Source organism: Kitasatospora sp. NPDC004272 (genome assembly GCF_053603035.1).
The window spans coordinates 56,246-169,130 of record NZ_JBSGET010000001.1 but is presented as its reverse complement, the minus strand read 5'-3'; the positions used below and the strand labels follow the sequence as shown (position 1 = coordinate 169,130).

The window sequence follows — 112,885 nt, the reverse complement described above, 5'->3', positions numbered from 1 at the left end:
CGGGGGTGGCGCCCCGGCTGGCCCGGTTCGCGGCCGGGCACGCCGACTGGGGTCCGTCCTCCGGCCCCGAGGACCTGCTGGTCAGCCTGGCCGACAAGGTGTGGAAGGACGGGCGGGTGCCGGAGCTGGAGGACCTGCTGGTCGCCGCCCTGGCGCGGGCCGGCGGCGGCGAGCGCTGGTCCTGGTTCCTGGCCCTGGACGAGCTGCTCACCGCCGTCGGCGCGGACGCGGGGGCGCGGCTGGCGTACCAGGCGCGCCACCCGGTCTGAGGCGGGTCAGCCGAGCGTGACGGTGCTGCGGAAGACGGTCGCCCCGGGGCCGGTGAGCAGGGTCGCGGCGCCGTCCGCGGGCAGGAACGCGGACTCGCCCCGGTGCAGCGTCAGGGTCCGTCCGCCGGAGGCGAGTTCGACCGTCCCGTCGGTGCACAGCAGGATCTGCGGGGCGTCGCCGGGCAGCGTGGCGGGGCGGTCGGCGAGGTCGTAGCGGGAGAGCCGGAACTCGTCGATCGGCACCGGGTAGAGCCGCTCGCCGTCCGGGCCGGCCTCGGGGCGCAGCACCTCGGGCAGGGCGCCGCGGAAGCGGACCACCTTGAGCAGCTCGGGAACGTCCACGTGCTTGGGGGTGAAGCCGCAGCGCAACACGTTGTCGGAGTTGGCCATGATCTCCACGCCGGTGCCGCGCAGGTAGGCGTGCGGGAGGCCGGCGCCGAGGTAGAGCGCCTCGCCGGGCTGCAGCCGGACGTGGTTGAACAGCAGCGCGGCGATCAGCCCGGGGTCGCCGGGGTACTCGGCGGCGGCGAAGGCGTACCCGGCCAGCGCGCCGGTCGGGTCGGCGGGGGCGGCGGCGGTGACGGCGCGGGCGACGGCCTCGACGGTCGCCCGGCCCGCGGCGTCGGTCATGCCCAGCGCCGCGGCGAGCGCCCCGGCCAGCGCCTCCTCCTCCGGCTTGGAGCGCAGCAGGTCGATCAGCGGGTCCAGCCCGGGGACGCCGAGCGCGGCCATCAGGTCGGCCGCCCCGGCGGGGCTGCGGAAGCCGCACAGGCCCTCGAACTCGCTGAGCGCGCAGATCAGTTCGGGCTTGTGGTTGTCGTCCTTGTAGTTGCGGTGCGGCGCGTCGGCCGGGACGCCGCGGGCCTCCTCGTCGGCGTACCCGGCCTGCGCCTGCGCCCGGGTCGGGTGGGCCTGCAGGGAGAGCGGCAGGGCGGCGGCCAGCACCTTGACCAGGAACGGCAGGGCCGGCCCGAAGCGCTCGACGGACGCGGCGCCCAGCTCGGCGACCGGGTCGGCGGCGATCACCCGGTCCAGCGCGGTCGGACCGTCCCCGCGGTCGACCAGGGACGGCGCGCCGGGGTGGGCGCCCATCCACAGTTCGGCCTGGGGCACCCCCGTGGCGGGCCGCCCGAGCAGCTCGGGGATGGCGGTGGCCGAACCCCAGGCGTAGTCGCGGACGGTGTTGTCGAGCCGGTCCATCAAGTGCTCCAGATTCGTGGGTGCGCGGGTGCCCGGTGCCCGGGGAACCCCGACAATAGTCGACGCCCTCGACGCCCCGGGGGTTGCCGCGATCACCCTCCTGGACCCGCCCACCCGGCGGCCCGGGGGCCTTCCGGCCAGGCTGGACGGGTACGGGGCCGCCACGGCCCGCCGCCGCACCGACCAGGGGAGCAGCCGTGACCGCGTCACCGCCCGACGAGAGCGCCCACGGCCGGGTGACGGGCCCCGCGCCGGCCTTCCGCCCGCTGGAGGTCGAGGTCTTCACCGGTCCGGAGAGCGCGTTCTTCGCCACGTCCAGCCTGGTGATGGGGGAGCGCACGGCGATCCTGGTCGACGCCCAGCTGACCCGCAGCGCCGGCCGCGAACTGGCCGAGTGGATCGCCGGCAAGGGCCGGGAGCTGCTGGCCGTCGTGGTCAGCCACCAGCACCCCGACCACTACTTCGGCGCGGAGGAGGTGCTGCGGCTGTTCCCGACCGCGCAGCTGGTGGCCGCGCCCTCGGTGGTCGAGGGGATCGGGCAGACCGCGGCGGCCAAGGTCGCCCAGTGGAAGCCGGTGTACGGCGACGACGTCCCGGACCAGCCGCTGCTGCCCGCGCCGCTGCTGCCGCGGCCGCTGATGATCGACGGCCAGCTGATCCGGGTCCTGCAGCTCGGCCAGGGCGACACCGCGGGTTCCACCGTCACCCACCTGCCGAGCGTCCGCACCGTGATCGCGGGCGACTTCGTCTACAACGGCACCCACGTCTGGACGGCCGACACCGACCCGGACGCCCGCGACCAGTGGTCGCACAACCTCGGCCTGATCGCCGACCTCGGCGTGGACCGGGTGATCGCCGGGCACCGCGCCCCCGGCATGGACGACGCCGCGCACCGGGTGCTCGCCTTCACCGCGGGCTACCTGCGCGACTTCGACGAGGCCCTGCACGACCACCCCGAGGACGCCGAGGCGCTCGCCGCCGCGATGAACGAGCGCTACGGCGGCCTCACCCTCCCCGCCATCCTGGAGCACGGCGCGGCCGCGAACACCGCCCGCCGGGAGGTCCCGACGGTGGACGACGGGGCGGCGGCGCGGGAGGCGGCGGAAACCGTCGACGGCGAGCGGTGACACTGGGGGTGTGACGGAGCACGGAGCGGAGCGGGTGGCGGAGCGCGGGTACGACGCGGTGGTGGCGGCCGGCGGGGCGGGGAGCCGGCTCGGCGGGGTGGACAAGCCGGCCCTGACGGTCGGCGGCCGCCCGTTGCTGGACCGGGTGATCGCGGCCTGCCCGGACGCCCGCCGGGTGCTGGTGGTCGGCCCCGAGCGGCCCACCGAACGGGCCGGGGTGCGCTGGCTGCGCGAGGACCCGCCGGGCGGCGGGCCGGTCGCCGCGGTCGCCGCCGCGCTCCCCGCGGTGACCGCCCCCCGGGTCCTGCTGCTGGCCGCCGACCTGCCGTTCCTGGACACCGCGACGGTGCGGCGGCTGCTGGCCGCCCTCGACGAGCCGGACCGCGACGGCGCCCTGCTGACCGACGCCACCGGCCGCGACCAGCCGCTGGCCGCCGCCTACCGCACCGCCGCCCTGCGCACCGCGCTCACCGCCCTCGGCGCCCCGGCCGGCCGCCCGCTGCGCCGCCTCCTCGCGGGCCTGCGCCTGGCCCGGCTGCCCGATCCGGCGCACGCCTCCTTCGACTGCGACACCTGGGCCGACCTGGCGGAGGCCCGCGACCGGGAGGCGAAACCAGGGGCTCGGTGAGAACGGCGGGCCCGGGTCCGCGGGCGGTGCACCGCCGCCCGGCGCGTCTGCTTCCGGTTCTGTTCACGGCACGCAGCAGCCGGGTCCCTGGCGGGGCTCCTCCTCACGGCGGTGCGGCCGGGGCGGTGAGCGAAACGAACCGCGGCGCTCATCGGGGAAGCGGTGTGCGGGGGGTCGGATCGGGCAGCATGGGCGACATGGAGCGCACATTGGACGAGTGGATGGCCGCGGCCGGCGCCGAGCTGGGCCTGGACCTGGCGGTGGACGTCCGCGGGCTGCTGGACATGACCCGGGTGGTCGCGCACGGCGTCGAGCGTCCGGCCGCGCCGCTCACCGCGTTCCTGGTCGGCTACGCGGCGGCCGCGAACGGCGGCGGCGCGGCGGCGGTGGCCGAGGCGAACGCGAAGGTGACGGCGCTGGCCGAACGCTGGGCGGACGGACGGTGAGTCGGACGGCGGAGGAGGTCAGGGTGACCTCGGCGGCGCCCACGCTGCGCGGGTGCCCGTGGCCGGCGGCCCGGCACGCGGCGCGGACGGCGGCCCGGCCGCTGCCGGTGGAGCGGGTCGAGCCGGCGGCCGCCGCCGGGCGGACGCTGGCGGAGCCGCTGGCGGCGCTCACCGACCTGCCGGCCTTCGACACCTCGGCGATGGACGGCTGGGCGGTGGCCGGTCCGGGCCCGTGGCGACTGTCCGGCCGGGTGCTGGCGGGCCAGGACTGCGCGCCGCTGGCGGACGGCGCGGCGGTCGAGATCGCCACCGGCGCCCAACTGCCGGCCGGGGCCACCGGGGTGCTCCGGCGCGAGCACGGCACGCTCACCGGACTCCCGGACGGCACCGCCCAACTGCGCGGCGAGGTGGCGCCCGGGCAGGACGTCCGGCCGCGCGGCCAGGAGTGCCGCCGGGACGAGGAACTGCTGCCCGCCGGGCTGCCGGTGACCCCGGCGGTGCTCGGGCTGGCCGCCGCCGCCGGGCACGACCTGCTGGCGGTGCACCGCCGCCCGACCGTCGAACTGCTGCTGCTGGGCGACGAACTGCTGATGGCGGGGGTCCCCGGCCCGGGCCGGGTGCGGGACGCGCTGGGCCCGCTGCTGCCGCCCTGGCTGGCCTCGGCGGGGGCCGAACTGCTCGGCAGCCGCCACGTCCGGGACGACTTCGGGCTGCTGCGGGACGCGATCCGGCACTCGCCCGCGGACCTGGTGCTCACCACCGGCGGCACCGCGGCCGGGCCGGTGGACTTCCTGCACGCCGCGCTGGAGGCCACCGGCGGGCACCCGCTGGTGGACGGGGTGGCGGTGCGGCCGGGCCACCCGATGCTGCTGGCGGCGCTGCCCGGCGGCCGCCACCTGGTGGGCCTGCCCGGCAACCCGCTGGCCGCCGTGGCCGGGACGGTCACGCTGGCCCTGCCGCTGCTGCACGCGCTGTCCGGCCGGGCGCTCCCGGCGGCCGGGCCTGCCGAGCCGCTGGCCGCCGCGCTGCCCGGACACCCCGTCGACACCCGGCTGCACCCGGTGCGCCGCGGCCCCGCCGGGCTGGTCCCGCTGCCGCACGACGGCCCGGCGATGCTGCGCGGCCTGGCCCGGGCCGAGGCGCTGGCGGTCGTCCCGCCCGGCGGGCTGGCGGCGGGGGAGCGCGCGGAGGTGCTGGCGCTGCCGACGTCCTGAGCGGGATGTTCCACGTGGAACGGCGCAGGCTCGGCAGCGCGCGCATGCACGGGCTCTTCCGGGCCCCTGTGGGGGTCAGTGGGTGACCGGGGTCCCCGGCTTGATGACGATCAGGCGGTCGGTGAGTTGGAGCGTCGCGGCTTCCGGCTCGGTGTAGTTGAGCACTCGGCGGCCGCGGACCACCGCGACCACCAGGTCGTCCAGCTCGCGGGGGCTGCGTCCGGCCTCGGCCTTGGTGACCGGGCGCTCGGCGACGTCCAGGCCGTTGCCGTAGGTCAGCAGGTCCTCCATCACCGCGCCCGCGTTCGGGCTGAGCATCGACATGCCCAGCAGCCGGCCGGCCGAGCTGGACGAGGTGACCACCACGTCCGCGCCGCTCTGCCGCAGCAGCGGGGCGTTCTCGTCCTCGCGGACGGCGGCGACCACGGTGGCGCCCTTGTTCAGCTGGCGGGCGGTCAGGGTGATCAGGGCGGCGGTGTCGTCGCGTTCGGGGGCGACCACCACCTGGGCGGCGCGCGGCAGTTCGGCCCGGATCAGGGTCGCGGCCCGGGTGGCGTCGCCGAGCACGCCGACCAGTCCGTCGTGGGTGGCCTGGTCGACGGCCTTGGCCTGCGGGTCGACCACCACGATGGAGTCCTTCGGGACGCCCTGCCCGAGCAGGGTGTCCACGGCGCTGCGGCCCTTGGTGCCGTAGCCGATGACGACGGTGTGGTCCCGCACGGTGTGCCTCCAGCGTTCGATCCGCCACTGCAGGCGGGTGCGTTCGGTGAGCACTTCGAGAGTCGTGCCGACCAGGATGATCAGGAAGAGCACGCGCAGCGGGGTGATCACGAAGATGTTCACCAGCCGCGCGGTGTCGCTCACCGGGGTGATGTCGCCGTACCCGGTGGTGGAGAGGGTGACGGTGGCGTAGTACGCCGAGTCGAGGAGGCTGACCGAGGAGTCCGCGTTGTCGTTGTAGCCCGCGTGGTCCGCGTACACGATCAGCGTGGTGGCCACCAGCACGCCCAGGGCCAGCAGCAGTCGGCGGCCGACCTGGCGCATCGGGGGGCGGGTCCGCCGGGCCGGCAGGGCGATCCGGCGGGTGGGGTCGGTGGTGTCGGTGCCCGCGTCCCGGAAGCGACTGAGCGTCAGACGGGACGGCCGGGCACCCGTGTCGTGGGTCGGATTGGAATTCGGCACAGGCACAAGGATGGAGGGTGAGCCCACCGCCGGGTGACGGCGGGGCCGGAGTGTCGCCACCCTGTCGCCCGGGCTCCGGGGGCCCTGACGGACTGTCCGCCGACGGCGAGGGGGCCGGGGGGCGCAGGGGCGGGGGCGTAGCGTGGCGGCCATGCGAGCCATCACGATTCCCGAGCCCGGAGGCCCTGAGCGGCTGGTCTGGGCCGAGGTTCCCGATCCCGTCCCGGCGGCCGGCGAGGTGCTGGTCGAGGTCGCCGCGACCGCCGTCAACCGGGCCGACCTGCTGCAGCGCCAGGGCCACTACGATCCGCCGCCGGGCAGTTCGCCGTACCCGGGCCTGGAGTGCGCGGGCCGGATCGTCGCGCTCGGCCCCGGGGTGTCCGGCTGGGCGGTCGGCGACGAGGTCTGCGCGCTGCTCGCGGGCGGCGGCTACGCGCAGCGGGTCGCCGTCCCGGCCGGGCAGCTGCTGCCGGTGCCGAAGGGGCTGACGGTCCAGCAGGCGGCGGCGCTGCCCGAAGTGGCCTGCACGGTGTGGTCCAACGTGTTCCAGGTCGCCCACCTGCGCCCCGGCGAGACCGTCCTGCTGCACGGCGGCGCCAGCGGCATCGGCACCATGGCGATCCAGTTGGCCAAGGCGGTCGGCGCCCGGGTCGCGGTCACCGCCGGCAGCCCCGAGAAGCTGGCCCGCTGCGCCGAGCTCGGCGCCGACCTGCTGATCGACTACCGCCGGCAGGACTTCGTCGCGGAGGTCGCCGCGCTCGGCGGGGCCGACGTCATCCTCGACATCATCGGCGCGAAGTACCTGCAGCGGAACATCGACGCCCTGGCGGTCAACGGCCGCCTGGTGGTGATCGGCCTGCAGGGCGGGGCCAAGGCCGAGGTCAACCTCTCCACCCTGCTGGCCAAGCGCGCCGCCCTGGTCGCCACCAACCTGCGCGGCCGACCGCTCGGGGAGAAGGCGGCCATCGTCGCGGCCGTCCGCGAGCACGTCTGGCCGCTGGTCGAGGCGGGCGCGGTCGGCCCGGTGATCGACCGCGTCCTGCCGATCGCCGAGGCCGCCGAGGCCCACCGGGTGGTCGAGTCGGGCGCCCAGGTTGGCAAGGTCGTCCTGGAGTTCTGACCGGGTTCGCGGGTTCCGGGGGCGGGGAACCGTACCCGGAACCCGCGGTGTTCGAGGGGAGGGCGGGGGAGCTTGAGCAGGGCAGGGAAGGCCGGCGAGGTCGGCAGCGTGTTCCGGTGCGCCGTGGCCACCCACGTTGCGGTGCACGGGCTGCGCGGCCGTCCGATCGCTGGCTTGGGGCTCGCCGGCGGGGTGGACCCCGTCCGGTTGGACTTCGAGACCGCCGATCCCACCGACGACATCGTCATCACCTTCTCGGACGGCAGCCGCGGGTATCTCTCGGCGAAACGGAAGCTGGAGAAGGGGCGGCCGCTGCTGGAGACCTTGGCCGGTTGGGTCGGCCAGGCGGCTGCGCTGCGCTCCGAGGACCTCCTGATCGTCGCCTGTGAGGACTTCGCCGGGCCGGTCAGGAGGCTGGACGAGGTCCTGCAGCGCTACCGGCAGGGCCTGCCGATGGCGGGGGAGGAGGAGCGTCTGCTCGCCTTCCTCGACGCGCACGTTCCGGCGCCGTGCCGTGACCTCGTCCTGCGCCGGGCCCGGGTCCTGCACCTGCCCGGTTCGACCGGACGGGCCCCGACGCGGGACTTCCTGGCCGCCCTGATGGACCTCGTGGTCGCCGACGAGCAGGGCTTCGGAGCCGTCGACGCCCTGTCCGGCGCGTTCCACCGGCAGGCGGGTGCGGGGCTCGGCAGCGGCGTCGACGACTGGGTCCGGACGCTGCAACAGGCGAAACTGACGGTCCTCGAAGGCCGGGACGGCCCGCCGGGAGTACGGGCGGCAGCCCGGTCGGCGGCCGTCGACCGGTACCGGACCGCACTGCGGGCGGGCGTCGGCCGGATCGACCTCAGCCTGCTGGCCGACGACCTACCACCGCTCGTCGTCGAGGAACTGCTGGACGGCATCGAGGTCAAGGCCGCAGACGACCGGCGACCGCAGCGGTTGCTGGGCCGGGTCCGCCGGTGGCGGCGCATGATCCTGGTGGGCCAGCCCGGTGCCGGTAAGTCGGTGGCACTGCGGGAGTTGGCGGGGCACTGTGCCGCCGACCCGCACGCACCCCTCCCGATCCCGGTGTCACTGCCGCGCCTGCTGGAGCAGCACCCGGAGGAGCTGACCTTGAGCGCGATGGTCGAGTCGGCCGTGCGGGACCGGGTGGGCGCGGAGCACCGCGGCCCGCTCACCGAGCACCTGACGGCCGAACTCGGACACGGACGCGCCATCATCCTCTGCGACGGACTCGACGAGTGCCGGGAGCGGGCCGCCTGGGTGGCCCAGCAACTGGCCGACCTCATGGGGGACTTGAACCCGGCCGTCGGATTCCTGGTCGCCACCCGGATGAGTGCGCGCCGGCCCGCCGGGAGACTGGGCCTCCCCCTGGTGGAGCTGTGCCCGCCCACCGACCTGGGGGCGACGGTGGACCGGGTGCTGGAGTCCTGCGCCGAGGTCCGGGTGCCCGAACCCGAGCGGAACGCCTGGTTGATGGTCCGGCGGGACTGGATCAAGCAGGCGAAGGGACCGAACGACCACCTGCTGGCGGTGCCCCTCCTGGCGGTCCTGCTGGCCCTGGTGTGCGCGAATGCCACCGAGGCCGAGCTCCCGAGGGGGCGCGCCGTGCTGCTCCACGCCGCCGTCGAACGGTCGGTGGAGCGTTGGGAGCGGCTCCGCGGCAGCGGGGCCCGGGGCGAGTCCTGGACGCCGGAGCTGACCACGAGCATGCTGCTCGGAGGGTTCACCGTGCTGGGGCGGCTCCTCGACGGAGGGAAGGACCCGACCCGGGACGAGGCGCTGGGCGCCTTGACCGCCATGCTCGCGGACCCCGGGCAGTGGGCGGTCGCGCCCGCGGCGGCCAGGGAGATCGCCGTTCACGTCCTCCGGTTCTGGGACGAGCACGTGGCGGTGTTCGTGATCGGTCCCGAGGGCGTCCTCACGGCCCGGAGCAAGGTGTTCACCGAGATCGCCACCGCGATGTGGGCACGCTCTCGGGACACCGACGGGCTGGCGCTCTGGTTGGACGCGGCGCTCGGGTACACCGATTCCGACGGGGCCGTCGCGCTCGCCGCCGAACTCAACCCGGCGGTGGCGCGAGTGATCATCGACCTGGGGCGACGGGACCACCCCGAGCTGGGTCTCGTCGTCGCCGACCTCGCCCGCCGGGGCAGCGTGTCCCTCGCGGAGGAGGAGGCCGGTGCCCTGCTCGGGCTGCTGGCGGCCGCGGTCCGGGCCTCGAACGACGGCGTGGTGCTCGGGGTGCGGCGCCCGCGGCGGCCGAAGCCGTGGCAGCGCTCGGCGAAACGCCCCCCGGCGGCCGACGCCTGGCCGTTCGTCGAAGCGGCGTGCCTGCTCGGGCTTCCCGCCCCGCTCCGGCCGGTGCGGGACGCCTTGGTGGCGGAGGCCCGACTGGACGACCGCGCCGTGCTGATCTCCCTGGCCCTGCGGGAGCTCGTGGACGCGGACGTCGACCGACGGCCCTGGGACGCGACGGGCCTGGCCTACGTGGAGTCCGCGCTGGCCCTTCCCCTGCCCGAGGAATCGGGGCTGGTGCAGACCGGTCGGCGGAGTTTCGCTTTAGCGGCCCGGGACGACATCCCGGGCCTCGCCGAGGTGGCACTCCTGGCGGCGGGGCGCCTGCCCGAGCTTCCGGCCGGGACGGACGAGAAGCTGTTCCACATCGCGCAGAAGTGCGCCGCCAGGTGGGCGGACGGCATCTTCGTCCACCTGGAGCGCTCCGGGTACGACACCGGCAAGCGCTGGGAGGGAGTCCGCGACTCCCTCCAGTGGTTCAAGGACATGGGCCGCAGGGCGGAGGAGTGTCAGGAGTCGCTGCTGGACGACCTGAGCGCCCTCGCGCCGGTCGACGTCCGCGAGCGGACGGACCTGTGGTCGATGACCGCATTGGGAGACCTCATCGCGGTCGCGGGGTGCGAGGAGGCGTCGATGGACGACTACCTGCGCGGCTTCCGCCGAGGGGCCGAGGAGCAGCGCCGTGCCCTGCTCCGGACCCTGGCCCGGGCCTACGGCCTCGATCGGACGGTCGTCGCGGGCCAGGCGCGACATCTGATCGACCTCGACGCCCAGGACCGGGAAGTCTTCCGCAGCACGTGGTCGGTCGTGGCGACGAAGCCCTGGCGGAAACCGTCCCTGCGGGAGCCGGTGGCCACCGTGCTCACCCAGGAGGAACAACGGACCCTGGTCACGGCGATGGGAGCGGCGGCGGACTGGTTCGCCTGGGCAGCGGCCGAGATCCTGGTGAACACCGGGGTGTCCCCGTGGATCACCTCCCTCCTGCTCAAGACGGACACGGCCCGGATGACCCTCAACCGCGCCGCGCTCGTCCACTCCGTGGCGGTCATGGTCGCCGGAGACCGCCGTCCGGCCATGCTGGCCGAGGCGGCACGCTCGGAACGGGCCGATCGCCGCTATGCGGCGGCCATGGTGCTGTCGTTGATGCCGGAGCTCGATCCTGACGGTTCTCTGGCGGACGGACTCCGCCGTGACCCGGACCTGACGGTCAGGACCGGGAAGGTGCTCGCAGGCGATCCAGGGCTCACCTGCTGGACGTGCAACTTCTGCCGGGCGGTCAACGTGCTTGAGGCGGAGGACTGCACCGCCTGCACACCGGGGGCCCGCCCGTCGCTTGAGCGGCGGCAGCGCTGATCGGTCCGGTGCCGAGGTCCGGTGGGGCCGGAGCCAGGGCGGCGATCCGGGGTCGAAATGCCCGGAGTGTCCGAGTATGTGAGTCTGGTCACAAGCTGTTCCGCCTCCGCCCGCATCCCACTGCGGACGGCCGTCGGGAGGACCTGCTTTCCATGCTCGCTCGCCGCCGCTCCGGGCCCGCCGCCCCGGCCCGCCCCGCCGCCGTCCGTCCGTCCGCGCTGTGCCGCTGGGCGGTCCTGACCGGAGCGGCGCTGCCGCTGCTGCTGGCCGCCCCGGCGCTGGCCGCCGATCCGGCCGCCGGGGCGCGGCAGCAGGCGCAGGCGCAGCTGGACGCGGCCCGGGCGCAGGTGCGGGAGCGGTTGGACGCGGCGCGGCAGCAGGCGGCGGGGGCCACGCAGCTGCCGGGCGCCCCGCCGTCGGCGGCGGTCCGGCCGCCGGGCGGAGCGATATCCGTGCCGCCCGTCCCGCCCGTCCCGCCACTGCCGTCCGTGCCGCCGGTCCCCTCGGTCCCGGTCGGGGCGAGCAGCACGGCGACGGCCAGCCGGAGCGCGACCTCGCCGGTGGTGCCGTCCGTCCCGGCGGGGTCGGAGCCGCCGGTGGAGCCGGGGGAGTCGGCGGAGCCCGCCCCGTCCCCCTCCCCGTCGGTTTCGCCGCCGCCCTCGCCCGCGCCCGGCCCCGCGGAGCCCTCGGCGTCCCCGAGCGAGGTGCCGGGGCCGCCCGCAGCGTCCTCCGCCGCCCCCGGGCCCGGGCGGCACCAGCAGCCGGTGGTGCCGCTGTTCCCGGCGGCGCCGTGGACATCCCCGTCGGCGGACGGGTCCGACGGGTCCGACGAGGGCGACGGGACGGGCTGGACGGACGGGACGGGGGCGGCGGGCGGCCGGTCGGCGGTGCCGGAGCCGGACGCGGCGGTGCCGGGCCGGGGGACGGGGGCGGACGGGGACGGGGCTTCCGCCCTGCCGGGGCCGGAGACGGATCCGGCCCCGGGCCCGGCGGCGGGTGCGCAGGCGGACGGCGGTGCGGATGCGGAGGAGACGGCGGTGGCGGGCGGGGAGCTGGCGGTCGGTCCGGTGGTGCCGGCGGTGCCCGGGCTGCACCACTGGGGCGACTCGTCCGCGCGGCAGCTGCCGCTGGGCGTCGGCCTCGGGATGATCGGCCTCGGCCTGGGGATGATCGGACTGCGGCTGCGCCGGCGGTAGCGGGGACGGCCGGCGGTGGCCGGTGGCGGCCAGGGGCGGGACGATCGGGGGGCCGGCTTCGTTGACCTCTGCGGTGGACGAAGCATATGAAGGAGCTATGACCAACCCGATGAACGAACGGTCGCAGCAGGATCCCTTCCAGGCGTCGCAGGCGGCGGTGGGCGGGAGGCCAGAGGACAGTCCGAAGGTGCTGATCGTCGGGCCGGACGGGATGGCGGTGGGCACCGCGCCGGCCGGCGGACTGGGGCGGGGCGGCGAGGACGACGAGCCGCGCGAGCTGCCGGTGACCGAGATGGTCGAGCAGCCGGCGAAGGTGATGCGGATCGGCAGCATGATCAAGCAGCTGCTGGAGGAGGTGCGGGCGGCGCCCCTCGACGAGGCGAGCCGGGCCCGGCTGAAGGACATCCACGCCAGCTCGATCAAGGAGCTGGAGATGGGCCTGGCTCCGGAGCTGGTCGAGGAGCTGGAGCGGCTCTCGCTGCCGTTCGCCGACGACAGCATCCCGACCGAGGCCGAACTGCGGATCGCCCAGGCGCAGTTGGTGGGCTGGCTGGAGGGCCTGTTCCACGGCATCCAGACCGCGCTGTTCGCCCAGCAGATGGCGGCGCGGGCGCAGTTGGAGCAGATGCGGCGGGCGCTGCCCCCCGGTCTGCACGGCGCGGAGGGCGAGCCGGAGGAGGGTCCGGGCCGCGGGATCCGTTCCGGTCCGTACCTGTAGCCCTACCCACGGTGGCCTCGCGGGGGCCGCGTTCCGGCGCGGCCCCGAACCGCTACCCTGACCGGTGTCCGGAGTAGTACCGCGCGCCGAGGGGGAGCTGGGACGATGACAGAGGGCACCACCGAGGGGCACTCGCTCGGGCACGGCCGGTACGTGCTGCAGCGGCTGCTCGGGCAGGGCGGCATGGCGTCCGTCCACCTCGCCCACGACACGGTGCTGGACCGTCAGGTCGCGGTGAAGACGCTGCACACCGAACTGGGCCGGGAGGACTCGTTCCGGGAGCGGTTCCGGCGCGAGGCGCAGGCCGTGGCGCGGCTCCAGCACACCAACATCGTCTCGGTGTTCGACTCCGGCGAGGACGTCGCCCCGGACGGGGCGACCACGCCGTACATCGTGATGGAGTTCGTCGAGGGCCGTTCGCTCAAGGACGTGCTGGACGAGCAGGTGACCACGCTCGGCGCGATGCCCAACGAGCAGGCGCTGAAGATCACCGGTGCGGTGCTGGCGGCCCTGGAGGCCTCGCACGACCAGGGGCTGGTGCACCGCGACATCAAGCCGGCCAACGTGATGGTGTCCACCAAGGGCGTCGTCAAGGTGATGGACTTCGGCATCGCGCGCGCCCTGCAGTCCGGCGTCACCTCGATGACGCAGACCGGCATGGTGGTCGGCACCCCGCAGTACCTCTCGCCCGAGCAGGCGCTCGGCAAGAGCGTGGACGCCCGGTCCGACCTGTACTCGGTCGGCTGCATGCTGTTCGAACTGCTCAGCGGGCAGCTGCCGTTCGACGGCGACTCGGCGTTCTCGATCGCCTACAAGCACGTGCAGGAGACCCCGCCGGCGCCGTCCACGCTGAACCGGGCGGTCACCCCGGAGATCGACGCGCTGGTGGAGCGGGCGCTGCGCAAGGACCCGGCGCACCGGTTCCCGACCGCGGAGGCGATGCGCGAGGAGCTGGAGCGCGTCCTGTCGGGGGCGCAGGGCGGCGGCAACACGCCGCTGCAGGCGTCCACCCCGCTGGTGATCGGCGAGGGCCCGCGCTCGGTGCACGCCGCGCCGTCGCTGACCAACTTCCCGCCGGTGCAGCCGTACCAGCCGGGCCCGCCGACCCCGCCGCCGTACGCGGCGCAGACGCCGCCGCCGTTCCCGCAGGTGGCGCAGACCCCGCCGCCGTTCCCGCAGCCGGCCTTCCAGCAGCCGTTCCCGCAGACCACCCCGGCGCCCTTCCCGGTCCAGGCGCAGGTCCCGATGCAGGCCCCGCCGATGGCGATGCCGCCGTACGCGGCGCCCAACAGCGGGCGCAACGGCTGCTCGACCGCGGCGATCGTGATCTGCGTGATCGCCGGCGTGCTGCTCCTGGCGTTCGTGGTGATCGTCATCGCGGTGGCCAGCGCGAGCAGCTGAGGCCCCGGGCGCAGCCGGTCAACACGGTACTCGAACCCGCAGGCCGGGCGGGCCCGCAGTGCCCGATCCGATCCCCGCGCACGCCCTCCCGTTCCACGCCGGAGGGCGCGAGACGGTAGCGTGCTCGGGAGGAACCGACAGGGCGAACGCACGCCGAGCGGGTGCCCGGGGCGAGGAGCGATGGGTCAGAGCGAACGACCGGACGACGACGGGGACCAGCGGCGGGACGTGCCCGGCGAGGGCGTCCCGGGCGGGGACGCGGACCGGGACGGGGAGGCCACCGGCCCCACCGAGGTGATTCCGTCCGGGCCCCGAACTCCGGGCCGCGGCAGTGCCGTTCCGTTCCCCACGGTCGGGGACGGCCGCTACCGGCTGACCCGGCGGCTGGGCCGCGGCGGGATGGCCGAGGTGTTCGCCGCCCAGGACATCCGGCTGGGCCGCACCGTCGCCGTCAAGCTGCTGCGCTCGGAGCTCGCCGAGGACGACACCGCCCGGCTGCGCTTCACCCGCGAGGCGCACGCCGTCGCGGCGCTCAACCACCACTCGATCGTCGCGGTCTACGACACCGGCGAGGAGCAGCACGGCGGGGAGTCCACCCCGTACATCGTGATGGAGCTGGTCGAGGGCCGCACCGTGCGCGAGCTGCTGGTGGACGAGGAGGCGCCGCCGGTCGACCAGGCGCTGATCATCACCGCCGGGGTGCTGGAGGCGCTGGCCTACAGCCACCGGCACGGCATCGTGCACCGCGACATCAAGCCCGCCAACGTCATCATCACCACCAACGGCGCGGTCAAGGTGATGGACTTCGGCATCGCCCGCGCACTGGCCGGCGGCGCCACCACCATGACGCAGACCGGCATGGTGATGGGCACCCCGCAGTACCTCTCGCCCGAGCAGGCCCTCGGCAAGGCGGTCGACCACCGCTCCGACCTGTACGCGGCCGGCTGCATGCTGTACGAACTGCTCACCCTGCGGCCGCCGTTCGTCGGCGAGACGCCGCTCTCGGTGGTCTACCAGCACGTCCAGGACGCGCCGGTGCCGCCGTCCCGGGCCAACGACCGGGTGCCGCCGCCGCTGGACGCGCTGGTGATGCGGGCGCTGGAGAAGAACCCGGACGACCGGTTCCAGAGCGCCGACGAGTTCCGCGCCCACCTGCAGCACGCGCTGCGGCAGATGCACGGCGCGGCCGGCGCGGGCTACCCGGCGGGCGCGGCCGGCCTGGCGGCCGCCGCCGCGGCCGGGGCCTGGGAGCACACCCCGCCGCCCGGCTCCGCCTCGCTCACCGAGCCGATGAGCCCGGTGGCGGGCGACACCGGCGCCACCGAGGCGCTGCCCTACCAGGCCACCTCGGCCTACCGGACGCCCGCGCGGCCCTACCCGGCGGTCGGGACGGGCGGCGGCCACGGCGGCGACGGCGAGGAGCCCGGCAAGCCGCGCCGCCGCAACCCGTGGGGCTGGGTGCTGGGCGCGGTCGCGCTGGTGCTCGCCGCCACCATCGGGGTCGCGCTGGCGCTGACCGCCAACGACAAGAAGGGCACCCCCGAGAAGGAGCAGCAGACCACCGCGCCGGTCTCGACGCCCAGCGCCCCGACCACCGACGAGCCGGTCGAGCGGCCCACCACGGCGGCGCCGACCCGCACCCCGAGCAGCAACACCCACCAGCAGGAGACGCCGAGCAGCACGCCCTCGCCGACCGCCTCGCGGTCGGCCAGCCCGTCCGCGTCCGCCTCGGCCAGTTCGACGCGTACGACGACGTCGCCGAGTGCTTCGGCTTCGGCCAGTGCGAGCGCGAGCGCCAGTGCGACCGGGGCGGCGTCTCCGACCGGGGGGGCCACCAACCCGGTGCCGGGGGACAGCACGGCGCCGACCAAGGTGAACCTGCCGATCCGCTAGGAAGGTTGACGGGCAGGTCAGTTGGTGAAGGCGTCCATGACCTGCTCGTACTCCTGGCACCACCAGGACAGCTGCCCGGCCGCGGCCGGGAACAGCGGGTCGGCGCGGTGGTCGCGGCGCTGGTAGCGCCACTGCGGCATCCACAGGTCGTTCAGCCGTTCCCACCAGACCCGGTGGACGGCGCGGGCGACCTGTTCGGTGTCGGCGGCGCCGGTGGCGCGGTAGGCGCGGGCCCAGTGGCGGACCCGGGGGAGGTCGAGGACGCCGGTGGTGCGGTCGTTGAAGAGCAGGGTGGCGGCCCGGACGGCCTCCTCGGCGACCGGGTGCGGGGCGAGCTTGTCCCAGTCCAGGACGGCGCTGACGGCGTCGCCGCGGTAGAGCACGTTCAGGCCGTGGAAGTCGCCGTGGGTCCAGCCGGTGGGCGGGGCGTCGGCGGGGCCGGGGCGGCGGTGGCGGTGGGCGTCGAGCAGGTCGAGCCGTTCGGCGAGGTGCTGCTCGACGCGCCGGTCGAAGTCGTCGTAGGGGCGGTGGTCGCGGGCCAGGGCGCGGAGTTCGGCGATGATCCGCCGGGTCTCCCCGGCGTCGGCGCTGAGCACCCCGTCGGGCTGCCGCAGCGGGGCGCACACTTCGGCCAGCGCGCCGTGCAACGCCCCCAGCAGGGTGCCGAGTTCGCCGCACCCGGCGGGGGTGAGCCCGGTGCCGTGCCGGTGGTTTCCGGCCACCCACGGGTAGAGCGCGAACAGCCGTCCGCCGTGCGCGGTGACGGTGCGGCCGTCCCGGTCGGCGAGCGGGGCGGGCACCGGCAGGCCGCGGGCGGCGAGCGCGCCGGTGGCGCGGTGCTGGGCGGTGATCGCGGGCCGGTTGGCGGTGGCCCGGTCGACGTAGCACTTGAGGAAGTAGGAGCCGTCCCCGGTGTCGACCCGGTAGCCCCGGTTGAGCAGGCCCTCCGCGACCGGCGTCACCGCGTCGGGCGGCGGTACGGGGTAGGCGCGCAGGACCCCGGCCACGGCGGCGTGCGCGACCGGGGGGCTGAGGGTTCCGACGGGGGGAGCGGTGGCGTCCGGGCGGGCCGGCGCGAGGGAGAGGGTCTGTCCGTCCGTCACGCACAGAGCGTATTACTCGGCGTGATGGTGACTTGACACAGCGTGTGCGAATCTGCTCAGTGCTGCTGGTCGGCCTGGCGGCGGGCCACGTAGGCGGCGGCCTGGGTGCGGCGCTCCATGCCCATCTTGGCCAGCAGGCTGCTGACGTAGTTCTTCACCGTCTTCTCGGCCAGGTGCAGCTCGTTCCCGATCTGCCGGTTGGTCATCCCCTCGCCGATCAGGTCGAGGATCCGGCGCTCCTGTTTCGTCAACTGCGCGATCCGCTCGTCCTCCTTCTCGCCCCCGTCGCGGAGCCGGGCCAGCACCCGACTGGTGGCCACCGGGTCGAGCAGGGACTTGCCGGCGGCGACGTCGCGCACCGCGGAGAGCAGATCGGTTCCGCGGATCGCCTTCAGCACGTATCCGGAGGCACCCGCCATGATCGAGTCGAACAGCGCCTCGTCGTCGGAGAAGGAGGTGAGCATCAGGCACTTCACCGACGGGTCCTGCGAACGGATCTCGCGGCACACCTCGACGCCGTTGCCGTCGGGGAGCCGGACGTCGAGGACCGCCACGTCCGGGTGGACCGCCGGGATGCGGTTGAGCGCCTCGGCCGCCGTGCCGGCCTCGCCCACCACCTCGATGTCGCCCTCCATGGAGAGCAGGTCGTGCACGCCGCGCCGGACCACTTCGTGATCATCGAGGAGAAACACCCTGATATGTCCGTTATCAGTCATTTGCAAAGCGTCGCACAAATCGATGCCGGTTACCCCCTATCGCAGCGGCCCGTGCCCGGATACCGTGCGCTGGTGTCCTGACCGGAACGGGCAAGCCGCGTCATCCCGGCGGTTTTCCCACCGGAGAACAACTAGGACGTCCTAGCGCAAGGGCGCCAAAGGGCGTCGCTGGGTAACGTTCTCGTGAGGGACGCCGTCGGAAAGGGAACACCGCCTGCCCGCACCGGTGCGCACACCCACGCGCACGGGGAGGGGGGCGACCGGACCGGCCACCGGCGACCCCGGGCGGCTGGAAAGACCGAGGAGTGAACGTGACCGTCAAAAGCACGTCGAGGGCGCGCAAGAAGGCCGCCCCCGGCGTCCCCGACCCCGCCCGGGCCGGCATCGGCGCCGAGCCGGAGCTCGTCCAACTGCTGACGCCGGAGGGCGACCGGGTCGAGCACCCGGAGTTCCCGCTTGAGGTGACGCCGGAGGAACTGCGCTCGCTCTACCGGGACCTGGTCCTGGTCCGGCGCTTCGACGCCGAGGCCACCTCGCTCCAGCGGCAGGGCGAACTCGGCCTGTGGGCCTCGCTGTTGGGCCAGGAGGCGGCCCAGGTCGGCTCCGGGCGCGCGATGCGCACCGGGGACTACGCCTTCCCCACCTACCGCGAGCACGGCGTGGCCTGGTGCCGCGACGTGGACCCGCTGAACCTGCTCGGCATGTTCCGCGGCGTGAACCACGGCGGCTGGGACCCGAACGAGAAGAACTTCCACCTCTACACCATCGTGATCGGCTCGCAGACCCTGCACGCCACCGGTTACGCGATGGGCATCAGCAAGGACGGCGCGGACGACGCGGTGGTCGCCTACTTCGGCGACGGCGCCTCCAGCCAGGGCGACGTCAACGAGGCGTTCACCTTCGCCTCGGTCTACAACTCGCCCGTGGTGTTCTTCTGCCAGAACAACCAGTGGGCGATCTCCGAGCCCACCGCCCTGCAGACCCGCATCCCGCTGTACCGCCGCGCCTCCGGCTTCGGCTTCCCCGGCGTCCGGGTCGACGGCAACGACGTGCTCGCCGTCCTCGCGGTCACCCGCTGGGCGCTCGACCACGCCCGCAGCGGCCAGGGCCCGGTGCTGGTCGAGGCGTTCACCTACCGGATGGGCGCGCACACCACCTCCGACGACCCGACCCGCTACCGGCAGTCCGAGGAGACCGAGTCCTGGAAGGCCAAGGACCCGATCCTGCGGCTGAAGGCCCACCTGCAGAAGGAGGGCCTCGCCGACGAGGCGTTCTTCGCCGGGATCGAGGCCGAGAGCGAGCAGTTGGGCCTGCGCGTGCGCGAGGGCGTCCGGTCGATGCCCGACCCCGACCCGACCCTGATCTTCGACCACGTCTACAGCGAGCAGCACCCGCTGGTGGACGAGGAACGCGCCGAGTACGAGGCGTACGCCGCCTCCTTCGAGGGTGGGGAGCACCACTGATGGCCGGCCAGCTCAGCATCGCCAAGGCGCTCAACGAGGCGCTGCGCAAGTCGCTGGAGAGCGACCCGAAGACCGTCCTGATGGGCGAGGACATCGGCAAGCTCGGCGGCGTCTTCCGGATCACCGACGGCCTGCAGAAGGACTTCGGCGACGACCGGGTGATCGACACCCCGCTCGCCGAGTCCGGCATCGTCGGCACCGCGATCGGCCTCGCGCTGCGCGGCTACCGCCCGGTGGTGGAGATCCAGTTCGACGGCTTCGTCTACCCGGCCTTCGACCAGATCGTCTCCCAGCTCGCCAAGATGCACGCCCGCGCGCTCGGCCACGTCAAGATGCCGGTCACCGTGCGCATCCCGTTCGGCGGCGGCATCGGCGCGGTCGAGCACCACAGCGAGTCGCACGAGGCGTACTTCGCGCACACCGCCGGCCTGCGGGTGGTCAGCCCGTCCAACGCGCACGACGCGCACTGGATGCTGCGCCAGGCCATCGAGTCGGACGACCCGGTGGTGTTCCTGGAGCCCAAGCGCCGCTACTGGGACAAGGGCGAGGTCGGCGAGGACCCGATGCTGCCGCTGCACGCGGCGCGGATCGTCCGGCCCGGCACCGACGCCACGCTGATCGCCTACGGGCCGATGGTCAAGGTCTGCCAGGAGGCCGCGCAGGCCGCCGAGGAGGACGGCCGCCGGCTGGAGGTGGTCGACCTGCGCTCGCTGTCGCCGATCGACTTCGCCACCCTGGAGGAGTCCGTCAAGCGCACCGGCCGCGGCATCGTCGTGCACGAGGCCCCGGTCTTCCTGGGCCTGGGCGCGGAGATCGCGGCCCGGCTCACCGAGCGCTGCTTCTACCACCTGGAGGCCCCGATCCTGCGGGTCGGCGGCTACCACGCCCCGTACCCGCCGTCGCGGGTCGAGGAGAGCTACCTCCCCGACCTGGACCGGGTGCTCGACGCCGTCGACCGCGCGTTCGCGTTCTGAACAGGGGGCGAAGATGACCACTGACGTTCACTCGCTCCGCGAGTTCAAGATGCCCGACGTGGGCGAGGGCCTGACCGAGGCCGAGATCCTCACCTGGTACGTGAAGCCGGGCGACGCCGTCACCGACGGGCAGGTGGTCTGCGAGGTCGAGACCGCCAAGGCCGCCGTCGAGCTGCCGATCCCGTTCACCGGCGTGGTCGAGGCGCTGCACTTCCCGGCGGGCGCCACCGTCGACGTCGGCACCTCGATCATCGCGGTGGCCGTCGCGGGCGCCGCGCCCGCGACCGCGCCCGCGACCGCGCCCGCCCCTCCGGCGGCGGCTCCGGCCGCTGCCGAGCCCGCCGAGGCGGAGCCGGAGCGGCGCGAGGTGCTGGTCGGGTACGGGCCGCGCACCGGTTCGGCGCAGCGCCGGGCCCGGCGCACCAACGGGACGGCGGCCGCCGTGCCCGCGCCCGCGCCCGCTGCGGTCGCGGCTCCCGCGCCGGTCGCGCCGGTCGCTCCCGCGCCCGTGTCCGCGCCCGTGTCCGCGCCCGTCGTCGAGGGGGAGCGCCCGCTGGCCAAGCCGCCGGTGCGCAAGCTCGCCAAGGACCTCGGGATCGACCTGCGCACCGTGGTGCCGACCGGCCCGAACGGCGTGATCACCCGCGAGGACGTGCACGCCGCGGCGAACACCGCCGCCGAGGCGGTCGTCGAGCCGGTGGCCGCGCCCGCCCCCGTCCCCGACTCCGCTCCCTCCCCCGCGGCGGCGGCCGAGCCGGTCGCGGTGGCGCTGCCGAGCGCGGCCGGGGACGTCCGGGTGCCGGTCAAGGGCGTGCGCAAGGCGACCGCGCAGGCGATGGTGGCCTCCGCGTTCACCGCGCCGCACGTCACCGAGTTCGTCCAGGTCGACGTGACCCGGACGATGAAGCTGGTGCGCAAGCTCAAGGAGAGCGGCGAGCTCGGGGCCGGGGTGCGGGTCAGCCCGCTGCTGCTGGTCGCCAAGGCGCTGCTCACCGCGGTCAAGCGGCACCCGGAGATCAACGCCAGCTGGGACGAGCCGGCCCAGGAGATCGTCCTCCGGGGCGCGGTCAACCTCGGCATCGCCGCGGCCACCCCGCGCGGCCTGATCGTCCCGAACATCAAGGACGCGGGCTCCCGGACGCTCTCGCAACTGGCCGTCGCGCTCGGCGAGTTGGTGGAAACCGCGCGGCAGGGCAAGACCTCGCCGGCCGACATGTCGGGCGGCAGCATCACCATCACCAACGTCGGCGTGTTCGGCGTCGACACCGGCACCCCGATCCTGAACCCGGGCGAGGCCGCCATCCTGGCCTTCGGCGCGGTCCGGGAGCTGCCCTGGGTGCACAAGGGCAAGGTGGTGCCCCGCCAGGTCACCACGCTGGCGCTCTCCTTCGACCACCGGCTGGTCGACGGCGAGCTGGGTTCCAAGGTGCTGGCGGACACCGCCGCGATCCTGGAGCACCCGAAGCGCCTGATCACCTGGGGCTGACCCGCCCCCGCCGAAGGCCCCGTTCCGCACGCCGGAGCGGGGCCTTCGGCGTCCCCCGGGGCCGGTCGGGCGGGCCGGGGCCGGGCGGTCCTCCGGCGGCGGGCGGTCAGCGCCGGGCGGAGTGCCAGCTGGCGCGGGCCAGGGCGTGGAAGTCCACCGCGGCCGGGTGGCCCAGGCCGAGCGCCGTGCACAGCAGGCCGGCGGTGGCGGGGCGCGGGCCGGCCACGCCGCGTTCGAGGTCGGACAGGGTGCGGATGCCGAGTCCGGCCCTGGCGGCCAATTCCTGCTGGGTCAGTTCGGCGCCCCGCCGGTGTGTGCGCAGTGCGCGCCCGAACGTTTCGCGCGGATCCGTTTCCGGTCGGGTTTCCATTTCCCCGTCGCCCCCCTGTCGTTCCCCCGTTCGGCAGCGTATCCCGTCCGGCGGGGGCCGGGATCCTTTCCAACTCGGCCGCTTTGATTCGGAATTGGGAATTCCGGCGGTGCCCTAGCGGAAATCACCCGGGAGGGTCCGGCATTGGGCCGCCCGAGGGAGTTTCGGGCCGGGCCCGCCGGGCCCCGGCCCGCGACGGGTACGTGTGTGCGACCAAGCCGCCCGCGCAGCCAGGCCGGGCGGCCGTCGCAGCGAGGACCCCCGCGTATGCCGACTGGTGCTCCCGGCCCCGTGATGCGCTCGGCCGCCGCCCTGCTGCTGCTGGCCGCCGCCGTGCTGCCCGCCGCGGTGGAGCTGGCCTCGCCCGCGCCCTCGACCGCGATAGGGCCGCCGCCCGATCCCGACCGGATCGCGCGGCCGGCGGCCCACCCCGACCTGCGGGCCCCCGGCGCGCCCTCGGTGGACCTGCGGCTGACCGGCGACGCGTCCAACCGGATCACCCTGGTGCTGCTCGGCGACGGCTACACGGCGGCCCAGCAGCAGCTGTTCCACGAGCAGGCGGACCGGGCCTGGCGGGCGCTGCTGGAGATCGAGCCGTTCCGCACCTACCAGGGGTTCTTCAACATACGGCGGGTGGACGTGGTCTCCCCGGTGCCCGGGATCGCGGAGACCGAGAGCGCCGGGAAGTCCCCCGCCACCCCGCTCGGGATGCGCTTCTGGTGCGAGGGCACCGCCCGCCTGCTGTGCGCGGACGAGGAGGCCACCGCCCGCTGGGCCGGGCAGGGCGACGGCCCGCAGTACCTGATCGCGCTGGCCAACTCCACCGAGTACGGCGGCGCGGGCGGCACCGGCGTGACCACCCTGGCGGGCGGCAGCCCGGACGCCGGGCGGATCATCCAGCACGAGATCGGCCACACCGTCGGCACCCTCGGCGACGAGTACGACTCGGCGCCGAACGACCCGGACTACCCGAACCTGTCCGCGGTGGACGCCGAGGAGATGCTGCGCGAGCGGACCAAGTGGTGGCAGTGGCTGGGTGCCGAGTCGCCGGACGGCGACGGCGTGATCGGCGCGTACCGCAGCGCCAACGGCCTGTACCGGCCGACCGCCGACTCGGTGATGCGGACGCTGGGCAGCGCGTACAACCTGCCCTCCCGGGAGGCGATCATCGAGCAGCTGTACCGCCGGGTGAAGCCCGCCGACGACCCCGAGCCGGCCCCCGGGCGGGTCGACGGGCGGCCCAGGCTGCACGTGCGGCCGCTGGCGCTGACCGGCCCGCGGCAGCTGCGGATCGACTGGACGCTGGACGGCAGGCCGGTGGACCCGAGCAGTGCCGACGGCACCTGGCTGGACACCGGGGCGCTGGCGCTGGAGCCGGGCGCCCGGCACACCGTCACGGCGACCGTCCAGGACACCACCGACTGGGTGCGCGACGAGGCGTTCCGCGCCCAGTACATGACCCGGACGGTGAACTGGACGCTGACCGGTTGAAACCGGACGTTCCGCCGACCCCGACCGAAAGGTCAGGTCATGGGATGACTAGCCTGGTTCCACTATGAGCGTGGACCCAGCCCGCACCGCACCGTCCCTGTCCGCACCCGCTCCCCGCCGCCCGGCCGCCGCCCCGGCCCCCGCCGCCGCACCCCCCGCGGCCGCCTTCCACCCGCCCGGCGGTCGGGCCGCCTGGTTCGCCTGGACGGTCGGCGTCAGCGTCTACGTCCTCGCCGTGGTGCACCGCACCAGCCTCGGCGTGGCCGGGCTGGACGCCTCCGCCCGGTTCGGCATCGGCGCCTCCGCGCTGTCCACCTTCTCGATCCTGCAGGTCCTGGTGTACGCCGGGATGCAGGTCCCGGTCGGCCTGCTGGTCGACCGGGTCGGCCCGCGCCGGGTGCTGATGCTGGGCGTGGCGCTGATGAGCGCCGGGCAGCTGGCGTTCGCCTTCTCCACCGCGTTCGCGCCCGCGCTGGCCTCCCGGGCGGTGCTCGGCTGCGGCGACGCGATGACCTTCATCAGCGTGCTGCGGGTCGCCGCCCGCTGGTTCCCGGCCGCCCGCAACCCGTTCGTCGCCCAGCTCACGGGCCTGGTCGGCACCGGCGGCAACCTGGTCACCACCCTGGTGCTGGCGCAGGCGCTGCACACCGCCGGCTGGAGCACCACCTTCGGCGCGATCGCGCTGACCGGCGTGCTGGTCTTCGTCGCGGTGCTGGCGCTGCTCAAGGAGGCCCCGCCCGGGGCGCCGGAGCCGGTGCGCCACGAGAGCCTCCGGCTGCCGGTCGGGCAGCAGGTCCGGGCCGCCTGGTCGGAGCCCGGCACCCGGCTGGGCATGTGGGTGCACTTCACCACGGCCTTCCCGGCGTCCGCGTTCGGCCTGCTGTGGGGCCTGCCCTACCTGGTCGAGGGCCAGGGCATGTCCCGGGCCGGGGCGGGCGGCCTGCTCAGCCTGCTGGTGCTCAGCGGGATGGCCTTCGGCCTGCTGTTCGGCCGGGTGGTCTCCCGGACGGCCGCCTCCCGGCTGCCGATCACCTTCGCCGTGCTCGCCGCCACCGCGCTGTGCTGGACGGTCACCCTGGCCTGGCCGGGCGGCCACCCGCCGCTGTGGCTGCTGGTGGTGCTGATGCTGGTGATGGGCAGCAACGGGCCGGCCTCGCTGATCGGCCTGGACTACGCCCGCGCGTACAACCCCGCCGAGCGGATGGGCACCGCCTCCGGCATCGCCAACATGGGCGGCTTCATCGGCTCGATGATCACCCTGCTCGGCATCGGCGTCCTGCTGGACGCGCTCGCCGACCCGGGCGGCGACGGCTACGGCGCGCACGCCTACCAGCTGGCGTTCTGCTTCCAGCTGCTGCCGCTGCTGCTCGGGACGGCGATGATCCTGCGGCTGCGTCGCCGGCTCGGCCGGTAGGCGGACGTCAGGGGGTGCTCACCAGGTGGGCGAGCACCCGGCCGCCGAGCTCCTGGTCGCCGATCACGTTGACCAGCGCGGTCTCCGGGCGGACCCGGCCGCAGCACAGCCGGACGAAGGTCTGCCAGTCCATCGACAGCCGCACCTCGGGGGCCAGCACCACCGAATCGTCCACGCTGCCCCGGCCGTCCGGGCCGACCCGCACGGTGCGGTGGAACGGCAGCGCGCCCGCGACGTCGAAGGCCACCGTGCTGCCGATCGGCGCGCCCGCCTGCTTGGCGACCTGCTTGGGCAGCGAGTCGATCAGCAGGTCCCTGGTCACCACGGCGGCCGGGGAGTCCAGGTTGCCCGGCGTCTGCAGCGCGCGCCGCAGGTCCTGCTCGTGCACCCAGACGTCGAAGGCGCGCAGCCGCAGCAGCGTCGCGTACGGCACGTCCCGGGCCAGCGGGCCGGCCGGCCAGCGCACCGGGTCGGTCGGCGCGTGCTTGGCGTTGCGCAGCGCCCGGGAGCGCCGGATCACCGTGTACTCCAGCTCGCTGGTGACCTCCACCGGCGTCCAGCAGCGGCGCTTGTCGACCGGGAGCTCCATGTACCGGGTGAACTCGTTCGTCACGTGCCGCAGGTCGCGCGGCAGGGCGTGGATCGGCCGCGGGTCGCCGAGCAGCTCGGACTCGACGCCGATGATGTGCGAGACCACGTCCCGCACCGACCAGCCCGGGCACTCGGTGGCCCGGTTCCAGGCGTCGGTCGGCAGCGGGGCGAGCAGCTCGGATATGGACTCGATCGACTGCGTCCACGCGTCGGTGTACGCCTGCACGGTCTGGTTGTCCGTCACGGGTATCTCCGGCCCCTCCGTCGGCTTGCGTCGTCCCACGTCGCCCGGGCTGCCGAGACCTCGCACGGACGCGCATACGGCACGTTACGCTGCCGGGTGAGAGCAGGGCAGCGCTTTCGGGTGACGATCGTAGGACTCTTGCCGTGGACGGTGGTACTGTGCGCGCTTCATTGATCCAACTCGCCGTGTCGGACGCCGAGCCGCCCGCCGAGCGGCGGGCCAGGGCCGCGGCGCTGGTCCGCGCCCAGGACGGCGCCGACCTGGTGGTGCTGCCCGAGCTGTGGCCGGTCGGCGGCTTCGCGTACGACGCCTGGGCGTCCGGCGCCGAACCGCTGGACGGGCCCACCGCGGAGGCGATGTCCGCCGCCGCGAAGGCCGCGGGCTGCTGGCTGCACGCCGGTTCGATCGTCGAGCGCGACCCGGACGGCCCGATCTACAACACCTCGCTGCTGTTCGCCCCCGACGGCGAACTGGTGCGCACCTACCGCAAGATCCACCGCTTCGGCTTCGACCGCGGCGAGGCGGTCGCGATGGGCGCCGGGCAGGAGATCGTCACCGTCGACGCGGGCTTCGCCGTGCTGGGCCTGGCCACCTGCTACGACCTGCGCTTCCCCGAGCTGTTCCGGGCCCTGCTGGACGGCGGCGCCGAACTGCTGGTCGTCCCGGCCGCCTGGCCCGCCCGCCGGGCCGAGCACTGGAACCTGCTGGCCCGCGCCCGCGCCGTCGAGGAGCAGGCCCTCGTCCTGGCCTGCAACACCGCCGGCACCCACGGCGGGGTCGAGCAGGCCGGGGGCAGCATCGCGGTCGACCCCTGGGGCCGGGTGCTGGCCGAGGCCGGGCCGGACGAGCAGGTGCTCACCGTCGACTTCGACCCGGCCGAGGTCGCCAAGTGCCGCGCCGAGTTCCCGGTGCACCGGGACCGGCTGCTCGGGATCCCCGCGCCCGTGCAGCGCTGACCCGGCGGCGGCCGCACCGGCGGCGGGGCGAGGCCGGGGCGGGACGGGGCCGGGACGGGGCCGGGACGGAATTTTTCCGTGCCCTTGGTCCGGATTGACCATTCCGGGGTACTCTGTGCGCGTTTTGTGAGCCGGGTCCCGGCCGCGTGAGGGCGCGGCACGGAGAGGGGGCGGCCATGACCGCTGCGGGAGACGGAGGCGGGCGCGCCCTGATCCGGCGCAACAGCCTCCGCGAACAGATCGCCGAGGCCCTGCGGGACGAGATGATGGCCGGTCGCCTCCCGGCCGGGCGCAACTTCACCGTCAAGGAGATCGCCGACATCTACGGCGTCTCCGCGACCCCCGCCCGCGAGGCGATGGTCGACCTCGCCGCCCAGGGCCTCCTGGTCAGCGAACCCCACCGCGGCTTCACCGTGCCCGAGTTCACCTGGGACGACTTCCTGGAGATCTTCGAGGCCCGCACCCTGCTCACCGACAACGCGCTGCGCCACCTGACCGGCCGGACGCACCGCTACGACTGGTCCCGGCTGTCCTCGCTGCGCCGCCGGGCCGACGCCGCGACCAGGGCCGCCCGGGCCGGGCAGCTGGACGTCCTGGTCGGCTGCGACCTGCGGTTCTGGCACGAGGTCGCCGCGCTGCTGTGCAACGAGCGGATCGCCGACTACCTCGGCTGGCTGCGGGTCCAGTCCTGGATGTTCGCCGCCCCGCACCTGCGGGCCGCCGGCGGCGACCTGTCCGGCGTCTGCTGGGAACGGCACGGCGAGCTGGTCGACCGGATCGAGGCCCGGGACCGGCGCGGGGCGCACCGGGTCGTCAACGACTACAACCTGTTCACCGTCGAACTGCTCGCCCGGCGGCTCGGCCACCCGCTGGAGGGCATCGCGGTGCTCCGGCTGCTGCGCGAGCCGATCGGCCCTCCGGCCCCCGCCGTGACGGTGGCCCGGCCGCCCGCGATCGTCCCCCAACCGGTCGCCGGCGCCGTCGGGTTGGGCCGGGTCCCGATGCCGCGCTTCGTGCCGCCCGGGCGGTTCGCCCGGCCGTTCCGACCGGGCAGCGGCGAGCCCGCCGCGGGCCGGTAGGGTTGGGGCCCGTTGCCCCGCCACCAGAGAGGACGAGCCGGCCCATGGCCTGCGACCTCTGGCTCGTCCCGCTCGTGGACGTGCTCTCCCACAGCCCCGAGAACCCGTTCCGCGAGGACCTCGACCGCTACGACGCGGTGCTCGCCCAGCACGGGCTGCCGCCCGTCCCGGTCCACCCGTACGTGCCGGGCTTCTCCGGGGACGTCGAGGCGATAGCCGCGTTCGACTACGACTCGCTGCACTTCCTGCGCCGCGCCTACCTGCTGGGGCTCACCGGGTTCGAGGTGACGCCGGTGGACGCGCTCGGCAGCGACTACGAGCAGCTGCTGGAGATGTTCGAGACCACCGCCGAACAGTCGCACCTGGTCTGGCACTTCGACCACGCCGGGGCGTACCTGCCGGTGGACTTCCAGATCCCGCTGGTCGCCGATGAACTGCTGGCCGCGGGCGGCCCGTTGGGCTCCTCGTACGGGCTGCTGCGCGAACTCCAGGCGGTCGCACCGCTGTTGGGCATCGACCCGCTCGACCCCCCGGCCCCCACCCGCCCGCTGGGGCCCACCCGGCTGGAGCAGCCCTTCGGGCCGCCGATCGACGACTTCCACCCCTACGCGCGGGAGCGCCACGCCTGGTCGGGGCTCTACACGGCGGCCACCCGCAGCGTCACCCAGGGCTCGATGATCGTCTTCGCGTAGGGCGCGGACCGGGACGCGCCCCCGGTGCGCGCGTTCCGGCTCCGGTTCAGCGCAGGGGTCCCTCCGGGGGACGCTGGCGGGGCATGGTGGGGCGGGTGCCCGGCGGGGGGAGCACGCGGACCTGGGCGCCGGAGCCGCCCTCGTTGCGGCCGCCCCAGGAGCCGGGGGCCTGGGTGGGGAGCTGGCTCATGCCCGCGCGGAACTCCAGCATCCACTCGGAGGTCTCGGTGCGGACCATGTCGGAGACGTCCTCGCAGAACCGGCGCAGCACGCCCAGGCAGCGCTCGGCGGCCTCGCCCGCGGTGCCCTCGGTGGGGCCGAGCACCTCCCGGACGCACTCGGAGGCCCAGTCGAACTGGAACGCCTCCAGCCGGCGCTGGAGGGCCTGCGAGGTGGAGACGTCGCGCATCCAGCCGGAGGTGAGCCCGAAGGCGCGGTCGGCGATCAGCGAGGCGGCGGCCAGCGCGAGCCCGGTGTAGCCCCACTCCATGGCGTGCGGGAGCCGGTCGGTCAGCGAGACCAGCGGGGCGGTGACGCCGCCGACCGTGAAGACCGCGGCGGAGAACCGCAGCAGGCGGGCCCAGCGCCGCTTCCAGACCCGGTCCCGGCGGTACCAGTCGATCGCCTCCACGGCGCGCTCCTCCGACCAGCGGTAGAGCTCCTCCAGCCGTTCGGCGGGCTCGCCCCAGTCGCCGAGCGGGAACTGGCGCGCGCTCAGGTCGGCGCGGCGGCGGGTCGGGGTCCGTCCGCCGGCGCCCGGGACGGACTGGTCGTCGTCGGCGACCTCTTTGCCCCAGGGGCTCTCCTCGGGCTGCATTTCCGGCTGGCTCACCTGTGGCGCTCCCTGTGGCGGGGTGACTGCGGAGGCCCGGCGGGCACCGGGACTGACGGTACGGAGGCCGGTCGTCCCGGGGGGTCGGGCCGTCGGCTTCGTGGAACTGGCGGTTCGTGGCACGGCGGTGCGGACCCGTGGCGCCGAGCGCGGGTCGCAGCCGCCCATGGTGCCGTGCCCGGCGGTGCGGCCGGGTCCTGGTCCAACAGCACTTCTTACCGCCAAATGGCTTACCGTGGGGGCGCTTCCGCAGTGATCGTTATGTGATTTCACCTCCGGAAGCCGAGGTGGGAGGGTTGCGGCGGGTGGCCGGATTTCACCCGTCCGAGCGAGGGCGGCGGGGATCGCCGGTGTGACGGCGCGGCTGCTCGGCGAGATCCCTGTGGCTTCCTACGAAAAGCGCCGGGCCGCCGCCGCCGGGCGTTGGAGCTTGCTCCGGAGCCGCCGACGGCGCGGAACCGGCCACCGACTAGGCTTGGCAGGCGTGAAGGTCCTCGTCATCGGAACCGGCGCCCGCGAACACGCCCTGTGCCGCTCACTGTCCCAAGATCCCGCCGTCAGCGAGCTGCACTGCGCCCCGGGCAACGCCGGGATCGCGCGGGTGGCCACCCTGCACCCGGTCGACCAGCTGGACGGCGCCGCGGTCACCGCGCTCGCCCGGGAGCTGGGCGCCGACCTGGTGGTGGTCGGCCCGGAGGCCCCGCTGGTGGCCGGCGTCGCCGAACCGCTGCGCGCGGCCGGCATCCCGGTCTTCGGCCCCGGCAAGGAGGCCGCCCAGCTGGAGGGCTCCAAGGCGTTCGCCAAGGACGTGATGGCCGCGGCCGGCGTCCCCACCGCGCGTTCCTACGTCTGCACCACCGAGCAGGAGGCCGCCGAGGCGCTGGACGCGTTCGGCGCCCCGTACGTGGTCAAGGACGACGGCCTGGCCGCCGGCAAGGGCGTCGTGGTGACCTCGGACCGGGCCGCCGCGCTGGAGCACGCCGTGGCGTGCGGCCGGGTGGTCATCGAGGAGTACCTGGACGGCCCCGAGGTGTCGCTGTTCGCGATCACCGACGGCACCACGGTGCTCCCGCTCGTCCCCGCGCAGGACTTCAAGCGCGCGCTGGACGGCGACGAGGGCCCGAACACCGGCGGCATGGGCGCCTACTCGCCGCTGCCCTGGGCCCCCGAGGGCCTGGTCGCGGAGGTGCTGGAGAGCGTCCTGCAGCCGACCGTGGACGAGCTGCGCCACCGCGGCACCCCGTTCTCCGGCCTGCTGTACGCGGGCCTGGCGCTGACCTCGCGCGGCACCCGGGTGATCGAGTTCAACGCCCGCTTCGGCGACCCGGAGACCCAGGTCGTGCTGGCCCGGCTGCGCACCCCGCTGGCCGGGGTGCTGCTGGCCGCCGCCGACGGCACGCTGGGCGGGCTGGAGCCGCTGCGCTGGTCCGACGAGGCCGCGGTGACCGTGGTGATGGCCTCCGAGGGCTACCCGGCCGACCCGCGCACCGGCGACCCGATCGAGGGCCTGGACGCGGCGGAGGCCGACGGCACCGCCTTCGTGCTGCACGCCGGGACGAAGTCCGGCCCGGACGGCGAGGTGCTGACCGCGGGCGGCCGGGTGCTGTCCGTCACCGCCGTCGGCGCGGACCTCGCCGAGGCCCGGGAGAAGGCGTACGCGGGCGTCGCGAAGATCTCCTTCAAGGGCGGCCAGCACCGCACCGACATCGCGGCCCAGGCCGCTGCGGCAGCCCACTAGCAGACGCCCGCCGCGGGGCGCTGTGCCCGGACCGACCCGTCCGGACGCAGCGCCCCGCGGCGTTTCCCGAGGTCGCGGACGTCAGCGGCGGGGCCGGAAAACCAGCCCTTCGGGTGATGGGCTGGTCATCCTGCTGACGGGGCGCGAGCGGGGGCCTTAGGGTGCGCTGCATCGCGCCGGAGCGGGGGCCCGGGCGCGGACGCGGCTCGTCGCCCCGGCGCGCCGGGGGGATGCTGGGAGCGGTGGCGCGCCCCGCCGCGGTGTCACCAGGACGGGTGGAATCGCCGGAGTTCCGGAACACCCGCCCGCACCGCGGCGTCGAGACTGGCAGGAGAGCGCCACGCGAGTCGTACCACCGGGTTCGGCATCCGCCGCTTCCCGTACCGGAATTGATCGAGTCGAGTCGGCTGCGAAGGGGGTGCCGCGGCGATGGCTGCAGTGGACACCGCACGCGCACGAGCCCAGGCCGTCCTGCGTCTGCGCGGACGGGCCGTGGCCGCCGCCGCGCTGCCCGCCGCCTGCGCGGTGGTGCTGCTGGCCGGGCGGTTCACCGGGCACATAGGCGCCCCCGGGGCGCCGGACGCCCCGCTCTGGGACGGCATCCGCTGGGCGGTCGGCGCGGTCGCCGCGCTGACCCTGGCCCTGGCCGCGCTGGTCGGCCGGGCGCACCGGCTGGCCGTGCCCCCGGTCACCCCCGCGGTGCCGCTGGAGCGCACCGACGCGCCCGAGCTGTACCGGATGATCGAGGAGCTCGCCGAGCGCCTCGACGTCCCGGCGCCCGCCGCGATCGCGCTCACCCCGGACTGCGACAGCTGGCTGGAGGAGCCGCACCGGCGCGGCGGCCGGTCGGCGCCGGCCGCGCCGGTGCTGGTGATCGGCTCCCCCTTCCTGTGGTGGATGCGGGCCGGCGAGCTGTGCGCCCTGCTCGCCCCGGTGGTGGCCGGCGGCGCCGCGGCCGCCGACCCGGAGATCGCCGCCGCCCGCCGCTGGGTGCGCACCCTGGACGCCTCGCTGGGCGAGCGCCGGCGCGGCCCGGCCGCCCTGGTCGGCCTGGTCGACCGGCGGCTGCTGGGCGCCTGCCGCGAGCACTCCGCCGAGCTGGAGCACGCCGTCGCCGCCTGGTCCTCCGAGCAGGCCAGGGCGGTCGACTACGGGCCGCGGATCGCCGCCCAGGCCCAGGTCGGCCTGGCCTACGCGGGCTGGGACCGCCTCCTCACCCGGGTCGCGCTGCCCGCCTGGCGGCTCGGCCTGCACCCCGCGCACCTGAACGCCGGCGTGGTCTCCGCGCTCACCGAGCTCTCCCGCCGCGACCGGCTCGCCGACGGCTACGAGAACCGGCTCGGCGACCGCCCCGCCTGCGACCTGCTGGAGGAGCCCGGCCTGGTCGACACCCGGGTCTCCCGGCTGGCCGCCGAGCTGCTGCACGAGGAACCGGCCGAGGGCTGGCAGCCGCTCGACTGGGAGGACTACCCGCTGCGGGTGGTCGACCGGGGCTGGCGCGCCCAGGCCGCCGCCCTGCAGGCCGCGCTCGGCGACGACCGCCCGCACACCGGCCCGGCGCTGGACCGGCTGCTGGCCCGGCTGGCCGCGGGCGAGGCCGAGGAGCTGGCCGCCGCCCTGGCCGGGCAGGTGGCGCGCGCCGCCCAGGTCGCGCCCCCGCTGCCCCCCGTGCGCAGCGGCCGCGACCTGCTGGTCGAGCACCTCACCGCCACCGTCTGCTGCGCCGCGGTGGACGCGGGCACCGCCGCCCCCGGCCTGGACTGGCTGGACGGTCCGGTGCTGCTCTGCCCGTCCGCCCCCCGGGCGGAGTTGGCCCCCGCGGTGGCGATGGCGGTCGAGGACGGGCAGGACGGCCCGCTGCGCGGGTGGCTGGAGCGGGCCGGGATCAGGGTGGAGCGCCCGGTGCGCCTTTCGGGCTGAACCGGGACGCTTTCGGACTGTCCAGGGAAACCCGGTTTCATCCGTACCAATTGCTACGGTGGGGTGACGCTTCGCCGTCCAACTGTGGTGTGCTGGTCCGCACGCACATCCGCATGGCAAATGCCAACCCTCGGTGGATGGGCGAAGGGGTGGGGAGGGGCGTGTGGGGACGGAGTCCAACCGCCGGTGGGAGTCCGGCACGTTGGCGCACGGGGTGTCCGACCCGTTCGGGCAGGGGCCGCTGCCGTGGCTGCGCAGCCCGGACCACTACCTGGCGGACGGCGAGGGCGTGGTCCCCTGGTACGTGAGCGTGGACGCCCCCGGGCAGCGGCCGGTCGACGGCCCGGCCCGGCCGCGTCCGGCGGTCAGCGGCCCGCGCAACGCGGACGACGTGCGCCGGCAGATCAAGGGGTTCGCCTCGGCGGGCGTGGCCCGGCCCGGCGGCGCGGTGGACTTCCGGGTGACGGTCAACCCGCCGCAGGAGTTCCAGGTCGACGTCTACCGGATCGGCCACGACGGCGGGGACGGCGCCCGGCAGGTGTACTCCAGCCCGCTGATCGCCGGCCTGGCCCAGCCCGCGCCGATGGTCGCCGACCGCACCGTCTCCTGCCACCACTGGTGGCAGTCCTGGCGGTTGCAGGTCCCGGCGGACTGGCGCCTGGGCGCGTACGTGGCCGTGCTGACCACCGCCGACGGCGGCCACCGCAGCCACATCCCGTTCACCGTCCGGGACTTCGACCCGGCCGACCTGCTGCTGGTGCTGCCGGACGTGACCTGGCAGGCGTACAACCTGTTCCCCGAGGACGGGCGCCACGGCGCCAGCCTCTACCACGCCTGGGACGCGGCCGGGCGCCTGGTCCGGGAGGACGAGGCGGCCGTCACGGTCTCCTTCGACCGGCCGCACGCCGGGGCCGGGCTGCCGCTGCACGTCGGGCACGCCTACGACTTCATCCGCTGGGCCGAGCGCTACGGCTACGACCTCGGCTACGCCACCGCGACCGACCTGCACGCCGGGCTGGTGGACGCCTCCCGCTACAAGGCGCTGGTCTTCCCCGGGCACGACGAGTACTGGTCGGAGCCGATGCGGCGGGCCGCCGAGCGGGCCCGGGACGGCGGCACCTCGCTGGTGTTCCTCTCCGCCAACAGCGTCTACTGGCGGGTCGAGCTGTCGGCCGGCCCGGACGGCGAACCGTCCCGGCTGCTGAACTGCCGCAAGCGCCAGCGGGTCGCCGCCGACCACCCCGCCGCCGGGGTGCCGGGCACCGCCTCCGCGCTGTGGCGGGACGCCGGGGAGCCCGAGCAGCACCTGCTGGGCGTCCAGTACGCGGGCAGCGTGCCCGCGCCGGTGCCGCTGGTGGCCCGCAACACCGGGCACTGGCTGTGGCAGGGCACCGGGCTGGCGGACGGCGACGAACTGCCCGGCCTGGTCGCGGGGGAGGCCGACCGCTACTACCCGAAGGTCCAACTGCCCGCGCACACCGAACGGGTGCTGCTCGCGCACTCCCCGTACCGGGACGCGGCCGGGCGGGCCACCCACCAGGAGACCTCGCTGTACCGGGCGCCCAGCGGCGCGTACGTGTTCGCCGCCGGGACGTTCGCCTGGTCGCCCGCGCTGGACCGGCCCGGACACACCGACGAGCGGATCCAGCGCGCCACCGCCAACCTGCTGGACCACCTGTGCAAGGAGGGGCGCACCGGCTCCTGACCGGGCGGGCGTGAAAGACTCGGTCGCAGAGCCCCCCAGCTGTGAGGACTGACTGACCGTGAGCGGATTCGTCACCAAGCCCGAGCCGGTCCAGGTGCCCGGCCTGGTCCACCTGCACACCGGCAAGGTGCGCGACCTCTACCGGGACGCCGACGGCAACCTGGTGATGGTGGCCAGCGACCGGACGTCCGCGTACGACTGGGTGCTGCCCAACGAGATCCCGGACAAGGGCCGCGTCCTCACCCAGCTCTCGCTGTGGTGGTTCGAGCGGATCGCCGACATCGTCCCCAACCACGTGGTCTCCACCGAGCTGCCGGCCGGCGCCCCCGCCGACTGGGCCGGGCGCACCCTGGTCTGCCGCAGCCTCGACATGGTGCCGGTGGAGTGCGTGGCCCGCGGCTACCTGGCCGGCTCCGGCCTGGAGGAGTACCGGGTCTCCCGCACGGTGTGCGGCGTCGCGCTGCCCGAGGGCCTGGACAACGGCTCCGAACTGCCCGGCCCGATCTACACCCCGGCGCTCAAGGCCGAGGTCGGCGAGCACGACGAGAACGTCCCGTACGAGGAGACCGCCCGCCGGGTCGGCGCCGAACTCGCCGCCACCCTGCGGCAGACCACCCTCGCGGTGTACTCCCGGGCCCGGGACATCGCCCGCGAGCGCGGCCTGATCCTGGCCGACACCAAGTTCGAGTTCGGCCTGCTGGACGGCGAACTGGTCATCGGCGACGAGGTGCTCACCCCCGACTCCTCGCGCTTCTGGCCCGCCGACGCGTGGGAGCCCGGCCACGACCAGCCGTCCTTCGACAAGCAGATCATCCGCGACTGGCTGACCTCGTCCGCCTCCGGCTGGGACCGCAAGAGCGAGAACCCGCCGCCGCGGCTGCCCGACGAGGTGGTCGCGCACACCCGGCAGCGCTACATCGACGCGTACGAGAAGCTCACCGGGCTGCCCTGGAAGTGACGCCCCCGCCCGGCCGGCTGTGGGGCGCGCCTCACAGCCAGCCGTGCTCGCGGGCGATCCGGACCGCCGCGTGGCGGTTCTCCGCGCCCAGCTTGCCCGCTGCCGAGGACAGGTAGTTGCGGACCGTGCCCGGCGAGAGCGCGGCCCGCTCGGCGATCTCGGCGACCGGGGAGCCGTCCGCGGCCAGCTCCAGCACGTCCGTCTCGCGCGGGGTCAGCGGGGAGTCGCCCGCGCTGATCGCCTCCGCGGCCAGCTCCGGGTCCACGTAGCGGCCGCCGGCCCGGACGGTGCGGATGATCCCGGCCAGGTCGGAGGCGGAGACCGTCTTCGGCAGGAAGCCGCGCACCCCGACCTCCAGGGCCCGCTTCAGGTAGCCCGGACGGCCGTGCCCGGTCACGATCATCACCCGGCACTCCGGCAGCCGGTGGCGCAGCTCGGCCGCCACCTCCAGGCCGTCCAGGCCCGGCATCTGCAGGTCCAGCACCGCGACGTCCGGGCGGTGCGCGGCGGCCATCGCCAGCGCCTCCGGGCCGGAGGCCGCCTCGGCCACCACCGTCAGGTCGTCCTCCAGCGCCAGCAGCGCCGCCAGGGCGCCGCGGATCAGGTGCTCGTCGTCCGCGAGCAGCACCCGCACCCGGTCGGTCATTTCTCGAACTCCACAGTCTCGATCGGTAGTTCGGCGGTCAGTCGGAACCGCCCGGGCCCGCTGCCGGTCGTCTCCAGGGTGCCGCCGTGCGCGGCCAGCCGTTCGCCCAGGCCGCGCAGGCCGCTGCCCGCGCCCTCCGCGCGCGGCGGCGGCACGGCCGGGACGCCGTCGTTCTCCACCTCCAGCAGCGCGGTGCCGCCCGAGACCCGCAGCCGGAACAGGCAGTTCGCGGCCTCCGAGTGCCGCAGCACGTTGGTGGCCGCCTCCCGCACCACCCAGCCGAGCACCGACTGCGCCGCGGCGGGCAGGCCGTCCGCGCCGGACAGTTCGGTGCGGCAGTCGACGTTCGCGGCCCGCAACACCGAAGCGGCGCCCGACAGTTCGGTGTGCAGCTCGACGGTGCGGTAGCCGCGCACCACCTCGCGCACCTCGCGCTGCGAGTCCTGGGCGATCCGCTGCACCTCGGTCATCTGGTCCACCGCCTCCGGGCGCCCGCGGCGCGCCAGCTGCACGGCCAGTTCGCTTTTCAGCGCGATGGTGGCCAGGTTGCGGCCCAGCACGTCGTGCAGGTCCCGGGAGAAGCGCAGCCGCTCCTCGGCGACCGCGAGGCGGGCCTGCGCCTCCCGGGCGGCGTCCAGCTCCCAGACCACCTTGGCGGTCCAGGCCGAGCCGCGGGCGGTGCAGGCGGCGATCGACGACCCGAGCAGGCAGCCGGTCAGCAGCCCGGCCACGAACCCGGGCGGAGCGCCCGTCAGCAGCAGCGGCAGCGCGACCAGCAGCAGGCCCGCCACGGCGGCCACGGCCGTCTCCAGGGTCGACAGGGCGACCGCGGTGGCGGCGATCCAGAAGGTCATCGTCAGGATCGAGACCGTCAGCGGGAACGACGCGCCCTCCGCCTCCACCGGCGGCCCGAGCAGCAGCTCCGCCACCGAGACGGCCGCCGAGACCGCGCCCGTCACGGCCACCCAGGCGTACGGGCGGGGCCGCCGCCCCAGGTAGGCGGCCATGCCGACGCGGACCAGCGCCCCGTTCAGCGCCGCCGCCGCCAGCGAGCCGGCCACGGCCACCGCCGACTCGGCCCCGGTCACCCCGTCGTGGCCGAAGCTCCCGGCCACCACGCCGAGCGTCACCACCGGCTGCACCAGCGCCACCGCGTACAGCGACCAGCGCACGTACAGCTCGGTGCGCTGCGGCTTGGACAGCGCCCGCCAGCGGCGGACCGGTCGCGGCCTGCTGATCCTGCTGATCCGCACGGTGCGGCCCTCCGTCGTTCCGGGGTGGTCGTCGGACGAATCTAGTGCCGCGGTTCCCAGCGGAACCAGCGGCGGGCCGCCCAGGCCGCCGCGCCCGCCCAGGCCGCGGCCAGCAGCAGCGGCAGCGCGGCCGGGCCCCACGTCTCGGCGAAGCCCTCCGACGGGCCGGTGCCGTCGGTGCCGAGCCAGCCGATGTGCAGCAGCTGGAACGCGGGCGTGGTCGGGAGCAGGCGGCAGAGGTTCGCCACGGTGTCCGGCATGGACTCCAGCGGGATCATCAGGCCGGAGCCGAACTGGGCGGCCAGCATCAGCGGCAGGGTGGTGATGCCGGCCGTCTCGACGGACTTGGTCACCGCGCTGGACAGGGCGGCCAGGGCGGTCAGCAGCAGGGCGGACAGCGCCAGTCCGGCCAGCACCAGCAGCGGGTTCGCGGGGGCGCGCAGGTCGAGCAGGGCGGCGCCGCCGACGGCGAGGAGCAGGCACTGGAGCAGCGCCAGCGCGATCGAGGGGAAGGCGGTGCCGAGCAGGATCTCGGCGTCGGCGGCCTCGCCGGTGCGCAGCCGCTTCAGCACCAGGTCGTTGCGGCGGGCGGTGTAGGCGGTGGTCAGGTTGGTGTAGACGACGACCAGCAGGACGATGCCCGTCGAGCTGGTGACGAGGCTGCCGTTCACGTCCATGCCGGGGGTGCGTTCGGCGGCGGCCCGCAGGACCGAGCGGAGCGAGCCGACCAGCACGAACGGCAGCACCAGGGCCAGGAACACGGCGGTGCGGTTGCGGCGCAGCAGCACGGTCTCGGCCCGGCCGAGGGCCACCAGCCGGGAGAGCGCGGTGCGGGCGGGGGCGGTGGCGGTGGTGCTCATGCGGCACGTCCGATCCCTGTCGGGGCGGGGCCGGCGGCCGGGGCGGCCGGGGCGCCGCCGGTCGATCCGGCCGCGGCGATCGCCAGGAAGGCTTCCTCCAGCGAGGCGCTGCGGGCGTCCAGCCGGGCCAGTTCGACCCGGTGCCGGGCGGCCCAGCCGAGCAGCTCGGTGAGGGTGCCCTGCAGGTCGGGGGTGCGCAGCAGCACCCGGCGGCCGTCCAGTTCGGTGCTGGTGCCGGGCAGTGCGGGCAGTTCGAGCGCGGCGTTCGCGCCGGTGCGCTCGGGCAGTTCGAAGCCGATCCGGGCGGGGTGCGCGGCCAGCACCTCGGCCACGGTGCCGCCGGTGACCACCCGGCCGTGGTGCATGATCGCCAGCCGGTCGGCCAGTTCCTCGGCCTCCTCCAGGTAGTGCGTGGTGAGCACCACCGTGGTGCCGGCCGCCCGCAGGTCGCGGATCAGCCGCCAGACCGAGGCCCGGGCCTCCGGGTCCAGGCCGGTGGAGGGCTCGTCCAGGAACAGCACCTCGGGGCGGCCGAGCAGCGCCATCGCCAGGTCGAGCCGGCGGCGCTCGCCGCCGGACAGCTGCTTGACCCGCACCGCGCGCCGGGGCAGCAGGCCGACCAGGTCGAGCGCCTCGTCGACGGCCCGGGCGCCGGTGGTCAGACCGGCCCAGCAGCGGCCGGTCTCGGCGAGGGTCAACTCGCCCGGGAACCCGCCCTCCTGGAGCATGATGCCGATCCGCGGGCGGAGCGCGGCCCGGTCCCGGAGCGGGTCGAGGCCGAGCACCCGGACCTCGCCGGCGCCGGGCGCGGCCAGGCCCTCCAGCACCTCCAGGGTGGAGGTCTTGCCCGCGCCGTTGGTGCCGAGCAGGGCGAACAGCTCGCCGGGGGCGACGCCGAGGTCGAGCCCGCGGACGGCCTCGAAGCCGCCCGGGCCGGGCGGCCCGTAGCGGCGGTGCAGCCCGCGGGCCTCGACGGCGGGGCGGGGACGGCTGGTGTCGGTCATGGCTCCAGCCTCCCGGCGGCCGGGGCCCGCCAGTAGTGCGGTCCCGCACCGGTCACCGGTGCGTCCGCACGGGTGGGCGGTGACAAATGTCATCGGTGCCCGTGCGGCAGCGCGCCGGAACGCCGAAGGCCCCCCTCGGTGGAGGGGGGCCTTCGGAACTGGAGCGGACGACGAGATTCGAACTCGCGACCCTCACCTTGGCAAGGTGATGCTCTACCAACTGAGCCACGTCCGCAGGTTATGGAGTTGTACTGCACCAGTCTGTTCACGCTGACTGCGAGCGGACGACGAGATTCGAACTCGCGACCCTCACCTTGGCAAGGTGATGCTCTACCAACTGAGCCACGTCCGCACGGCACCGGGGTGCCGGCCGCCCCGCTCGGGTTCCCCCGGTTGCGGCGACGAGAATTACTCTACAACATCAATCGGCCTGCTCGCCCCACCCTTCCCCGGCGGCGCGGCCGGGGAAGGGCGGCGGGCCCGCAACGGGCCCGTGGCGACGGTCAGTTCTCCTCGGCGAACGCCTCGTACACGTGCTTCGGGATGCGGCCCCGGGCGGGCAGCTCGTGCCCGTTGGACTGCGCCCACTTGCGGACGGCGGCCGGGTCCGGGGTGAGGGCGGTGCGGCGGAAGGACTTTCCGCTGCGGCTCTGCCGGCGGCCGGCGGCGACGAACGGGGCGAGGGCCTCCCGGAGCTTTTCCGCGTTGTCCGCGGACAGGTCGATCTCGTACGACTTCCCGTCCACACCGAAGTGAACGGTTTCCGCGGCGGTGCCGCCGTCCAGATCGTCGGAGAGCGTGACCACTACACGCTGAGCCATGGGTGTCAATCCTCTCGGGCAATTCGGCCGTCGGGGGTCTCGGATGCCCCGCCGGTCCGTTGGGCCGGGTCCGCGGCATCCGCCGGCGGACAGGGGAGCCCACGCCGAGATGCGGCGCGCTCGGCTGCCGGTCGCCCTATTCTGCACCCGATGACCGGTGAAATCGTAGAGTTGGGGATTCCTTTTTTCGGGATATTCACCGGCTTCCCCCGCGCGGGGTTACCCGGGTCGTTACCCGGGCCGTTACCCGTCCGGATAGCCTCCCGTTGCAGACGGGATTAAAGCGGCGAAATCGGATGCGCGGGAGGGTTGTCGGGGGTCTGCGGCCCTTGGGGCGTAAGGGGTGTGGGTCTACGCGCGTTACCGCTGGTGGCCCGCAAGGAGGCCCCGCACCCCAGGTAGTCTGGAGTTCCCCCGCCTTCACGCAATCACCACCGGGAGTGCCAGTGGCACGCGTCGTAGTCGACGTCATGCTCAAGCCGGAGATCCTCGACCCCCAGGGCCAGGCGGTGCAGCGTGCACTGCCCCGTCTCGGGTTCGCCGGGATCGCCGACGTCCGCCAGGGCAAGCGTTTCGAGCTGGAGCTGGAGGGGCCGGTCGACGACGCCGCGCTCGCCCGCATCCGCGAGGCCGCCGAGACCTTCCTCGCCAACACCGTGATCGAGGACTTCACCGTCCGCATCGAGGAGGAGGGCAAGTGACCACCCGTGTCGGCGTCGTCACTTTCCCCGGTTCCCTCGACGACCGCGACGCCCAGCGCGCGGTCCGCCTGGCCGGCGCCGAGCCGGTGGCCCTCTGGCACCGTGACAAGGATCTCCACCAGGTCGACGCGGTCGTCCTGCCCGGCGGATTCTCCTACGGCGACTATCTGCGCTGCGGGGCCATCTCCCGCTTCTCGCCGGTCATGGACACCATCATCGAGCAGGCCGGGCTCGGAATGCCGGTCCTCGGTATCTGCAACGGCTTCCAGGTGCTGTGCGAATCGCACCTGCTGCCCGGCGCGCTCACCCGGAACGACTCGCTGCACTTCATCTGCCGCGACCAGAAGCTCCGCATCGAGAACGCCTCCACCGCCTGGACCCGGGATTACTCGGCCGACCAGGAAATCGTCGTTCCGCTGAAGAACGGCGAGGGCCGGTTCGTCGCCGACGAGCACGTCCTCGACGAACTGGAGGCGGAGGGCCGCGTGGTGGCCCGGTACCTCGATCTGAACCCGAACGGTTCGTACCGCGACATCGCCGGCATCACCAACGCGGCCGGCAATGTCGTCGGCCTGATGCCGCACCCGGAGCACGCCGTGGAGCCGCTCACCGGTCCGACCACCGAGGGCCTGGGCTTCTTCACTTCCGTCCTGAAGCAGCTGGTGAACGCCTGATGAGCCTCGACACGGTAAAGAACGCCGAGCAGACCCCGGAAGCCGCCCAGCCCTGGGCCGAACTCGGCCTCAAGGAGGACGAGTACGCGCGGATCCGCGAGATCCTCGGCCGCCGTCCCACCGGCGCCGAACTCGCGATGTACTCGGTGATGTGGTCGGAGCACTGCTCGTACAAGAGCTCCAAGGTCCACCTCAAGCAGTTCGGCGAGAAGGCCCCGGAGAACGACGCGATGCTCGTCGGCATCGGCGAGAACGCCGGCGTCGTCGACGTCGGCCAGGGCTACGCGGTCACCTTCAAGGTCGAGTCGCACAACCACCCGTCGTACATCGAGCCCTACCAGGGCGCGGCCACCGGCATCGGCGGCATCGTCCGCGACATCCTGGCGATGGGCGCCCGCCCGGTCGCCGTGATGGACCCGCTGCGCTTCGGCGCGGCCGACCACCCGGACACCCGGCGCGTGCTGCCCGGGATCGTCGCGGGCATCGGCGGCTACGGCAACTGCCTGGGCCTGCCGAACATCGGCGGCGAGGTCGTCTTCGACTCCTGCTACCAGGGCAACCCGCTGGTCAACGCGCTCTGCGTGGGCGTGATGAAGCACGAGGACATCCACCTCGCGCAGGCGTCCGGCCCCGGCAACAAGGTCATCCTGTACGGGGCCCGCACCGGCGGCGACGGCATCGGCGGCGTCTCGGTGCTCGCCTCGGAGACCTTCGACGCGACCGGCCCGGCCAAGCGCCCCGCCGTCCAGGTCGGCGACCCGTTCCAGGAGAAGCTCCTCATCGAGTGCACCCTGGAGATCTTCAAGGAAGACCTCGTCGCGGGCATCCAGGACCTCGGCGGCGCCGGCCTGTCCTGCGCCACCTCGGAGCTGGCCTCGGCCGGCACCGGCGGCATGCGGATCGAGCTGGACACCGTCCCGCTGCGCGACCACACGCTCTCTCCTGAGGAGATCCTCATGAGCGAGTCGCAGGAGCGCATGTGCGCGATCGTCGAGCCCGGCAAGGTCGACCGCTTCCTGGAGATCTGCGAGAAGTGGGACGTCATCGCCACCGTCATCGGCGAGGTGACCGACGGCGAGCGCCTGGAGATCTTCTGGCACGGTGAACTGGTCGTCGACGTGCCGCCGCGCACCGTCGCCCACGAGGGCCCGACCTACCACCGCCCGTTCGCCCGCCCGTCCTGGCAGGACGCCCTGCAGGCCGACGCCCCGACCGCCGAGCGGCTCGCCCGCCCGAGCAACGGCGCCGAGCTGAAGGACGCGCTGCTCAAGGTCGCCGGCTCGCCGAACCAGGCGTCCAAGGCGTGGATCACCGACCAGTACGACCGCTACGTGCTGGGCAACACGGTGCTCGCCACCCCCGAGGACTCCGGCATGATCCGGATCGACGAGGAGACCAACCTCGGCGTCTCGGTCGCCACCGACGGCAACGGCCGCTACGCCAAGCTGGACCCGTACACCGGCGCCCAGCTGGCCCTGGCCGAGGCGTACCGGAACGTCGCGGCCGGCGGCGCCAAGCCGCTCGCGGTCTCCGACTGCCTCAACTTCGGCTCCCCCGAGGACCCGGACGTGATGTGGCAGTTCGCCGAGGCCACCCGCGGCCTGGCCGACGCCTGCCAGGTGCTCGGCACCCCGGTCACCGGCGGCAACGTCTCGCTGTACAACCAGACCGGCGACGTCGCCATCCACCCGACCCCCGTGGTCGCGGTGCTCGGCGTCATCGACGACGTCACCCGGCGCACCCCGGTCGGCTTCGCCGAAGAGGGCCAGCTGCTCTACCTGCTCGGCGACACCGCCGACGAACTGGGCGGCTCCGCCTGGTCGCAGGTCGTGCACAACCACCTCGGCGGCCTGCCGCCCAAGGTCGACCTGGAGCGCGAGCGGCTGCTCGGCGAGATCCTGATCGCCGCCTCCCGCGACGGCATGGTCGACGCCGCGCACGACCTCTCCGACGGCGGCCTCGCGCAGGCCCTGGTGGAGAGCTGCCTCAAGGGCGGCAAGGGCGCCCGCGTGGTCGTCCCCGAGGGCATCGACCCGTTCGTGTTCCTGTTCTCCGAGTCCGCCGGTCGTGCCGTGGTGGCCGTCCCGCGCAGCGAGGAGCTCCGGTTCAACGACATGTGCGGCGCCCGCGGCCTGCCCGTGGCCCGGATCGGCGTGGTGGACGGCGAGGCGCTGGAGGTCCAGGGCCAGTTCACCGTCACCCTGGCCGAGCTGCGCGACGCCCACACCGGCGTCATCGAGGCGCTGCTCGCCTGACGTTCCGCGCTGACGGCGCGTCAACCTGCGGGCGGTCGGACCGGAAGTATTCGGCCCGGCCGCCCGCCGGCGTTTTGTACGCTGCGGGCATGCCCACCGTGAAGCCCCGAACCTACGACCCGGTGAAGGTGCGCGACGCACTCACCGGGCAGCTCGACGCGATCGCCGCCGCCGTCCGCGCCCTGGACGACGACCGACTGACCTTGCCCACCCGGCTGGGGGAGTGGCGGGTGCGCGAACTCGTCGCCCACCTCGGCATGGTGGCCAGCTGGGTGCCGCTGCACCTGCACGACCCGCTGCCGCCGCAGGCCCCGATCACCCCGCTGTACTGGGCCTCGCAGACCCGCACCGCGGCCGCCGCCATCAACTCCACCGCCGTCGAGCTGGTCGCCGAGCAGTTCGCCGGCGACGCCGCCCAGGTCTCCGGCGAACTCGACCGGCAGATCGGCGAGTTGTGGAAGGCCCTGGACAGCGACGCGGGCCGCGAGCCCGGCCGGATCATCCCGATGCGGTTCGGCCCGATGCCGCTGGCCGACTTCCTGGTCACCCGGCTGGTCGAGACCGTGGTGCACGCCGACGACCTGGCCGCCGCGCTCGACATCGACGCCTTCCCGCACGACAAGTTCGCGCTGGCCTCCACCGCCCGGCTGCTCGCCGATGCCTTCGCCGTCCAAGTACCGGGCGGAGCGGTCGAGTTGCGCATCCCGCCGTACGCCGTGGTGCAGGCCGTCGAAGGCCCCCGGCACACCCGCGGCACCCCGCCCAGCGTGGTGGAGACCGACCCGCTCACCTGGATCCGCCTCGCCACCGGCCGCCTCGCCTGGTCCGACGCGCTGGACACCGTGCTCACCGCCAGCGGCGAACGCAGCGACCTGTCCGGCTACCTGCCGGTGCTGGGCTGAGCACCACGCCCGCTCGGCCGGCTCCCGGAGGACGGCAGACCTCGGACGCCGCACGGCCCGGCACACCCCGGCGTGTGCTGGGCCGGGGTTGGTTCGCGGCGGTCTCCGGATGTCCTGGGCGGCCCGGTGTCAGCTTCCGTGGCGGAGTCCGTCCAGGACGCTTTCCCTGCCCGGGCCGTTGGTCAGTCCGGCATCGAGCTCGGCGCGGGTGACGGGCACGAGCGGCGGCAGGGGCGCGGCGGACGTCGTGCCCAGGATTCCTTAGGGTCAGTTCGCTTGGAAAGAACCGGCGTTGAGGGCGGCGATGAAGGCGGCGAAACTGCTGGTGGTGAACAGCAGGGCGGGGCCGTGCGGGTCCTTGGAGTCGCGGACGGGGACGGTGCCGGGGTGGGCGGCGGGGGCCCACTCGACGCAGTTGCCGCCGTCGGTGCTGTGGCTGCTCTTCACCCAGCGGGCTTCGGACAGGTCGGGGCGGGGCATGGGCGTTCCTTCCGTGGCGGGGCCGTCCGGGGGCTGATCGTAGTTCCGGAGTGGAGCTGTCGGAGCGGGGTTTCCCGGTTTTGGGCATGAAGAAGCCCCGCGCGCTCAACTGCTCGGCTGCGGGGCCCTGTTGTTACTACTGGCAGTGGGTCAGATCTCGCCGAACTGGCCGGACCTGGCCGCAGCGACGAAGGCGGCGAAGCCGGCCGTGCTGAACAGCAGGGTGGGGCCCTGGGGGTCCTTGGAGTCGCGGACCGGGACGAGGCCGTGGGTGGCGGTGAACTCGGGGGCGAACTCGACGCAGTTACCGCCGTCGGAGCTGTGGCTGCTCTTCACCCACCGAGCGTGGGGCAGGTCGATGAGGGTCATGAGAGTTCCTTCCGAGCAGTTCGGAGCATGGCTAGTGAAGGGGCCGTCGAGGCGGACTCCACCAGAAGCCGATCGTAGCGCTTGGACCAGGACGCGACCGTCTCCCGACTGCGCTCAACATACCCTCGGGCCAGGGACTCTGCGTAGCCGATCATCGACTGGTCCGGCAGGGTCAGCAGGACCACTGACATCCTGAACGGGGCCCACTCGCCTAGCGAGAACGGGGCGATCTGCAGCACGACGCGAGGGCTCGCCGCCATGGCTTCGAGGTGGGCGAGCTGCTCCGCCATGACCTTGGGTCCGCCCACGACACGGCGGATGCAGCCCTCGTCCAGCACGGCGTGCACGAGGGGCGCGGTGGGGCGCTGGAAGATCTGTTGGCGATTCATCAGGAAGGAGACTCGGGCCTCTGCCTGCGCCTCGGTGATGTCGCCGCGTTGCACCGCGGCCATTGCCAGCGCCGAAGCATAGGCGGGCGTCTGGAGTTGTCCAGGGACGATGCCCAACTCGAAAGTGCGGAGTACCCGGCACCTCGCTTCGGCTTCGACGTACTCGGTGAATCCTTCCACCAGACTCGCGTTCGAATAGAGTCGCCAGAGTTCCTGGAACCGCGAGCCCGTGCCGAACACCTCGTCGGCCTTTACAGCGAATGTAAAAGTCAGTGCCCGCTTACCTCGTTCGATGAGCGAGATGTAGCCGTTGCTGTAGCCCATCTGCTTGGAGAGCCTGACCTGCGACCAACCCCGGGCCGCCCTTGACCTGGCGAGTTCCCGGCCGAATCGCAGAGCGGGAGATGACACCACATCAACTTCGTTGCCAGTTTCCACTGTTGCTCCCCTTCGACAGTCCGGAATGGTCAACGGTCAAGCCCTGGTGAGCGTAGCCCTTCTTGCCGATGCTTGTGACACACAGAACGCAAAAAGAAGCGGAAGGTGACCGGCGCGCGGGAGCGTTTCCTCGGCGTGCGCTCGGCCACGCCCCACCACAGGGGGGCGTGAACGCCCCGACCGTTCCCTCCTCCGCACAGTCATTCGCGAGGTTCATCGCCATGTCCGATCACCAATGTGCAAGTCGGAAAGCCAGGTTGACCATCCGGGTCTACCGGGTGCGGTCCGACGGGGCCCGGGTGCAGGTCTCCTCCTGCTCCTCGGACGAAGAAGAGACCCTGCCGCTGGTCTCGGCGCTGAGCTGGCCGGCCTGCGCCTGCCCGCGTTGCGCCGCCGTGGCCGAAGTGGCCTGAACGCACCGAGAAAGGAATCCAAGTGCTGTACACCGGACAACCGTTGGTGGCCGTCGACGTCCTGCGGCAGTTCCTGCGTGGCGGGTTCACCGACTCCGAAAAAGCCGCCGACTCGCTGGAACGGGCTTTCCTGGCGGCCAGGTTGGACCCGCCGGCCGGCCTCTCGCCGGTCTACCGCGACGACGTCCCGCCGGAGCTGGCCGGTCTCGCGCTGGGGTGCGTCGGACTGCCCTGGGCGCAGCGGCTGGCCGAGGCGCTGCTCGAACTGGCGGTGCTGCGCGGTGAGTTCCCCGCTCCCGTCCGGCTCGTGGCCCCGGAGCTGGGCGTTGAGAGCCGCTCTGCGCTGGGGGTGGCCTCGTGAGCGGTGACGTGTTGCGGCAACGTGCCTGGGAGATCGCCGAGCAGCTCGCCGAGGCCGGCGGCGGGGAAGCCCGGCTGACCGTCATCCCGGACGGCTACCGGGTTGAGCTGCGCATCTTCCGCCCCGAGGACGGCTCACCCAGCCCCGAGGACCACATGGCGGTGCTCAAGGCCCTCGCCCTGGGCGACCGCTGGGGCCACCGCTACTCGCCGCCCTCCCGGAACAACGGCACCGCCCGCGAACTCGTCTGGAGCGAAGTCCACCACAAGACAGCTACTCCTCACGGGAGTTGAGTGGTTCCGGGCGACCGGCCGACTGGTCGGGGTCAGTAGCCGTGGCGGAAGTGCCACAGGATCGACTCCCAGGCGGGGTGGTGCAGCAGGTCGGGTTCGATCTGCCGGAGTTTGTCGGAGAGCCGGGCGATGACGGTGTCCGGGTCGTACAGCTCGGGGTCGACCGGGTCCGGGGCGGGGGCGTCGGGGGCGGGGTCCTCTTCGATCGGCCAGCCGTCCTCGTCCAGTTCCTCGACGGGGAAGAGGTCGGCGAAGCCGGGGACGTGGGCGCGGCACCAGTCGGCGGTGTCCGGGTCCATCAGGTCGCCGAGCAGGTTCAGTTCCGGTGCGCCGAAGGCGAGTTGGCAGCGCAGGAAGGAGTGCAGGTCGCGGTGGGCGGGGCGGCCGGCGAAGGTGGTGGCGGCGCGGGAGAGGAAGGGGACGGCGTACACCTCGCCGGTGCGGCCGTCGAGGGCGAACAGCGGGCCCCACTCGCCGATCACCACCATGGCGGCGGCGCCGTCCGGCAGGTCGGGCCAGTGGGTGGCGGGGTCGTCGACCCGCTCCGTCAGCAGGACCGGTTCCTGGTGGTTGGTGAGGAAGGCGTTGGGGGTGGTGGGCAGGCCGATGTCGGTGAGGACGGTGCGCGCGCCGGGGTCGGTGACGCAGACGGGCAGGTCGGCGGGGGCGACGCGGCGCAGGCCGTCGGCGCCGTAGGCGGCTTCGAGTTCGGCGCGGGTGACGGGGCGGACGCCCGATGACGGCAGGGGCGTCATTGGACGGACGGGCCGCTCAGGTAGCTCCCGTTGGCGTCGTAGGGCCAGGCGTTGGCCACGCAGCCCTTGAGGCCGTAGATCTGCTGCATCATCGCCGGGGCGGGCTTGCCGGGGCCGGGGCAGGTCTCGTGGCCGTGGCCGATCCGGTGGCCGACCTCGTGGTTGATGATCAGCGCCCGGTAGTCGTCCAGGGAGCCGTCGAACTGGGGCGAACCGGTCAGCCAGCGCTTGGAGTTGACCATCACCTGCTTGCCGACGTCGCAGTTCACCTCGCCCTGGGTGTCGAGGCCGTCGGTGGCGCAGATCGCGTCCGTGGTGTCGGGGGAGGCGATCTTGACGGTGAAGTCGTAGCTGCCGGAGGAGACCAGCTGGAAGCTGTCGCGCTTGTCGGCGGTCCAGCCGCGCGGGTCGGACAGCACGCCCTGGACGACGGCCGCGGCGGTGTTCGGGTCGATGCCGATGCCGTTCTCGACCTCCACCCGGTAGCGGCGCAGCACGCTGCCGGTGCCGACCCGGGCGCCGTTGGCGGTGGCGGTGGTGAAGCTGCCGCTGCCGTGGACGACGATCTCCGGCGAACTGGCGGAGGGCCGGCCGGAGGGCTGAGCGGAGGGCTGGGCGGCGGGCGGCTCGGCCGAGGCAGTGGGGGAGGGGGAGGCGGACGTGGTGGGGGAGGCCGCGGTCGGTTCGGTCAGTGCCGGGACGGCCCGGGCCTGGCTGGTCGATTCGCTGTCGGGCGTCCGTGGGGCGTCGTGGTTCAGGGCGAGCAGCCCGGCGGTGCCGAGGGCCGCGACCAGCGCGGTGCAGCCCACGGTGACGGCCAGCCGACGGCGGCGGACGGAGCGGCTGCGGCCGGTCCGGGAGGCTGCGCGCATCTGGACTTCCCTCGGGACGGTGGCGGGGCGGGCGGGCACGTCCGTTCGAACGGGGCCGCACCGTGAACATACGCGGTATGGCCCCGCATGGTTCCCGGACCCCCCGATCCGGACCCGGAACGGATGGGCCGACGGCCCGGAGACCGCTCCGACCAGCGGTCCCAGCCGTGGACACCGGCTGCGAGGCGGGCCGGCACCTGGCCGAGCGACTCCCCGCCCGGCGCACCGGCGGTGGGGGAGGGGCGGCCGTGGCGGGGATCAGCCGTTGCGGGCGGTCAGTGCCTCGGCGAGTTCGCGGATGCCGGCCTCGCGCTCGGCGGCGGTGTCGCCGTAGTCGAAGCTGTGGGTGAACTCGGCCTGCGGGAAGGTCCGGCCCATCCACACGCTGCAGTAGTGGCCGGGCATGAAGCAGGACTGCAGCTCGGTGTAGACCTCCAGGACGTCCTCGGGACGCGCGCCGCCGCCGGCCAGCCGGTACCAGAGGGCCTCTTCGGGGTGCAGGGCGAGCGAGCCGTCGGCGGTGAGGACCTGCTCGCCGCCCTGCCCGTCGCGGACCTTGAACGCGGCGTACCCGGGCACGCCGCGGGTGTGCCGGACGTCCTCCAGCACCCGGGGCCACCAGTTCTCGTCGCTCTCGAAGGCCCGCAGGTCGGTGCCGCGCAGTCGGCTCTCGACCGCGCCGAACAGCTCGAAGACCTCCTGCGGCCGCTCGGCGGCGGCCAACCGGCGCAGTGCGTCGTCGAGTTCGGCCAGCGAGTCGAGGAAGGCGGCGAGGCTGGTGCTGACCAGCAGCGGGCGCTCCCGGAAGGCGACGAAGACCGCCCACACCCGGCCGGACGGGTCGACGCACAGCTCGGCGCCGCGGTCGGTGCCCAGCCGGGCCCAGCGGTCCTCGCCGCCGGTCGGCGCGGGCAGCCCCCGCTGCGCGGCGAAGGCGGCCAGCGGCAGGGCGTCGGCCGCCGAGGTGGTGAAGTACGGGCCGACCTGGACGGGCAGGCCGCAGTCCGCGAGCAGCCGGGCCGCCTCGGCGGGGAGGTCGGCCGTCGCGAGGTCCGCCGCCGGGACGCGGCGCAGGCCGCCGGGGCCGAAGCGGTCGAGCAGGCGCCGGGAGAGTTCTGCGGTCATGCGGAGAGCCTATCGGTGCGGACGCGGACGGTCGGCGGGCCGAGCGGTCGGGCCGATCGGTCGGGGAGGGCAGCTTGGGAGGGCGGGCCTGGGAGGGCGGTCAGCGCAGGTGCGGAGGGTCCTGGAGCGCGCCGTCGCCCGGCGGCGCGGGCTCTTCGGCCGAGAAGTCGGTCCACTCGTCCCGGAAGCCCTGGAGCAGGCGGGCCCAGGTGCCCTCGGGGTCGGCGAAGGCGGCGGGGTCGATCGCGCGCAGTTCCGCGCGGACGCGGTCGATCTCCGCGTGCGGGTCGAGCCCGTCGTCCGCGCCGTCCTCGGGGCCGTGGAGCGCGGTCCGCTCCCGCTGCAGGACGTACAGGAACAGGCCGAGGGTGTCGATCCGGTCGAAGGACGGCACGATCTCGTCCTCGCCGCCGGGGAAGAACCACAGCCGGCCGGACTCGCCGTCCACCGCCAACAGGTCGTCCGCGACCTGGCCGACCACCGTCCAGTCCGGGGCGCCGGTCGGCAGGCCGACCATGTCGTCCAGGTACGGGTCGACCTCCCCGACGGTCGACAGCGGCTTGTCCGCGTTCCACACCGGCGGCAGGAAGAGCCAGTTGCCGACGGCCGGGAGCCCGACGGTGCCGAGGTAGGTCCGGGTCGGGGCGTGCACGAGGGAGGCCGGGAGGCTCGCCCCGGGGAACCGGAGGACCTCGTTCGCGGCGAACACCGACCTGAGCAGCTCGTACGTCACCTGTGGTGCCATCGGGGCGCAGCCTTTCGAACGTCCGCGGCCGGGTCCGGGTCCGGGCCTTCCCGGAACCTACCCGCCGACTGGTAGGAAGGGGGCGGTTCCACGTGGAACGGGCCGACCGGCCCGACCGGGCGTGATCCGGTGCGGGTCCCGACGCACCCGGCCGCAGGGCCGGTGCACCGGCCTGAAGAGGAACCGGAGCGAGGGGGGAGCACGCACGTGCTGGTGCCGATCGACTGGAGGGCCGTCGCCGAGGAGGTCCCGGCGGGCGGGATGCTGCGACTGCGGCCGGACGCCGCCGCCCGGATCTGGCCGGACGACGGGGCCGGGGCGCGGTTCGCCGCCACCACCGGCGTCCCGTACTCGGACGGGCTGTTCCGGATCCTGGCCGCCCTGGCCGAGCGGGACCCGGCCAGCCCCCCGACGGCCTTCGTCGAGGACGCCGACCCGGCGCCGGTCGACACCCCGCACGGCCGGCTCCAGCCGCTCGGCGAGCTCTACCAGGCGGACGTCTTCGTGCGCCTGGGCGACGGCACGATCTGGGTCGCGGACCCGGACTCCGACGTGGAGTACGAGCTGGCCCACCGGGACGTCTCCTCGCTCAGCTACCTGGTGTACAAGATCGCCGCCGAGCGCCCGACCCCCGAGGAGCGGCCGACGCCCCACGACTGGGCCGACGTCGAGGAGATCATCCGCGAGGACACCACCGCCTGGGACGAGCTGCCGTTCCGCGCCGGGGCGCGGTTCTGGGCGGCCTACCTGGACTCCTACCCGATGCTCTGACCGGCCCCGCGAACGGCGACGGGCCGCCCCCCGCAGCGGGGGACGGCCCGTCGGATCGGTCGGGGGCCGGTCTCAGTGCTCCTGCCGGAGCACGGTGTAGGCCTCGGCGCTGCTGTCCTTCAGGAACTGCCAGCAGCGGGTCTCCTCCTCGGTCTCCTTGATCGCCCCGGCGGCCCGGGCCAGCGCCGCCAGGCAGCGCAGGAAGCCGCGGTTGCCGCGGTGCTCCCACGGCACCGGGCCGTGACCCTTCCAGCCGTTGCGGCGCAGCGCGTCCAGGCCGCGGTGGTAGCCGGTGCGGGCGTACGCGTAGGACTCCACCGTCCGCCCGGCGGTGAAGGCGTCGTCCGCGAGCATCGCCCAGGCCAGGCAGAAGGACGGGTACTCGGCCGCCACCTGGGTCGGCGAGGCGGACTCCTCGGCGAGCATCCGGTACGGCTGCTCCTCCTCGGGCAGGAGGGTCGGTTCGGGACCGTCGAGCAGGTTCTTGTGCATCTCCATGATGTGCAGTCTGCCACCCGACCGCGCCCCGGTGACCGGGCCCGGACACGACGGTGCCCCCGCGCCCGGACGGGCCGGGGGCGGGGGCACCGTGCGCGGTGGCGCCTTACTTCATGCGCTTGCCGGCCGAGCGCAGCTGCTGCGCGGCCTCGGTGACGCGGTGGGCCATGCCGGCCTCGGCCAGCTTGCCCCAGGTGCGCGGGTCGTAGGTGTTCTTCTTGCCGACCTCGCCGTCGACCTTCAGCACGCCGTCGTAGTTGCGGAACACGTGGTCCACGACGGGGCGGGTGAAGGCGTACTGGGTGTCGGTGTCGAGGTTCATCTTGACGACGCCGTTCTCCAGCGCGGTCAGGATCTCCTGCTCGGTGGAGCCGGAGCCGCCGTGGAAGACGAAGTCGAACGGGTCCTGCTTGCCGTACTTCTTGCCGATCTCGGCCTGCAGGTCGGCGAGCAGCTCCGGACGCAGCACGACGTTGCCCGGCTTGTAGACGCCGTGCACGTTGCCGAACGAGGCGGCCAGCAGGTAGCGGCCCTTCTCGCCCAGGCCGAGCGCCTCGGCGGTGCGGACCGCGTCGGCGACGGTGGTGTACAGCTCGTCGTTGATCTCGTGGGTGACGCCGTCCTCCTCGCCGCCGGTCGGGGTGATCTCGACCTCAAGGATGATCTTGGCGGCGGCGGCCTGGGCCAGCAGCTCCTGGCCGATGGCCAGGTTGTCGGCCAGGGTCTCGGCCGAGCCGTCCCACATGTGCGACTGGAACAGCGGGTTCTCGCCGCGGGCCACGCGCTCGGCGGAGACCGCGATCAGCGGGCGGACGTAGCCGTCCAGCTTGTCCTTCGGGCAGTGGTCGGTGTGCAGCGCCACGGTGATGTCGTACTTGGCCGCGACGATGTGCGCGAACTCGGCCAGCGCGACCGCGCCGGTCACCATGTCCTTGTTGTGCTGGCCGCCCAGGAACTCCGCACCACCCGTGGAGATCTGGACGATGCCGTCGCTCTCGGCCTCGGCGAAGCCGCGCAGCGCGGCGTGCAGGGTCTGCGTCGAGGTGACGTTGATGGCCGGGTAGGCGAACTTGCCTGCCTTGGCCCGGTCGAGCATCTCGTTGTAGGCCTCGGGAGTTGCGATGGGCATGCGGATCCGCTCCTGTCGGTGTGGGGCGATCGGACGACGCTGTCCGAAGGCTCGATACGCCTGTGGTTCACGACATCGGTGCGGTGCGAGCGAGAGAGGGTGGCAGCTCGACCGCGGGCCGGACACCTGGGCCATCCTCCCAGACTCCCCCACCGGACACACCCAGCGGCCCGCCACTTGGGACGGCGGCTCCTCCGGCGGCCCCGGCCGGGACGGTCCGGACCCGCGGTTAAGGCTTCGCAAAGCAGTACGGGCTATCCTGCGCGCGTGGAACACATCCAGCTCGCCGTCAACGTCCTTGACGCCAAATCGCTCGTCGCATCCGTCGGCGCCATCGGGATCCTGGCGATCATCTTCGCCGAGACCGGCCTGCTGGTCGGGTTCTTCTTCCCCGGTGACTCGCTGCTCATCCTGGCCGGCGTCGCCGCCTCCAGCGCCGCCGACAAGGTGCTCGGTCCGGGCGCCCAGATGAACATCGCCCTGCTGCTGATCGGCGCGCCGATCTGCGCGATCGTCGGCGCCCAGCTCGGGCACCTGCTGGGCCGGAAGGTCGGCCCGCGGATGTTCGACAAGCCGAACTCGAAGATCCTGCGGCCCGAGTACGTGGCGAAGGCCGAGGAGTACTTCGAGAAGTTCGGCCCGGCCAAGGCCGTGGTGATGGCCCGCTTCATCCCGATCGTGCGGACCTTCCTCAACCCGGTCGCCGGCACCCTGCAGATGCCCGCCAAGACCTTCTTCGTCTGGAACGTCGTGGGCGCGGTGCTGTGGACCGAGACCATGCTGCTGATCGGCTACTTCACCGGCGACCAGCTCGCCCCGGTGATCGACAAGTACCTGCTGCCCGCCATGGCGCTGATCATCCTGATCTCGGTCTCGCCGATCTTCGTCGAGGTGATCCGCGAGCGGAAGAAGAAGAAGGCCGCCGCCGCGGACGGCACCGCCGCCCAGGAGGGCGAGCCGGTCTCCAGCGGACGCCACCGCAAGAACTGAGCGCGACGCGCAGCGGGCCCCGACCACCGGGTGGTGGTCGGGGCCCGCTGCCGTTCCGTTCCGCCGCGTCCCGCCGCGCGCCGTTCCACGTGGAACGCGGGGGAGCGGCTCAGCGGCTCACAGGCCCAGGTCGTCCAGGGTGTACGCGGTGACGTACGGCAGACCCGCCTCGGCGATGGCCGGGGCCGCGCCGCGCTCCACGATCACCGCGACGCCGACCACCTCGGCGCCCGCCTCGCGCAGCGCCTCCACGGCGGTCAGCACCGAGCCGCCGGTGGTCGAGGTGTCCTCCACCGCCAGCACCCGGCGGCCCTTCACGTCCGGGCCCTCGATCCGGCGCTGCAGGCCGTGCGCCTTGCCCGCCTTGCGGACCACGAAGGCGTCCAGCTTGCGGCCGCGGGCCGCCGCCGCGTGCAGCATCGCCGCGGCCACCGGGTCGGCGCCCAGGGTCAGGCCGCCCACCGCGTCGAACTCCAGGTCCGCCGCCGCGTCCAGCATCACCTTGCCGACCAGCGGCGCCGCCTCGGCGTCCAGCGTGATCCGGCGCAGGTCCACGTAGTAGTCGGCCTCCCGGCCGGAGGAGAGGGTGACCTTGCCGTGCACGACGGCCTTGTCCTTGATCTGCGCCAGCAGGGCGTCGCGGTCGTTGCTCATGGACAGCCAGTTTAGGGGGCCGCGGAGGGGCTCAGCGCCGCCGCAGGGCCCGGACCAGCACCACCGCGCCGCCGATCAGCGCGACCCCGCCGCCGATCATCCACGGCAGCGCGCTGCGCTCGCCGTGCGCGCCGGGCAGCCGCGTCGGCTCCGCGCCGCCCCAGCGGGAGGCGGCCCGGGCCCGGGCGCTGTGCGCGGGCGGGGCGGGCGCGTACCGGCCGTGCGGCGGGGCGTGGTCGACCTCCTCGGCGGAGCGGCCGACGATGCTGCGCCGCACCGGGGCGCCCTCCTGCTCGTAGCCGGGCTCCGGGCGGGAGGCGGCGGGCACCGGGGCGGGCAGGTCGTCCGCGTCGTCGAAGGAGATCAGGTCGGACAGGTCGTCGTCGAGGTCCTGGCCGCGCTCGCGGTCGTCCAGGAAGACCACGGTCGCGCCGTCCGCCGGGTCGCCGTCCTCGTCCTCCCCGCCGTCCGCGTCGTCCTCCCCGTCGTGGTCGGCGGGCTCGGACAGCTCGGCGACCAGCGCCGCCACCGCCCGGTCGATCAGCCGGCGGCCGGTCGACTCCAGCGCCTCCTCGTCGAAGCCGGCCAGCCGCCCGGAGGCGGTCAGGCCGGTGCTGAAGCGGACCGCGGTCTCGCCGGGGCGCTCGGCCAGGGTGATCCGCAGCTCGGCGGCGACCGGGGCCGCGCCGCGGATCTCCTCGCCGCTCAGCCGCAGCTCCAGCGCGTCGTCCCGCCAGGTGTCCACCGTCAGCCGGCCGGCGAAGGTGATGGTCGACCCGGCGATCCGGATCCTGAGCCGGCTGTCCGCCGCCGCGGGCGCGGACGCCGACGCGACCGCGCTCAGCCCCGGGACGCAGCGGGCCACCAGTTCGCGGTCCACCAGCGCCTCCCGGACCACCTCGGCGGGCACCGGGACGACAACCTCATGCTCCATACCGGCGAGCCTACCGACCGCCCGCCGCCGTGCCGAGTCCTCCACGCGAAGCCGGGACGACCAACCCGCCATTGGGCGCAGCAGGCCCCGCGCCGGGCCGTCCCCGCCCGCTGCCGCCCCGGCCGAACTACCCGGTCGGACAAGCGCTTTCACGGCCCGTGCCGCCGGCTCCCGCCACCCGGGCGAACGGCTCCTGCCACCCGGGCGAACGGCTCTCCGGTCCGGGCCGCGCCGTGCGGTGCGGGCCGGGGGCGGGTCGCCCCGCCGCTCCCGCCGCCCGGGCGGGCGTCCTCAAGGCCCCAGCAGGGTGTGCGGCGGCGGCAGCGGGGACGGGCGGCGGGCGGTCAGCAGGGCCTCGGAGGCCCGCAGCGCGGGCACGGTCAGCGAGCGCGGGGCCGGTACGTCCGGTGCCAGGCCCAGCACCGGGGCGGTGCGGGCGGCCAGCAGGAACGCCGGGGCCGGGCCCGGGTAGCCGCAGTCCGCCGCGGCCGGGGCACCGCCCTGGTAGGCCACCGCCGCCAGGCCGGCCGCGTCCAGGCCGGACTCGGCCGTCCACAGCCCGCCGTCCGGCAGGCCGCCCCGGGTCGCCAGCCGGCCCGCCGGGGCCAGCCGCCGGGCGGCCAGCCCGAAGAACTCGCGCGAGCGGTACTTGCCGCCCGCCGCGGCGCCGTCCAGGTCGGCGACGATCACGTCGAAGCGCTCCTCGGAGCCGCGCAGCCAGTCCAGCGGCTCGGCCTGGACCAGCCGCACCCGCGGGTCGTCGAAGGCGTGCCCGGTCAGCGCGGCGAACGCGGCGTCCCGGCGGGCCAGCGCGGGCAGCGCGGCGTCCCGCTCGACCACCAGCACGCCGCGCACCGCCGGGTGGCGCAGCACCTCGCGCAGCGCCAGGCCGTCGCCGCCGCCCAGCACCAGCACCCGCCCGCTCGGCCCGTCGGCCAGCGCGGGGCGCACCAGCGCCTCGTGGTCGCGGTACTCGCCGGGGCCGCAGACCGCCAGCCGGCCGTCCAGGAACAGCTCCAGCGGCGGCGCGGTGCGCTGCGCGGGCACCCGGGGCGCGTCGTCCGCCCGGGGCGCCCCGGCGGCGGGCCCCGGGCCGCCGGTCAGCACGATCTCCTGGTAGCGGCTCTGCGCGGCGAACCGGATCGGGCCGCCGTACAGCGCGTGCCGGGCGGCGCGCTCGATCGCGCCGGTGCAGGCGGCGGCCAGCGCGAGCAGGGCCAGCACCAGGCCGCAGCCGGTCCACAGCAGCAGCCGGGTGCGCGGGCCGGGCTCGGCGCGGAACAGCCAGAGCACCACCACGGCGCCCGCCACCGCGTTCACCGCGCCGGTCAGCAGCGCCCCGGCGGTCTGGCCGAGGGTCGGCAGCAGCACGAACGGGAAGGCCAGGCCGCCGATCAGCGCGCCCACGTAGTCGGCGGCGAACAGGTCGGCGACGGCCCGCCCGGCGTGCTCCCGGCGGATCCGCTGGATCAGCGTCATCAGCAGCGGGATCTCCGCGCCGATCAGCAGGCCGATCAGCACGGTGGCGGCGATCAGCGCCACCAGGGTGGCGCGCGGCTGGTGCAGCCAGGCCCAGCCGCAGTACAGGGCCAGCGCGGACAGGCCGCCGGTCAGCGACAGCGCGTACTCGACCAGCGCGAAGGAGGTGGCCGGGCGGCGGGTGAGGCCCTTGGCGAGCAGTGAGCCGATGCCCATCGCGAACACCATCACCGACAGCACCACGGAGGTCTGGGTGACCGAGTCGCCCAGCAGGTAGCCGCCGAGCGCGACCAGTTCGAGTTCGTACACCAGGCCGCAGGCCGCGCAGACGAACGCGGCCAGCAGGACCAGCACGCGGGCCGGACGGGGGGCCAGGGCCAGCGGTATGGCGCCGCCGGCCCGGACCGCGCCGCCGGGGCCCGCGGCGCGGGGGGCGGAGGGCGGCGGGGCGGCCGCGGGCGGGGGCGCGGTGGCGTCCGGACCCGGCTGCGCGGGCCGTCCGACCGGGTGGTTGATCATGAATGAACGCTAGGCGAGAGCCCGGGTGAATGGCTGCACCCATCCGGGGGACAGACCGGGGTGCCGGGTTGACGTCCGCTCACCATCCGACCTGCGCGGGGGCGCCCCGGTCGGCCGCGCCCCGCGTCCCGCCGGCGGGGCGGTGGGTTTCGTGGCGGACGGCGGCGGGCAGCGACAGCGAGGACCGGGTGCAGACCAGCCGCCCCTCCTGCGGGTAGGCGTGCCACGTCCGCCAGTGCACCCGGCGGTCCTCGCAGTGCGCGACCAGCGCGGTGAAGGCGCTCGGGTCGCCCGGGAAGACCCCGGCCAGCGCCCGCGGGTGCCCCTCGACCAGGGCCAGCAGCTCCTGCGCCCGGGCCTCGAACACGTGCGGCGGCAGCTCCTCGATCCGGGCCGCGAACTCGTACTCCCAGCCGGCCACCTGCTCCGCCACCCGGGCGGGCAGCGGGGTGCGGCGGCCCGGCAGGCAGGCCACCGTCTCCAGGCAGTCGCCCGGTCCGGCGGCCAGCACCACCTGGTGCGAGGCGCCCAGCAGCCGCAGCTGGAGGGTGCCCCGGAGGCCGTCCGGGGCACTGCGGGCGTCGTCGAGTCTGAGGTCGCGGACGGCCAGCGCGGGCAGCGGCTCGCCGCCCAGCTGCCAGGCCAGGTCGCCGGCGCGGGTGTCCGTGTAGGAGGTCTGCAGGGTGGTGAGCATGCTCGGCTCCGCGTTTCAGCTCCGTGCGCGCCCCCGGAGTGACCGGAGTCCGCCCCATCCGTGAGGCTGTTCGAGACTGTCCGATCCGGGGCGCGGCCGACCGTGGAAGGAAGGATTCCGGCTGGAGATTCAGCAGCAGAGAAGCACGAATTCTCCGGGTCCGTCAGGGATTTACCCATGTTTGGCACTCATTCACCGTTCTGGGGCCTGTGTCCGACTGGGTGTGATCGGTGCCGGGTTGCACTCTGCCCACCGTGCGCCTTCGCGCGGGTATCGCAAGCCGTGCGCGCCGGTAGCGCACGCTCCACGCCCCAGCGCCAGGCCCGCGCCACCCGCCCCCGACGGCCCCCGTCCGGCGGGCGGGAGGGCGGGAACCGAAGCGGAGGCTTGCGCGTCTACTCTGGCGCCAGCGAGCATGACAAGTGCCTGTTCGAACTTGGGGGTTGGCATTGTCGATCGACCTGCCGTCGGAGCTCGTCTGGATCATGGACCTGATGGGGCTCAACTGGCCTGATGTGGACGAGGACGAGCTGCGTGAATGGGCTCAGCACGTACGGGAGTTCGGCCAGGGAATGGCGGAGTCCCACGACGACACGGACGTGCTGCTGAAGAACCTCGGCGGCGCGTACGAGGGCGCGGGCTACGAGGCCATGCTGACCCGCTGGGGCCAGGCCTCGGCCGGGCACATGACCGTGCTGATCGACTGCTGCGGCGTGCTGGCGACGGCCCTGGAGGTCGCGGCCGAGGCGGTGATCGTGGCCAAGGGCGTGGTGATCGCCCAACTGGTGGCGATGGCCGCCGAGATGGCGGCGGCAGCGGCGGCGGCGGTCGCCACCCTCGGGATAGCGGCGGCGGCGGAGGCGGCGATCGTCGAGGCGGGCAAGCGGATCGTGAACGCGATCATCCAGGAGATCGAGGACGTCATCGTCGGACAGCTGGTCTCGATGGCGGTCGAGCCCTTCCAGGCGGCCATCGAGAAGGCGGTCTCCGGTCTGGTGTTCCACGGGGTCGAGGCGGCGCTCGGAGTGGGAGGCGGCAAGTGAGCAAGGGTTTCAAGGCCGATCCGGAGGCGCTCGCGCAGGCCGCGAAGCGGGCCCACGAGCACGCCAACCGGATCGAGCGGCACTCGCGCGACCTGGACTCCAGGACCCGGGGCCGGGTCCTCGGGCGCGGCAAGCTGGGCCAGATCGTCGACAAGGCGGTCCGCCCGGTCATCGACTCGATGATCGGCGACATGTCGAAGGCGATGGCCGGCGGCCACCGCTCCATCGGCCACGGCCTGGAGATCACCAAGAAGAACCTCGACGACGCCGAGGCGGCGGTCCAGAAGAGCTTCAAGAACGCGGGCACCTCGCTCTCCAAGGAGAAGGTCAAGCTCGAACCCGGCCAGTCCGTACCGGGCAAGAAGGGGCTCCGCCAGCTCTACAACCGCCGGATCGGCGAGCGGGTGGACGACCTGGAGAGCCAGGGCCACGGCGTGGGCCGGCACCTGCGGGTGACGGACCAGCAGCTCAAGGACCGGCTGGGGACGCCCGTCATGCAGGGCCCGGCGCACGCGCAGACCGTCGCCAAGGACAAGACGACCGGCTACGTCCAGTCGACCAACAAGATCGACCCGCTGCACGGCCCGGACGCCAAGACCAGGCTGTCCCCGCCCGACCTCTACTACGACGGCGACCGCGGCGCCCCGCACAAGCACAAGTGCGACAGCTACTCCACGGCCTTCAAGGACGAGGAGTCCTTCGTCTACGCGGACCACTACGCGCGCTCCAAGATCGACCCCAGCCGCCCCGAGCCGCACGTCATCGAGTTCTCCCCGCACGAGGCGTGGGGGCCGGGCGGGCACCTCGGGAAGTTCCGCGGGTACTACATCGACCCGGACAACCCGGTCGGTCACGACGGGTCGATCAACTACAAGGACGTCAATTTCAAGGACGCCACGATAAAGGCGATATACAAATCGGACGGGAATGGCGGATACAAACTCCACACGATGTTCCCGGAGCCGGTGTTCAAGCACAACCGCTCCCGGCACCAGGGGATATGATATCCTGCCCCGTCGGATTGGCGGCACCAGTGGAATGCGGTGAATTCTTATGGGTTGGACGGCCTGGGAGATTCCCGGTTGGCACGACGACGAGCGGCTCCGGGAGTTCTACAAGAACGCTTTCCACCCGGAGCTGATCGACGACATCGAGATGTACCGCGACGCGGCGCGCGACGGCAGCCCGTACGCGGTCCGGCTGCGCGCGAGCCTGGAGTACCTGCTGGAACAGCGGCCCGCGTCGGTCAAGGAGTGGTGGAGCCTCTCCCGGTACTCGTTCCAGTCGGAGGACGAGCTCTACGGATTCCTCGCGGACGTCCACGCGTATTTCTACGGCGATCGCGTCGAACCGCCGATCGCTCCCGCCCCCTGATTTCCGCTGGGCCGAACGAAGGAGACCCGTCCCCATGCTGTTCCGCGAAGAACTGCCGCCCCGCACCGGCCCGTGGGCGAGCCGGTTCGATTCCGAGGAGGCACTGGTCCAGGCCGAGGACGCCCTCCGGGCGGCAGCCCTGGCGACCCACGACCTCTCCCCGGTCCTGCCGTTCGAGGCCGTTTACGGCCCCTTCCTGAACTGCGCGGGAAAGGCCACGGCATTCGCCATCGACCCGCGGGAGCCCTACGGCCCCGACGGGGAGGTCAACTACGTCCGCGCCGACTTCCTGACGCTCGGCCTGCTGTACGGCGTCTACCGCCCGGCCGAGGGCACCGGCCCGGCCGGGCCGGCGGCGGAGGACGACCTGTGGAACACCACGGTCTACCCGTACCCGGGGGGCGTCCTGGACCCGACCACCGTCCCGCTGGCCGAACTCGGGCTCGACGTGCCGGGCGTGGACCGGCGCTTCGTGCACTTCTGCGCGGCGGCGCTCGGGGTCGAGGCCGTCGACGACCTCGGCGAGCTGCGCGACACCTTCGACGCCGCCTGGCCGGACTACCGCGAGGTGATCCGGGCCGGCCTGCTGCACGTCGTGCGCAACCGCCCGCTGTCGGTCGACCGGTGGTACCAGCTGACCTACGTGCGCTTCCCCGACCAGCAGGACCTCACCACCTACCTGGCCCAGGTGTACGCCTACCTCTTCGACGGCTTCGACGCGATGCCGCCGGCCCCCCGCTAGCGGGCGCCCTCAGAGCCGCCGCAGCCGGGCGACGGCCTCCCGCAGGACCTCGTCCCGCTTGCAGAAGGCGAAGCGGACCTGGGCCCGGCCCGCCTCGGCGTCGTCGTAGAAGACGGCGTTGGGGATGGCCACCACGCCGCAGCGCCCGGGCAGGGTGCGGCAGAACTCGATGCCGTCCTTCTCGCCGAGCGGGGTGATGTCGGTGGTGACGAAGTACGTGCCCTGCGGCTCGAAGACCCGGAAGCCCGCGGCGCCGAGGCCCGCGGTGAGCAGGTCGCGCTTGCGGTGCAGGTCGGCGCGGAAGCCGGCGTAGTAGTCGTCGGGCAGCCGCAGCGCCTCGGCCACGGCGTACTGGAACGGGCCCGCGCTGACGTAGGTCAGGTACTGCTTGGCGGTGCGGACGGCGGCCACCAGCTCCGGGGCGCCGGTGACCCAGCCGACCTTCCAGCCGGTGAAGGAGAAGGTCTTGCCGGCCGAGGAGATCGCCACCGTCCGCTCGCGCATGCCGGGCAGGGCGGCCAGCGGGTGGTGGGCGCCGGTGAAGACCAGGTGCTCGTAGACCTCGTCGGTGACGACCAACAGGTCGTGCTCGACGGCGAGTTCGGCGATGGCGGCGAGTTCCTCGGGGGTCAGGACGGTGCCGGTCGGGTTGTGCGGGGTGTTGACCAGCAGCAGCCGGGTGCGCGGGGTGACCAGCGCGCGCAGCTCGTCCAGGTCGGGCCGGAAGGACGGCGCGCGCAGGGTGAGCGGGACGCGCTTCGCGCCGGCCATCGCGATGCAGGCGGCGTACGAGTCGTAGAACGGCTCGAAGGCGATCACCTCGTCGCCGGGCTCCAGCAGGGCCAGCAGCGCGGCGGCGATCGCCTCGGTGGCGCCCGCGGTGACCAGCACCTCGGTGTCCGGATCGACCGTCAGGCCGTAGAACCGTTCCTGGTGCTCGGCGATCGCGGTGCGCAGCTCGGGGACGCCCGGCCCCGGCGGGTACTGGTTGCCGAGCCCCTCGCGCAGCGCCCGCACGGCGGCCTCGCGGACCGCCTCCGGCCCGTCGGTGTCGGGGAAGCCCTGACCGAGGTTGATCGAGCCGGTGGCGGTGGCCAGGGCCGACATCTCCGCGAAGATCGTCGTTCCCATGCCCGCCAGGCTGCGGTTCAGCAGTGGCCTCGTGCTCATCGGTGGCTCCTCGCGAAGGGTGGTGGGGCCATCATCCAGGGGCGGGCGGCGGACGCCAAGGGCCCGCCCCGGCGGGGGCGCGGTCGGCGGGGGAACGCGGAACGGGCCCGCTGCCTGCGCGTCGCGCAGGGCGGGCCCGTCCGGGTATCGCGGGGGAGGGGTCAGCCCTCGTCGCCGTCCTCGGCGTCGGCGGCGGCCTCGCCGTCCTCGGCCTTGCCGTCGCCGAGCTGCTCGACCATCCACTGCTCGAAGCCGACCGCGGCCTGCGTCCAGTTGGCGGTGGTGCCGACGAAGTACTCCAGGTTGACGCCGTTGCCGACGATCATCTGGGACTCACCGATCAGCCGGACCACGCCGTCGTCGTGGGTGTGGGTGTAGACCTTGGGCCACAGGGTCTCGCGGTTCCACTCGTCGATCAGCGCGAGGATCTCGGGCTTCTGCTCCAGCGGGAACGGGCGGTCGTAGAACGCGCGGACCGCGAACAGCTCCTTCTGGTCGCCGCGGAACATGTAGTAGACGCGGAAGTTCTCCCAGGGGGCGGTGAGGTCGCCCTCCTCGTCCACCACGTGCTTGAGCTGCATCTGGTCGAGCAGCTGGGCCACCAGGTTCTGGTCCGGGACGATCACCGGCGGCGGCCCGGCCGGAGCGCCACCGGGCTGGCCGCCGCCCTGCGGCGGCTGCGGCAGGCCGAAGGACGGGATGGACGACGGGTCGATGCTCACGGGGGTGTCCCTTTCACGGTGCACGGTCGGCTGCCGATGGGGGGCCGCCTTTCCTGCCTCCATCCTGCCTCATTCGGGGCCCTGGGCACAGGGTGCACCCCGGTGCGTGACGGTTTCCCCGCAGCGGGTGGCCGCTGCGGGGAAACCGGAGGTGGGAGCACGTGTCGGGCCGCGCCCGGCGGTGCGGTCGCAACAACGGCCGGACCCGGAGCCCGGCCCCGGCGGCCGTCCTCACCGCCGGGGCCCTCCGGGGGCGGTCACTCCGCCGGCGAGGTGCGCGGCCCGACCGTCAGCCGGTCCGAGATGCCGTCGTGGTCGACCACGACCGTCTCGCCGTCGTGCACCCGGCCGGAGAGGATCTCCTTGGCCAGCTGGTCGCCGATCGCGGACTGCACCAGCCGGCGCAGCGGCCGGGCGCCGTACGCCGGGTCGTAGCCGGTCAGCGAGAGCCAGTCCCGGGCGGCCGGGGTGACGTCCAGGACGAGCCGGCGCTCGTGCAGGCGGCGGGCGAGCGCGGCGACCTGGAGGTCGACGATCCGGCTCAGTTCCTCGGTGCCCAGCGGGTCGAAGACCACGATGTCGTCCAGCCGGTTCAGGAACTCCGGCTTGAAGGACCTGCGGACCGTCTCCAGCACCAGCTCCTTTTTCCCCTCCTCCGGCGTGTTCGGGTCCACCAGGTACTGGGAGCCGAGGTTGGAGGTGAGGATCAGGATCGCGTTGCGGAAGTCGACCGTGCGGCCCTGGCCGTCGGTGAGCCGGCCGTCGTCCAGCACCTGGAGCAGCACGTCGAAGACCTCGGGGTGGGCCTTCTCCACCTCGTCCAGCAGGACCACGCTGTACGGGCGGCGGCGGACCGCCTCGGTGAGCTGGCCGCCCTCCTCGTAGCCGACGTACCCGGGCGGGGCGCCGACCAGGCGGGAGACCGAGTGCTTCTCGCCGTACTCGCTCATGTCGATCCGGACCATGGCGCGCTCGTCGTCGAAGAGGAAGTCCGCCAGGGCCTTGGCCAGTTCGGTCTTGCCGACGCCGGTCGGGCCGAGGAACAGGAACGAGCCGGTCGGCCGGTCCGGGTCGGCGATGCCGGAGCGGGTGCGGCGGACCGCGTCGGAGACGGCGCGGACGGCCTCGTGCTGGCCGATCAGGCGGCGGCCGAGCTCCTCCTCCATCCGCAGCAGCTTGGCGCTCTCGCCCTCCAGCAGCCGGCCGGCCGGGATGCCCGTCCAGGACGCGACCACGTCGGCCACGTCGTCCGGGCCGACCTGCTCCTTGACCATGGTGGTGCTGGGCTCGTCCGCCGCGCGGTCCTGCGCCTCGGTCAACTCCCGCTCGGCGGCCGGGATCTCGGCGTACATCAGCTTGGAGGCGCGCTCGAAGTCCCCGTCGCGCTGGGCGCGGTCCAGGGCGCCGCGCAGGTCGTCGAGGCGCTCCTTGAGCTCGCCGACCCGGTTGAGCGACTTCTTCTCCTGCTCCCAGCGGGCGTTGAGGGTGCTCAGCTGCTCCTGCTTGTCCGCGAGGTCGCGCCGGAGCTTGCCGAGCCGCTCGACCGAGGCCGGGTCGGACTCCTTCTCCAGCGCCAGCTCCTCCATCCGCAGCCGGTCGACGGAGCGCTGCAGCTCGTCGATCTCCACCGGGGAGGAGTCGATCTCCATCCGCAGCCGGGAGGCGGCCTCGTCGACCAGGTCGATCGCCTTGTCGGGCAGGAAGCGGGCGGTGATGTACCGGTTGGACAGCGTCGCCGCGGCGACCAGGGCGGCGTCGGTGATCTCCACCTTGTGGTGCGCCTCGTAGCGGCCCTTGAGGCCGCGCAGGATCGCGATGGTGTCCTCGACGCTGGGCTCGCCGACCATCACCTGCTGGAAGCGGCGCTCCAGGGCCGGGTCCTTCTCGATCCGCTCGCGGTACTCGTCCAGCGTGGTGGCGCCGACCATGCGCAGCTCGCCGCGGGCCAGCATCGGCTTGAGCATGTTGCCCGCGTCCATCGCGGAGTCGCCGCCGGCGCCCGCGCCGACCATGGTGTGCAGCTCGTCGATGAAGGTGACCACCTGGCCGTCGGACGCCTTGATGTCGTTCAGGACGGCCTTCAGCCGCTCCTCGAACTCGCCGCGGAACTTCGCGCCCGCGACCATCGCCGCCAGGTCCAGCGAGACCAGGCGCTTGCCGCGCAGCGACTCCGGCACGTCGCCCGCGACGATCCGCTGGGCCAGGCCCTCGACGACGGCGGTCTTGCCGACGCCGGGCTCGCCGATCAGCACCGGGTTGTTCTTGGTGCGCCGGGAGAGCACCTGCACCACCCGGCGGATCTCCTGGTCGCGGCCGATCACCGGGTCGAGCTTGCCGTCCCGGGCGGCCTGGGTGAGGTCCGACCCGTACTTCTCCAGGGCCTTGTAGGTGCCCTCCGGGTCCTTCGAGGTGACCCGGGCGCTGCCCCGGACCTCCTTGAACGCGGCCAGCAGCGCCTTGGCGGTGGCGCCCTGCTGCTTCAGCAGGTCGGCGGCCTGCCCGCCCTCGGCGGCCAGGCCGACCAGCAGGTGCTCGGTGGAGACGTACTGGTCGTCCAGGTCGTCGGCGCGCCTCCCGGCCTCCTCCAGCACGGCCAGGGTGTCGCGCGCGAGGTTCGGCGCGGCGACCGTGGAGCCCTGGGCGGCGGGCAGGGCGGCGGCCTGCTGGCGGGCGGCGGCGGTGACGCGGGCGGCGTCCGCCCCGACGGCCTCCAGCAGCGGGCGGGCCAGGCCCTCCGGCTGGTCGAGCAGGGCCAGCAGGATGTGCACCGGCTTGACGTCCGGGTTCCCCGCGGCGCTGGCCTGCCGGATGGCGGAGGACAGGGCCTCCTGCGTCTTGCTGGTGAACTTACTGGCGTCCACTGCGGGCATACCCCTCTCGTCTCGGGACTGGTGCGAGTCTGCTGACTACAGCATGCACTAACTTGAGTGTATTCCGCTCAGGTTTTACGAAGCGTTTCCGCTCAGTTCTTCCGGGGGCCCGCGGCGGGCGCCCGGGTCAGCCCCAGCAGCTCGCGGGCCGGGCCCGCCGGACGCTGGCCGGCCGGCCAGACCGCGCGCAGCGGGCGCTGCAGCTCCAGGCCCTCCAGCGGCACGGCCACCAGCCGGCGGGTGGCCAGCTCCTCGGTCACCGCCAGCTCGCTCAGGCAGACCGGGTCCGCGCCGGTCATCGCGGCCGCCTTCAGCGCCGTCGAGGAGGCCAGCTCCAGCCGGGGCGCGGCCGGGCCGCCGTACGGGGCGAGCGCCTCCTCCAGCACCTCCCGCGTCCCGGAGCCGACCTCGCGCAGCACCAGCGGGGTGGCGGCCAGTTCGGGGCCGGTCACCGGGGCGCGGCGGCGGGCCCAGCGGTGCTCGGGCGAGACCACCACGACCAGCCGGTCGGCGGCCACCACCGCGCCGGACAGGCCGGGCGGGGTGGAGGTGCCCTCGACGAAGCCCAGGTCGGCCTCGCCCGCCAGCACCTGGGCCGCCACGTCGTGCGAGTTGGCGGTGCGCAGGGTGACGGCGGTGCCCGGGCTGGCCTCGTTCAGGGCCAGCAGCCAGCCCGGCATCAGGTACTCGGCGACGGTCAGGCTGGCCACCACCCGCAGCCGGGCGTCCCGGCGGCCGCGCAGCGCGTCGATCCCGGCGTCCAGGGCCTGCGCGGCCTCCACCACCTGCCGGGCCCACTCGACCACCAGCCGGCCCGCCTCGGTGGGCCGGGAACCGCGCGGCGAGCGCTCCAGCAGCGGCACCCCGATCTGCCGCTCCATGCCCTTGATCCGGGCGCTGGCGGCGGGCTGGCTGACGCCCAGCTCGGCGGCGGCCCGGCCGACGCTGCCCAGCCGGGCCACGGCGAGCAGCAGCTCCAGGGCGCCGAGTTCCGGGACGTGGGGGGAGAGGGCCATAGGCCCAGGCTATGTCCTCATAGCGGGCGTCCCGCTACCCCCGTCCCCCGCGGCGGCGGAGGGTGGGGCCATGGCAACCCTCCTCGCGCCGCGCACCACCGGCCTGCGCGCCCTCGACCTGTCCCGGCTCGGCCCCAACTGGTACGCCACCGTGATGGGCACCGCGATCACCGGCAACGCCGCCGCCGCGCTCCCGGTGGACGTCCCCGGCAAGGCCGCCTTCGCCGAGGCGGTCTGGACGCTCTCGCTGCTGATGCTCGCCGTCCTGCTGGCCGGCCGCGCCGTCCACCTGACCCGGCACCGCGCGCAGGCCCGGCGCACCCTGCTGGAGGACCCGTCCGCCGCCGTCTTCTACGGCTGCCCGCCGATGGCCCTGCTGGCCGTCGGCCACGGCGCGCTGACCGTCGGCGGCCCGCTGCTCGGCGAGCGGCCCGCCCTCGCGCTCGACGTCCTGCTGTGGACGACGGGCACCGCGTACGCCCTGCTGGTGGCCGCCGGGCTGCCGTACCTGATGATCACCCGGCACCGGCTGTCCGCGCTGGAGGCCAACCCGACCTGGCTGCTGCCGGTGGTCGCCCCGATGGTGTCCGCCGCGCTCGGCCCCGCGCTGGTCCCGCACCTGCCCGAGGGGGCCGCCCGGCAGGCGATGCTGTACGGCTGCGCGGCGATGTTCGGCGCCAGCCTGCTGGCCACCCTGGCGCTGCTGCCGGTGGTCCTCGGCGGCCTGCTGCACAGCAAGCTGCCCGCGCTGGTGCTCACCCCCTCGCTGTTCCTGGTGCTCGGGCCGCTGGGCCAGTCCACCACCGCCGTGCAGAAGTTCGCCGACGCGGTGCCGCTCGCGCTCCCCGGCGGCGAGCGGGCGGCCGCCGCCGCCCGCGGACTGGCCGAGGTGTACGGCGTCGCGGTGATGGGATTCGCCCTTCTCTGGCTGGCGGTGGCACTCGCTGCCAACCTGCGGGCACTGCGTGCCGAAATGCCGTTCGCGATGACCTGGTGGGCCGCCACCTTCCCGATCGGAACGCTCGTCACCGGCGCGACCGGACTCGCCGTCCACACCGGATTCGGCGGATTCACCGGGCTCGCCGTCGCACTCCACCTGCTGCTGCTCGCCACCTGGGCGGTGGCGCTGGTCCGCACCGCGGCCGGACTGCGGGCGGGACGCCTGCTCTGAGGGGCGGGCGGCATTCGGCGCGGACGATTCCGGATCGGGGGATCCGGCGGAGGACTGCCGAATTCCGGGAGAGGAGAGTGACATTCCGGCCCGTTCCGACGCCACCGGTCCGCGCGTTCCCGCCGCCACTTCCCGAATGGCCGTTCGGTGGAGGGGGGCAATGCCGGGAAAAGCGAGATTCCGGACACCGCGCCGGGGTCTTTGCTGCATGTTCCTGCACTTGCGGGAACCTGCAGCCGGAGAGCACTTGTTCGGAGTTCGCCCCGCTGTGAGGGTGTAGTCACGCCAAGTCGTCCCGGGCCGCCGCAGCCCGAGCCGGCGACTTGCTCTTCGCGTGGGGGCGACAGGTGCGTTCGTATCTGCGCGACGGGGGGAAGAGCACCGGCCGGTACGCCACGTGTGGTGGTGGCTACCGGGACCGGATCGGTGAGGCGTTGCTGCTCCGCCTCACCGAAGCGCCATGACGCTGGCGTGACACGAGCGGGTCCCCCGGGACCCGGGTGCCGACGGCACCCGGCCCGGGGGACGCGCCCGTAACCGCGGGGACGACTCCCGCCGTCGAGCCCGACGGCCCTGCTGGGATCATCATCCGCAAACGGAGGAACACGGCAGGGAGTGCTCGACGTGGCAGCGGACCACCCGAAGTCCGAACCGGACACCGCACCGCCCGCACTGCCCGCACCGGGCGGCGGGCCGGCGGCCCCGGGCACCGCACCGTCCGGACCGGACGGCGGAACGCCCGGCGCGGCGGTGCCGTCCGACACGGCCGTGCCAGCCGCGCCGGCCGCGCCGCTCAGCGCGTTCGCGCCGCTCGGCGCCGACGTACCGTTCAGCGCCACCACGCCGTTCGACGCGTCCGTGCCGCTCGGCGCCACCACGCCGCTCGGCGCGTCCGTGCCGTTCGACCCGGACAGCGGGCTGCCCGAGGAGGATGCCACCCAGCTCTACCTGGCCGTCCTCGCCGCCGGCGGCCGGATACCGTTCGACGGGCCGTCCGTGCTCGGCCCCGAAATCACCCGCGAACGCCAACGGGCCCTGCTGGAACAGCTGGTGACGATCGGCCTGGTCCTGCCCAACCGGATCGACCGCTGCTACGTCGCGGTCAGCCCGCGCGCCGTCGTCGAACGCCTCGGCGCCGAACTGCGCTCCCGCGCCACCCGGCTGCTGCTCGACGCCAACCGGCTGCCCACCGCCCTCGACCCGCTCGCCCGGGCCTACGACGCCGTCCCCCGGCCCACCGACCGGACCGGACAGGCCGTCTACGTCGACGGCCAGGAGGACATCCGGCTGCGGATCGCCCAACTGGTCTCCGACTGCCGGCTCGAACTGCTCAGCGCCCAGCCCGGCCTGCGCCCGCCCGCCGTCCTCGAACTCGCCCACACCCAGGACCGGCGGATGCTCGGCCGGGGCGCCACCCTGCGCGCCCTCTACCAGCCCGTCGCGCTCACCGAGGACAGCGCCGTCCGGCACGCCACCTCGATGACCGAGCACGGCGCCCAACTGCGCGTCCTGGACGAGCCGTTCCTCCGCCTGATCGTCATCGACCGGCGGGTCGCCGTCATCCCCGCCACCGAGGACCACAACCGCGCCGCATTCGTCGAGGACCCCGCCGCCATCGCCTACCTGGTCGCGGGATTCGAACGCGACTGGGCCCGGGCCGAACAGGTCCACTGGCACCACCTCGACACCCGCACCCTCACCCGCACCATCACCGACCGGGTCGGCCGCCTGCTCGCCCAGGGCCTCACCCAGCGCGCCGTCGCCACCCGCCTCGGGCTGTCCGAGCGCACGGTGGCCGGCCACATCTCCCGGCTGCGCGACCGGTACGGCGCCGGCACCCTGTTCCAGCTCGGCTGGCTGATGAGAGGCGGCGGCGGGCATGGCTGACCCGAACCCCATGTACGCGGCTCCGGCCGCCCCGGCCGCCCCGACGGTCACCGCCGTTCCCGCCCCGGCCCCCGCGGCCGAGCGCGGCCCGATAGACGAACGGGCCTGGCGCCTCTACCTGGACGTCCTCGAAGCCGGCGGCCGGATCACGGCCGACGCCGTCCCCGACGCCGGTCCCGTCCCCGCCCTCGCACCCGTCCCCGTCCCCGGCTTCGATCCGCTCGCCGAACTGCTGCGCACCGGCCTGCTGGTGTCCGACGGCCTGGACGCCTCCTACCTGGCCGTCGACCCCCGCTTCGTGGCCGACACCCTCGGCACCGAGATGAACGCGGAGGCCGCCCGCCTGCTCAACCGGGCCGAGCGCCTGATCGCCGACCTCGACCCGCTGATCGCCGCCTACGACAGCGTGCCCCGCCCGTCCGAGGCCGGCTCCGCCGACGTCCAGATCGCCGGACGCGAGCACATCCGGCAGCGGATCGCCCAACTCGGCGCCTCCTGCCGGGAAGAGGCCCTGACCGCCCAGCCCGGACACGCCCTGCCCGCCGCCCTGGAACTGTCCCTGCGCCAGGAACTCCCGCTGCTGCGCCGCGGCTGCCGGATCCTCACCCTCTACCAGCCCACCGCCCTCGCCGAACCCGCCGTGATCCGCTACGCCGCCACCGTCACCGAGGCCGGCGGCGAGGTCCGACTGCTCGACGAGCCCTTCCAACGCGTCCTGGTCTTCGACCGCACCACCGCCGTGGTGCCCGCCTCCGACGACCTCGGCCGGGCCGCCGTGCTCTCCGACCCCGCCACCGTGGCGATGATCGTCGCCAACTTCGACCGCGACTGGGAGCGGGCCGAACGCGTCAGCTGGAGCACCCTGCTCGACAGCGCCCCCGCCCGGACCGCCGTCGACCAGATCGGCCGCCTGCTCGCCCAGGGCCTGACCCAGAAGGCCATCGCCACCCGCCTCGGGCTGTCCGAGCGCACCGTGGCCGGCCACATCTCCCGGCTGCGCGAACGCTACGGCGCCGAGACGCTCTTCCAACTCGGCTGGCTGATGCGGAAGGGCGAACGACATGCCTGAGCCCGTGCCCGCCGTGCCCGCCGCACCGAACGGGGCCGAGAAGGCGCTGTACCTGTCCGTGCTGCGTTCCGGCGGGCGGGTCTCGCTGCGGGAGGTGATGGAGCAGGACGCCACCGCCGCCACCCGGCTGCTGGAACTGCGTCTGCTGGTGCACTCCGAAGTGAACGGCTGGGTGGTGGCCGTCAACCCGCGGGCGGCCGGGGTGCAGCTCAGCGCCGACCTGCGGGGGAGGGCCGCCGGGCTGCTGGCCCGGGCAGACCGGGCGGCGGACGACCTGGACGAACTGATCGAGTCGTACGACAGCGCCCAGCGCCGCAGCGACCCGGCCGCGCTGATCACCCACCTGAGCTCGCTGGAGCAGATCCAGCAGCGGCTGCTGGTGGTCGAGGCCGAGTACCGGGAGGAGGGCCTGGCCGCCCAGCCCGGGGAGCGCCCACCCGAGTACCTGGACGACAACTCGCGGATGCGGCAGGCCCTCGCCCGCGGTGTCACGGCGAACGTCCTCTACCAGCCGGTCGCCCGCCGGACCCCGTACACCGCCGCCTACGCGGCCGAGGCCACCGGCTGGGGCATGCGGCTGCGGGTGCTCGATGAGCCGTTCGCCCGGATGATGATCTTCGACCGCCGGGTCGCGGTCATCTCCACCGCCACCGCCAACGTCACCGCCGCCTTCATCGAGGATCCTGCCGTGGTCGACCACCTGGTCGGCGTCTTCCTCCGCGACTGGGAGCGCGCCGTCCGGGTCCCGTGGTTCGACACGGTCGGCCGCGAGCTGCCCGAAGTGCTTCACCGGGTGGGCGAGTTGCTCGCCGCCGGTCTGACCCAGAAGGCCGTCGCCTCCCGCCTCGGCCTGTCCGAGCGGACGGTGGCCGCCCACATCGCCCGGCTGCGCGAACGCTACGACGCCGAGACGCTCTTCCAGCTCGGCTGGCTGATGCGGGACGGCGGCCGGCATGCCTGAACCCGTGTACACCGGGCCGAACGCGGCCGACAAGGCGCTCTACCTCTCCGTGCTGCGGACCGGCGGCCGGGTCTCGGCCCGGGAGGCGGCCGAGCAGGACGCCGCCGCCACCGCCCGGCTGCTCGCGCTCGGCCTGCTGGTGCACCACGACGAGAGCGAGCAGCTCACCGCGGTCAACCCGCGCACCGTCAGCGGGCGGCTGAGCCGGGAACTGCGGGAGGCCGGTACCCGGCTGTTCGAGGCGGCCGAGCACGTCCCCGCCGGACTCGACCACCTCACCGACGCGTACGACAGCGCCGCCCGCCGCGAGGACCACGGGCAGCAGATCACCCACGTGCTGGACGTGGACCGGATCCGGCACCGCCTGCTCCAGATCGAGGCGGACTTCCGCGAGGAGGTGCTGGCCGCCCAGCCCGGCCGACGCCCGCCGGTGTACCTGGAGAAGAGCGCCCGCACCGAGAAGGCACTGGCGGCCGGTGCCCGGATGGACATCCTCTACCAGCCCGTCAGCGGCTCCGACCCGGCGGTGATCGACTACGCGGTGCGGGCCACCGGCTGGGGCATGCGGCTGCGCGTCCTGGACGAGGACTTCGCCCGGATGCTGGTCTTCGACCGCAAGGTGGCGATCATCTCCACGTCCGCCGACAACCGCACCGCCGCCTTCATCGAGGACCCCGCAGTGGTCGACCACCTGGCCCGGCTCTTCCTCCGCGACTGGGAGCGCGCCGAACGCGTCCCCTGGCACGACCGCGCGGGCGACGGCGTCCCCCCGGCCGCCGAACGGATCGGCCACCTGCTCGTCACCGGCCTCACCCAGAAGGCGGTGGCCTCCCGACTGGGCCTGTCCGAACGCACCGTCGCCGAACACATCGCCCGGCTGCGCGAGCGCTACGACGCGGCCACCCTGTTCCAGCTCGGCTGGCTGATGCGGGAGGGCACCCGGTGACCGCGAGCCTGCCGAACGAGTCCGAGCGCGCCCTGTACCGCGAAGTGCTCGCCCAGGGCGGCCGGGTGCTGTTCCGCGAGGCGATGCAGCAGGACCCGGACGCCACCCTGCGGCTGATCGGTCTCGGCCTGCTCGTCCGGCACGACACCGACGAGTCGCTGACGGCCGTCAACCCGCGCGCGGTCGGTGCCCGGCTCAGCAGCGAACTGCGCGGCGCGGCCACCCGGAAACTGGTGCAGGCCGAACGGGCCGCCGAGCAACTGGACGACCTGACCCACGCGTACGACAGCACCCCGCAGCGCGTCGACCGGCGTAGCGAGGTGCAGCACGTCGTGACCGGCCAGCAGATCCGGCACCGGATCATGCAGATCGAGGCCGAGATGCGCGAGGAGACGCTCGCCTACCAGCCCGGCGGTGCCAGGCCCACCCGCTTCATGCGGCAGTCCTTGGTCCGCGACCGGCACTTCCTCGCGGCCGGGGTCGCCCTGCGCACCCTCTACCAGCCCGGCGCCCTCACCCACCGGCCCACCGTCTCCTACGCGGCCTCGGTGACACGGGCGGGGGAGGGCATCCGGGTCCTGGACGAGCCGTTCCGGAAGATGCTGATCTTCGACCGCAGGATCGCCATCATCAGCGCCGCCCCCGATGACAGCAGCGCCGCCTTCGTCGAGGACCCGGCGGTGCTGTCCACCATGATCGGCCTGTTCGAGCGCGACTGGGCGCGGGCCGCGATCGTGGACTGGCACGCCCTGGCGGGCCGTCCGCGCGAGACGGGTGTGCCGTCGGAGCTGACCGGTCTCCTCGCCGCCGGTCTGACGCAGAAGGCGATCGCCTCCCGCCTCGGCCTGTCCGAGCGGACGGTGGCCGCCCACATCGCCCGGCTGCGGGAGCAGCACGACGCCGAAACCCTGTTCCAGCTCGGCTGGTTGATGCGCGGAGGGGCCTGAGATGGTGGTCCGGTTGCCGAACGAGGCCGAGCGCGCGTTGTACCGTGAGGTCATCGCGCAGGGCGGGATGGTGCTGTTCCGCGAGGCGATGGAGCAGGATCCGGATGCCGCCCTCGGGCTGATCGGGCTCGGGTTGCTGCTGCACCACGACTACGGGGAGATGCTGACGGCCGCCCACCCGGGGGCGTTCGGCGAGCGGGTGAGTTCCGAGCTGCGCAGTTCGGCGGCGGGGAAGCTGCTGGCGGCCGAGCGGGCCGCGGCCCAGCTGGAGGACCTGGTGCAGGCGTACGACGCCGCCGTTCGGCGCGGTCGTTCGGCGCGGCCGCTGCAGCTGGTGACGGGGCAGCAGATCACGCACCACATCGCCCGGATCGAGTCCGAGATGCGCGAGGAGACGCTGGCGGCGCAGCCCGGCGGGGCCCGGCCGATCCACGACATGCGGCAGACCAGGGTCCGTTCGCTGGGTTTCCTGGCGAACGGCATCGAGTTGCGCTCGATCTACCAGCCCGGGGCCGTCGCCGACCCGGCCACCGTCGCCTACGCGGCCGAACTCACCGACGCGGGCGAGCGGTTCCGGGTCCTGGACGAGCCGTTCCGCCGGATGGTGATCTTCGACCGCCGGGCCGCGGTCGTCTCGGCGTCCCCGGACGACCGCCAGGCCGTGCTGGTGGAGGACCCGGCGGTGCTGGCCACCCTGGTGGGCCTGTTCGAGCGCGACTGGGCGCGGGCCGAGCGGGTCGACTGGCAGGCGCTGGACGGGCGTTCGCGCGAGAGCGGGGTGCCGCCCGAGCTCACCGATCTCCTCGCCGCGGGCCTGACCCAGCGGGCGATCGCCTCCCGGCTGGGGCTTTCGGAGCGGACGGTGGCCGGGCACATCGCCCGGCTGCGGGAGTTCTACGATGCGGAGACCCTGTTCCAGCTCGGCTGGCAGCTGCGCGGGGCGTCCGGACGACCCACCGCACCGCCGGGGTGACCCGGGTGCGGACGGCCAAGAGGAGTGGGACCTGTGAGCGAGTCGAACGCAGCCGCCCTGCCGAGCGAGTCGGAGCGGCGGCTGTACCAGCAGATCCTGGACCAGGGCGGGCGGGTGTCGTTCCGGGAGGCGGTCGAGCAGGACCCGACCGGGGTGCTGCGGCTGATGGAGCTCGGCCTGCTGGTGCACGACGCCGCCGACCAGGCGCTCACGGCGGTCAATCCGCGGGCGGTCAGCGACCGGATCAGTGCCGAGCTGCGCGCCGAGGGCACCCGGATGCTGCTGCGCGCCGAGGAGATGCCGACGCTGCTGGAGGACCTCACCCACGCCTACGACGCGACCCCCCGCCGGGCCGACCGCTCCAGCGTGGTGCAGCACGTCGACCGGACCGAGCAGATCCGGCACCGCGTCCTGCAGTTGGCGAGCGAGGCGTACGAGGAGGAGCTGTCCCTGCACCCGGGCGGAGCCGGGCCGGCCGACCAGTTGGAGGCGGCGCTGGAGCGCAAGCGGCGCTTCCTGGAGAGCGGTGCGAGCGTCCGCACCGTCTACGAGCCGACCGCGCTGCTGGACGAGACGACGGTCCGCTGGGCGGAGAGGGTCACCGGCTGGGGAGGCCGGTTCCGCACCTTGAGCGAACCCTTCAGCAGAATGTTGATCTTCGACCGCCGGATCGCCGTCGTTCCGGCTTCGGCCGACAATTCGAGTGCCGCGTTCATCGAGGACCCGGCCGTGGTCTCGTTCCTGGTCGCCGCCTTCGAGCGGGACTGGGAACGGGCCGAGCGGATCCGCTGGCGCTCCGCCGAGCACGAGGGCGAGAGCGTGGTGCCGGTGCACGAGCAGGTGGGCCGACTGCTCGCCCAGGGTCTGACCCAGAAGACCGTCGCCTCCCGGTTGGGCCTCGGCGAACGCACGGTCGCCGCGCACATCTCCCGGCTGCGCGAACTCCACGATGCGGAGACGCTGTTCCAGCTGGGCTGGCAGATGCGGGGAGCCGGGGAGCGGGAGGACTGACGTCCCGTCAGCCGGTGGCGATCTCCGGGGACCAGAAGCCGTACGGGCCGGCGTGCTCGCGGCGCGGGCGCGGGAACTGCTCGCCGGGCGCGGTCCAGAAGCCGCCGCGCAGCGACAGCGCCATTCCGGCCCAGTCCAGCGCGGTCTCCACGGTGTGGTGCAGCGCCTCCTGCGACCAGGTGTCGTCGAACACCAGCGGCAGCACCGGCGAGACCTGCTCGATGGTCGCGATCAGCGGGTTGTGCGTGATCGCCTCGTCCACCAGCAGCACGATCGGCTTGCGCAGCGCCGACGCCCAGCCGAGCTCCAGGCTCACCCCGGCCGACAGCGGCGCACCCACGTACGCGAACACCAGGTCCGCGCTCTGCATCGCCCGGAAGTCGGAGGGCACCCGCTGCTCCGGCGCCCGCCCCGCCACCGTCCACGCGTCGCTGTGGTGCGCGCTGTACACCGCGGCCCCGCTGTCCAGCAGCGTGCTGCGCAGCGTGGTCAGCCGCGTCCGGCTCGCCAGCGTCACCACACTGTCCGCCGGCCCGGTCAGCCGCATCAGCGGCGCGGCCAGGAAGACTCGTGCGCGGCGCCCTTCGGCGCGGTGCTGCAGGTGGGACTCACTCATGTCGACTCCGGGGGGATTGCCTACTGGAAGAGACCGCAACCGGTAGGTGCCGTTGAAGATGGCTGCTCAGTGGGACAGTGCGGGAGTTTTGTGGATCTCTTCTTGAATGGGCATCGGCAAGTGTGGTCGGCTTGACGAGACCATTGGAAGCAAACTGATCGTCCATCGCGGAGTCTGCCGACGTCCAGGTTTGCGCGGTGTCATCTGGATGCCTGGCAGTGAGATGTCACGTCTCTGGGGAACCGGGGAGTGACAGCCTGTGGTGTGTGCGGCACAATGATGCAGGTTGTCGACTGGCGTGATCGGATCAAATCGACACTGGAAACCGGAGAGTGGCCATGATGTCCCGCATACGCAAGTTTGTGGCGAGGGTAGTGCTTCCTGCCGCCTTTGGACTGGCGGTACTGGGGGGCGGTGCTTTGGCGGGCGACCACGACTCCACTCCGAAGTCTGATGTGTCCATGACCATGAAGTTGATGGACATTTACTGGAACTGAGCGGGGAGCGCTAGCTTTCCCATTCCTTTGCCAGTTCGTTTCCCTCTTCCTCGTCCAGGGAGATCGGAAGCACTCCGCCGTCGCCGGTGGGGACGAGAGCGGGGGAGGGGGTCGAGGAGCGGCCGAGCGCATAGCCGAGCTGGAACAGCGAATCGACGTTGTAGTCGTCCCGCATTTCGGCGATGTGCCGCGCCAGCGTTCGCTCGCTGATTCCGAGTCGGCGTGCGATTACCCGGTGGTTCGTTCCGGACAGCAGCAGATCGATGATCGTCTGCCGGAGCCGCGATACCACCTGCTGGGGCACCGCCCGGTCGCCGTCGAATTCGAGGGCCCGTCCCCAGCTCCGTTCGAATACCTCTTCGACGAGGAAGTCGATGACCGCCTGGTCGTGGATGAACGCGGCCAGGCTCATGTCGTCCACGGCGGGGATGACTGCCACCCGGCGGTCCAGGATGATCAGTCTGGTGTACGGCTCGTCCAGCGTCCGGAACTGCCAGCCGGCCGCCGCGAGCGTGGCCACGTAGTCGCGGGTGGGCTGGTGGTACCTGGTGCTGGCGTGGTAGATCGTCCTCATCGTGGTGCCGCCCTGAACCGTCTTCAGGTCTTCTTGCAGGCCGGCCGTCAGCATCTCCGTGGGCCGCGGACCGCCCGGCTGCATGGCGAGCGCTTCTTTGATCCCGGCCCGGCCGAGTTGTTGGACGCGCTGGTTGATGAGCGACTTTCCGCGGACGTACTCGACGACTCCACCGCTCTGCCCCGGGGCGTGGAATTTTTCCGCCAGTTCCGCGAATTCTTCCGGCACGGAGACCGCCTGCGTGAGCAGTTCCAGTGCTTGGCGCTGCCACCGGGTGCTGAGCGAAGAGGAGAGCTGGGCGGGATCGGTCGCGATGAATACCGCTGGATCGTCGGAGTCGGCTACCAGGAGTCCGATTCTGGCGAGTTCTTCGATGGCGGCGGCATCGGATTCCTCGCGGGTGTCGACCGTGCCGGAATTCTGGTTAATGGCGCGGAGGTAGAGGCTGCGGGCGGCTTGTGAGAGATTGCCACCACGCCAGGCTGCGGGTCCTGGCTGCTCCCGGGCGCTCATCCTGACCCCCTTGTCGTTGACCTGGCAATCAATCGGCGGACTTCCGCTCTGGTGATCCTATGGCCCGACCTGGTCCGGGAGCCGGGAATATGTGGCACTGCGGTCCGAGGCACTCTCTCACGGACACGCGAGCCGCCGACACCCCCCGATGGACAGGGGTGCCGGCGGCTCGGTGCCACGTGGCCGTCGCGCTCAGCGCCTGGGCCGCCACACCACCAGCGCGCTGGACTGCTGGACCTGCTGGTAGGGCACCAGGTCGCGGCGGTAGGAGGCGTGGACGGCGGCCTCGCGCTGCTGGAGGGTGGCGGCGGCGCCCTCCAGGGCGTCGACGAGTTCGCCGACCCGGGACTGCAGGGCGGCGACCTGGTTCTCCAGTTCGATGATCCGCTTGATGCCGGCCAGGTTGATGCCCTCGTCCTGGGAGAGGCGTTGGACCTCGCGCAGCTGCTGGATGTCCCGGGCGGAGTAGCGGCGGCCGCGCCCGGCGGTGCGGTCGGGGCTGACCAGGCCGAGGCGGTCGTACTGGCGGAGGGTCTGCGGGTGCAGGCCGGAGAGCTCGGCGGCGACGGAGATGACGTAGACCGGGGTGTCCTCGGTGAGGACGTACGGCGGTGCGGCGGCGCGAGGGCGGCCGCCGCCGGGCAGGCCCTCGCCGAGACCGGGGCCGGGGCCGATCCGGCCGGTGCCGTCGCCGCCGTGACTACTGTCGGAGTGGGGACTCATCGGGATCTCACGCTCCCTCCGCCGCCTTGAACAGGGCGGCTCGCGGGTCGTCCGAGGCGGTGGCCTCGCGGTACTGCTCCAGTGCGGTCAGCGCGTCTCCGTCGACGTGCTTGGGCACCGTGACCTCCACGGTGACCAGCAGGTCGCCGCGAGTGCCGTCCTTGCGGGTGGCGCCCTTGCCGCGGGCCCGCATGGTCAGGCCGTTCGCGCTGCCGGGCGGCAGTTTGAGCTTCACGGCCGGGCCGTTCAGGGTCGGCACCTCGATGGTGCCGCCGAGCGCGGCCTCGGGGAAGCTGACCGGCACGGTGACCGTGAGGTTGTCGCCCTTGCGTCCGAACACCGGGTGCGGGTCGACGTGCACGGTGACGTACAGGTCTCCGGGTTGGCCGCCGCGCTCGCCCTGGGCGCCCTTGCCCTTGAGCCTGATCCGCTGGCTGTCCTGCACCCCGGCCGGGATGCGGACCTGCATGGTGCGGGCCGAGGAGGCCCGGCCGCTGCCGTGGCAGACGGTGCAGGGGTCGTCGACGATCATGCCGCGGCCCTTGCAGTCCCGGCAGGGCTCGGAGAGCGCGAAGGCGCCCTGGCCCCGGCTGACGGTGCCCGCGCCGACGCAGGTCGGACAGACCCGCGGAGTGGTGCCGGCCTTGGCGCCGGTGCCGGCGCAGGCGCGGCAGGCGGCCTGGGAGGTCATCCGCAGCGGCACGGTCGCGCCGTCCACGGCCTCCTCGAAGTTCAGCGTGACCTCGGTCTCGACGTCCGCGCCGCGCCGCGGCTGGGCGGTCTGCCGTCCGCCGCGGTTGAACAGGCCGCCGAACACGTCGCCGATCCCGCCGCCGCCCGTGCCGCTCCCGCCGTTGAACAGGTCGCCGAAGTCGAAGCCGCCGGCCGCGCCCGCCCCGCCGGGCCGGAAGCCGCCGCCCGCGAACAGCGAGCGGGCCTCGTCGTACTCCTTGCGGCGCTTCTCGTCGGAGAGCACGTCGTACGCCTCGGAGATGTCCTTGAACCGCTCCTCGGCCTTGGCGTCACCCTTGTTGGCGTCCGGGTGGAACTCGCGGGCCAGCTTGCGGTAGGTCTTCTTGATCTCTGCGGCGGTGGCGTCCTTGGGCACGCCGAGGACCTTGTAGTAGTCCTTCTCCACGTAGTCCTTAGCGCTCATGGCCTTTGACCGCCACCTCCCGGAAAGCCGAAGTTCTGTTGCCTGTCGGCACCGCGGCGCGGTGCCCTGATACGGCGCTGCGGAGCCGGCCGCCGTACTGGACGACGTACGACTCCGCAGCGCACGGGGACTCTACTCAGCTGTCGGACGAACCGTCAGCCTTGTCGCCGTCCGGCTCGCCGGTGGTCTGGGTGCCCGGCTGGGGCTCCGCGACCGCGACCATCGCCGGGCGGATGATCCGCTCGCCGATCCGGTACCCGGGCTGGAGGATCTGCACGCAGGTGTCCTCCGTCACGTCCGACGAGTAGCTGTGCATCAGCGCCTCGTGGATGGTCGGGTCGAAGGGCTCGCCCTCCTTGCCGAACTGCTGCAGCCCGAGCTTGGCGACGACCGTCTCCAGGGACTCGGCCACCGACTTGAAGCCGCCGGTCACCTCGCCGTGCTCGCGGGCCCGGCCGATGTCGTCCAGCACCGGGACCAGCGACTCCAGGATGTTGGAGACGGCGATCTCGCGGACGGTGGAGCGGTCGCGCTCGACCCGCTTGCGGTAGTTCTGGTACTCGGCCTGGAGCCGCTGCAGGTCCGCGGTGCGCTCGCCGGCCTCGCGCTTGGCGGCGGCCAGCTCGTCGGCACCGGCGCCCGCGACGGCCTCCTCGGCTGCCTTGAGCACGGCCTCCTCGGCGGCGGAGTCGTCGCCGGGCTGCTCGCCCTGCGGCTTCTCCGTCATGCCGCACCGCCCTTGGGCTTCTCGTCGTCGACGATCTCGGCGTCGACCACGTCGTCGTCCTTGGCGCCCGCCTCGCCGGCACCGGCCGCACCGGCCGCCGCGCCCGCGCCGTCGGCCTGCGCGTACAGCGCCGCGCCGAGCTTCTGGGCGGTGGTGGAGACCTTCTCGGTGGCGGTGCGGATGGCCGCGATGTCCTCGCCCTTGAGGGCTTCCTTGAGCTCGGAGATCGCGGTCTCGACCTCGGTCTTGACGTCGGCCGGGAGCTTGTCCGCGTTGTCCGCGATGAACTTCTCGGTCGAGTAGACGAGCTGCTCGCCCTGGTTGCGGGTCTCGACGGCCTCGCGGCGCTTGGTGTCCTCCTCCGCGTAGCGCTCGGCCTCCTCGCGCATGCGGTTGACCTCGTCCTTCGGCAGCGAGGAGCCGCCGGTGACGGTCATCTTCTGCTCCTTGCCGGTGCCGAGGTCCTTCGCGGCCACGTGCATGATGCCGTTGGCGTCGATGTCGAAGGTGACCTCGATCTGCGGCAGGCCGCGGGGGGCCGGCGGCAGGCCGGTCAGCTCGAACATGCCGAGCTTCTTGTTGTACGCCGCGATCTCGCGCTCGCCCTGGTACACCTGGATCTGCACGGAGGGCTGGTTGTCCTCGGCGGTGGTGAAGATCTCGGAGCGCTTGGTCGGGATCGTGGTGTTGCGCTCGATCAGCTTGGTCATGATGCCGCCCTTGGTCTCGATGCCGAGGGACAGCGGGGTGACGTCGAGCAGCAGGACGTCCTTGACCTCGCCCTTGAGCACGCCGGCCTGCAGGGAGGCGCCGATGGCGACGACCTCGTCCGGGTTGACGCCCTTGTTGGCGTCCTTGCCGCCGGTCAGCTCCTTGACGAGCTCGGCGACGGCCGGCATGCGGGTCGAGCCGCCGACCAGGACCACGTGGTCGATCTCGGACAGCTGGATGCCGGCGTCCTTGATCACGTTGTGGAACGGGACCTTGCAGCGGTCCAGCAGGTCGGCGGTGAGCTGCTGGAACTGGGAGCGGCTGAGCTTCTCGTCCAGGTGCAGCGGGCCCTCGGCGGAGGCCGTGATGTAGGGCAGGTTGATCGAGGTCTCCGAGGAGGAGGACAGCTCGATCTTGGCCTTCTCGGCGGCCTCGCGCAGGCGCTGGACGGCCATCTTGTCCTTGGACAGGTCGACGCCGTGGCCGGCCTGGAAGACCTTCACCAGGTGGTCGACGACCCGCTGGTCCCAGTCGTCGCCGCCGAGGTGGTTGTCGCCGTTGGTGGCCTTGACCTCGACCACGCCGTCGCCGATCTCCAGCAGCGACACGTCGAAGGTGCCGCCGCCGAGGTCGAAGACCAGGATGGTCTGGTCGTCCTTGTCCAGGCCGTAGGCCAGGGCGGCCGCGGTCGGCTCGTTGACGATGCGCAGGACGTTCAGGCCCGCGATCTCGCCGGCCTCCTTGGTGGCCTGGCGCTCGGAGTCGTTGAAGTACGCCGGGACGGTGATGACGGCGTCGGTGACCGTCTCGCCCAGGTACGCCTCGGCGTCCCGCTTGAGCTTCTGCAGGACGAAGGCGGAGATCTGCTGCGGCGTGAAGTCCTTGCCGTCGATGCCGATCTTCCAGTCGGTGCCCATGTGGCGCTTGACCGAGCGGATGGTCCGGTCGACGTTGGTGACCGCCTGGCGCTTGGCGACCTCGCCGACGAGCACCTCGCCGTTCTTGGCGAAGGCGACGACGGACGGCGTGGTCCGAGCGCCCTCGGCGTTGGTGATGACCGTGGGCTCACCGCCCTCAAGAACACTGACGACGGAGTTCGTCGTACCGAGGTCGATGCCGACCGCGCGTGCCATCGTGAATACCTCCGGGGAAGAAGTTGAGCAGTACGGACTCAAGGATGCACGACTAATCCGACGGCGTCAACAGCTTTGAGTCCGTGTCGCTCAACTTTACTGAGCGCTTATGTCGCGCGGGTCGGAGCGGCTGCTCCGGGCGGGTGAGTCTGGGCTTAGTGACTGCCGCCATACCTTGAACATCTTCTGGTGGAGTGTTAACGAGCGGTAATGTCCGGCGGGTCAGCCCTCCAAGTTACCGACCAGTACACTCTGTGGAGGACTGGGCACCACTGGGAACAAGCCGCTGGAGACGGAGAGCCGATGCAGCTAGCAGCGATCGTCATCTCGCTGGTCACCTTCGTGATCGGCACCGCGCTCGCCGCCCGTGCGGCGCTGCACATCTACAAGGTGGTGCGCACCGGCGCCGCCGACACCACCCGGTTCGGACGGCCCGCGCAGCGGACCGCCACCGTGGCCAAGGAGTTCCTCGGCCACACCCGGATGAACCGCTGGGGCGTCGTCGGCGTCGCCCACTGGTTCGTCGCGGTCGGCTTCTTCTCGCTGGTGCTCACCCTGGTGAACGCCTTCGGGCAGCTCTTCGACGCCGAGTTCGTGCTCCCGGTGATCGGCCACTGGCTGCCCTGGAACGTCTTCGTCGAACTGATCGGCACCCTCACCACCCTGGGCATCCTCACCCTGATGGTGATCCGCCTGCTCAGCCTGCCCTCCCGGGCCGGCCGCAAGTCCCGGTTCGCCGGCTCGATCGCCTGGCAGGCGTTCTACGTCGAGTACACGATCCTCGGCATCGGCCTGTGCATCATGATGCTGCGCGGCCTGGAGGGCGCCCTCGAAGGCGTCGACTCCTACGACCCGGCCTACCTGGTCTCGTACCCGATCGCCGCCGCCTTCCACGGCACCGCGCACGGCACCCTGGTCAACCTGGTCTACCTGTTCGCGATGCTGAAGATCTGCATCTCCTTCGCCTGGGCGATCACCATCGGCGTCAACCCCTCGATGGGCGTCGCCTGGCACCGCTTCCTGGCGTTCTTCAACATCTACTTCAAGCGCGCGGAGGACGGCGGCACCGCGCTCGGCGCGCTGCGCCCGATGACCAGCGGCGGCGCCCCGATCGACTTCGAGGACCCGGCGGACGACGCGGTGTTCGGCGTCTCCCAGGTCGAGCACTTCTCCTGGAAGGGCATCCTCGACTTCTCCACCTGCACCGAGTGCGGCCGCTGCCAGTCGCAGTGCCCGGCCTGGAACACCGGCAAGCCGCTGTCGCCCAAGCTGCTGATCATGAGCCTGCGCGAGCACGCCTTCGCCAAGGCCCCGTACCTGCTGGCGGGCGGCGGCAAGTCGATGGAGGGCGAGGAGAAGGCCACCGCCGAGCAGCTCGCCGACGTCCCCGCGTCCGCGCTGGCCGAGGCCGAGCGCCCGCTGATCGGCACCGCGGAAGAGAACGGCGTCATCGACCCGGACGTGCTGTGGTCCTGCACCACCTGCGGCGCCTGCGTCGAGCAGTGCCCGGTCGACATCGAGCACATCGACCACATCGTCGACATGCGCCGCTACCAGGTGATGATCGAGAGCAGCTTCCCGACCGAGGCCGGGACGATGCTCAAGAACCTGGAGAACAAGGGCAACCCGTGGGGCCTGGCCACCAAGGCGCGGCTCGACTGGGTCAAGGAGCTGAAGAAGGAGACCGGCATCGAGGTGCCGGTGATCGGCGAGGACATCGACCCCGCCGAGGTCGAGTACCTCTACTGGGTCGGCTGCGCCGGCGCGCTGGAGGACCGGGCCAAGAAGACCACCAAGGCGTTCGCCGAACTGCTGCACACCGCGGGCGTGAAGTTCGCGATCCTCGGCAAGGAGGAGACCTGCACCGGTGACTCCCCGCGCCGCCTGGGCAACGAGTTCCTGTTCCAGATGCTCGGCGCGCAGAACGTCGAGACCCTGAACGCCGCGCTGGAGGACGCACCCACCAAGCGGATCGTGGCCACCTGCCCGCACTGCTTCAACACCATCGCCAACGAGTACCCGCAGCTCGGCGGCCACTTCGAGGTCATCCACCACACCCAGCTGCTCCAGCACCTGATCGACGAGGGCAAGCTGCTGCCGGTCAACCCGGTGGAGGGCCTGATCACCTACCACGACCCGTGCTACCTCGGCCGGCACAACAAGGTCTACACCCCGCCGCGCGAGATCATCGGCAAGGTGCCCGGCCTGCGCAGCGAGGAGATGCACCGGCACAAGGAGCGCGGCTTCTGCTGCGGCGCCGGCGGCGCCCGGATGTGGATGGAGGAGCGGATCGGCAAGCGGATCAACACCGAGCGGGTCGACGAGGCGTTGTCGCTGAACCCCGACATCGTCTCCACCGCCTGCCCGTTCTGCCTGGTGATGCTCTCCGACTCGGTCAACGGCAAGAAGAACGAAGGCGCGGCCAAGGAGCACCTGAAGGTCGTCGACGTCGCCCAGCTGCTGCTGGAGTCGGTCAAGGCCGCCCCGGCCGCCGAGGCGGAGCCGGTCGAGGCCTGACCCCCGCTCAGCTCCCGGACCCCGGACGCCCGTTGCGGCGCCGGGGTCCCGGCGCGTGCGGGCGGCCGGGCGCCCGGGGAGGCCCCGGGGAGGTTCCGGGAAGGTTCCGGGAAGGCCCCCGGGCGGTTCGGGACGGATCCGGCCGTATCCAGCGCGGGGACGATGTCCTAGCATCGGCCGCATGAGTGCTGACGGGGGAAGACCGGGGCCCGGCGGGCCCGTGCACCTGCCGCCGGTGAGCAGCGCGACGCCCGACTGGGCGGCGCTCGCCGAGGCCCGGGAGCAGGAGGTGCGGCGCCGCCGCCTGCTGCGGATCGGCGGCGGCGCGCTGGCCGTCGCCGTGATCGGCGGCCTGGTGGCCGGCGCCCTGGTGCTGACCCGTTCCTCCGGGGACGACCGGGTCGGGCCCGGCGCCACCGCGTCCGCGCCCCGGGAGAGCGGCGGCAAGGCCACCGGTGCCCCCGCCACGCTGCCCGGGATGGTGCTGGGCGGCAGCACCACGATCGGCCGGACCGAGGGCCACGACGGGCCGACCCTGGTGCTGCACGGCACCGCCACCGGCTGGGCGGACAGCCAGGCCCCGGTGGTCGACACCACCCGCTCGTTCACGGTGTCCGCGGTGGTCCGCAACAACGCCCCGACCGGCGGGCGCGCCGTCGTCACCCAGGGCACCGACACCTACTACTCGTTCTACCTCGGCCGCGACTACTGGGGCACCCGCAACCAGTGGGTGTTCAAGGTGCAGAGCGCCGCCGGGGCCCAGGACACCACCACCTTCCAGGCGTTCAGCACCACCCGCGCCACCACCGGGCAGTGGACCCTGCTCACCGGCGTCTACGACGCGGACGCGAAGAAGATCACGCTGTACGTCGACGGCGTGCCCCAGCAGACCACCGCGGTGAGCGGGATCTGGGACACCACCGGCGGCCTGCAGATCGGCCGGGTCCGCTACAAGTCCAAGTGGACGGACTACTGGGACGGTGCGATCTCGAACGTCCAACTCTGGGACCAGGCGCTCCCGGCGGGCGCCGTGGACGCCCTGAAGGGCTCCGGCGGCACCACCGCGGGAACCACTGCGGAGCATTCCTGGCTCCTGCCGTAACCGGATGCGCCGATTCGTACACCGGATCGACCAGGGGAGTGGCGCTCGGACGCTGTTCGGGCAAATAGAGTATGCGGCGGGACCGGGGAGAGTACCGGTCCCGTCGAGGGCCGTGTCATGCTGCCCCGACCAGTTCACCGAGCGAGCGCACCGGACCCTGTCGTACCGGGCCGCCGGAACTCGACCATGGGAGACATCACATGACCCAGGCGATCATGTTGGTCGGCGGCAAGGGCACCCGACTCCGCCCGCTGACCACCCACACGCCGAAGCCGATGCTGCCCGTGGCGGGCGTTCCCTTCATCGCCCACCAGTTGGCCCGCGCCGCCGCCGCCGGCGTCACCCGGGTCGTGCTCGCCACCTCGTACCTCGCCGACGTGTTCGTCGACCACTTCCAGGACGGCAGCCCGTACGGCATCGAGCTGGTCTACCTCACCGAGGAGGAGCCGCTGGGCACCGGCGGCGCGATCCGCAACGCCGCCTCCGGCCTGACCTGCGGCCCCGACGAGCCGGTGCTGGTCTTCAACGGCGACATCCTCTCCGGCCTGGACATCGCCGCCCTGCGCGACGGGCACCGCGACTCCGGCGCCGACGTCACCCTGCACCTCACCCGGGTGGCCGACCCGCGGGCCTTCGGCCTGGTCCCGACCGACCAGGACGGCCGGGTGCTGGCCTTCCTGGAGAAGCCCGAGACCCCCGAGCAGATCGTCACCGACCAGATCAACGCGGGCTGCTACGTCTTCACCCGTTCGGTCATCGACCGCATCCCGGCCGGCCGCGAGGTCTCGGTCGAGCGCGAGACCTTCCCCGAGCTGCTCGCCACCGGCGCGCTGCTGCGCGGCGTCGTCGACACCTCGTACTGGCTCGACCTCGGAACCCCCGGCGCGTTCGTCCGCGGCTCGGCCGACCTGGTGCTCGGCAAGGTCGACTCCCCGGCCGTCCCCGGCCCCACCGGCGAGGCCCTGCTGCTGCCCGGCTCGGTCGTCGACCCGGCCGCCGTGCTGGGCTCCGGCACCGTCGTCGGCAAGGACGCGGAGATCGCCGCCGGCGCCATCGTCGAGGGCAGCGTCGTGCTGCCGGGCGCCCGGATCAAGGCCGGTGCGTACATCAAGGACTCCATCGTCGGCGCCTACGCCGAGATCGGTGAGCGCTGCTCGCTGGACGGCGTGGTGATCGGCGACGGCGCCGTGCTGGAGGCCGAGAACGAGCTCCCCACCGGCCTGCGGATCGCCTGCGGCACCCGCCTCCCGCTCGGCTCGGTGCGCCTGTCGGCCGGCCCCGGCGGCTGCGAGGCCGGCCTGAGCAACGCCGCCGCGGTGCACGCGCCCGGCGCCCGGGTCAACGGCTGACCCCGAGCACGACCCCTTCGGCGGGGCCGGACCGCACCGTCACAGGACGGCTGCAATCCGGCCCCGCCGTCATGATCACCCGACGGGGGGTCAGCCCTTGCGGGTACCGTCGAGACGTGGCTGGCAATCGACACGACGACGGACGGGGCGCCGACCCCCGGCACGGCTGGTCGGCACCCCGACCGGACGCACCCCGACCGGGTGCCCCCCAGGGCGACCCGTACCCGGGCGCGCCCACCGGCACCCCCGAGTACTTCACCGCCCCGCACCCCGCCCACCCCGGGCCGTCCGGGCCCGGCGACCAGCCCGGCCACACCCGGGCCTTCGCGTTCGGCGAGCAGCCCTACGGCGAGCAGCCGTACGAGCCGTACCCGTACGGCGGCCAGGACGGCCCCGGGGGCGGTCACGGCTACGGCGACGGCTACGGCTACGGGGACGGGTACGGGGACGACGGGTACGGGGGCTACGAGCAGGGCGGCCACCAGCAGCAGGGCGGCTACGACCAGCAGGGCGGCCACGACCGGGCCCCGGTGGACAACGTCGCCGTCTACCGGGCCGGCGGGCAGGCCGCGCCGCACAGCGGCGGGCCCCGGCTGCCCTGGCGGCAGCTGCTGGTCGGGATCTACCGCAGCCCGAGCGCCACCTTCGACCGGATGCGCGACCACCAGGTGTGGCTGCCCGCGCTGTGCGTGTCGCTGCTGTACGGCGTGCTCGCCGTGTTCGCCATCGACTCCACCTACGACCAGGTGGTGCACTCCACCTTCGCCGTCGCGCTCTGGTCGCTCGGCGGCGCCGCGCTCGGCTTCACCCTGGCCGGCGGGGTGCTCTCCGCGGTCACCTACGCGCTGGCCCGGCAGTCCGGCGGCGACGGCCCCTGGCAGTCCACGGTCGGCCTGGCCGCGCTGATCAGCTGGAGCACCGACGCCCCGCGGCTGCTGCTCGCGCTCTTCCTGCCGGTCGGCAACCCCGTCGTGCAGGCGGTCGGCTGGGCGACCTGGGTGGGCTGCGCGGTGCTGCTGACCATCATGGTGCGCCGGATCCACGACCTGCCCTGGGGCAAGGCGGCCGGCGCGGCCGCGGTCCAACTGCTGGCGCTGCTCGTCCTGATCAAGCTGCCCACCCTGGGCTGACGCCGCCCGCGGACCGCTCCGGCCGGGGGTCCGCCGGGGGTTTGTAGGGTGGGCTGTCCGGCCCACCCTCACCCTCGCACCCGCCCGGAGCCCGCGCATGAGCCTGCCCACCACCCACGTCAGCTTCCCGGCCGGGGCGGTGACCGGGGAGTCGCCGGTCCTCGCCGTGCACGCCCTGCCCGACGGCCGCACCGCGGTGGTCACCGCGGCCACCCCGTTCCACCCCGTCGACCACACCTGGCCCGACCAGCCCGCCGACCACGGCACCCTCACCGTCGACGGCGCCGCCCACCCCGTCGTCGACTGCCTCACCGGCGCGACCGGGCCCGGCGGCGAGTTCACGGTCGGCGCCGACATCCCGGTCCGGCGCGGCGACGAGGACTGGGCCTGGCTGGTGCTGCACGTGCTGCCCGCCGGGGCGCTCGGGCCCGAGGCGGTCGGACGCACCGCGCACCTCGCCGTCGACGCCGACCGCCGCGCCGCCCTCTCCGCCGCGCACACCGGCTGCCACCTGCTCGCCCTCGCCCTGAACGCCGCGCTCGCCCCGCGCTGGCGCAAGGACCCGGGCCGCGCCGACGCCCTCGGCCACCCCGACTTCGACAGCCTCGCGATGGCCGGCTCGGTGATGGACACCACCGCCAGCACCGACACCTACCGGATCGGCAAGTCCCTGAAGAAGAAGGGCTTCACCACCGAGGCCACCGACACCCTCCCGGACCTCGCCGGGGCCCTCCCCGCGCTCACCGCGGACGTCAACGCCCGCCTCGCCGCCTGGGTCGCCGCCGACGCCCCGGTCCGGATCGACACCCCCGGCCCGGAGCTCACCGCCCGCCGCCGCTGGCGCACCGACCTCCCGGAGGGCCCCGCCGACATCGCCTGCGGCGGCACCCACCTGCACCACCTCGGCGAACTCACCGGCCTGCGCAGCACGCTCACCCTCACCGCGGACGGCACCGAACTCGTCGCCGTCACCACCCCCGTCCGCGGCTGACACCCCCCGGAACGCACGGAGGGCTGGCCCCGGTTCGGCCGGGACCGGCCCTGGTCGCGCGCGACCCGGTCAGACCTGGGTGCGGTGGAAGTTCAGGTGCGAGCGGGACGCCGTCGGGCCGCGCTGCCCCTGGTAGCGCGAGCCGTAGCGCTCCGAGCCGTACGGGTGCTCGGACGGCGAGGACAGCCGGAACAGGCACAGCTGCCCGATCTTCATCCCCGGGTACAGCTTGATCGGCAGCGTCGCCACGTTCGACAGCTCCAGCGTCACGTGCCCGCTGAAGCCCGGATCGATGAAACCCGCCGTCGAGTGCGTCAGCAGCCCGAGCCGGCCCAGGCTCGACTTGCCCTCCAGCCGCGAGGCCACGTCGTCCGGCAGCGTGATCACCTCGTAGGTGGACGCCAGCACGAACTCGCCCGGGTGCAGGATGAACGCCTCGTCGCCCTCCGGCTCGACCAGCCGGGTCAGGTCCGGCTGTTCCTCGGAGGGGTCGATGTGCGGGTAGCGGTGGTTCTCGAAGACCCGGAAGAACCGGTCCAGTCGGACGTCGATGCTCGACGGCTGGACCATCGAGGGCTCGAACGGGTCGATCACGACCCGCCCCTTGTCGATCTCGGCACGGATGTCGTTGTCGGAGAGCAGCACGCCCCGAGCGTACGTGCCACGGGGCGGACGCCCAAAAGCGCCCGCCCCGCGGACCGCTCCCGGTGCCCGGCTACGCCAGCGACTCCACGGCCACCAGCCGCAGCCCGCGCGCCAGTTCGTCCGCCGACAACTGCGAGACGTCCGCCGGCACCGAACTCCGCAACCGCCCGCACCGGGGACACCGCAACAACCGCCCCGGCCCCAGCCGACCCGACTGCAGGTGCTGCATCGGGAACGCGGTCGTACTGAACACGTGCCCCTCGGCACAACGAACCACGGTGCGCTGCTCCATCGGTCCCCTTCCCACACTTCCGCCGACAGCGTCACATTAGGGGATCTACCGGACACCACCCACCCTGGCACGCCGCCACCGGAAACCCTGCGCTCGGCACCCCGCACCATGGGGTACAGTGGTCCTTGATCGGGCCGTCACTGACGGGCCGTCAGATGCGGGTGTAGTTTAATGGTAGAACATGAGCTTCCCAAGCTTAGAGCGCGAGTTCGATTCTCGTCACCCGCTCCAGCAGTAAAGCCCCAGGTCAGAGGCCTGGGGCTTGCTTGTTGTCTAGACCAATTCGGGGGTTTAGGCTCTGAGCTTGGTTTTTCTCGTTCTCTGCTGGGGTACGGGCAGGCAGCGGCGTCGGGGGCCCGCGGAGTTGAGGCGTAGCGGGCTTCTGGGACGGTCCTACGGCTCGGTCAAGTACCGCTTCTGGATGGGGACTTGATTTGATCCTCCGATATCTTCGTGGGTCTCGTCGATGCATGCACGTCTCCGTGCGAGCCCTGATCCGGTCCCGGGAGGACGGGCTATCGAGTCCTGGTCGTTAGTTGCGCACGAGTAGCGCACGAGTAGCTCAGGGGGTTGCCGAGGACGGTGGATCCTGTGTCCTGGGGCCTCTGTCGCCGATCGGGAGACATGAGCTTCCGAGCTCATGTTCTCCAGGACGAGTTCGGCTCCGGTCGGGTACGGTATCGGGCAGTACCAGGTCCGGGCCGCCGGTAGTACCGGGGGAACCAGCCTGCCGATCGCTTGCTTCACCGTCCGGGGGCTGCGTCCGTAACGCGCCCACCAGCGGAATTCCCCCTATTGCGGGCCCGTGGGCCCGCACCTCTACTTTCGGAGTCTTCCGTTGTCTCGTCCTGCCATATCGGCTGTCCCACGCAAGTTCCTGTGCGAGCACACTGCAGCCAAGAGCCGTGTCCTCGTCCTTGTCGACCACCCCGAGGGACCTGCGTCTCTCCAAGCAGTCCTGACCTGCCGCCAGCCGGTCCTCGCCCACCACGCAGCCCAGCTTCTCCAGTGGGCCCTTGCCGCGACGCCGCAGACGTGGCGCACGGCCGCCGTGGACCGGTTGTGCGAACAACTGCCGGACGCCCCCGCTGCCTCGTTGCGCCAAGCCGTTGCTCAGGCCCTCGCCGGCACCTGGACGGCTGCCGAGGGCTCTCTCCTTTCCCAGTCGGCCGATCTGTTCAGCGAAGCGGGCGACGGTGACGACGACACGATGGCCGAGCAGGATGTCCGTACGCCGCCAGACGCTCGACTGTCCGATCTGGCCGGTCCGGTCGTCCAGGTCGCGATACTGCGTGAGTACCACGTCTACGACGAGGACGCGCTCCTCAAAGCCGCCACCGCCTTGGGGTGGACGCCTCTGCCCGCGGACGAGTTGGACGATGTGGACCCGAAGGACATCGTTGGAGCGGTGATGTCGCTTGCCGGCGACGGCCACGAGGTCAAGGGGGCCGACAACATCAGCGACCAGAGCTCGGCGGATTTCCTCCTCACCGACCGCGGGGACGAACTGGCCGACTGGAGCACGACACCAGTGGTCGCCGACTTCGGTACTGGCTGGCGCGCCACCGCCACGGAGACGGAGCCAAGTGCCGCGGTCGAGGAGTACGAGGAGCGCCCGGCCTTCGCGACGCTGTTCGCCGTCGAGCCCCTGCACTGCGAGGACCTGGAGTGCGAGGAGAAGGCTTGCCGGTGGCGACTCACCCCCCGTACCGCGGACCTGCTGCACACGGCACTGTCCGTTCTCGCCGACCAGGCATACGACCACGCCGAAGAGCTTGGCGACCGGCCGCTGGGCCATCAGGAGGCCAAGGACGGGTGGGAGTTCTTCACAGCTTTGCCGCCGCTCACCTTCGCGGCCGATCTCCAGTGGCGCCGCCGGATGGCGCGGGCCGTCGACGACCTCGCCGGCGATCTCGAACAGGGCAAGTGGCCGGAGCCTACCTGCACGGCCGAAGAAGTCGCTCTTCACCTGGCGTTGCGCGAAGCACCCGACTATCTCGACGAGGTCGAGGAGTACGAGCGGACCTCGCACCAGGACCTGCCCATTCACCGAGACGACTACGACTTCGACATGTGCGGGGAGATCTTCTTCCAGGACACCGACTTCCTCATGCTCTACAGCCCCCGGCACGACGGCATCGAAGAACCCGACACCGAGGTCAACCAGCGGCTCGGCATCGGCGACCAGCGCGCAGCGGCCTGGTTCGAACCGTTCCAGAACGTGACGCCCCGCAATTCCCGGCGCGGCTTCCGCCGCTGAGAGCCGCCGTGTCCCGCCAACAACCGCCGCGTAGGGTGAGCGCCACATCTGTGGTGGCGCTCACCCTACGGCCTATTGCCTCCAGGCCTGTGGATGGGCGGCGACGACTCAGGTCATGCACCAGCCGGAGTCGCACCCGCTGTCCTCAGCCTCCTCGGTCGGGACCTCATGCTCGAAAGGGATGGCCTCCGCCAGCGGTTTGCCGTATCGGGTGAGGTAGACCGGGTCGCGGCCGAGGTCTGCGCGTCGGCCGTTCACGGTTTTCTCGAGCGCCACTGCCCGGGCGAAGAGCTCTGGTTCTGCCTGTCGCTGCCGACGCCATGCGTCAACGGTACGAAAAGGGCAGAAGAAGCACGAGCTCTTCGGCGGTACGGGGAGGCCGGCGTCCTTGATGATCTCCTCGCAGTCGTTGCGGCGCAGGCGAAGGTCGAGCAGCGGGTACTCGATCTGCTCGTACGGTTCGCTTCGGCGCCGGTTCGCCCGGTGGATCTCGTCGATGGAGATGCCGATCCCGACGGTGGCCGGAGCATCGGCACTCGCCCCGTGCTGCCGGAGCCACCGTCCGATCACCTTGATCTTGAAGTCCGTGGTGCAAGACCTTCGCCCGGGTGCCCCGTTCGCCATCCGTACGGGGATGGGGATGGAGCGGATGCCCGGCCTGGTCAGTCTCTCCATGAGGGTCTCGGTGGTGCCGTCGCGTCGTGTGCGCCGGAGCCGGTGCAGTTCGAGTCCGGCGTTGGCCGCGAAGGGCGCAGCGACTTCGTGGATGTAGGCGAGAGTCGCCGGGCGCTCGCTGTCGTCGCCGACGTTGGCGAACAGGAACGTGGTGTAGTCGATTTCGCGTTTGGCGGCGAGAACGAGGAGCGCCGTGGACTGGACTCCTCCGCCGTAGGAGATCGCTCTCACGGGCCGACCTCCCGTCCACAGGGTGTGGACAGCACTCTGCCGGTGAAGGGGCGCCGTGGTGGCGCAGGTGTCGCGTGACATGGAGCCCTCTGGTGAGAGTTGGTTTAGATGTGGGAGATTCTATGGATAGAATCTCAGTTATCAACTGTTTCTCTCAAATGGGCGTGAGTGCAGGCGCGCGAGAGCATGGCGAGCGCGTGGTGGGCGTGGAGCGTCTACCGCTTCGGCCGGATGACCGCGGCGTGTCCCTCGGACAGCACCTCGGCGATGAAGGCGGCCGCTTCCTCCTGCTCGGTGCTGGAGAATGTCTGCGCTTCGGGTAGCGGCTTCTTGGGTGGCTTCGGCTGGCCGGTCGCCTTGCGGCCCCGTGGCTTCTGCGGGGCGTGCTCGCCAGCCTCCACCCGCTCGATCTCTTCCGCCACAAGGCCGCGTTCTCGCTCAGCGGCGTCCGCCGTAATGGTGTTGAGCAACCAAAGGGGAGAACGGGAGAGCACGAGATCGGCCTCGACGATCCGCTTGCGGTGTCGCCACCGGGACACTGTCTGCTGGTCGGTGCCGAGAATCCGGGCGACTTCCTGGATTCCTACGATGGCGGGGAGGAGCTCACGGCTCTCGAGGCGGTATCCACCGGGGATCTTCGCCTCGTACTGTCGCAGACGCTCTTCGGTGACGTGTCGGCCGGCGTGCCCGTCCAGGTCGAGGATGGTGTCCAGCAGCCAGTACGGGTTGCCCGAGGCGACAAGGTCCGGCGTGCTCAGTGTGCCGTCGACGTGCCACTTCGCAGATGTCTGGCGCTTGATCCCGAAGAGATCGGCGATCTCGCCATGCCCCAGCAGATACGGAATCCGTACTGCTGCCATGTCTTGTGCCTTCTCCGCCGTACGCGCCACGATCGAGCCCGGTGCGGGCAGCATCAAGATACCGTGCTGCTCGACTTCGCACTGGGTGCTGTGCTCGAGCCCAGGGTCGGCAGGAGCCGGGCGGTGCGACCTTGGCCGCGCCGTCCGACTCCCGGCTGCGCTAAGTGAGTTCCTTGCCCTGCCGGATCTCCCAAGGGCCGGTGGGCACGAAGTGCACATCGTCGAAGTACTGGAGCCAGGCTGCGATCGTCTCGACCGCGCGCTGGGCCTGCTCGCTCGTGAGGTCACCTGCGTCGCGCAGCGAGTCCTGAGCGTCGGCCAGGTTGACCCGTCCGGCCGCCGTCAGCCCTTGAAGCTCCGGCAGCGCGTGAAGCCGGGCGAGGACCTGTGTGCCGAAGGCCTGCTCGTCGAGCCCGGGGCCGATGTCGAGGTAGGCGAGGTCGCGAAGCACGCCGGCCAGTACGTCGCTGCCGATGTGGCGGTGGCGACCGTTGTAGACCCGGTAGAGCCGTTCCGGGTTGCGTGTCTCGGGCAGCCACTGCGCTGGCTGCTCGTCGAGGCCGGGCACGATCACTCGGGGGCTGTCTTCGTCGTCCCGCATAAGGTCGGCCTGCTCGCGCAGCTGCTCGGCCAGCTCCACGGTTCCCGGCACCGAGGCGACGTCGAGCGTGGCCAGGACGCGCTGAACCTCCGGATGGGCTGTGGTGACCTCAACGAGCAGTTCGACATTTGCCGCCGGCACTTGCCCAGTGGCCTTGCCCGTGAGGTTGGCGGATCCGACGAGGCACCGGTCGTCTGCGACGTAGAGCTTCGCGTGGAGGTTGTGGCACAGCCGGACGGTGGCGCGTCCGTCCTGCTGCGCCAGCTCAGCGATCTCCGGGTCGGACACTCCTGCCGCGATCTCGGACACCGACCACCGGGTGATGCAGGTGATCTCCTCGACGCCAGCGGGTATGGCGTCGAGTGCCGCCCGGAAGACCTCCTTTTTGATGAAGGGGGCGACCAGGAGGATACGGTCAGTGGCGGAAGCGAGGTGCTGCTCGATCTGGCGCCAGACGTGATCGACCGTCACTCGTCGTCCTCGTCGTCGGCGTCGCTGGCGCCGAGGAACTCGCTTGCGAGGCGGCCCCAGTCCTGGCGCATCCGCTTCGCACGCTCGCGGGGCTTCTCGGGCTGCTCGTCCTCGAACCTGGCCCAGGAGATCAGGAGGAGCTTGAAGGCGTTGGCCGCGGTGGTCAGGCGCGCGGCGAGTTCTTCGCGGCTCGCGCCGTCGATGTCTCCGTCGAGGACGGCGATCAGGTCGTTGTAGACCGGGTGGTCCATGTTGAGGGCGACCTGAAGCATGCCGGGGATGTACTCGACGTTGAAGAAGGCCGGCGAGTCGGGGTTACGGCTAGTGAGCAGGCGGACGTGCTTGCCCTGCGACATCGTCTCTTCGATGATGCGCTGGGCATCGGCCGGATTGTAGTGGTGTGTCTGGACCAGGCTCTCGTACTGGATCTGCTTGCTGACCTCTACCGGCGTCTCCTCGGCGAGCTGGTCGGTCAGGCTCGGCCGGGTCTCGGTACGCCGGCGCTGGACCGCCACCTCGGCCTGGACCTCGACGGTCTCGTGACGCTTGCGGCTGGAGCGGGTGCCCTCGGTCTGGTGGGCGAGCTCGGTGCGCAGGCGGCCGAGGAGTTTCTCGCGGATGTGGTAGACGATCTCGATCAACGGAAGGCGCCGGTCGCCCTCCTCACGCAGTTCCTCTCGGTACTCCTCCCAGGACAGGCCTGCCGCCTCCTCTCGCCAGTTGAAGTGGGCGAGGCTGGAGAAGATTGTTGCTGCCTGCTTGTTGTTGGTGACGCCGAAGATCTCATCGAGGGCTGGGGGAAAGTCGATCTCGACGCCCCACCACCGCTCGACGGGGTCGTAGGAGTTGATCCAACCGGTGTCGAGGTCGAGCTCACGGTCGGCACGGATCAGGGAGATCCCGAGGTTCTTCGCGGCGTGCTTGCCCCAAGGGGTGTCACCCGGCTTGAGACTCGGGGCCACGTTCGCCGGCCAGGGCTGGCCCTCGATGTCAGTGCGGCGGGCTGCGTCGACGGCGATGGAGGAGCGGACCAGGACCGGGTAGTCCTGCCCGTCCGCCGCGCGGACCATGAACCTCTCCACGCCGACCTCACCGGTGTTGCCGGCCCCGTAGGCGCGGAACATGGCCTTCTTGTCGAACGGCGTGGGCGTGGAACTCGGACTCATCAGGTACAGCGGGTCGTTGGGACGAGTGGGACCGGCACCCGGCAGCTGCGCCCAGCCGCGTACGGGGACGAGCTTGATCCGCTTGCCATTCGCGATGAGGCGGCGGTAGATCCGGCCGATCAGGTTCTCGGTGTTCGTGACGGTGGTCTGCGCGCCGCGCCACTGCACGCGGGCGAGTTCGGTCCACTGCACCAGGGTGCCGGAGCGGCCGAGGCCTTCGGACAGGTCCTGCCATTCGCCCGGCACGGAGTCGAGCTTGGGCTCAGGGACCTCTTCGAGGCCGGCGGCGATCTCCTTGAGGTCGAGGTAGGTGTGCAGGGCGTTCTCGGGTCCGTTTGTCCAGGACCAGACGTCCACGCGGTCGCACTGCGAGATGCTCGAATTGGGGAGGCCGACGCCGAACCGGCCGATGCCCTTGCGCTGCTGCCGGGTGCCAGCGCCGAAGCGCAGCGACTGGCGGAGCGTCTCCGGGTCCATACCGTGCCCGTTGTCGAGGACGGCGATTTTCTCGACGCGGTACCGCGAGCGCTGCCCAGTGTGCTCGTTGCCCTCCACGACGAACAGCTCGACGAGGTCGGCCTCGGCCTCGAGACCGTTGTCGATGAGCTCGGCGATGGCGTGTGCGGTGGACTTGTAGCCGCTGTCCTGCAGCGCCTTGACCGTCAGGTCCGAGGTGACGATCGAATACTTGGATGTCATCGGGCGCTCCACACGTCCTCCCAGTTGGTAAATGCTTCCGCTACGTCGCCGAAGCCCGGGAGCCCGGGGTCGATGACGGTGACGATGTCGCAGGTCGGTGTTCCGCCTGCCTTCGGTCCGCGGATGACCCGTCCGACCATCTGGCTATAGAGGACCAGCGATCGGGTCGGGCGGGCGATGACGGCTGCGCTCGCGGCGGGCGCATCGAATCCGGTGGTCAGGACGCCGTAGTTCGACAGGACCATCGGCCTGCTGCTCGTGCCCTTGAACCGGGCGATGGCCCGGTCGCGGTGGCGCGGAGAGGATTCGGCCGTTACCTGGTCGGCGTCGAGGCCGAGGGCCGACAGGATCGCCACGAGCAGGCGACTGTGCTCGACGGATGCGGCGAAGAGAAGGATCCGCTGGTGGTCCTGGCTGAGGTCGAGGATGGTGCGGACGACCTGGAGGTTCCACTGCACGTTGCCGGCGAGCCGGGCCATGAGAGTGTCGGTGATGTCGAACGAGGCGGCGAGGGCCTGCTGGTCCCGGCTGCTGAGAGTGGTGCCGGACTCGGCGGCGACCGTGCGGAAGCTCGGCCGGGCGAGGTAGCCCTGCTCGATGAGGGCGGTGACCGGGTTGTCGTAGCCGCCGATCTCCAGCATCACTTTCTGGCGAGCGAAGAATTCGGCAAGCTTCTCATCCTCGGTGAGGTCGGCCCACGTCCGACCAGGGGTCGCGGTCAGGCCCAGCAGGCTGGAGTCGCTGCGCAGAGTGAGAGCGTCGACGGTGCGGCGGTAGGTCGGGGCGATCGCCTGGTGGGCCTCGTCGAAGGTGGTGAGGGTGGTGCGGATGCCAAGCCGGTCGAGGAACGTAGGGTCGCTGCTCGCTGCGGCGCTGGCTTTGTCGAGGCCGAGCACGATGATGCCGTCCTCGATGCCGTCGAGGTCGGTCGGCGCGTCGCCCCACATGCGCACGATGGAGATCTCACGATTGCCGAGGGTGCTCCATGCCTTTTCGGCCTCAAGGGCAGCCTGCTCGAGCAGCTCCCGGCCGCGGGCGAGCCAGACCACGACGGTCGGCTCGTGTCGGCGCAGGTGGTCGCAGATGATGTTCATCCCGGTGCGGGTCTTGCCGACGCCGGTGGGCAGATGCAGGATGACCCGGCGTTCGCCGGAGTGGAGCAGCTTCTGCACCCGACTGGCGGCGAGCCGCTGGTGGGGGAAGAGCGCGTACTGCGGTGTGCTGATGCTGCGGAACGCGGCAGGGATCTCGGGCACCCGGTCGACGATGAGGCCGAGGAAGCCGAGCAATATGCGGCGCTGCTCCGGCGACCAGGGCAGGGACGCGAGAACGTCGCCGGCCGGGCGTGTGCTCGTGCTGGTGAGGCCGAGCCGGTCGACGAGTTCGGCGCGCTTCTCCAGCGGGAGCAGTTCCAGGAACAACAGGCGTTCGACCGGATCGCCGATGATCCGCTCGGGGGAGACCGCGGAGGCCGCGACCTTCCGTAGCGCCCCCTCTGTGTCCTGATCGCGGTAGAGGAGGCCCAGGAGGTCGCAGGCGTCGTCACCGAGGAGGCTGCGGATGTAGGGGAGAGGCGCCGTGTCCAGGACTGACTCAAACGCGATGCCGGGTGATCCGATCACGGCGCCGCCAGGCCGAGGTGCATCTCGCTGATGCCACCCATGCTTCATGCCCCCTTAACCGCACTTTCCGCGCACACGCGTCGGCGGCGTGAGGTCTACGCCACACAACCGACTGCGATCAAACCCTAGCCCTACGCGCCGACAGCCCGTGTGCAGTCCGGGAAGCCGGAGTCGGTCGTTGGGCGTCGGATTTGCTGAAGTTCCCCGCCGCGCAGGGACTTTCGCCCTGCCGCGATCACCGAGAGGATATGGGAACATCTGTTCGGAATGAGCGATTGAATGTCACGGAGGAGCTGCGGAAACGGGTTCCTGCGCGCCGTCGGTCGGCTGCTGCGGCTAGGATCGCGAGGAGCAACTGGTGGATGGCCTCGTACCCGAGTCTGGACTCACCAGTTCGTAGAGCAGAACAGAGCGAAGTGGGGTGGAGCGTGGCATTTCAGCCATCAGATGCGGATGTGGTCTACCTCGACTACAACGCCACGGCACCTACCCGCCCTGAAGCTCTGCAGGCCGCCCTTGCCGCAATGAACGCTGTGGGGAATGCGTCGAGCACACACCGCTCCGGCCGCGGAGCGGCTGAGCGCGTAGATCTGGCACGCCGTCAGATCGCTGGCCTGCTGAACTGCTCCCACGGCGAGATCGTCTTCACCTCCGGTGCGACGGAGGCGAACAACCTCGCGCTGCGCGCGGCGTTCGCCTCCGGCGGGCAGCTGGTGACGAGCGCGGTGGAGCACCCGGCCGTTCTGGAGACGGCGAAGGCGATCACGGCCGAGCAGCCCGAAGCGCTTGTGGTACTGCCTGTGGACGTTGACGGCCTGGTGGACATGGAGGCCCTGTGCACAGCCCTCGCGGCCGGGACCGTCGGCGTGGTGTCGCTGATGGCCGCGAACAACGAGACCGGAATGCTCACCAACCTTGAGCCCGTCGTCAAGGCTGCGCATGAGGCGGGGGCTCTGGTCCACACCGACGCGACGCAGATGGTCGGCCGGCTGCCGATCGATCTCGCCGAGACGGACGTCGACCTGCTATCCCTGTCCGCCCACAAGTTCGGCGGCCCGCAAGGAGTCGGAGCCCTGTTCGTTCGCCGCGGGGCGGCGCTTCCCTATCGCCCCCTGTTGTTCGGCGGCGGGCAGGAACGCGGCTGGCGTGCTGGAACGCTGAACGTAGCGGGCATCGCCGGCGCAGGGGCGGCAGCTGACGCTGCCCGCCTCGGGATGGCCGCCGAGGTGCCGCGAATCGCGCAGTTGCGTGACTCGCTGGAGAACGCGCTCGTTGACCAGATCGGCGACTGCCGTATCAACGGAGCAGTGGATCGTCGCCTGCCGGGTGTCACCAGCATCACTTTCCACAAGGCTCTGGCGGATGCCGTCCTCGCATCGATGCCTGACGTGGCAGCCTCGGAGGGGAGCGCGTGTTCGTCGGGTGCGCCCACGCCGAGCCACGTGCTCCTTGCCATGGGGCGTAGTCGGGAAGACGCGGACTGCACCGTCCGGTTCTCCCTGGGGCACGCTACGACCGCCGAGGATGTCGATCGGGCTGTTGCCTCGACGGTTCAGGCCGTTCGCCACGTACGCGGCACCCTCGCATCTGCGACATAGTCACGCCCACCTGCTGTACCCCTGAACCTGAACGGACACGGAGAACACTTCGCATGTCAGACAGCCGGCTCGCGGAAGCCGCCAATTACGCCTTTGCGCGCCACGACACCTTCGCGCCCCGCTTCGGCTGGCTCCACAAGGCATACGTGCAGGTGAAGCAGGACCCGGAGACCTTCCTCCGCAACGATGCCCCGGTGCTCCTTGGCGTAGGCAAGAACATGGTTGTCGCCATGCGGTACTGGTCGAAAGCCTTCAAGCTGACCCGCGAGTCCTACAGCGACGAAACTAACTCCCGGGCCATGCGGGCCTATCCCACCTGGGAAGCCCGCTGGCTGCTGGACGAGGACGGCGCCGACCCGTACCTGGAGGAACACGGCAGCTTGTGGCTGCTGCACTGGTGGCTGGTGTCCTCGCGGCCCGGCGCGAAGAGCTGGGCACCGTCCTGGTACGTCGCCTTCCAACTCGCCCCGTTCGCTCGCTTCACTGCCGCCGACCTGACCCAGCTGATCGTCCGACACGTCAACCTGTCCTACAAGAAGGCGCCGGAGGAGGCGTCCATCGCCAAGGACGTTGACTGCATCACCAAGATGTACGTCCCCGTCAAGCGGACGACCAAGGGCGGTGCCCCGGGTGCGTTGGAGGATCTGATGCTTGGCCCGTTCCGTGAGCTGGGCCTCATGGAGGTGGTGGACCGTTCCACGTCCGGCCGCACGGAGTGGGAGTTCACGACCGGCACGCGCATTACGCTGCCGGACCGGGTCGTGGCCTACGCGTGCCTCGACTACGCGGCGAGCACTGCGCCTGGTGCCGGTTCTATCTCCCTGGCGCGTCTCGCCAATGAGAGCGGCGGTCCAGGACGGGCCTTCCGGATCCGGGAACCCGACATCGCCGCGGCCCTGGAGCGAGTGACCGCGACCACTCCGAACCTGAAGGTCATTGAAGCCGTCGGCCAGCGCAGCCTCGTCTTTGACACCGACCCCTTCGAGCTCGCGTGGGACATTCTCGACGCCCAGTACGACAACGTTCGCAAGCGGACGGGCTTCCCGACCCGCGACGCCTGGGACCGTGCCTACCCGAAGCTTGCCGACGCCGAGGCGCGAGAGCTGGAGCAGGATGCCGAGCAGCAGCTCCCCCTGAACGGAGATGACGAGTGACCACCGAGACCCAGCGGCCCAAGACCGCCCGCAAGACCGCCGGTGGCCTCGAGTTCCCCGCCGGCGTCGAGCTCGTCGGCTCACGTATGCGATCCACCAACCTGGAACGCGACGTTCTCGACGAACTCCACTCCCCTTACGTAGGAGCCCGAGCCCTGGACGTGCTCGACCGGCTTGCCAATGCCCTCGGCGACGCACGTCGCACACGGTCCTGGTCGTTCACCGGCGCCTACGGTTCGGGTAAGTCGACGCTCGCCAACCTGATCGATGCGCTGCTCGGGCACGACGAATCTCGGCGCGCCGAGGCGCAGGAGGTCCTGGCCGGCACTAGCAGCAGCCTCGCCCAGCGGCTGTCCGCGGCGCGTGAGCAACTGGCACCGGAGGGCTTCCTCGGAGCGGTGACGACCGCGCGCCGCGAACCGCTCGTCGCCACTCTTGCTCGGGCGCTTCACACTGCGGCCCAGCGCCGCTGGCCAAGCCGCACCCCCAAGGCCGTCTCGGCGGCGCTCGCGCGCTGTGCGGACCCGTTGACCACGCAGCCGCAGGACATCATTGCGGCGGTCACCGTGCTGTGTGCACAGCAGCCTCTGCTGCTGGTTGTCGACGAGTTCGGCAAGACCCTCGAGCACCTCGCTGGGCAGATCCAGGTCGCCACTGCCAAGGAAGACCTGTTCCTCCTGCAAGAGCTCGCCGAGAAAAGCGCCGGCACCAAGGGGTTGCCCCTCTTCATGGTGACGCTGCAGCACCTCTCGTTCACCGACTACGCCGCGCAGTCCAGCGAGCTTCAGACCCGCGAGTGGGCGAAGATCCAAGGGCGTTTCGAGAGCGTGACGTTCACCCCGCACATCGGCGACTCCGTGCAGCTGATGCGCCGCCGCCTCGATCAGTCCGGTGTCGTCGAGGACGGCCAGAAGCTCATCTCCACCTACGCGCAGGCAGCGGCAGCAGCGTGGCGCGAGCACGGCCTGAACGACGTTGCCATGCTCGACGCCCAGGACTTCACCGACCTGTACCCGCTGCACCCGCTGACCGCGGTTGCCGCTCCGCTCCTCGCATCACAGATCGGCCAGCACGACCGCAGCCTGTCCGGCTTCCTCAACAACGACGAGCCCCACACCGTTCGCCGCTCGCTCGAATCGTTCTCCAGCGACAAGCCCCGCCGCGCCAGCACCGTCAAGCTTCCCCAGCTATACGACTTCTTCCTCGACTCCGGTCGAACCTCGCTGCTGGCCTCCAGCAACGCGAGCCGCTGGATCGAGATCGAATCGCGCATCACCCAGGCCAACGGCCTGTCCACCGCCGATCAGAACCTCCTGCGCGCCATCGGCATGCTGAACCTGATTGATGAGGACGGCGCGCTGCGGGCCACCGCCGCGATGATCTACTTCGCGTTGAACGAGCCGGCCGAGGCCGCTAACCCGAAGAAGTTCGCGGCCCTCGAGGCGCAGCTCCAGGACCTCGTGGACCGAGGCTTCCTCGTTCACCGGCGCTTCAACGGCGAGTACCGGCTGTGGCGCGGCACCGACGTGGACATCGACGCGCGGCTGCGCGAGGCACACAGTCACCTCGACGAGGCCACTGTCATTCAGCGGCTCGGTGACTACCTGCCGTTCGCGGTCGCGGCTGGCAGGCACAGCCAGGTGACCGGCATGCTCCGCCCTCTGTTCGTCCAGGTCACCAGCGCGCAGACTAAGGTCGTCACCGGGCCCGACGAATTTGCCGACCATGCCGACGGTCTTCTGGTCTTCCACCTCGGCACCATCGAGGACCGGCCCGTCGTCGAATCCAACCTGCCGGTGGTCCTCGGCGTCACCGAGGAGCCGGGCCTGGTCCTGCGAGCCTCGTTCAACCTGGTGGCGCTGGAGGAACTCCACCTCGACAAGACCCTCGACGCGGTCGCGCGGCGTGAGATCAGCGAGCGCACATCCATCGCCAAGCGTGAGCTGCTGCAGCTGCTAGGCGCCGCGTTCTTCCCGCCGACCCCACGGGCGACTTGGTGGCTGTGGCGCTCCGGGATTGCTGCTGACGCGGAGCTGGGCGAGGAGATCAAGGGCCGCAGTCTCAGCAGCCTCGCCTCCATCGCCTGCGACAGGGTGTTCCCCAAGAGCCCCCGCATCCGCAACGAGATGCTCGGCCGACACGAGCTGACCAGCCAGGGTGCCAAGGCCCGCCGCGAACTGCTGACCGCCATGCTCCTTAAGTCCGGTGAGCAGTACCTCGGCATCGAGAAGTATCCAGCGGAACGTGCCCTGTACAGCGGTGTCCTCGCCTACATGGGCCTGCACCGCGAGAACACCAGCGTGGCCGACGACGGCACATCTACGTCCTTGTTGCCCTACGGCCTCTCCCGCCCGGGCCCCGCGGACGAATACACCCTGCCGGTGTGGAAGGCCCTAGAAGAAGCGCTCTCAAACGCACACGAACGTACGAGCCTGGAGCAGATCATCCGGGTTCTCATGGTGCCGCCGTACGGAGTGAAGGCCGGTGTCGTGCCCCTGCTCGTGGTGACCGCGTTGATCGTCCGCAGTCAGGACGTCGCCCTGTTCGAGGACGGCTCTTACCTGCCCCGGCTGACGCCTGACGTCGTCGAGCGCATGGTTAAGGCCCCCGGCCGGTTCGCGGTAAAGGCCACACCTGTCGGCGACGGCCTTCGGCACAGCGTGGTGAAGAAACTGTCCCTCTCCCTGAAGGTGGAGCCGCCGCGCTCCCAGGCGTTGCGCAACCCCGCCCTGCTGGCGGTGACTCGCGCGCTGATGGAGCGGGTCATGGTGCTCACCCCCTACGCGCGGCGTACCCAGCGCATCAGTAAGGACGCCATCGCCGTCCGCTCTGCCCTGTTCACTGCGCAGGACCCGGACGAGCTGCTCTTCCGAGCGCTGCCTGCCGCCCTTGGTCTCGACCCGATCACCCCGGAACAGCGCAAGAGCACGGCCGGGAACAAGGGCTACGTCGAGCGCCTGGCTGCCGCCGCGGAGGAGGTCTCCAGCGCCGACCGCGCCCTGCGCGCCGAGGTCGTCGAGACGATCGCCCGAGAATTCCGCCTCCCTGTGGAGCTGTCCGAGCTGCGCCGCGCCCTTGCCACTAGGTTGAAGGGCTTCGCTGGCGTTGCGCTCAGCCTGGAGCTGCGCGGCTTCGTCGCCATAGCTCTCAACGAGGGCCTGCCGGACGAGGACTGGCTCGACCCGATGATCGTCCGGCTGTCCCATGCTGCCCTCGGCGACTGGTCCGACAACGACGTCAAGGTTTTCCCTCGCAAGGTGCGGGAGATGGCAAGCGCCCTTGATCGCGTCAGCCACCTGTACAAGAGCAACGAGTCGGTGGACACCTCCGAGGAGGTCGAAGCACGGCTTCTCACCCTGACCGACAAGGACGGGGCGGAACAGCGCACCCTGATCTACCTGCCCAAGCAGGCCCAGCAGGAAGCCGAGAGCCTTGCTGTCAGTGTGCTGACGCAGGCTGAGAAGGTGCTGGGCCCCGACGGCGCCAGGATCCTGCTCGCCGCCCTGGCCCAGCGCGTCACCGACCCCGCTACCAGCGAACTTGAGAGGACGGAGTGACCATGACCGACACCACCGCTTCCGGAAAGAAGGTTCGGCACGTCCTGGGCCTGTCCGGCGGCAAGGACTCATCCGCCCTCGCCATCTACATGCGCGACCGAGTGCCGGACATGGAGTACTTCTTCTGCGACACCGGCGCCGAGCTGCCCGAGACCTACGCGTACCTCAACAAGCTCGAAGCCGCCGTTGGCAAGCCCATCGTGCGTCTGAACACCGACCGGGACTTCGACCATTGGCTCGAGGTCTACCAGGGCACCCTGCCCAGCCCCCAGATGCGTTGGTGCACCAAGAACCTCAAGATCAAACCGCTGGAGGAGTGGGTTGGTGACGACGAGGTCATCTCCTACGTCGCCATCCGTGCCGATGAGAACCGCCTCGGCTACGTCAGCACCAAGCCCAATATCACAGCGGTCTTCCCCTTCCGCGAGGACGGCATCGATCGCGACGGCGTCAACCGCATCCTCGACGAAGCCGGCACCGGCCTGCCCGCCTACTACGAGTGGCGCACCCGTTCCGGTTGCTACTTCTGCTTCTTCCAGCGCAAGCACGAATGGCTCGGCCTCAAGGACCGCCACCCCGAGCTCTTCGACAAGGCTGTCGCCTACGAAGAGAAGGTCCGTCACCAGAGCACCGCCATGCAGGGCCGCGACTACACCTGGTCCCAGGGCGAATCCCTGCACGACCTGATAGAGCGCCGCGAGGAGATCCAGGCCAAGCACAAGGCAAACCTCGCCCGCGCTGCCAAGCGGATCAAGCCCAACCGGCCGCTGCTCGAAGTCCTCTCCGACGCCCTGGACGCGGATGACGACGAGGCCGGCTGTTCCGTCTGCCACCTCTGAGCGCGGAAATCCCGAAAGAGTCCGATAAGTGATAATTCTTCACTTATCGGACTCTTTTCCGTCTCATAACTCCGGCTGTCACTGCAGCGTGTAAGGATGTGTGCACTCACCCCACACCTTCACCCGCCCGGAGCACATGAGGAATGGCGACACCAGACACCATCGCGTTGGCGGTCAACCGCCACCGCCTGGACGCCAGTCCTGCTCTCGAGATCCAGCTTGGCATCACGCCGATGCTGGACGTGCCCGCCCACCAGGTCCTCCAGCACGACCTGAAGCAACTCGCCTCCCCCTGGGAACGACTCAAAGCGACCGAGGGGATCGTCGACGCGATACCGGACGAGCCGGGCCTCTATATGTTCGTCTGGTCCCCGTCGATCAAGCTGTCCATGGCGGACAGGACAGCGGGCAGCTTCCACCAAGTCCTCTACATAGGACACGCAGGCGGCGCTGGCCAGATGGGTAACACGCTCAGGAACAGGTACCGGGACTATCGAAAGCACCTGCGCGGTAACCCCGAGAACCTCTGGACACGGGAACCACCGACCAACCGGGACGACCGCCTCACTCATTACCTCGCGCTGCGCCCCCTGGAGTACTGGTTCGCGACCGTCGACGACCGATCGATGATCAAGAACCTGGAGGAGCGGCTACTTCACCTCTACAACCCGCCTATCAACATCCAGGGCGGCCCGACCCTGCGCGGCCGGATCAGCTCGGTCGCCAGGCCGGCACTCCGCTCCTAGCTCAAACTCCTTTCCTGACATAGAGGTACCTCATGCCGTCCAAGACGTTCGTCCCCGCCTTCGAAGCCAAGGTAGGCAACTGGACCTACTACTCCTGCCTGATGAGCTACGCCCAGGTCGCGCGTGAGATCAACTTCGCGCATGAGCTCGGCGGAAACCGGGACCTCGGCACCATGATCCAGCGTGGCGTCGGCGACCGGACGGAGAAGATCACCGAGTACCTCCTCACCAACGAGAACCGCTTCCTCGGAGCACTCATCATCGCGGTGTGGGGTGGAGACCCTAAGTACCACTCCGTCTCGATGGACGCGGACGACCAGGCCGTCCTGCAGGGGCTGGACCGCAACTTCGGCGTCCTCACCTTCGATGGGACTCAGCAGTTCTTCGCCCTCGACGGCCAGCATCGACTCAAGGCGATCAAGGAAGCGATCAAGCAGAACCCCGAGCTCGGCCGCGAGGACATCAACGTCATCGTGGTGCCGCACTTTGATACGGAGGAGGGGCGCCAGCGTACCCGGCGGCTCTTCACCAACATCAACCGGAACGCCAAGAGCACCAACCTGCAGGAGAACATCGCCCTCGATGAGGACGACAGCTTCGCCATCCTGACCCGCCGCCTGCTCGACGAAGACGACTTTTTGAAGCGGGAGAAGGTCGTTCTCGTGTTCAGCAAGGTCGGTCAGGACGGAGAGCTCGTACTGGCCCAGCGCTCGATCAACGCATCAAGTCCCGCATGGAGCACTATCGGTGTGCTTTACGATGTCGCCAAGGAGATCGGCTACGACCTCCCCTGCACCAGCGACCAGTCCAACCAGCGAGCAACCGACGAGCTCCTCGACCAGAGCTACGAGGTCCTCACCGTTCGTCTCCGTGAACTCCTCGACGCGTGCGGAAACCTGCGTCAGCGCTACCTCGCCTCTGTGTCGCCGAAGGACCTGCGGGCGCCCAAGGGCCGGGACGGTGCAGGCCACCCGTTCATGCGGCCGGCGATCCAGGTCCAGGTGGCAAGGGTAGTGCGCCACATTCTGGAACAGGGATCGCTGGAGTGGCCGGAGCTGATGAAGCGCCTGTCGGCCCTTGACTGGAAGATGACCTCGGCGCCGTTCTCTTCCATGTGGATCGAGACGCCCGAGGGCACGAAGACCAAGGGCAAGATGGCCAGCGGGAACAACCAGCTTCTGTACGACCTTCTCCAGGTTCACCTCGCGCCGCGCTCCAAGGCCCAGATCAGCAGGGCACTGCGCGCCTACGCTGACGTGATGAAGACCAAGTACCCCGTGCCGGCGGAGGAGCTGTACGCCCTCCTTCCGGTCGACGCCGACTGAACCCAGCAAGGTGTTGGCTGGCCCGCTGTCACTCAAGATACGGGTGACAGCGGGCCCTATGCGATTGTCCGATCACGCCAGGCGATTGGGAGTTGACCTACCTAGCGGTTTCCAGGCCGTCGGAAATGGTCCGGTCAGGGCTCGTGGGCGTGGCGCATTCTGACGGCGAGCGCCTCGCTCTGTTCTCGCCTGGCGTGTCGTGTTCAGCGCGGGTAAGGGAGGCGATTTGGAAATTTCCCTGCCGCCTTTCGGATTGTCGGCCAGTCCTCCTCCCACGCTTCGACCATCAACCGGGAGTGGACTCGCTCCCATGCGTGCTCCCAATGCACCAAATCGGCTTCGGGTACGTCGCATGCTTCGGCGAGTGCCATTACGACGCGCAGTGTGGGACGCAAGTTGCCCTTCACTACGGCGCCAAGGGTCGAACGAGGTAGCCAGTACCCCCCGCCGCGCTCCGTGTGGCGGTCCCGCGAGACTTGCTCGACCTGCCGAAGAGAAAGGCCACTCTCTAGCAGCAGGTAGCGCATTGCTTGCCGGAGTTCTGCCTCGTCGATGACAAGTTGCGGCCGCGGGGGCCTGAAGCCAGACGGGAAGTCCAGTCTCAGGCGCCGGTTCAAATATTCCTCGCGAGCGGCGCGCCGCCGCAGCATCCGAGCTTTCTCAAGATCAGATCCGCATGCTTGGGCATACAATTGCACCACGCGGTCGGTCGGAACCAGGTTGCCAGCTGCAGCTCGGCTGAACGTTGACACACTGTATCCGGTTCCCGCAGCCATAACACGGTAGGTAACACCAGCGCGGTGCCGTTCTGACCGAAGCCACAAGGCGAGTTCCGCCAGGTGCGTACCCTCCGTGGTCACCGGACGTTCCGGCCGGCCCATGTGCGATTCCTACCTTCCTGCGATGCGGCGCTGACTGATCTTGATTGCGAGGCCGCCCGTGAGCGGCAGGGCTTGGACCAGGAGCGGCCGAGTATCAGGGACGAGGACCGTGGTCAGATCCAACACGATGATGACCACGATGATGATCAGAAGGTTGCTGAGGGGCGGCATCAGGGGGTGCGGCTGAGCACCCTGCCGTGCAATCTGGGGCGCCTGACGGGTGCGCTTGTTGCGAGGCATTCGGAGTCCTCCGTTGCAGGTGATGGCGTTTCACTGCCAGGTCGGCCGGGAGGGGCGCCGCCTCACGGCCGTGGCAGGCGTTCAACATGGTGCGTCGGCACCCGCGCGACGGTCCAGCCGCATGGGGTGCTCTGGCACGCTTTGTTGCGTGTCTGTCCACAACCTGGGCTGCAACAATTCCGTTGTGCGCTAGGCGGCCTGCAACCGTGATCTACGTCATCTTTCCTGGTAGGAGGTGGCATCAGCTCCGATGGTGCTCGGAGGGCAATTTGGAGTGTCCGGCTTTCCGCCGAGGGGCTTGGTGAAGGCCCGAGTCGGAGATCGAGGGGTGCGGACACTGAGGTGGGTCTCCGGTTTGGCATCCAGGCGAGCGGGAGCCATGGCCGTTGGCCGCTTGCTTGGTAGGACAGGCCCGGTCAGAGATGACTGACCCGTGGCGGAGGTCGGTGAGGATGCGGTGGTCGAGTTTGTCGGCAAGTTCGCGTTGGCGGTTGTCAGCGGAGTGTTGGTAGCCGATGGCTGCGCGTGGGGTGCTCTGGCCCATGCGGACCATGAGGTCCTTGAGGCCGACGCCTTCCTGGGCGAGGAGGGTGTTGCCGGTGTGGCGCAGGTCGTAGAAGGTGAAGTTCTCCGGCAGGCCGGGGACGTCGGCACGGGCCTTGCGAAACGTGCGGCCGAAGGTGGAACGGCGGAAGGGGGCTCCTTTCTCGCCGACGAAGACGAGTCCGAGGGGGCCGGGCTCGGCGTAGCGGTCCATGTGCAGGTGCAGTGCTTCGTCGAGGATGGCGGGCAGGTGGACGGTGCGGGTTCCGGCCTCGGACTTGGGGCGGCTGGTGGTGCGTCTGCCGTTGAGGAGTTCGGGCGAGGCGGAGGTGATGCGGATCAGGCGTCGGGCGACGTCGATGTCCTCGCGCCTGAGGGAGGCGAGTTCTTCGGGGCGCAGGGTGGCGAACGCGCCGAGGAGGACGAACAGGCGCCACCGTTCGCCGACGGCGTTGGCGAGCGTGAAGACTTGGGTGACGGTGGCGGTGTGGCGTTCGGCCGGGTGCTCGCTGCCGGCGCCGCGGATGCGGCACGGGTTGCGGGGGAGCGTCTCGTCGTCGGCGATGGCGGTCTCCATGATCGCCTTGAGGAGCCGGTAGGCCTTGGCGGCGACTGATTCGCCGTGCTTGTCCAGTTGCTCGGAGTTCCAGTGCCCGACTTCCGCGAAGGTGATGCGGGTGACAGGGGTGCTGCCGAAGGTGGGCAGGATGCATGCCTTCAGCAGGCGCAGGTAGAGCCCACGGGTAGTGGCCGCGAGGGGGCGGTTGTCGATCCAGTCCTTGGCGTAGTCCTTGAACAGGACGCCCTTGAGTGGGGAGGTGATAGGTGTGCGGCGGCCGTGGGCGAGGTCAGCCTGAACGAGTGCCAGCCAGGTCAGGGCGTCGAGCTCGGTGTCGAAGGTTTCCGGAGACCGCTGTGTCCGGCCGTTGCGGTCGGTGTAGGTCGCGCTCCAGCGGCCCGACCTGTATTGGCGGGCGTTGCCGAAACCGGCGACGTGCCTTCTGCTTGCGAGGCATGGCAGACCTTCCCGGAGGACTCCACCGGATCCTGGGAGTTGAAGGCGGCAGATGACCGGAGCGCCGATACGGCGGTCCGACTGGCCGTGCTGGGAACCTTCGGGTCGTCGGTGCTCTTGGCCGGGGAAATGCTCCCCAATGTCATTGTATGTCGCGTCCATGTCGCATGGCGGGAGCCTTTCGGTCGCATCGCTGCACACTCAGGGGAAGTGAAACGCCGCGAGCATCGATCAGGTGGCCAGTCGGCAGCCTTGCTCGCCGAGGAGCGGGCGGTGTCTCATGGCCGTTCGGTCGGTTATGCCGGGGCACGATCGAGGCGACTCCAGGGCGGCGAATCGAAACGGTTGGGGAGCGTCGTGCGCGACTGTTGCGCGAGTAGGGGCGGTATGTCGAGGTCTGCGGCGGTCAAGGATCCCATGATCCACGGTGCCCCGAACTGAGGCATACAGGGCTTGTGACCTGCGGAAATCCCTGATTCGGGGCGGAGGATTCCCAAGCTTAGAGCGCGAGTTCGATTCTCGTCACCCGCTCCACGGTAAAGCCCCAGGTCAGCGACCTGGGGCTTCTTCGTTGTGGACGAGGGCTGGTCGGCGGGGATCAACTGGTCTGCGCTGCTGGGGTGTCGGGGCGGGGGCCGGGGCGGTCCGGGACGCGGGGCAGGGTGCGGACGGGGCGGGCGAGCAGGAGGGCGACGGGGGTGAGCAGGGCGACCAGGGTGCCGGCGGCGAGGACGTGGCCGGCGCCGAAGGCGTGCGCGGCGGGTCCGGCCAGGGCGGAGCCGAGCGGGTAGAGGCCGACCGAGCCGGCCACCTCGTAGGCGTGGACGCGGTTGAGCACCTCGCCGGGCACCTGGGTCTGGACGGCCGTGGACCACATCACGCCCCAGACCCCGAGGCCGGCGCCGACCAGCACCTGGGCGGCGGCGAGCAGCCAGACCGGGGCGTGCAGCAGGAGGGCGAGGGGGTAGAGCGGGTAGGCGAACATGGCGACCGCACCGGCCGCGAGCGGGCGCCCGGGCTTGT

The 112,885-nt window shown here is 72.3% G+C and carries 99 protein-coding genes, 3 tRNA genes and 3 pseudogenes (2 of these 105 cut by a window edge); 57 read left to right on the top strand and 48 right to left on the bottom strand.

Features of this window, described 5'->3' with window-relative positions; all coding sequences use genetic code 11:
* Nucleotides 1–269: the 3' portion of an HD domain-containing protein gene (locus tag ACWEO5_RS00770; RefSeq protein WP_452158782.1), read on the top strand. Its footprint begins 283 nt before the window's first position; only the last 269 of its 552 coding nucleotides appear in the window; its start codon lies off the left edge, out of view; the stop codon is at nt 267–269.
* A gap of 6 nt (nt 270–275) precedes the next feature.
* Here the strand turns inward: ACWEO5_RS00770 and manA are convergent, their stop codons facing one another.
* Complete coding sequence (manA, locus tag ACWEO5_RS00765) at nt 276–1,469, bottom strand: mannose-6-phosphate isomerase, class I (RefSeq protein ID WP_452158780.1); 1,194 nt, start codon at nt 1,467–1,469, stop codon at nt 276–278.
* 197 nt (nt 1,470–1,666) lie between these two features.
* Between manA and ACWEO5_RS00760 the strand changes: the two genes are divergently transcribed.
* The 4 genes and pseudogenes from ACWEO5_RS00760 (at nt 1,667) to ACWEO5_RS00745 (ending at nt 4,884) form a co-directional block, all read left to right on the top strand.
* Nucleotides 1,667–2,596 carry an MBL fold metallo-hydrolase gene (locus ACWEO5_RS00760; protein WP_452158778.1) on the top strand — a complete coding sequence of 310 codons (930 nt, stop codon included), beginning with the start codon at nt 1,667–1,669 and terminating at the stop codon, nt 2,594–2,596.
* Between the two features lie 10 nt (nt 2,597–2,606).
* Nucleotides 2,607–3,215 (top strand): annotated as a pseudogene (gene mobA / locus ACWEO5_RS00755) (molybdenum cofactor guanylyltransferase); the annotation flags it as partial.
* A gap of 218 nt (nt 3,216–3,433) precedes the next feature.
* A pseudogene (locus tag ACWEO5_RS00750) lies at nt 3,434–3,670 on the top strand (DUF6457 domain-containing protein); the annotation flags it as partial.
* A gap of 23 nt (nt 3,671–3,693) precedes the next feature.
* Nucleotides 3,694–4,884 (top strand): molybdopterin molybdotransferase MoeA, encoded by a 1,191-nt coding sequence (locus ACWEO5_RS00745; RefSeq protein ID WP_452158776.1) that lies wholly within the window; start codon nt 3,694–3,696, stop codon nt 4,882–4,884.
* A gap of 75 nt (nt 4,885–4,959) precedes the next feature.
* Here the strand turns inward: ACWEO5_RS00745 and ACWEO5_RS00740 are convergent, their stop codons facing one another.
* Nucleotides 4,960–6,018, bottom strand: coding sequence for a potassium channel family protein (locus tag ACWEO5_RS00740; protein ID WP_425556744.1), 1,059 nt, complete (start codon nt 6,016–6,018; stop codon nt 4,960–4,962).
* Nucleotides 6,019–6,217: 199 nt separating this feature from the next.
* On the opposite strand from ACWEO5_RS00740, the gene ACWEO5_RS00735 reads away from it, so the two are divergent.
* The 6 genes from ACWEO5_RS00735 to ACWEO5_RS00710 all read left to right on the top strand — a co-directional run bounded on the left by ACWEO5_RS00735 (nt 6,218) and on the right by ACWEO5_RS00710 (nt 16,045).
* Nucleotides 6,218–7,186, top strand: a complete 969-nt coding sequence (locus ACWEO5_RS00735; RefSeq protein ID WP_452158774.1) for an NAD(P)H-quinone oxidoreductase — start codon at nt 6,218–6,220, stop codon at nt 7,184–7,186.
* 72 nt (nt 7,187–7,258) lie between these two features.
* Nucleotides 7,259–10,837: a hypothetical protein gene (locus ACWEO5_RS00730; protein WP_452158772.1), complete on the top strand. Its 3,579-nt coding sequence runs from the start codon at nt 7,259–7,261 to the stop codon at nt 10,835–10,837.
* Between the two features lie 152 nt (nt 10,838–10,989).
* Nucleotides 10,990–12,033 carry a hypothetical protein gene (locus ACWEO5_RS00725; protein WP_452158770.1) on the top strand — a complete coding sequence of 348 codons (1,044 nt, stop codon included), beginning with the start codon at nt 10,990–10,992 and terminating at the stop codon, nt 12,031–12,033.
* A 97-nt stretch (nt 12,034–12,130) separates the two neighbouring features.
* Nucleotides 12,131–12,751 carry a bacterial proteasome activator family protein gene (locus ACWEO5_RS00720; protein ID WP_452158768.1) on the top strand — a complete coding sequence of 207 codons (621 nt, stop codon included), beginning with the start codon at nt 12,131–12,133 and terminating at the stop codon, nt 12,749–12,751.
* A 105-nt stretch (nt 12,752–12,856) separates the two neighbouring features.
* The gene (locus ACWEO5_RS00715) at nt 12,857–14,152 is read left to right on the top strand and encodes a protein kinase domain-containing protein (protein ID WP_452158766.1); all 1,296 of its coding nucleotides are present in this window, start codon (nt 12,857–12,859) and stop codon (nt 14,150–14,152) included.
* A 180-nt stretch (nt 14,153–14,332) separates the two neighbouring features.
* Complete coding sequence (locus ACWEO5_RS00710; protein ID WP_452158764.1) at nt 14,333–16,045, top strand: protein kinase domain-containing protein; 1,713 nt, start codon at nt 14,333–14,335, stop codon at nt 16,043–16,045.
* A gap of 17 nt (nt 16,046–16,062) precedes the next feature.
* Here the strand turns inward: ACWEO5_RS00710 and ACWEO5_RS00705 are convergent, their stop codons facing one another.
* Together ACWEO5_RS00705 and ACWEO5_RS00700 are read right to left on the bottom strand one after the other, a co-directional pair.
* Entirely contained in the window at nt 16,063–17,148 is a 1,086-nt protein-coding gene (locus ACWEO5_RS00705) for a phosphotransferase enzyme family protein (protein WP_452158762.1), read from the bottom strand.
* Nucleotides 17,149–17,204: 56 nt separating this feature from the next.
* Entirely contained in the window at nt 17,205–17,864 is a 660-nt protein-coding gene (locus ACWEO5_RS00700; protein ID WP_030457586.1) for a response regulator, read from the bottom strand.
* 311 nt (nt 17,865–18,175) lie between these two features.
* Between ACWEO5_RS00700 and pdhA the strand changes: the two genes are divergently transcribed.
* The 3 genes from pdhA to ACWEO5_RS00685 are packed head-to-tail and all read left to right on the top strand — an operon-like array spanning nt 18,176 to nt 21,787.
* A complete protein-coding gene (gene pdhA / locus ACWEO5_RS00695) occupies nt 18,176–19,327 on the top strand; it encodes a pyruvate dehydrogenase (acetyl-transferring) E1 component subunit alpha (protein ID WP_452158760.1) in 1,152 nt (383 codons plus the stop codon).
* The gene (locus ACWEO5_RS00690; protein WP_452158758.1) at nt 19,327–20,301 is read left to right on the top strand and encodes an alpha-ketoacid dehydrogenase subunit beta; all 975 of its coding nucleotides are present in this window, start codon (nt 19,327–19,329) and stop codon (nt 20,299–20,301) included. Before pdhA ends, ACWEO5_RS00690 begins: the two co-directional genes overlap by 1 nt.
* A 13-nt stretch (nt 20,302–20,314) precedes the next feature.
* Entirely contained in the window at nt 20,315–21,787 is a 1,473-nt protein-coding gene (locus tag ACWEO5_RS00685; RefSeq protein WP_452158756.1) for a dihydrolipoamide acetyltransferase family protein, read from the top strand.
* Nucleotides 21,788–21,893: 106 nt separating this feature from the next.
* Here ACWEO5_RS00685 and ACWEO5_RS00680 read toward each other — a convergent pair whose 3' ends face one another.
* A complete protein-coding gene (locus tag ACWEO5_RS00680; RefSeq protein ID WP_344549771.1) occupies nt 21,894–22,157 on the bottom strand; it encodes a helix-turn-helix domain-containing protein in 264 nt (87 codons plus the stop codon).
* A 267-nt stretch (nt 22,158–22,424) separates the two neighbouring features.
* Between ACWEO5_RS00680 and ACWEO5_RS00675 the strand changes: the two genes are divergently transcribed.
* Both ACWEO5_RS00675 and ACWEO5_RS00670 read left to right on the top strand, forming a co-directional pair.
* Nucleotides 22,425–23,648: a M64 family metallopeptidase gene (locus tag ACWEO5_RS00675; protein ID WP_452158753.1), complete on the top strand. Its 1,224-nt coding sequence runs from the start codon at nt 22,425–22,427 to the stop codon at nt 23,646–23,648.
* 64 nt (nt 23,649–23,712) lie between these two features.
* Nucleotides 23,713–25,062, top strand: a complete 1,350-nt coding sequence (locus ACWEO5_RS00670; protein WP_452158751.1) for an MFS transporter — start codon at nt 23,713–23,715, stop codon at nt 25,060–25,062.
* 7 nt (nt 25,063–25,069) lie between these two features.
* Here ACWEO5_RS00670 and ACWEO5_RS00665 read toward each other — a convergent pair whose 3' ends face one another.
* Nucleotides 25,070–25,897, bottom strand: coding sequence for a maleylpyruvate isomerase family mycothiol-dependent enzyme (locus ACWEO5_RS00665; protein ID WP_452158749.1), 828 nt, complete (start codon nt 25,895–25,897; stop codon nt 25,070–25,072).
* Nucleotides 25,898–26,055: 158 nt separating this feature from the next.
* Here ACWEO5_RS00665 and ACWEO5_RS00660 point away from each other — a divergent pair, with 158 nt between their 5' ends.
* The 3 genes from ACWEO5_RS00660 (at nt 26,056) to ACWEO5_RS00650 (ending at nt 28,624) form a co-directional block, all read left to right on the top strand.
* On the top strand, nt 26,056–26,853 hold the full coding sequence (locus ACWEO5_RS00660; protein ID WP_452158747.1) for a carbon-nitrogen family hydrolase: 798 nt from the start codon (nt 26,056–26,058) through the stop codon (nt 26,851–26,853).
* A 176-nt stretch (nt 26,854–27,029) separates the two neighbouring features.
* A complete protein-coding gene (locus ACWEO5_RS00655; protein ID WP_452158745.1) occupies nt 27,030–27,932 on the top strand; it encodes a GntR family transcriptional regulator in 903 nt (300 codons plus the stop codon).
* 44 nt (nt 27,933–27,976) lie between these two features.
* Nucleotides 27,977–28,624 carry a hypothetical protein gene (locus ACWEO5_RS00650; RefSeq protein ID WP_452158743.1) on the top strand — a complete coding sequence of 216 codons (648 nt, stop codon included), beginning with the start codon at nt 27,977–27,979 and terminating at the stop codon, nt 28,622–28,624.
* A gap of 46 nt (nt 28,625–28,670) precedes the next feature.
* Here the strand turns inward: ACWEO5_RS00650 and ACWEO5_RS00645 are convergent, their stop codons facing one another.
* Complete coding sequence (locus tag ACWEO5_RS00645; RefSeq protein WP_452158741.1) at nt 28,671–29,456, bottom strand: SLATT domain-containing protein; 786 nt, start codon at nt 29,454–29,456, stop codon at nt 28,671–28,673.
* Nucleotides 29,457–29,940: 484 nt separating this feature from the next.
* Between ACWEO5_RS00645 and purD the strand changes: the two genes are divergently transcribed.
* From purD to ACWEO5_RS00625, 4 genes are all read left to right on the top strand, one after another.
* Nucleotides 29,941–31,194, top strand: coding sequence for a phosphoribosylamine--glycine ligase (gene purD / locus ACWEO5_RS00640; RefSeq protein ID WP_452158739.1), 1,254 nt, complete (start codon nt 29,941–29,943; stop codon nt 31,192–31,194).
* Between the two features lie 429 nt (nt 31,195–31,623).
* On the top strand, nt 31,624–33,114 hold the full coding sequence (locus tag ACWEO5_RS00635) for a hypothetical protein (RefSeq protein ID WP_452158737.1): 1,491 nt from the start codon (nt 31,624–31,626) through the stop codon (nt 33,112–33,114).
* A gap of 163 nt (nt 33,115–33,277) precedes the next feature.
* Nucleotides 33,278–34,819, top strand: a complete 1,542-nt coding sequence (locus ACWEO5_RS00630) for a N,N-dimethylformamidase beta subunit family domain-containing protein (RefSeq protein WP_452158735.1) — start codon at nt 33,278–33,280, stop codon at nt 34,817–34,819.
* Nucleotides 34,820–34,877: 58 nt separating this feature from the next.
* Nucleotides 34,878–35,777, top strand: a complete 900-nt coding sequence (locus ACWEO5_RS00625; protein WP_452158733.1) for a phosphoribosylaminoimidazolesuccinocarboxamide synthase — start codon at nt 34,878–34,880, stop codon at nt 35,775–35,777.
* A 31-nt stretch (nt 35,778–35,808) separates the two neighbouring features.
* Here the strand turns inward: ACWEO5_RS00625 and ACWEO5_RS00620 are convergent, their stop codons facing one another.
* The 7 genes from ACWEO5_RS00620 to ACWEO5_RS00590 all read right to left on the bottom strand — a co-directional run bounded on the left by ACWEO5_RS00620 (nt 35,809) and on the right by ACWEO5_RS00590 (nt 40,361).
* Entirely contained in the window at nt 35,809–36,423 is a 615-nt protein-coding gene (locus tag ACWEO5_RS00620) for a response regulator transcription factor (RefSeq protein ID WP_344549759.1), read from the bottom strand.
* On the bottom strand, nt 36,420–37,676 hold the full coding sequence (locus ACWEO5_RS00615; RefSeq protein WP_452158731.1) for a sensor histidine kinase: 1,257 nt from the start codon (nt 37,674–37,676) through the stop codon (nt 36,420–36,422). The genes ACWEO5_RS00620 and ACWEO5_RS00615 overlap by 4 nt, the downstream gene beginning before the upstream one ends.
* A gap of 41 nt (nt 37,677–37,717) precedes the next feature.
* On the bottom strand, nt 37,718–38,536 hold the full coding sequence (locus ACWEO5_RS00610) for an ABC transporter permease (protein ID WP_452158729.1): 819 nt from the start codon (nt 38,534–38,536) through the stop codon (nt 37,718–37,720).
* The gene (locus ACWEO5_RS00605; RefSeq protein ID WP_452158727.1) at nt 38,533–39,540 is read right to left on the bottom strand and encodes an ABC transporter ATP-binding protein; all 1,008 of its coding nucleotides are present in this window, start codon (nt 39,538–39,540) and stop codon (nt 38,533–38,535) included. Before ACWEO5_RS00605 ends, ACWEO5_RS00610 begins: the two co-directional genes overlap by 4 nt.
* A gap of 159 nt (nt 39,541–39,699) precedes the next feature.
* Nucleotides 39,700–39,775: transfer RNA gene (locus ACWEO5_RS00600), tRNA-Gly, on the bottom strand.
* Between the two features lie 44 nt (nt 39,776–39,819).
* Nucleotides 39,820–39,892: transfer RNA gene (locus ACWEO5_RS00595), tRNA-Gly, on the bottom strand.
* Between the two features lie 151 nt (nt 39,893–40,043).
* On the bottom strand, nt 40,044–40,361 hold the full coding sequence (locus ACWEO5_RS00590) for a histone-like nucleoid-structuring protein Lsr2 (protein WP_033250394.1): 318 nt from the start codon (nt 40,359–40,361) through the stop codon (nt 40,044–40,046).
* 446 nt (nt 40,362–40,807) lie between these two features.
* Between ACWEO5_RS00590 and purS the strand changes: the two genes are divergently transcribed.
* The 4 genes from purS to ACWEO5_RS00570 all read left to right on the top strand — a co-directional run bounded on the left by purS (nt 40,808) and on the right by ACWEO5_RS00570 (nt 44,893).
* Complete coding sequence (purS, locus tag ACWEO5_RS00585) at nt 40,808–41,062, top strand: phosphoribosylformylglycinamidine synthase subunit PurS (protein WP_238860359.1); 255 nt, start codon at nt 40,808–40,810, stop codon at nt 41,060–41,062.
* Nucleotides 41,059–41,736, top strand: a complete 678-nt coding sequence (gene purQ / locus ACWEO5_RS00580) for a phosphoribosylformylglycinamidine synthase subunit PurQ (protein ID WP_452158724.1) — start codon at nt 41,059–41,061, stop codon at nt 41,734–41,736. Before purS ends, purQ begins: the two co-directional genes overlap by 4 nt.
* Complete coding sequence (gene purL / locus ACWEO5_RS00575) at nt 41,736–43,991, top strand: phosphoribosylformylglycinamidine synthase subunit PurL (RefSeq protein WP_452158722.1); 2,256 nt, start codon at nt 41,736–41,738, stop codon at nt 43,989–43,991. The genes purQ and purL overlap by 1 nt, the downstream gene beginning before the upstream one ends.
* Before the next feature lie 89 nt (nt 43,992–44,080).
* The gene (locus tag ACWEO5_RS00570) at nt 44,081–44,893 is read left to right on the top strand and encodes a maleylpyruvate isomerase family mycothiol-dependent enzyme (RefSeq protein WP_344549753.1); all 813 of its coding nucleotides are present in this window, start codon (nt 44,081–44,083) and stop codon (nt 44,891–44,893) included.
* 267 nt (nt 44,894–45,160) lie between these two features.
* Here the strand turns inward: ACWEO5_RS00570 and ACWEO5_RS00565 are convergent, their stop codons facing one another.
* From ACWEO5_RS00565 to ACWEO5_RS00555, 3 genes are all read right to left on the bottom strand, one after another.
* Nucleotides 45,161–45,373 (bottom strand): DUF397 domain-containing protein, encoded by a 213-nt coding sequence (locus ACWEO5_RS00565; RefSeq protein WP_452158720.1) that lies wholly within the window; start codon nt 45,371–45,373, stop codon nt 45,161–45,163.
* A 150-nt stretch (nt 45,374–45,523) separates the two neighbouring features.
* Nucleotides 45,524–45,742 (bottom strand): DUF397 domain-containing protein, encoded by a 219-nt coding sequence (locus ACWEO5_RS00560; protein ID WP_452158718.1) that lies wholly within the window; start codon nt 45,740–45,742, stop codon nt 45,524–45,526.
* Nucleotides 45,739–46,542 (bottom strand): helix-turn-helix domain-containing protein, encoded by an 804-nt coding sequence (locus tag ACWEO5_RS00555; RefSeq protein WP_452158800.1) that lies wholly within the window; start codon nt 46,540–46,542, stop codon nt 45,739–45,741. Before ACWEO5_RS00555 ends, ACWEO5_RS00560 begins: the two co-directional genes overlap by 4 nt.
* A gap of 284 nt (nt 46,543–46,826) precedes the next feature.
* Between ACWEO5_RS00555 and ACWEO5_RS00550 the strand changes: the two genes are divergently transcribed.
* From ACWEO5_RS00550 to ACWEO5_RS00540, 3 genes are read left to right on the top strand one after another with little or no spacing between them, the layout of a single operon-like run.
* Nucleotides 46,827–46,982 (top strand): hypothetical protein, encoded by a 156-nt coding sequence (locus ACWEO5_RS00550; protein WP_452158716.1) that lies wholly within the window; start codon nt 46,827–46,829, stop codon nt 46,980–46,982.
* A gap of 22 nt (nt 46,983–47,004) precedes the next feature.
* Entirely contained in the window at nt 47,005–47,343 is a 339-nt protein-coding gene (locus tag ACWEO5_RS00545) for a hypothetical protein (protein ID WP_452158714.1), read from the top strand.
* A complete protein-coding gene (locus ACWEO5_RS00540; protein ID WP_452158712.1) occupies nt 47,340–47,636 on the top strand; it encodes a hypothetical protein in 297 nt (98 codons plus the stop codon). Before ACWEO5_RS00545 ends, ACWEO5_RS00540 begins: the two co-directional genes overlap by 4 nt.
* Nucleotides 47,637–47,668: 32 nt before the next feature.
* Here the strand turns inward: ACWEO5_RS00540 and ACWEO5_RS00535 are convergent, their stop codons facing one another.
* The 4 genes from ACWEO5_RS00535 to ACWEO5_RS00520 all read right to left on the bottom strand — a co-directional run bounded on the left by ACWEO5_RS00535 (nt 47,669) and on the right by ACWEO5_RS00520 (nt 51,133).
* On the bottom strand, nt 47,669–48,391 hold the full coding sequence (locus ACWEO5_RS00535; RefSeq protein ID WP_452158710.1) for an SUKH-4 family immunity protein: 723 nt from the start codon (nt 48,389–48,391) through the stop codon (nt 47,669–47,671).
* The gene (locus tag ACWEO5_RS00530; protein ID WP_452158708.1) at nt 48,388–49,263 is read right to left on the bottom strand and encodes a DUF3152 domain-containing protein; all 876 of its coding nucleotides are present in this window, start codon (nt 49,261–49,263) and stop codon (nt 48,388–48,390) included. Before ACWEO5_RS00530 ends, ACWEO5_RS00535 begins: the two co-directional genes overlap by 4 nt.
* A gap of 258 nt (nt 49,264–49,521) precedes the next feature.
* Nucleotides 49,522–50,388, bottom strand: coding sequence for a nucleic acid/nucleotide deaminase domain-containing protein (locus tag ACWEO5_RS00525; RefSeq protein WP_344549743.1), 867 nt, complete (start codon nt 50,386–50,388; stop codon nt 49,522–49,524).
* Between the two features lie 100 nt (nt 50,389–50,488).
* Nucleotides 50,489–51,133: an SUKH-4 family immunity protein gene (locus tag ACWEO5_RS00520; protein ID WP_452158706.1), complete on the bottom strand. Its 645-nt coding sequence runs from the start codon at nt 51,131–51,133 to the stop codon at nt 50,489–50,491.
* Nucleotides 51,134–51,340: 207 nt separating this feature from the next.
* On the opposite strand from ACWEO5_RS00520, the gene ACWEO5_RS00515 reads away from it, so the two are divergent.
* Complete coding sequence (locus ACWEO5_RS00515) at nt 51,341–51,904, top strand: SUKH-4 family immunity protein (RefSeq protein WP_452158704.1); 564 nt, start codon at nt 51,341–51,343, stop codon at nt 51,902–51,904.
* A gap of 72 nt (nt 51,905–51,976) precedes the next feature.
* Here the strand turns inward: ACWEO5_RS00515 and ACWEO5_RS00510 are convergent, their stop codons facing one another.
* Both ACWEO5_RS00510 and fbaA read right to left on the bottom strand, forming a co-directional pair.
* Nucleotides 51,977–52,402 (bottom strand): DUF3151 domain-containing protein, encoded by a 426-nt coding sequence (locus ACWEO5_RS00510; RefSeq protein WP_452158702.1) that lies wholly within the window; start codon nt 52,400–52,402, stop codon nt 51,977–51,979.
* 106 nt (nt 52,403–52,508) lie between these two features.
* Nucleotides 52,509–53,531 carry a class II fructose-bisphosphate aldolase gene (gene fbaA / locus ACWEO5_RS00505; RefSeq protein ID WP_344549739.1) on the bottom strand — a complete coding sequence of 341 codons (1,023 nt, stop codon included), beginning with the start codon at nt 53,529–53,531 and terminating at the stop codon, nt 52,509–52,511.
* 267 nt (nt 53,532–53,798) lie between these two features.
* Between fbaA and ACWEO5_RS00500 the strand changes: the two genes are divergently transcribed.
* Nucleotides 53,799–54,521: a DedA family protein gene (locus ACWEO5_RS00500; protein ID WP_452158699.1), complete on the top strand. Its 723-nt coding sequence runs from the start codon at nt 53,799–53,801 to the stop codon at nt 54,519–54,521.
* 117 nt (nt 54,522–54,638) lie between these two features.
* On the opposite strand, the gene pyrE is transcribed toward ACWEO5_RS00500, so the two are convergent.
* The 4 genes from pyrE to ACWEO5_RS00480 all read right to left on the bottom strand — a co-directional run bounded on the left by pyrE (nt 54,639) and on the right by ACWEO5_RS00480 (nt 58,801).
* Nucleotides 54,639–55,175, bottom strand: coding sequence for an orotate phosphoribosyltransferase (gene pyrE / locus ACWEO5_RS00495; protein WP_030905690.1), 537 nt, complete (start codon nt 55,173–55,175; stop codon nt 54,639–54,641).
* 31 nt (nt 55,176–55,206) lie between these two features.
* Nucleotides 55,207–56,109, bottom strand: coding sequence for a CoxG family protein (locus tag ACWEO5_RS00490; RefSeq protein WP_452158697.1), 903 nt, complete (start codon nt 56,107–56,109; stop codon nt 55,207–55,209).
* Nucleotides 56,110–56,400: 291 nt separating this feature from the next.
* On the bottom strand, nt 56,401–58,107 hold the full coding sequence (locus ACWEO5_RS00485; protein WP_452158694.1) for a spermine/spermidine synthase domain-containing protein: 1,707 nt from the start codon (nt 58,105–58,107) through the stop codon (nt 56,401–56,403).
* Between the two features lie 79 nt (nt 58,108–58,186).
* Nucleotides 58,187–58,801, bottom strand: coding sequence for a DUF2617 family protein (locus tag ACWEO5_RS00480; protein ID WP_452158692.1), 615 nt, complete (start codon nt 58,799–58,801; stop codon nt 58,187–58,189).
* Nucleotides 58,802–59,244: 443 nt separating this feature from the next.
* On the opposite strand from ACWEO5_RS00480, the gene ACWEO5_RS00475 reads away from it, so the two are divergent.
* Genes ACWEO5_RS00475 through ACWEO5_RS00460 form a run of 4 tightly spaced genes read left to right on the top strand, consistent with a single transcriptional unit; the run spans nt 59,245 to nt 61,960 of the window.
* Nucleotides 59,245–59,844 (top strand): WXG100-like domain-containing protein, encoded by a 600-nt coding sequence (locus tag ACWEO5_RS00475; protein ID WP_452158690.1) that lies wholly within the window; start codon nt 59,245–59,247, stop codon nt 59,842–59,844.
* On the top strand, nt 59,841–60,848 hold the full coding sequence (locus ACWEO5_RS00470) for a hypothetical protein (protein WP_452158688.1): 1,008 nt from the start codon (nt 59,841–59,843) through the stop codon (nt 60,846–60,848). The genes ACWEO5_RS00475 and ACWEO5_RS00470 overlap by 4 nt, the downstream gene beginning before the upstream one ends.
* A 49-nt stretch (nt 60,849–60,897) precedes the next feature.
* Complete coding sequence (locus ACWEO5_RS00465) at nt 60,898–61,218, top strand: hypothetical protein (RefSeq protein WP_344549732.1); 321 nt, start codon at nt 60,898–60,900, stop codon at nt 61,216–61,218.
* Nucleotides 61,219–61,252: 34 nt separating this feature from the next.
* Nucleotides 61,253–61,960, top strand: a complete 708-nt coding sequence (locus ACWEO5_RS00460; RefSeq protein ID WP_344549731.1) for a hypothetical protein — start codon at nt 61,253–61,255, stop codon at nt 61,958–61,960.
* 9 nt (nt 61,961–61,969) lie between these two features.
* On the opposite strand, the gene ACWEO5_RS00455 is transcribed toward ACWEO5_RS00460, so the two are convergent.
* The 4 genes from ACWEO5_RS00455 to ACWEO5_RS00440 form a co-directional block, all read right to left on the bottom strand.
* A complete protein-coding gene (locus ACWEO5_RS00455) occupies nt 61,970–63,130 on the bottom strand; it encodes a pyridoxal phosphate-dependent aminotransferase (protein WP_452158686.1) in 1,161 nt (386 codons plus the stop codon).
* Nucleotides 63,131–63,291: 161 nt separating this feature from the next.
* Nucleotides 63,292–63,852, bottom strand: a complete 561-nt coding sequence (locus ACWEO5_RS00450) for a type III secretion system chaperone family protein (protein WP_344549729.1) — start codon at nt 63,850–63,852, stop codon at nt 63,292–63,294.
* 257 nt (nt 63,853–64,109) lie between these two features.
* Nucleotides 64,110–66,713 carry an ATP-dependent chaperone ClpB gene (gene clpB / locus ACWEO5_RS00445; RefSeq protein ID WP_452158798.1) on the bottom strand — a complete coding sequence of 868 codons (2,604 nt, stop codon included), beginning with the start codon at nt 66,711–66,713 and terminating at the stop codon, nt 64,110–64,112.
* A 101-nt stretch (nt 66,714–66,814) separates the two neighbouring features.
* Nucleotides 66,815–67,738, bottom strand: a complete 924-nt coding sequence (locus tag ACWEO5_RS00440; RefSeq protein WP_452158683.1) for a LysR family transcriptional regulator — start codon at nt 67,736–67,738, stop codon at nt 66,815–66,817.
* A gap of 70 nt (nt 67,739–67,808) precedes the next feature.
* On the opposite strand from ACWEO5_RS00440, the gene ACWEO5_RS00435 reads away from it, so the two are divergent.
* The 8 genes from ACWEO5_RS00435 (at nt 67,809) to ACWEO5_RS00400 (ending at nt 76,703) form a co-directional block, all read left to right on the top strand.
* Nucleotides 67,809–68,909 (top strand): SLAC1 family transporter, encoded by a 1,101-nt coding sequence (locus ACWEO5_RS00435; protein ID WP_452158681.1) that lies wholly within the window; start codon nt 67,809–67,811, stop codon nt 68,907–68,909.
* A 624-nt stretch (nt 68,910–69,533) separates the two neighbouring features.
* A complete protein-coding gene (locus ACWEO5_RS00430; RefSeq protein WP_452158679.1) occupies nt 69,534–70,796 on the top strand; it encodes a LuxR C-terminal-related transcriptional regulator in 1,263 nt (420 codons plus the stop codon).
* On the top strand, nt 70,789–71,865 hold the full coding sequence (locus tag ACWEO5_RS00425) for a LuxR C-terminal-related transcriptional regulator (RefSeq protein ID WP_452158677.1): 1,077 nt from the start codon (nt 70,789–70,791) through the stop codon (nt 71,863–71,865). Before ACWEO5_RS00430 ends, ACWEO5_RS00425 begins: the two co-directional genes overlap by 8 nt.
* Entirely contained in the window at nt 71,858–72,826 is a 969-nt protein-coding gene (locus ACWEO5_RS00420; protein ID WP_452158675.1) for a LuxR C-terminal-related transcriptional regulator, read from the top strand. Before ACWEO5_RS00425 ends, ACWEO5_RS00420 begins: the two co-directional genes overlap by 8 nt.
* Entirely contained in the window at nt 72,819–73,772 is a 954-nt protein-coding gene (locus ACWEO5_RS00415) for a helix-turn-helix transcriptional regulator (RefSeq protein ID WP_452158673.1), read from the top strand. Before ACWEO5_RS00420 ends, ACWEO5_RS00415 begins: the two co-directional genes overlap by 8 nt.
* Nucleotides 73,769–74,719, top strand: coding sequence for a LuxR C-terminal-related transcriptional regulator (locus ACWEO5_RS00410; protein WP_452158671.1), 951 nt, complete (start codon nt 73,769–73,771; stop codon nt 74,717–74,719). The genes ACWEO5_RS00415 and ACWEO5_RS00410 overlap by 4 nt, the downstream gene beginning before the upstream one ends.
* 1 nt (nt 74,720) lies before the next feature.
* Nucleotides 74,721–75,692 (top strand): LuxR C-terminal-related transcriptional regulator, encoded by a 972-nt coding sequence (locus tag ACWEO5_RS00405; RefSeq protein ID WP_452158669.1) that lies wholly within the window; start codon nt 74,721–74,723, stop codon nt 75,690–75,692.
* Between the two features lie 33 nt (nt 75,693–75,725).
* Entirely contained in the window at nt 75,726–76,703 is a 978-nt protein-coding gene (locus ACWEO5_RS00400; RefSeq protein WP_452158667.1) for a LuxR C-terminal-related transcriptional regulator, read from the top strand.
* A 7-nt stretch (nt 76,704–76,710) separates the two neighbouring features.
* On the opposite strand, the gene ACWEO5_RS00395 is transcribed toward ACWEO5_RS00400, so the two are convergent.
* From ACWEO5_RS00395 to dnaK, 6 genes are all read right to left on the bottom strand, one after another.
* Entirely contained in the window at nt 76,711–77,319 is a 609-nt protein-coding gene (locus ACWEO5_RS00395) for a hypothetical protein (RefSeq protein ID WP_452158665.1), read from the bottom strand.
* Nucleotides 77,320–77,826: 507 nt separating this feature from the next.
* The gene (locus ACWEO5_RS00390) at nt 77,827–78,903 is read right to left on the bottom strand and encodes a hypothetical protein (RefSeq protein ID WP_452158663.1); all 1,077 of its coding nucleotides are present in this window, start codon (nt 78,901–78,903) and stop codon (nt 77,827–77,829) included.
* A gap of 192 nt (nt 78,904–79,095) precedes the next feature.
* Nucleotides 79,096–79,626, bottom strand: coding sequence for a heat shock protein transcriptional repressor HspR (locus ACWEO5_RS00385; RefSeq protein WP_452158660.1), 531 nt, complete (start codon nt 79,624–79,626; stop codon nt 79,096–79,098).
* 7 nt (nt 79,627–79,633) lie between these two features.
* Nucleotides 79,634–80,782, bottom strand: coding sequence for a molecular chaperone DnaJ (dnaJ, locus tag ACWEO5_RS00380; protein WP_452158658.1), 1,149 nt, complete (start codon nt 80,780–80,782; stop codon nt 79,634–79,636).
* Between the two features lie 136 nt (nt 80,783–80,918).
* A complete protein-coding gene (grpE, locus tag ACWEO5_RS00375; RefSeq protein WP_030457529.1) occupies nt 80,919–81,509 on the bottom strand; it encodes a nucleotide exchange factor GrpE in 591 nt (196 codons plus the stop codon).
* A complete protein-coding gene (gene dnaK, locus ACWEO5_RS00370; protein ID WP_344549713.1) occupies nt 81,506–83,353 on the bottom strand; it encodes a molecular chaperone DnaK in 1,848 nt (615 codons plus the stop codon). Before dnaK ends, grpE begins: the two co-directional genes overlap by 4 nt.
* A gap of 303 nt (nt 83,354–83,656) precedes the next feature.
* On the opposite strand from dnaK, the gene ACWEO5_RS00365 reads away from it, so the two are divergent.
* The 5 genes and pseudogenes from ACWEO5_RS00365 (at nt 83,657) to ACWEO5_RS00345 (ending at nt 90,442) form a co-directional block, all read left to right on the top strand.
* The gene (locus ACWEO5_RS00365; RefSeq protein WP_452158655.1) at nt 83,657–85,870 is read left to right on the top strand and encodes a (Fe-S)-binding protein; all 2,214 of its coding nucleotides are present in this window, start codon (nt 83,657–83,659) and stop codon (nt 85,868–85,870) included.
* Between the two features lie 181 nt (nt 85,871–86,051).
* Nucleotides 86,052–86,972, top strand: a complete 921-nt coding sequence (locus ACWEO5_RS00360) for a LamG domain-containing protein (RefSeq protein ID WP_452158653.1) — start codon at nt 86,052–86,054, stop codon at nt 86,970–86,972.
* A 200-nt stretch (nt 86,973–87,172) separates the two neighbouring features.
* Nucleotides 87,173–88,246: pseudogene (locus ACWEO5_RS00355) on the top strand (sugar phosphate nucleotidyltransferase); the annotation flags it as partial.
* 191 nt (nt 88,247–88,437) lie between these two features.
* Nucleotides 88,438–89,451: a YIP1 family protein gene (locus ACWEO5_RS00350; RefSeq protein WP_452158651.1), complete on the top strand. Its 1,014-nt coding sequence runs from the start codon at nt 88,438–88,440 to the stop codon at nt 89,449–89,451.
* 97 nt (nt 89,452–89,548) lie between these two features.
* Entirely contained in the window at nt 89,549–90,442 is an 894-nt protein-coding gene (locus ACWEO5_RS00345; RefSeq protein WP_452158649.1) for a metal-dependent hydrolase, read from the top strand.
* 69 nt (nt 90,443–90,511) lie between these two features.
* On the opposite strand, the gene dcd is transcribed toward ACWEO5_RS00345, so the two are convergent.
* Nucleotides 90,512–91,087, bottom strand: coding sequence for a dCTP deaminase (gene dcd / locus ACWEO5_RS00340; RefSeq protein WP_033250362.1), 576 nt, complete (start codon nt 91,085–91,087; stop codon nt 90,512–90,514).
* A gap of 70 nt (nt 91,088–91,157) precedes the next feature.
* Entirely contained in the window at nt 91,158–91,379 is a 222-nt protein-coding gene (locus ACWEO5_RS00335) for a hypothetical protein (protein ID WP_344549707.1), read from the bottom strand.
* Nucleotides 91,380–91,536: 157 nt separating this feature from the next.
* Here ACWEO5_RS00335 and ACWEO5_RS00330 point away from each other — a divergent pair.
* Nucleotides 91,537–91,610, top strand: a tRNA-Gly gene (locus tag ACWEO5_RS00330).
* 829 nt (nt 91,611–92,439) lie between these two features.
* A complete protein-coding gene (locus ACWEO5_RS00325; RefSeq protein ID WP_452158647.1) occupies nt 92,440–93,639 on the top strand; it encodes a hypothetical protein in 1,200 nt (399 codons plus the stop codon).
* Nucleotides 93,640–93,747: 108 nt separating this feature from the next.
* Here ACWEO5_RS00325 and ACWEO5_RS00320 read toward each other — a convergent pair whose 3' ends face one another.
* From ACWEO5_RS00320 to ACWEO5_RS00300, 5 genes are all read right to left on the bottom strand, one after another.
* The gene (locus ACWEO5_RS00320; RefSeq protein WP_452158645.1) at nt 93,748–94,545 is read right to left on the bottom strand and encodes a phosphoadenosine phosphosulfate reductase; all 798 of its coding nucleotides are present in this window, start codon (nt 94,543–94,545) and stop codon (nt 93,748–93,750) included.
* A 215-nt stretch (nt 94,546–94,760) separates the two neighbouring features.
* Nucleotides 94,761–95,459 (bottom strand): hypothetical protein, encoded by a 699-nt coding sequence (locus ACWEO5_RS00315; RefSeq protein ID WP_452158643.1) that lies wholly within the window; start codon nt 95,457–95,459, stop codon nt 94,761–94,763.
* Between the two features lie 106 nt (nt 95,460–95,565).
* The gene (locus ACWEO5_RS00310) at nt 95,566–96,477 is read right to left on the bottom strand and encodes a phospholipase D-like domain-containing protein (protein ID WP_452158641.1); all 912 of its coding nucleotides are present in this window, start codon (nt 96,475–96,477) and stop codon (nt 95,566–95,568) included.
* The gene (locus ACWEO5_RS00305) at nt 96,474–98,342 is read right to left on the bottom strand and encodes an ATP-binding protein (RefSeq protein WP_452158639.1); all 1,869 of its coding nucleotides are present in this window, start codon (nt 98,340–98,342) and stop codon (nt 96,474–96,476) included. Before ACWEO5_RS00305 ends, ACWEO5_RS00310 begins: the two co-directional genes overlap by 4 nt.
* Entirely contained in the window at nt 98,339–99,964 is a 1,626-nt protein-coding gene (locus ACWEO5_RS00300; RefSeq protein ID WP_452158637.1) for a DEAD/DEAH box helicase, read from the bottom strand. The genes ACWEO5_RS00305 and ACWEO5_RS00300 overlap by 4 nt, the downstream gene beginning before the upstream one ends.
* A 455-nt stretch (nt 99,965–100,419) precedes the next feature.
* Between ACWEO5_RS00300 and ACWEO5_RS00295 the strand changes: the two genes are divergently transcribed.
* From ACWEO5_RS00295 to ACWEO5_RS00270, 6 genes are all read left to right on the top strand, one after another.
* Nucleotides 100,420–101,562, top strand: a complete 1,143-nt coding sequence (locus tag ACWEO5_RS00295) for a cysteine desulfurase family protein (RefSeq protein WP_452158635.1) — start codon at nt 100,420–100,422, stop codon at nt 101,560–101,562.
* Nucleotides 101,563–101,615: 53 nt separating this feature from the next.
* Nucleotides 101,616–102,716: a DUF4007 family protein gene (locus ACWEO5_RS00290; protein ID WP_452158633.1), complete on the top strand. Its 1,101-nt coding sequence runs from the start codon at nt 101,616–101,618 to the stop codon at nt 102,714–102,716.
* Nucleotides 102,713–106,273, top strand: coding sequence for an ATP-binding protein (locus ACWEO5_RS00285; RefSeq protein ID WP_452158631.1), 3,561 nt, complete (start codon nt 102,713–102,715; stop codon nt 106,271–106,273). The genes ACWEO5_RS00290 and ACWEO5_RS00285 overlap by 4 nt, the downstream gene beginning before the upstream one ends.
* A 2-nt stretch (nt 106,274–106,275) precedes the next feature.
* The gene (locus ACWEO5_RS00280; protein ID WP_452158629.1) at nt 106,276–107,112 is read left to right on the top strand and encodes a phosphoadenosine phosphosulfate reductase domain-containing protein; all 837 of its coding nucleotides are present in this window, start codon (nt 106,276–106,278) and stop codon (nt 107,110–107,112) included.
* A gap of 143 nt (nt 107,113–107,255) precedes the next feature.
* The gene (locus tag ACWEO5_RS00275; RefSeq protein WP_452158627.1) at nt 107,256–107,858 is read left to right on the top strand and encodes a hypothetical protein; all 603 of its coding nucleotides are present in this window, start codon (nt 107,256–107,258) and stop codon (nt 107,856–107,858) included.
* A gap of 32 nt (nt 107,859–107,890) precedes the next feature.
* The gene (locus ACWEO5_RS00270) at nt 107,891–109,183 is read left to right on the top strand and encodes a DNA sulfur modification protein DndB (protein WP_452158625.1); all 1,293 of its coding nucleotides are present in this window, start codon (nt 107,891–107,893) and stop codon (nt 109,181–109,183) included.
* Between the two features lie 203 nt (nt 109,184–109,386).
* Here the strand turns inward: ACWEO5_RS00270 and ACWEO5_RS00265 are convergent, their stop codons facing one another.
* The 4 genes from ACWEO5_RS00265 to ACWEO5_RS00250 form a co-directional block, all read right to left on the bottom strand.
* On the bottom strand, nt 109,387–110,064 hold the full coding sequence (locus ACWEO5_RS00265; protein ID WP_452158623.1) for a helix-turn-helix transcriptional regulator: 678 nt from the start codon (nt 110,062–110,064) through the stop codon (nt 109,387–109,389).
* Between the two features lie 9 nt (nt 110,065–110,073).
* Nucleotides 110,074–110,304 (bottom strand): hypothetical protein, encoded by a 231-nt coding sequence (locus ACWEO5_RS00260; RefSeq protein ID WP_452158621.1) that lies wholly within the window; start codon nt 110,302–110,304, stop codon nt 110,074–110,076.
* A 241-nt stretch (nt 110,305–110,545) separates the two neighbouring features.
* On the bottom strand, nt 110,546–112,024 hold the full coding sequence (locus tag ACWEO5_RS00255) for a tyrosine-type recombinase/integrase (RefSeq protein ID WP_452158619.1): 1,479 nt from the start codon (nt 112,022–112,024) through the stop codon (nt 110,546–110,548).
* A 436-nt stretch (nt 112,025–112,460) separates the two neighbouring features.
* Nucleotides 112,461–112,885 carry the 3' portion of an MFS transporter gene (locus tag ACWEO5_RS00250; RefSeq protein ID WP_452158617.1) on the bottom strand. It continues 862 nt past the right edge of the window, so only the last 425 of its 1,287 coding nucleotides appear in the window; its start codon lies beyond the right edge, outside the window — the gene reads right to left on this strand; its stop codon occupies nt 112,461–112,463.

Coding starts and splice junctions, on each gene's coding strand:
- manA (WP_452158780.1), bottom strand. CDS start 1,469: ATGGACCGGCTCGACAACACCGTCCGCGACTACGCCTGGGGTTCGGCC.
- ACWEO5_RS00735 (WP_452158774.1), top strand. CDS start 6,218: ATGCGAGCCATCACGATTCCCGAGCCCGGAGGCCCTGAGCGGCTGGTC.
- ACWEO5_RS00725 (WP_452158770.1), top strand. CDS start 10,990: ATGCTCGCTCGCCGCCGCTCCGGGCCCGCCGCCCCGGCCCGCCCCGCC.
- ACWEO5_RS00720 (WP_452158768.1), top strand. CDS start 12,131: ATGACCAACCCGATGAACGAACGGTCGCAGCAGGATCCCTTCCAGGCG.
- ACWEO5_RS00715 (WP_452158766.1), top strand. CDS start 12,857: ATGACAGAGGGCACCACCGAGGGGCACTCGCTCGGGCACGGCCGGTAC.
- ACWEO5_RS00710 (WP_452158764.1), top strand. CDS start 14,333: ATGGGTCAGAGCGAACGACCGGACGACGACGGGGACCAGCGGCGGGAC.
- ACWEO5_RS00700 (WP_030457586.1), bottom strand. CDS start 17,864: ATGACTGATAACGGACATATCAGGGTGTTTCTCCTCGATGATCACGAA.
- ACWEO5_RS00690 (WP_452158758.1), top strand. CDS start 19,327: ATGGCCGGCCAGCTCAGCATCGCCAAGGCGCTCAACGAGGCGCTGCGC.
- ACWEO5_RS00685 (WP_452158756.1), top strand. CDS start 20,315: ATGACCACTGACGTTCACTCGCTCCGCGAGTTCAAGATGCCCGACGTG.
- ACWEO5_RS00680 (WP_344549771.1), bottom strand. CDS start 22,157: ATGGAAACCCGACCGGAAACGGATCCGCGCGAAACGTTCGGGCGCGCA.
- ACWEO5_RS00675 (WP_452158753.1), top strand. CDS start 22,425: ATGCCGACTGGTGCTCCCGGCCCCGTGATGCGCTCGGCCGCCGCCCTG.
- ACWEO5_RS00670 (WP_452158751.1), top strand. CDS start 23,713: ATGAGCGTGGACCCAGCCCGCACCGCACCGTCCCTGTCCGCACCCGCT.
- ACWEO5_RS00655 (WP_452158745.1), top strand. CDS start 27,030: ATGACCGCTGCGGGAGACGGAGGCGGGCGCGCCCTGATCCGGCGCAAC.
- ACWEO5_RS00650 (WP_452158743.1), top strand. CDS start 27,977: ATGGCCTGCGACCTCTGGCTCGTCCCGCTCGTGGACGTGCTCTCCCAC.
- ACWEO5_RS00635 (WP_452158737.1), top strand. CDS start 31,624: ATGGCTGCAGTGGACACCGCACGCGCACGAGCCCAGGCCGTCCTGCGT.
- ACWEO5_RS00620 (WP_344549759.1), bottom strand. CDS start 36,423: ATGACCGACCGGGTGCGGGTGCTGCTCGCGGACGACGAGCACCTGATC.
- ACWEO5_RS00610 (WP_452158729.1), bottom strand. CDS start 38,536: ATGAGCACCACCGCCACCGCCCCCGCCCGCACCGCGCTCTCCCGGCTG.
- ACWEO5_RS00605 (WP_452158727.1), bottom strand. CDS start 39,540: ATGACCGACACCAGCCGTCCCCGCCCCGCCGTCGAGGCCCGCGGGCTG.
- ACWEO5_RS00590 (WP_033250394.1), bottom strand. CDS start 40,361: ATGGCTCAGCGTGTAGTGGTCACGCTCTCCGACGATCTGGACGGCGGC.
- purL (WP_452158722.1), top strand. CDS start 41,736: ATGAGCCTCGACACGGTAAAGAACGCCGAGCAGACCCCGGAAGCCGCC.
- ACWEO5_RS00570 (WP_344549753.1), top strand. CDS start 44,081: ATGCCCACCGTGAAGCCCCGAACCTACGACCCGGTGAAGGTGCGCGAC.
- ACWEO5_RS00565 (WP_452158720.1), bottom strand. CDS start 45,373: ATGCCCCGCCCCGACCTGTCCGAAGCCCGCTGGGTGAAGAGCAGCCAC.
- ACWEO5_RS00560 (WP_452158718.1), bottom strand. CDS start 45,742: ATGACCCTCATCGACCTGCCCCACGCTCGGTGGGTGAAGAGCAGCCAC.
- ACWEO5_RS00535 (WP_452158710.1), bottom strand. CDS start 48,391: ATGACGCCCCTGCCGTCATCGGGCGTCCGCCCCGTCACCCGCGCCGAA.
- ACWEO5_RS00530 (WP_452158708.1), bottom strand. CDS start 49,263: ATGCGCGCAGCCTCCCGGACCGGCCGCAGCCGCTCCGTCCGCCGCCGT.
- ACWEO5_RS00525 (WP_344549743.1), bottom strand. CDS start 50,388: ATGACCGCAGAACTCTCCCGGCGCCTGCTCGACCGCTTCGGCCCCGGC.
- ACWEO5_RS00520 (WP_452158706.1), bottom strand. CDS start 51,133: ATGGCACCACAGGTGACGTACGAGCTGCTCAGGTCGGTGTTCGCCGCG.
- ACWEO5_RS00510 (WP_452158702.1), bottom strand. CDS start 52,402: ATGGAGATGCACAAGAACCTGCTCGACGGTCCCGAACCGACCCTCCTG.
- fbaA (WP_344549739.1), bottom strand. CDS start 53,531: ATGCCCATCGCAACTCCCGAGGCCTACAACGAGATGCTCGACCGGGCC.
- pyrE (WP_030905690.1), bottom strand. CDS start 55,175: ATGAGCAACGACCGCGACGCCCTGCTGGCGCAGATCAAGGACAAGGCC.
- ACWEO5_RS00490 (WP_452158697.1), bottom strand. CDS start 56,109: ATGGAGCATGAGGTTGTCGTCCCGGTGCCCGCCGAGGTGGTCCGGGAG.
- ACWEO5_RS00485 (WP_452158694.1), bottom strand. CDS start 58,107: ATGATCAACCACCCGGTCGGACGGCCCGCGCAGCCGGGTCCGGACGCC.
- ACWEO5_RS00480 (WP_452158692.1), bottom strand. CDS start 58,801: ATGCTCACCACCCTGCAGACCTCCTACACGGACACCCGCGCCGGCGAC.
- ACWEO5_RS00465 (WP_344549732.1), top strand. CDS start 60,898: ATGGGTTGGACGGCCTGGGAGATTCCCGGTTGGCACGACGACGAGCGG.
- ACWEO5_RS00460 (WP_344549731.1), top strand. CDS start 61,253: ATGCTGTTCCGCGAAGAACTGCCGCCCCGCACCGGCCCGTGGGCGAGC.
- ACWEO5_RS00455 (WP_452158686.1), bottom strand. CDS start 63,130: ATGAGCACGAGGCCACTGCTGAACCGCAGCCTGGCGGGCATGGGAACG.
- ACWEO5_RS00440 (WP_452158683.1), bottom strand. CDS start 67,738: ATGGCCCTCTCCCCCCACGTCCCGGAACTCGGCGCCCTGGAGCTGCTG.
- ACWEO5_RS00435 (WP_452158681.1), top strand. CDS start 67,809: ATGGCAACCCTCCTCGCGCCGCGCACCACCGGCCTGCGCGCCCTCGAC.
- ACWEO5_RS00425 (WP_452158677.1), top strand. CDS start 70,789: ATGGCTGACCCGAACCCCATGTACGCGGCTCCGGCCGCCCCGGCCGCC.
- ACWEO5_RS00420 (WP_452158675.1), top strand. CDS start 71,858: ATGCCTGAGCCCGTGCCCGCCGTGCCCGCCGCACCGAACGGGGCCGAG.
- ACWEO5_RS00415 (WP_452158673.1), top strand. CDS start 72,819: ATGCCTGAACCCGTGTACACCGGGCCGAACGCGGCCGACAAGGCGCTC.
- ACWEO5_RS00405 (WP_452158669.1), top strand. CDS start 74,721: ATGGTGGTCCGGTTGCCGAACGAGGCCGAGCGCGCGTTGTACCGTGAG.
- ACWEO5_RS00395 (WP_452158665.1), bottom strand. CDS start 77,319: ATGAGTGAGTCCCACCTGCAGCACCGCGCCGAAGGGCGCCGCGCACGA.
- ACWEO5_RS00390 (WP_452158663.1), bottom strand. CDS start 78,903: ATGAGCGCCCGGGAGCAGCCAGGACCCGCAGCCTGGCGTGGTGGCAAT.
- ACWEO5_RS00385 (WP_452158660.1), bottom strand. CDS start 79,626: ATGAGTCCCCACTCCGACAGTAGTCACGGCGGCGACGGCACCGGCCGG.
- dnaJ (WP_452158658.1), bottom strand. CDS start 80,782: ATGAGCGCTAAGGACTACGTGGAGAAGGACTACTACAAGGTCCTCGGC.
- grpE (WP_030457529.1), bottom strand. CDS start 81,509: ATGACGGAGAAGCCGCAGGGCGAGCAGCCCGGCGACGACTCCGCCGCC.
- dnaK (WP_344549713.1), bottom strand. CDS start 83,353: ATGGCACGCGCGGTCGGCATCGACCTCGGTACGACGAACTCCGTCGTC.
- ACWEO5_RS00365 (WP_452158655.1), top strand. CDS start 83,657: ATGCAGCTAGCAGCGATCGTCATCTCGCTGGTCACCTTCGTGATCGGC.
- ACWEO5_RS00360 (WP_452158653.1), top strand. CDS start 86,052: ATGAGTGCTGACGGGGGAAGACCGGGGCCCGGCGGGCCCGTGCACCTG.
- ACWEO5_RS00345 (WP_452158649.1), top strand. CDS start 89,549: ATGAGCCTGCCCACCACCCACGTCAGCTTCCCGGCCGGGGCGGTGACC.
- ACWEO5_RS00335 (WP_344549707.1), bottom strand. CDS start 91,379: ATGGAGCAGCGCACCGTGGTTCGTTGTGCCGAGGGGCACGTGTTCAGT.
- ACWEO5_RS00315 (WP_452158643.1), bottom strand. CDS start 95,459: ATGCTGCCCGCACCGGGCTCGATCGTGGCGCGTACGGCGGAGAAGGCA.
- ACWEO5_RS00305 (WP_452158639.1), bottom strand. CDS start 98,342: ATGACATCCAAGTATTCGATCGTCACCTCGGACCTGACGGTCAAGGCG.
- ACWEO5_RS00290 (WP_452158633.1), top strand. CDS start 101,616: ATGTCAGACAGCCGGCTCGCGGAAGCCGCCAATTACGCCTTTGCGCGC.
- ACWEO5_RS00280 (WP_452158629.1), top strand. CDS start 106,276: ATGACCGACACCACCGCTTCCGGAAAGAAGGTTCGGCACGTCCTGGGC.
- ACWEO5_RS00275 (WP_452158627.1), top strand. CDS start 107,256: ATGGCGACACCAGACACCATCGCGTTGGCGGTCAACCGCCACCGCCTG.
- ACWEO5_RS00270 (WP_452158625.1), top strand. CDS start 107,891: ATGCCGTCCAAGACGTTCGTCCCCGCCTTCGAAGCCAAGGTAGGCAAC.
- ACWEO5_RS00265 (WP_452158623.1), bottom strand. CDS start 110,064: ATGGGCCGGCCGGAACGTCCGGTGACCACGGAGGGTACGCACCTGGCG.
- ACWEO5_RS00260 (WP_452158621.1), bottom strand. CDS start 110,304: ATGCCTCGCAACAAGCGCACCCGTCAGGCGCCCCAGATTGCACGGCAG.
- ACWEO5_RS00255 (WP_452158619.1), bottom strand. CDS start 112,024: ATGGACGCGACATACAATGACATTGGGGAGCATTTCCCCGGCCAAGAG.